124 protein-coding genes, 4 tRNA genes and 1 other RNA gene (1 of these 129 only partly in view) are annotated in these 114,210 nt (G+C 42.9%); 63 read left to right on the forward strand and 66 right to left on the reverse strand.

Features of this window, described 5'->3' with window-relative positions; genetic code table 11:
* Positions 1–116 precede the first annotated feature (116 nt).
* The 6 genes from A4E24_RS05920 to A4E24_RS05945 all read right to left on the reverse strand — a co-directional run bounded on the left by A4E24_RS05920 (position 117) and on the right by A4E24_RS05945 (position 3,375).
* Positions 117–473: a Fic/DOC family N-terminal domain-containing protein gene (locus A4E24_RS05920; RefSeq protein WP_292352364.1), complete on the reverse strand. Its 357-nt coding sequence runs from the start codon at positions 471–473 to the stop codon at positions 117–119.
* Between the two features lie 254 nt (positions 474–727).
* On the reverse strand, positions 728–988 hold the full coding sequence (locus tag A4E24_RS05925; RefSeq protein ID WP_292352365.1) for a type II toxin-antitoxin system RelE/ParE family toxin: 261 nt from the start codon (positions 986–988) through the stop codon (positions 728–730).
* Between the two features lie 5 nt (positions 989–993).
* Positions 994–1,233, reverse strand: a complete 240-nt coding sequence (locus A4E24_RS05930; protein ID WP_292352366.1) for a DUF2683 family protein — start codon at positions 1,231–1,233, stop codon at positions 994–996.
* 549 nt (positions 1,234–1,782) lie between these two features.
* Positions 1,783–1,855, reverse strand: a tRNA-Asp gene (locus A4E24_RS05935).
* A gap of 63 nt (positions 1,856–1,918) precedes the next feature.
* Positions 1,919–2,029: transfer RNA gene (locus A4E24_RS05940), tRNA-Tyr, on the reverse strand.
* A 149-nt stretch (positions 2,030–2,178) separates the two neighbouring features.
* Positions 2,179–3,375: a methionine adenosyltransferase gene (locus A4E24_RS05945; RefSeq protein WP_292352367.1), complete on the reverse strand. Its 1,197-nt coding sequence runs from the start codon at positions 3,373–3,375 to the stop codon at positions 2,179–2,181.
* 302 nt (positions 3,376–3,677) lie between these two features.
* Here A4E24_RS05945 and hisG point away from each other — a divergent pair, with 302 nt between their 5' ends.
* Genes hisG through hisB form a run of 3 tightly spaced genes read left to right on the forward strand, consistent with a single transcriptional unit; the run spans position 3,678 to position 5,913 of the window.
* The gene (gene hisG / locus A4E24_RS05950) at positions 3,678–4,532 is read left to right on the forward strand and encodes an ATP phosphoribosyltransferase (protein ID WP_292352497.1); all 855 of its coding nucleotides are present in this window, start codon (positions 3,678–3,680) and stop codon (positions 4,530–4,532) included.
* Positions 4,533–4,541: 9 nt separating this feature from the next.
* Positions 4,542–5,285, forward strand: a complete 744-nt coding sequence (hisA, locus tag A4E24_RS05955; protein WP_292352368.1) for a 1-(5-phosphoribosyl)-5-[(5-phosphoribosylamino)methylideneamino]imidazole-4-carboxamide isomerase — start codon at positions 4,542–4,544, stop codon at positions 5,283–5,285.
* Positions 5,286–5,337: 52 nt separating this feature from the next.
* A complete protein-coding gene (gene hisB / locus A4E24_RS05960) occupies positions 5,338–5,913 on the forward strand; it encodes an imidazoleglycerol-phosphate dehydratase HisB (protein ID WP_292352369.1) in 576 nt (191 codons plus the stop codon).
* 19 nt (positions 5,914–5,932) lie between these two features.
* On the opposite strand, the gene A4E24_RS05965 is transcribed toward hisB, so the two are convergent.
* The 9 genes from A4E24_RS05965 to A4E24_RS06005 all read right to left on the reverse strand — a co-directional run bounded on the left by A4E24_RS05965 (position 5,933) and on the right by A4E24_RS06005 (position 16,262).
* Positions 5,933–8,050, reverse strand: a complete 2,118-nt coding sequence (locus A4E24_RS05965; protein WP_292352370.1) for a helix-hairpin-helix domain-containing protein — start codon at positions 8,048–8,050, stop codon at positions 5,933–5,935.
* A gap of 12 nt (positions 8,051–8,062) precedes the next feature.
* Positions 8,063–8,914: a DUF4130 domain-containing protein gene (locus A4E24_RS05970; protein WP_292352371.1), complete on the reverse strand. Its 852-nt coding sequence runs from the start codon at positions 8,912–8,914 to the stop codon at positions 8,063–8,065.
* On the reverse strand, positions 8,905–10,047 hold the full coding sequence (locus A4E24_RS05975; protein WP_292352372.1) for a radical SAM protein: 1,143 nt from the start codon (positions 10,045–10,047) through the stop codon (positions 8,905–8,907). The genes A4E24_RS05970 and A4E24_RS05975 overlap by 10 nt, the downstream gene beginning before the upstream one ends.
* A 98-nt stretch (positions 10,048–10,145) precedes the next feature.
* On the reverse strand, positions 10,146–10,703 hold the full coding sequence (locus A4E24_RS05980) for an ArsR family transcriptional regulator (protein WP_292352373.1): 558 nt from the start codon (positions 10,701–10,703) through the stop codon (positions 10,146–10,148).
* A gap of 141 nt (positions 10,704–10,844) precedes the next feature.
* A complete protein-coding gene (locus tag A4E24_RS05985) occupies positions 10,845–11,834 on the reverse strand; it encodes a TIM barrel protein (protein WP_292352374.1) in 990 nt (329 codons plus the stop codon).
* A gap of 492 nt (positions 11,835–12,326) precedes the next feature.
* Entirely contained in the window at positions 12,327–12,500 is a 174-nt protein-coding gene (locus tag A4E24_RS05990; RefSeq protein ID WP_292352375.1) for a hypothetical protein, read from the reverse strand.
* Positions 12,501–12,970: 470 nt separating this feature from the next.
* Entirely contained in the window at positions 12,971–14,143 is a 1,173-nt protein-coding gene (locus A4E24_RS05995) for an adenosylcobinamide amidohydrolase (protein WP_292352376.1), read from the reverse strand.
* A 234-nt stretch (positions 14,144–14,377) separates the two neighbouring features.
* Positions 14,378–15,808, reverse strand: coding sequence for an MATE family efflux transporter (locus A4E24_RS06000; protein ID WP_292352377.1), 1,431 nt, complete (start codon positions 15,806–15,808; stop codon positions 14,378–14,380).
* Complete coding sequence (locus A4E24_RS06005; protein ID WP_292352378.1) at positions 15,801–16,262, reverse strand: MarR family winged helix-turn-helix transcriptional regulator; 462 nt, start codon at positions 16,260–16,262, stop codon at positions 15,801–15,803. Before A4E24_RS06005 ends, A4E24_RS06000 begins: the two co-directional genes overlap by 8 nt.
* Before the next feature lie 140 nt (positions 16,263–16,402).
* Here A4E24_RS06005 and A4E24_RS06010 point away from each other — a divergent pair, with 140 nt between their 5' ends.
* On the forward strand, positions 16,403–16,666 hold the full coding sequence (locus A4E24_RS06010; RefSeq protein WP_292352379.1) for a bacteriohemerythrin: 264 nt from the start codon (positions 16,403–16,405) through the stop codon (positions 16,664–16,666).
* Positions 16,667–16,788: 122 nt separating this feature from the next.
* On the opposite strand, the gene A4E24_RS06015 is transcribed toward A4E24_RS06010, so the two are convergent.
* Entirely contained in the window at positions 16,789–17,697 is a 909-nt protein-coding gene (locus A4E24_RS06015; protein ID WP_292352498.1) for an ABC transporter ATP-binding protein, read from the reverse strand.
* 139 nt (positions 17,698–17,836) lie between these two features.
* Between A4E24_RS06015 and A4E24_RS06020 the strand changes: the two genes are divergently transcribed.
* From A4E24_RS06020 to A4E24_RS06035, 4 genes are all read left to right on the forward strand, one after another.
* Positions 17,837–19,609 carry an ABC transporter permease gene (locus tag A4E24_RS06020; RefSeq protein ID WP_292352380.1) on the forward strand — a complete coding sequence of 591 codons (1,773 nt, stop codon included), beginning with the start codon at positions 17,837–17,839 and terminating at the stop codon, positions 19,607–19,609.
* Positions 19,602–20,702, forward strand: coding sequence for an ABC transporter permease (locus tag A4E24_RS06025; protein ID WP_292352381.1), 1,101 nt, complete (start codon positions 19,602–19,604; stop codon positions 20,700–20,702). The genes A4E24_RS06020 and A4E24_RS06025 overlap by 8 nt, the downstream gene beginning before the upstream one ends.
* Before the next feature lies 1 nt (position 20,703).
* Positions 20,704–22,506, forward strand: coding sequence for a hypothetical protein (locus A4E24_RS06030; protein ID WP_292352382.1), 1,803 nt, complete (start codon positions 20,704–20,706; stop codon positions 22,504–22,506).
* A 64-nt stretch (positions 22,507–22,570) separates the two neighbouring features.
* The gene (locus A4E24_RS06035; protein ID WP_292352383.1) at positions 22,571–22,975 is read left to right on the forward strand and encodes a hypothetical protein; all 405 of its coding nucleotides are present in this window, start codon (positions 22,571–22,573) and stop codon (positions 22,973–22,975) included.
* A gap of 85 nt (positions 22,976–23,060) precedes the next feature.
* Here A4E24_RS06035 and hcp read toward each other — a convergent pair whose 3' ends face one another.
* The 6 genes from hcp to A4E24_RS06065 form a co-directional block, all read right to left on the reverse strand.
* Positions 23,061–24,680 carry a hydroxylamine reductase gene (hcp, locus tag A4E24_RS06040; protein ID WP_292352384.1) on the reverse strand — a complete coding sequence of 540 codons (1,620 nt, stop codon included), beginning with the start codon at positions 24,678–24,680 and terminating at the stop codon, positions 23,061–23,063.
* 50 nt (positions 24,681–24,730) lie between these two features.
* Positions 24,731–25,759, reverse strand: a complete 1,029-nt coding sequence (gene mtaA / locus A4E24_RS06045) for a methylcobamide:CoM methyltransferase MtaA (protein ID WP_292352499.1) — start codon at positions 25,757–25,759, stop codon at positions 24,731–24,733.
* 261 nt (positions 25,760–26,020) lie between these two features.
* Positions 26,021–26,095 (reverse strand) — tRNA-Pro (locus tag A4E24_RS06050).
* A gap of 18 nt (positions 26,096–26,113) precedes the next feature.
* A complete protein-coding gene (gene ribB, locus A4E24_RS06055) occupies positions 26,114–26,884 on the reverse strand; it encodes a 3,4-dihydroxy-2-butanone-4-phosphate synthase (protein WP_292352385.1) in 771 nt (256 codons plus the stop codon).
* A 1-nt stretch (position 26,885) separates the two neighbouring features.
* Positions 26,886–27,560 (reverse strand): winged helix-turn-helix domain-containing protein/riboflavin kinase, encoded by a 675-nt coding sequence (locus tag A4E24_RS06060; protein WP_292352386.1) that lies wholly within the window; start codon positions 27,558–27,560, stop codon positions 26,886–26,888.
* Positions 27,561–27,746: 186 nt separating this feature from the next.
* Complete coding sequence (locus tag A4E24_RS06065; RefSeq protein ID WP_292352387.1) at positions 27,747–28,178, reverse strand: peptidylprolyl isomerase; 432 nt, start codon at positions 28,176–28,178, stop codon at positions 27,747–27,749.
* Between the two features lie 182 nt (positions 28,179–28,360).
* Here A4E24_RS06065 and A4E24_RS06070 point away from each other — a divergent pair, with 182 nt between their 5' ends.
* From A4E24_RS06070 to A4E24_RS06125, 12 genes are all read left to right on the forward strand, one after another.
* Positions 28,361–29,332, forward strand: a complete 972-nt coding sequence (locus A4E24_RS06070; RefSeq protein WP_292352388.1) for a hypothetical protein — start codon at positions 28,361–28,363, stop codon at positions 29,330–29,332.
* Entirely contained in the window at positions 29,332–29,844 is a 513-nt protein-coding gene (locus tag A4E24_RS06075) for a hypothetical protein (RefSeq protein WP_292352389.1), read from the forward strand. Before A4E24_RS06070 ends, A4E24_RS06075 begins: the two co-directional genes overlap by 1 nt.
* Complete coding sequence (locus A4E24_RS06080; RefSeq protein WP_292352390.1) at positions 29,832–30,296, forward strand: hypothetical protein; 465 nt, start codon at positions 29,832–29,834, stop codon at positions 30,294–30,296. The genes A4E24_RS06075 and A4E24_RS06080 overlap by 13 nt, the downstream gene beginning before the upstream one ends.
* Positions 30,293–30,733 carry a hypothetical protein gene (locus A4E24_RS06085; RefSeq protein WP_292352391.1) on the forward strand — a complete coding sequence of 147 codons (441 nt, stop codon included), beginning with the start codon at positions 30,293–30,295 and terminating at the stop codon, positions 30,731–30,733. Before A4E24_RS06080 ends, A4E24_RS06085 begins: the two co-directional genes overlap by 4 nt.
* A gap of 166 nt (positions 30,734–30,899) precedes the next feature.
* Entirely contained in the window at positions 30,900–31,457 is a 558-nt protein-coding gene (locus A4E24_RS06090; RefSeq protein WP_292352392.1) for a hypothetical protein, read from the forward strand.
* A gap of 163 nt (positions 31,458–31,620) precedes the next feature.
* Complete coding sequence (locus tag A4E24_RS06095) at positions 31,621–31,797, forward strand: 4Fe-4S binding protein (RefSeq protein WP_292352393.1); 177 nt, start codon at positions 31,621–31,623, stop codon at positions 31,795–31,797.
* A gap of 57 nt (positions 31,798–31,854) precedes the next feature.
* The gene (asd, locus tag A4E24_RS06100) at positions 31,855–32,886 is read left to right on the forward strand and encodes an aspartate-semialdehyde dehydrogenase (RefSeq protein WP_292352394.1); all 1,032 of its coding nucleotides are present in this window, start codon (positions 31,855–31,857) and stop codon (positions 32,884–32,886) included.
* Positions 32,852–33,646 carry a hypothetical protein gene (locus A4E24_RS06105; protein WP_292352395.1) on the forward strand — a complete coding sequence of 265 codons (795 nt, stop codon included), beginning with the start codon at positions 32,852–32,854 and terminating at the stop codon, positions 33,644–33,646. Before asd ends, A4E24_RS06105 begins: the two co-directional genes overlap by 35 nt.
* Before the next feature lie 20 nt (positions 33,647–33,666).
* The gene (pyrH, locus tag A4E24_RS06110; protein ID WP_292352396.1) at positions 33,667–34,371 is read left to right on the forward strand and encodes a UMP kinase; all 705 of its coding nucleotides are present in this window, start codon (positions 33,667–33,669) and stop codon (positions 34,369–34,371) included.
* A gap of 15 nt (positions 34,372–34,386) precedes the next feature.
* Complete coding sequence (locus tag A4E24_RS06115) at positions 34,387–35,445, forward strand: hypothetical protein (protein ID WP_292352397.1); 1,059 nt, start codon at positions 34,387–34,389, stop codon at positions 35,443–35,445.
* A gap of 1 nt (position 35,446) precedes the next feature.
* Positions 35,447–36,562: an ABC transporter permease gene (locus tag A4E24_RS06120; RefSeq protein ID WP_292352398.1), complete on the forward strand. Its 1,116-nt coding sequence runs from the start codon at positions 35,447–35,449 to the stop codon at positions 36,560–36,562.
* Entirely contained in the window at positions 36,555–37,265 is a 711-nt protein-coding gene (locus tag A4E24_RS06125) for an ABC transporter ATP-binding protein (RefSeq protein ID WP_292352399.1), read from the forward strand. Before A4E24_RS06120 ends, A4E24_RS06125 begins: the two co-directional genes overlap by 8 nt.
* On the opposite strand, the gene A4E24_RS06130 is transcribed toward A4E24_RS06125, so the two are convergent.
* The 7 genes from A4E24_RS06130 to A4E24_RS06160 all read right to left on the reverse strand — a co-directional run bounded on the left by A4E24_RS06130 (position 37,244) and on the right by A4E24_RS06160 (position 44,548).
* Positions 37,244–37,555 (reverse strand): hypothetical protein, encoded by a 312-nt coding sequence (locus A4E24_RS06130; protein WP_292352400.1) that lies wholly within the window; start codon positions 37,553–37,555, stop codon positions 37,244–37,246. The genes A4E24_RS06125 and A4E24_RS06130 overlap by 22 nt on opposite strands.
* Positions 37,556–37,796: 241 nt before the next feature.
* Positions 37,797–38,351 carry a B12-binding domain-containing protein gene (locus A4E24_RS06135; RefSeq protein ID WP_292352401.1) on the reverse strand — a complete coding sequence of 185 codons (555 nt, stop codon included), beginning with the start codon at positions 38,349–38,351 and terminating at the stop codon, positions 37,797–37,799.
* A 278-nt stretch (positions 38,352–38,629) separates the two neighbouring features.
* Complete coding sequence (locus A4E24_RS06140) at positions 38,630–39,757, reverse strand: isocitrate/isopropylmalate dehydrogenase family protein (RefSeq protein ID WP_292352402.1); 1,128 nt, start codon at positions 39,755–39,757, stop codon at positions 38,630–38,632.
* Between the two features lie 36 nt (positions 39,758–39,793).
* Complete coding sequence (locus A4E24_RS06145) at positions 39,794–40,276, reverse strand: 3-isopropylmalate dehydratase small subunit (protein WP_292352403.1); 483 nt, start codon at positions 40,274–40,276, stop codon at positions 39,794–39,796.
* A gap of 150 nt (positions 40,277–40,426) precedes the next feature.
* Positions 40,427–41,722 carry an ATP-binding protein gene (locus tag A4E24_RS06150; protein ID WP_292352404.1) on the reverse strand — a complete coding sequence of 432 codons (1,296 nt, stop codon included), beginning with the start codon at positions 41,720–41,722 and terminating at the stop codon, positions 40,427–40,429.
* A 305-nt stretch (positions 41,723–42,027) separates the two neighbouring features.
* Positions 42,028–43,437, reverse strand: a complete 1,410-nt coding sequence (locus A4E24_RS06155; RefSeq protein WP_292352405.1) for an NAD(P)/FAD-dependent oxidoreductase — start codon at positions 43,435–43,437, stop codon at positions 42,028–42,030.
* 43 nt (positions 43,438–43,480) lie between these two features.
* The gene (locus A4E24_RS06160) at positions 43,481–44,548 is read right to left on the reverse strand and encodes a formate--phosphoribosylaminoimidazolecarboxamide ligase (RefSeq protein ID WP_292352406.1); all 1,068 of its coding nucleotides are present in this window, start codon (positions 44,546–44,548) and stop codon (positions 43,481–43,483) included.
* A gap of 128 nt (positions 44,549–44,676) precedes the next feature.
* On the opposite strand from A4E24_RS06160, the gene A4E24_RS06165 reads away from it, so the two are divergent.
* The 3 genes from A4E24_RS06165 to A4E24_RS06175 are packed head-to-tail and all read left to right on the forward strand — an operon-like array spanning position 44,677 to position 47,016.
* Positions 44,677–45,558 (forward strand): transcriptional regulator, encoded by an 882-nt coding sequence (locus A4E24_RS06165; protein ID WP_292352407.1) that lies wholly within the window; start codon positions 44,677–44,679, stop codon positions 45,556–45,558.
* A 16-nt stretch (positions 45,559–45,574) separates the two neighbouring features.
* Entirely contained in the window at positions 45,575–46,384 is an 810-nt protein-coding gene (gene truA / locus A4E24_RS06170; protein ID WP_292352408.1) for a tRNA pseudouridine(38-40) synthase TruA, read from the forward strand.
* 53 nt (positions 46,385–46,437) lie between these two features.
* A complete protein-coding gene (locus A4E24_RS06175) occupies positions 46,438–47,016 on the forward strand; it encodes a M48 family metallopeptidase (RefSeq protein WP_292352409.1) in 579 nt (192 codons plus the stop codon).
* Positions 47,017–47,056: 40 nt separating this feature from the next.
* On the opposite strand, the gene A4E24_RS06180 is transcribed toward A4E24_RS06175, so the two are convergent.
* Both A4E24_RS06180 and A4E24_RS06185 read right to left on the reverse strand, forming a co-directional pair.
* Entirely contained in the window at positions 47,057–48,571 is a 1,515-nt protein-coding gene (locus A4E24_RS06180; RefSeq protein ID WP_292352410.1) for a tetratricopeptide repeat protein, read from the reverse strand.
* 218 nt (positions 48,572–48,789) lie between these two features.
* A complete protein-coding gene (locus A4E24_RS06185; protein WP_292352411.1) occupies positions 48,790–49,830 on the reverse strand; it encodes a TRM11 family methyltransferase in 1,041 nt (346 codons plus the stop codon).
* Between the two features lie 133 nt (positions 49,831–49,963).
* Here A4E24_RS06185 and A4E24_RS06190 point away from each other — a divergent pair, with 133 nt between their 5' ends.
* From A4E24_RS06190 to A4E24_RS06200, 3 genes are all read left to right on the forward strand, one after another.
* The gene (locus A4E24_RS06190; protein WP_292352412.1) at positions 49,964–51,865 is read left to right on the forward strand and encodes a phosphoadenosine phosphosulfate reductase family protein; all 1,902 of its coding nucleotides are present in this window, start codon (positions 49,964–49,966) and stop codon (positions 51,863–51,865) included.
* An 81-nt stretch (positions 51,866–51,946) separates the two neighbouring features.
* Positions 51,947–53,563, forward strand: coding sequence for a bifunctional phosphoribosylaminoimidazolecarboxamide formyltransferase/IMP cyclohydrolase (purH, locus tag A4E24_RS06195; RefSeq protein WP_292352413.1), 1,617 nt, complete (start codon positions 51,947–51,949; stop codon positions 53,561–53,563).
* A gap of 166 nt (positions 53,564–53,729) precedes the next feature.
* Positions 53,730–54,512 (forward strand): winged helix-turn-helix domain-containing protein, encoded by a 783-nt coding sequence (locus tag A4E24_RS06200; RefSeq protein ID WP_292352414.1) that lies wholly within the window; start codon positions 53,730–53,732, stop codon positions 54,510–54,512.
* Between the two features lie 9 nt (positions 54,513–54,521).
* Here A4E24_RS06200 and A4E24_RS06205 read toward each other — a convergent pair whose 3' ends face one another.
* Entirely contained in the window at positions 54,522–55,442 is a 921-nt protein-coding gene (locus A4E24_RS06205; protein ID WP_292352415.1) for a UbiA family prenyltransferase, read from the reverse strand.
* A gap of 350 nt (positions 55,443–55,792) precedes the next feature.
* On the opposite strand from A4E24_RS06205, the gene gpmI reads away from it, so the two are divergent.
* On the forward strand, positions 55,793–57,334 hold the full coding sequence (gene gpmI, locus A4E24_RS06210) for a 2,3-bisphosphoglycerate-independent phosphoglycerate mutase (protein WP_292352416.1): 1,542 nt from the start codon (positions 55,793–55,795) through the stop codon (positions 57,332–57,334).
* Here the strand turns inward: gpmI and fen are convergent, their stop codons facing one another.
* The 3 genes from fen to A4E24_RS06225 form a co-directional block, all read right to left on the reverse strand.
* Entirely contained in the window at positions 57,335–58,351 is a 1,017-nt protein-coding gene (fen, locus tag A4E24_RS06215) for a flap endonuclease-1 (RefSeq protein ID WP_292352417.1), read from the reverse strand. It lies immediately after the preceding gene.
* A 15-nt stretch (positions 58,352–58,366) separates the two neighbouring features.
* Positions 58,367–58,678 carry a hypothetical protein gene (locus A4E24_RS06220; protein WP_292352418.1) on the reverse strand — a complete coding sequence of 104 codons (312 nt, stop codon included), beginning with the start codon at positions 58,676–58,678 and terminating at the stop codon, positions 58,367–58,369.
* Between the two features lie 122 nt (positions 58,679–58,800).
* The gene (locus A4E24_RS06225; protein WP_342765376.1) at positions 58,801–59,127 is read right to left on the reverse strand and encodes a hypothetical protein; all 327 of its coding nucleotides are present in this window, start codon (positions 59,125–59,127) and stop codon (positions 58,801–58,803) included.
* Between the two features lie 432 nt (positions 59,128–59,559).
* Between A4E24_RS06225 and A4E24_RS06230 the strand changes: the two genes are divergently transcribed.
* Complete coding sequence (locus A4E24_RS06230) at positions 59,560–60,306, forward strand: hypothetical protein (RefSeq protein WP_292352419.1); 747 nt, start codon at positions 59,560–59,562, stop codon at positions 60,304–60,306.
* On the opposite strand, the gene A4E24_RS06235 is transcribed toward A4E24_RS06230, so the two are convergent.
* The gene (locus A4E24_RS06235) at positions 60,298–60,681 is read right to left on the reverse strand and encodes a DUF5658 family protein (RefSeq protein ID WP_292352420.1); all 384 of its coding nucleotides are present in this window, start codon (positions 60,679–60,681) and stop codon (positions 60,298–60,300) included. The genes A4E24_RS06230 and A4E24_RS06235 overlap by 9 nt on opposite strands.
* A 162-nt stretch (positions 60,682–60,843) precedes the next feature.
* Here A4E24_RS06235 and A4E24_RS06240 point away from each other — a divergent pair, with 162 nt between their 5' ends.
* The 5 genes from A4E24_RS06240 (at position 60,844) to A4E24_RS06260 (ending at position 65,092) form a co-directional block, all read left to right on the forward strand.
* A complete protein-coding gene (locus A4E24_RS06240; protein ID WP_292352421.1) occupies positions 60,844–62,019 on the forward strand; it encodes a Xaa-Pro peptidase family protein in 1,176 nt (391 codons plus the stop codon).
* 33 nt (positions 62,020–62,052) lie between these two features.
* Positions 62,053–62,943 (forward strand): type II methionyl aminopeptidase, encoded by an 891-nt coding sequence (gene map / locus A4E24_RS06245; RefSeq protein ID WP_292352422.1) that lies wholly within the window; start codon positions 62,053–62,055, stop codon positions 62,941–62,943.
* A gap of 53 nt (positions 62,944–62,996) precedes the next feature.
* Positions 62,997–63,719 carry a hypothetical protein gene (locus tag A4E24_RS06250; RefSeq protein ID WP_292352423.1) on the forward strand — a complete coding sequence of 241 codons (723 nt, stop codon included), beginning with the start codon at positions 62,997–62,999 and terminating at the stop codon, positions 63,717–63,719.
* A gap of 52 nt (positions 63,720–63,771) precedes the next feature.
* Positions 63,772–64,059 carry a YunC family protein gene (locus A4E24_RS06255; protein WP_292352424.1) on the forward strand — a complete coding sequence of 96 codons (288 nt, stop codon included), beginning with the start codon at positions 63,772–63,774 and terminating at the stop codon, positions 64,057–64,059.
* A 121-nt stretch (positions 64,060–64,180) separates the two neighbouring features.
* Complete coding sequence (locus tag A4E24_RS06260; protein WP_292352425.1) at positions 64,181–65,092, forward strand: presenilin family intramembrane aspartyl protease PSH; 912 nt, start codon at positions 64,181–64,183, stop codon at positions 65,090–65,092.
* Between the two features lie 16 nt (positions 65,093–65,108).
* Here the strand turns inward: A4E24_RS06260 and A4E24_RS06265 are convergent, their stop codons facing one another.
* The 9 genes from A4E24_RS06265 to A4E24_RS06305 all read right to left on the reverse strand — a co-directional run bounded on the left by A4E24_RS06265 (position 65,109) and on the right by A4E24_RS06305 (position 73,495).
* On the reverse strand, positions 65,109–65,570 hold the full coding sequence (locus tag A4E24_RS06265; RefSeq protein ID WP_292352426.1) for a carboxymuconolactone decarboxylase family protein: 462 nt from the start codon (positions 65,568–65,570) through the stop codon (positions 65,109–65,111).
* Positions 65,571–65,578: 8 nt separating this feature from the next.
* Entirely contained in the window at positions 65,579–66,514 is a 936-nt protein-coding gene (locus A4E24_RS06270) for a methanogenesis marker 7 protein (protein ID WP_292352427.1), read from the reverse strand.
* A 4-nt stretch (positions 66,515–66,518) separates the two neighbouring features.
* Positions 66,519–67,112 carry a methanogenesis marker 17 protein gene (locus tag A4E24_RS06275; RefSeq protein WP_292352428.1) on the reverse strand — a complete coding sequence of 198 codons (594 nt, stop codon included), beginning with the start codon at positions 67,110–67,112 and terminating at the stop codon, positions 66,519–66,521.
* A gap of 5 nt (positions 67,113–67,117) precedes the next feature.
* A complete protein-coding gene (locus A4E24_RS06280; protein WP_292352429.1) occupies positions 67,118–68,359 on the reverse strand; it encodes a methanogenesis marker 15 protein in 1,242 nt (413 codons plus the stop codon).
* The gene (locus tag A4E24_RS06285) at positions 68,356–68,808 is read right to left on the reverse strand and encodes a methanogenesis marker 5 protein (RefSeq protein WP_292352430.1); all 453 of its coding nucleotides are present in this window, start codon (positions 68,806–68,808) and stop codon (positions 68,356–68,358) included. Before A4E24_RS06285 ends, A4E24_RS06280 begins: the two co-directional genes overlap by 4 nt.
* A 9-nt stretch (positions 68,809–68,817) precedes the next feature.
* Positions 68,818–69,249: a methanogenesis marker 6 protein gene (locus A4E24_RS06290; protein WP_292352431.1), complete on the reverse strand. Its 432-nt coding sequence runs from the start codon at positions 69,247–69,249 to the stop codon at positions 68,818–68,820.
* Entirely contained in the window at positions 69,246–70,802 is a 1,557-nt protein-coding gene (locus tag A4E24_RS06295; RefSeq protein ID WP_292352432.1) for a methanogenesis marker 3 protein, read from the reverse strand. Before A4E24_RS06295 ends, A4E24_RS06290 begins: the two co-directional genes overlap by 4 nt.
* A gap of 25 nt (positions 70,803–70,827) precedes the next feature.
* The gene (atwA, locus tag A4E24_RS06300; protein ID WP_292352433.1) at positions 70,828–72,444 is read right to left on the reverse strand and encodes a methyl coenzyme M reductase system, component A2; all 1,617 of its coding nucleotides are present in this window, start codon (positions 72,442–72,444) and stop codon (positions 70,828–70,830) included.
* A gap of 232 nt (positions 72,445–72,676) precedes the next feature.
* Positions 72,677–73,495 (reverse strand): HAD-IC family P-type ATPase, encoded by an 819-nt coding sequence (locus A4E24_RS06305; RefSeq protein WP_292352434.1) that lies wholly within the window; start codon positions 73,493–73,495, stop codon positions 72,677–72,679.
* Between the two features lie 77 nt (positions 73,496–73,572).
* On the opposite strand from A4E24_RS06305, the gene A4E24_RS06310 reads away from it, so the two are divergent.
* The 11 genes from A4E24_RS06310 (at position 73,573) to A4E24_RS06360 (ending at position 81,772) form a co-directional block, all read left to right on the forward strand.
* The gene (locus A4E24_RS06310) at positions 73,573–74,322 is read left to right on the forward strand and encodes a matrixin family metalloprotease (RefSeq protein ID WP_292352435.1); all 750 of its coding nucleotides are present in this window, start codon (positions 73,573–73,575) and stop codon (positions 74,320–74,322) included.
* Positions 74,309–74,671, forward strand: coding sequence for a methylated-DNA--[protein]-cysteine S-methyltransferase (locus tag A4E24_RS06315; RefSeq protein WP_292352436.1), 363 nt, complete (start codon positions 74,309–74,311; stop codon positions 74,669–74,671). The genes A4E24_RS06310 and A4E24_RS06315 overlap by 14 nt, the downstream gene beginning before the upstream one ends.
* 12 nt (positions 74,672–74,683) lie before the next feature.
* Positions 74,684–76,390: an aldehyde ferredoxin oxidoreductase family protein gene (locus tag A4E24_RS06320; RefSeq protein WP_292352437.1), complete on the forward strand. Its 1,707-nt coding sequence runs from the start codon at positions 74,684–74,686 to the stop codon at positions 76,388–76,390.
* A 169-nt stretch (positions 76,391–76,559) separates the two neighbouring features.
* A complete protein-coding gene (locus tag A4E24_RS06325; RefSeq protein WP_292352438.1) occupies positions 76,560–76,943 on the forward strand; it encodes a translation initiation factor IF-5A in 384 nt (127 codons plus the stop codon).
* Positions 76,944–76,999: 56 nt separating this feature from the next.
* Complete coding sequence (speB, locus tag A4E24_RS06330) at positions 77,000–77,869, forward strand: agmatinase (protein WP_292352439.1); 870 nt, start codon at positions 77,000–77,002, stop codon at positions 77,867–77,869.
* Between the two features lie 116 nt (positions 77,870–77,985).
* Positions 77,986–78,636, forward strand: a complete 651-nt coding sequence (locus A4E24_RS06335) for an HVO_0476 family zinc finger protein (RefSeq protein WP_292352440.1) — start codon at positions 77,986–77,988, stop codon at positions 78,634–78,636.
* Positions 78,603–79,271 carry a protein-L-isoaspartate O-methyltransferase gene (locus tag A4E24_RS06340; protein ID WP_342765377.1) on the forward strand — a complete coding sequence of 223 codons (669 nt, stop codon included), beginning with the start codon at positions 78,603–78,605 and terminating at the stop codon, positions 79,269–79,271. The genes A4E24_RS06335 and A4E24_RS06340 overlap by 34 nt, the downstream gene beginning before the upstream one ends.
* Positions 79,272–79,392: 121 nt before the next feature.
* Complete coding sequence (locus A4E24_RS06345) at positions 79,393–79,848, forward strand: bifunctional nuclease family protein (protein ID WP_292352442.1); 456 nt, start codon at positions 79,393–79,395, stop codon at positions 79,846–79,848.
* A gap of 47 nt (positions 79,849–79,895) precedes the next feature.
* On the forward strand, positions 79,896–80,603 hold the full coding sequence (locus tag A4E24_RS06350; RefSeq protein WP_292352443.1) for a DUF1614 domain-containing protein: 708 nt from the start codon (positions 79,896–79,898) through the stop codon (positions 80,601–80,603).
* A 43-nt stretch (positions 80,604–80,646) separates the two neighbouring features.
* Positions 80,647–81,468, forward strand: coding sequence for an imidazole glycerol phosphate synthase subunit HisF (hisF, locus tag A4E24_RS06355; RefSeq protein ID WP_292352444.1), 822 nt, complete (start codon positions 80,647–80,649; stop codon positions 81,466–81,468).
* A 16-nt stretch (positions 81,469–81,484) separates the two neighbouring features.
* On the forward strand, positions 81,485–81,772 hold the full coding sequence (locus A4E24_RS06360) for a MazG nucleotide pyrophosphohydrolase domain-containing protein (RefSeq protein ID WP_292352501.1): 288 nt from the start codon (positions 81,485–81,487) through the stop codon (positions 81,770–81,772).
* Between the two features lie 15 nt (positions 81,773–81,787).
* On the opposite strand, the gene A4E24_RS06365 is transcribed toward A4E24_RS06360, so the two are convergent.
* Positions 81,788–82,684: a cation diffusion facilitator family transporter gene (locus tag A4E24_RS06365; protein WP_292352445.1), complete on the reverse strand. Its 897-nt coding sequence runs from the start codon at positions 82,682–82,684 to the stop codon at positions 81,788–81,790.
* A gap of 267 nt (positions 82,685–82,951) precedes the next feature.
* Between A4E24_RS06365 and A4E24_RS06370 the strand changes: the two genes are divergently transcribed.
* The 5 genes from A4E24_RS06370 to A4E24_RS06390 all read left to right on the forward strand — a co-directional run bounded on the left by A4E24_RS06370 (position 82,952) and on the right by A4E24_RS06390 (position 87,463).
* Positions 82,952–83,926, forward strand: a complete 975-nt coding sequence (locus A4E24_RS06370) for a PGF-CTERM sorting domain-containing protein (protein WP_292352446.1) — start codon at positions 82,952–82,954, stop codon at positions 83,924–83,926.
* The gene (locus A4E24_RS06375) at positions 83,923–84,219 is read left to right on the forward strand and encodes a hypothetical protein (protein WP_292352447.1); all 297 of its coding nucleotides are present in this window, start codon (positions 83,923–83,925) and stop codon (positions 84,217–84,219) included. The genes A4E24_RS06370 and A4E24_RS06375 overlap by 4 nt, the downstream gene beginning before the upstream one ends.
* 91 nt (positions 84,220–84,310) lie before the next feature.
* Positions 84,311–86,758, forward strand: coding sequence for a DUF3656 domain-containing protein (locus A4E24_RS06380; RefSeq protein WP_292352448.1), 2,448 nt, complete (start codon positions 84,311–84,313; stop codon positions 86,756–86,758).
* Complete coding sequence (locus A4E24_RS06385; protein WP_292352449.1) at positions 86,755–87,177, forward strand: nucleoside 2-deoxyribosyltransferase; 423 nt, start codon at positions 86,755–86,757, stop codon at positions 87,175–87,177. The genes A4E24_RS06380 and A4E24_RS06385 overlap by 4 nt, the downstream gene beginning before the upstream one ends.
* Before the next feature lie 40 nt (positions 87,178–87,217).
* The gene (locus A4E24_RS06390; RefSeq protein ID WP_292352450.1) at positions 87,218–87,463 is read left to right on the forward strand and encodes a pro-sigmaK processing inhibitor BofA family protein; all 246 of its coding nucleotides are present in this window, start codon (positions 87,218–87,220) and stop codon (positions 87,461–87,463) included.
* Here the strand turns inward: A4E24_RS06390 and A4E24_RS06395 are convergent, their stop codons facing one another.
* Positions 87,464–88,120, reverse strand: a complete 657-nt coding sequence (locus A4E24_RS06395; RefSeq protein ID WP_292352451.1) for a class I SAM-dependent methyltransferase — start codon at positions 88,118–88,120, stop codon at positions 87,464–87,466.
* Positions 88,095–89,687 carry a lysine--tRNA ligase gene (gene lysS / locus A4E24_RS06400; protein WP_292352452.1) on the reverse strand — a complete coding sequence of 531 codons (1,593 nt, stop codon included), beginning with the start codon at positions 89,685–89,687 and terminating at the stop codon, positions 88,095–88,097. Before lysS ends, A4E24_RS06395 begins: the two co-directional genes overlap by 26 nt.
* 156 nt (positions 89,688–89,843) lie before the next feature.
* Between lysS and A4E24_RS06405 the strand changes: the two genes are divergently transcribed.
* The gene (locus A4E24_RS06405) at positions 89,844–90,101 is read left to right on the forward strand and encodes a hypothetical protein (RefSeq protein ID WP_292352453.1); all 258 of its coding nucleotides are present in this window, start codon (positions 89,844–89,846) and stop codon (positions 90,099–90,101) included.
* Here A4E24_RS06405 and A4E24_RS06410 read toward each other — a convergent pair.
* From A4E24_RS06410 to A4E24_RS06440, 7 genes are all read right to left on the reverse strand, one after another.
* Positions 90,067–90,846 carry a C15orf41 family protein gene (locus tag A4E24_RS06410; protein ID WP_292352454.1) on the reverse strand — a complete coding sequence of 260 codons (780 nt, stop codon included), beginning with the start codon at positions 90,844–90,846 and terminating at the stop codon, positions 90,067–90,069. The genes A4E24_RS06405 and A4E24_RS06410 overlap by 35 nt on opposite strands.
* Positions 90,827–91,480 (reverse strand): endonuclease III domain-containing protein, encoded by a 654-nt coding sequence (locus tag A4E24_RS06415; RefSeq protein ID WP_292352455.1) that lies wholly within the window; start codon positions 91,478–91,480, stop codon positions 90,827–90,829. The genes A4E24_RS06410 and A4E24_RS06415 overlap by 20 nt, the downstream gene beginning before the upstream one ends.
* Positions 91,481–91,552: 72 nt before the next feature.
* Positions 91,553–91,909, reverse strand: a complete 357-nt coding sequence (locus A4E24_RS06420; protein ID WP_292352456.1) for a hypothetical protein — start codon at positions 91,907–91,909, stop codon at positions 91,553–91,555.
* Positions 91,910–91,933: 24 nt separating this feature from the next.
* Complete coding sequence (locus A4E24_RS06425) at positions 91,934–92,782, reverse strand: ribose-phosphate diphosphokinase (RefSeq protein ID WP_292352457.1); 849 nt, start codon at positions 92,780–92,782, stop codon at positions 91,934–91,936.
* Between the two features lie 67 nt (positions 92,783–92,849).
* Positions 92,850–93,329, reverse strand: coding sequence for a cyclic pyranopterin monophosphate synthase MoaC (gene moaC / locus A4E24_RS06430; protein ID WP_292352458.1), 480 nt, complete (start codon positions 93,327–93,329; stop codon positions 92,850–92,852).
* A 16-nt stretch (positions 93,330–93,345) separates the two neighbouring features.
* Positions 93,346–93,531 (reverse strand): hypothetical protein, encoded by a 186-nt coding sequence (locus A4E24_RS06435; protein ID WP_292352459.1) that lies wholly within the window; start codon positions 93,529–93,531, stop codon positions 93,346–93,348.
* A gap of 4 nt (positions 93,532–93,535) precedes the next feature.
* A complete protein-coding gene (locus tag A4E24_RS06440) occupies positions 93,536–95,008 on the reverse strand; it encodes an NAD(P)H-hydrate dehydratase (protein WP_292352460.1) in 1,473 nt (490 codons plus the stop codon).
* 134 nt (positions 95,009–95,142) lie between these two features.
* On the opposite strand from A4E24_RS06440, the gene A4E24_RS06445 reads away from it, so the two are divergent.
* The 4 genes from A4E24_RS06445 (at position 95,143) to hisE (ending at position 99,631) form a co-directional block, all read left to right on the forward strand.
* Positions 95,143–96,594, forward strand: a complete 1,452-nt coding sequence (locus A4E24_RS06445) for a DHH family phosphoesterase (protein ID WP_292352461.1) — start codon at positions 95,143–95,145, stop codon at positions 96,592–96,594.
* A 477-nt stretch (positions 96,595–97,071) separates the two neighbouring features.
* The gene (locus A4E24_RS06450; protein ID WP_292352462.1) at positions 97,072–97,794 is read left to right on the forward strand and encodes a YkgJ family cysteine cluster protein; all 723 of its coding nucleotides are present in this window, start codon (positions 97,072–97,074) and stop codon (positions 97,792–97,794) included.
* A gap of 51 nt (positions 97,795–97,845) precedes the next feature.
* A complete protein-coding gene (locus A4E24_RS06455; protein ID WP_292352463.1) occupies positions 97,846–99,132 on the forward strand; it encodes a 3-isopropylmalate dehydratase large subunit in 1,287 nt (428 codons plus the stop codon).
* A 199-nt stretch (positions 99,133–99,331) separates the two neighbouring features.
* On the forward strand, positions 99,332–99,631 hold the full coding sequence (gene hisE, locus A4E24_RS06460; protein WP_292352464.1) for a phosphoribosyl-ATP diphosphatase: 300 nt from the start codon (positions 99,332–99,334) through the stop codon (positions 99,629–99,631).
* Between the two features lie 50 nt (positions 99,632–99,681).
* On the opposite strand, the gene A4E24_RS06465 is transcribed toward hisE, so the two are convergent.
* Positions 99,682–100,557, reverse strand: a complete 876-nt coding sequence (locus A4E24_RS06465; RefSeq protein WP_292352465.1) for a CBS domain-containing protein — start codon at positions 100,555–100,557, stop codon at positions 99,682–99,684.
* Positions 100,558–100,709: 152 nt separating this feature from the next.
* Between A4E24_RS06465 and A4E24_RS06470 the strand changes: the two genes are divergently transcribed.
* A complete protein-coding gene (locus A4E24_RS06470; protein WP_292352466.1) occupies positions 100,710–101,693 on the forward strand; it encodes an NOG1 family protein in 984 nt (327 codons plus the stop codon).
* Here A4E24_RS06470 and A4E24_RS06475 read toward each other — a convergent pair.
* From A4E24_RS06475 to A4E24_RS06500, 6 genes are all read right to left on the reverse strand, one after another.
* Positions 101,690–102,805 (reverse strand): pyridoxal phosphate-dependent aminotransferase, encoded by a 1,116-nt coding sequence (locus tag A4E24_RS06475; protein ID WP_292352467.1) that lies wholly within the window; start codon positions 102,803–102,805, stop codon positions 101,690–101,692. The genes A4E24_RS06470 and A4E24_RS06475 overlap by 4 nt on opposite strands.
* Before the next feature lie 13 nt (positions 102,806–102,818).
* Complete coding sequence (hxlB, locus tag A4E24_RS06480; protein ID WP_292352468.1) at positions 102,819–103,433, reverse strand: 6-phospho-3-hexuloisomerase; 615 nt, start codon at positions 103,431–103,433, stop codon at positions 102,819–102,821.
* Positions 103,434–103,453: 20 nt separating this feature from the next.
* The gene (locus tag A4E24_RS06485; RefSeq protein ID WP_292352469.1) at positions 103,454–103,963 is read right to left on the reverse strand and encodes a hypothetical protein; all 510 of its coding nucleotides are present in this window, start codon (positions 103,961–103,963) and stop codon (positions 103,454–103,456) included.
* 30 nt (positions 103,964–103,993) lie between these two features.
* Positions 103,994–104,356 (reverse strand): DUF2073 domain-containing protein, encoded by a 363-nt coding sequence (locus A4E24_RS06490; protein WP_292352470.1) that lies wholly within the window; start codon positions 104,354–104,356, stop codon positions 103,994–103,996.
* Between the two features lie 5 nt (positions 104,357–104,361).
* On the reverse strand, positions 104,362–104,997 hold the full coding sequence (locus A4E24_RS06495) for an Era-like GTP-binding protein (protein WP_292352471.1): 636 nt from the start codon (positions 104,995–104,997) through the stop codon (positions 104,362–104,364).
* Positions 104,998–105,103: 106 nt separating this feature from the next.
* Positions 105,104–106,111 (reverse strand): phosphate uptake regulator PhoU, encoded by a 1,008-nt coding sequence (locus A4E24_RS06500; protein ID WP_292352472.1) that lies wholly within the window; start codon positions 106,109–106,111, stop codon positions 105,104–105,106.
* Between the two features lie 106 nt (positions 106,112–106,217).
* Between A4E24_RS06500 and A4E24_RS06505 the strand changes: the two genes are divergently transcribed.
* The 3 genes from A4E24_RS06505 to A4E24_RS06515 all read left to right on the forward strand — a co-directional run bounded on the left by A4E24_RS06505 (position 106,218) and on the right by A4E24_RS06515 (position 107,821).
* Complete coding sequence (locus tag A4E24_RS06505) at positions 106,218–106,694, forward strand: hypothetical protein (RefSeq protein ID WP_292352473.1); 477 nt, start codon at positions 106,218–106,220, stop codon at positions 106,692–106,694.
* Positions 106,695–106,784: 90 nt separating this feature from the next.
* The gene (locus tag A4E24_RS06510) at positions 106,785–107,462 is read left to right on the forward strand and encodes an MBL fold metallo-hydrolase (RefSeq protein ID WP_292352474.1); all 678 of its coding nucleotides are present in this window, start codon (positions 106,785–106,787) and stop codon (positions 107,460–107,462) included.
* A gap of 8 nt (positions 107,463–107,470) precedes the next feature.
* Positions 107,471–107,821 carry a ribonuclease P protein component 4 gene (locus A4E24_RS06515; protein ID WP_292352475.1) on the forward strand — a complete coding sequence of 117 codons (351 nt, stop codon included), beginning with the start codon at positions 107,471–107,473 and terminating at the stop codon, positions 107,819–107,821.
* Here A4E24_RS06515 and A4E24_RS06520 read toward each other — a convergent pair.
* The 3 genes from A4E24_RS06520 to ffs form a co-directional block, all read right to left on the reverse strand.
* A complete protein-coding gene (locus A4E24_RS06520; RefSeq protein WP_292352476.1) occupies positions 107,801–108,043 on the reverse strand; it encodes a hypothetical protein in 243 nt (80 codons plus the stop codon). The two genes, A4E24_RS06515 and A4E24_RS06520, sit on opposite strands and share 21 nt — an antisense overlap.
* A gap of 35 nt (positions 108,044–108,078) precedes the next feature.
* Positions 108,079–108,163: transfer RNA gene (locus A4E24_RS06525), tRNA-Ser, on the reverse strand.
* Positions 108,164–108,233: 70 nt separating this feature from the next.
* Positions 108,234–108,548: signal recognition particle sRNA (gene ffs / locus A4E24_RS06530), an RNA gene on the reverse strand.
* Between the two features lie 140 nt (positions 108,549–108,688).
* Here ffs and A4E24_RS06535 point away from each other — a divergent pair.
* Positions 108,689–108,928: a transcriptional regulator gene (locus A4E24_RS06535; RefSeq protein ID WP_292352477.1), complete on the forward strand. Its 240-nt coding sequence runs from the start codon at positions 108,689–108,691 to the stop codon at positions 108,926–108,928.
* Between the two features lie 26 nt (positions 108,929–108,954).
* Here the strand turns inward: A4E24_RS06535 and A4E24_RS06540 are convergent, their stop codons facing one another.
* On the reverse strand, positions 108,955–110,328 hold the full coding sequence (locus tag A4E24_RS06540) for an ATPase domain-containing protein (RefSeq protein WP_292352478.1): 1,374 nt from the start codon (positions 110,326–110,328) through the stop codon (positions 108,955–108,957).
* Positions 110,329–110,469: 141 nt separating this feature from the next.
* Between A4E24_RS06540 and A4E24_RS06545 the strand changes: the two genes are divergently transcribed.
* The 4 genes in view from A4E24_RS06545 to A4E24_RS06560 are tightly spaced (at most 49 nt apart) and all read left to right on the forward strand, a layout consistent with a single transcriptional unit that may run on beyond the window.
* Positions 110,470–111,600: a glycosyltransferase family 2 protein gene (locus A4E24_RS06545; RefSeq protein ID WP_292352479.1), complete on the forward strand. Its 1,131-nt coding sequence runs from the start codon at positions 110,470–110,472 to the stop codon at positions 111,598–111,600.
* A 4-nt stretch (positions 111,601–111,604) separates the two neighbouring features.
* On the forward strand, positions 111,605–112,753 hold the full coding sequence (locus A4E24_RS06550) for a glycosyltransferase family 4 protein (protein ID WP_292352480.1): 1,149 nt from the start codon (positions 111,605–111,607) through the stop codon (positions 112,751–112,753).
* Between the two features lie 8 nt (positions 112,754–112,761).
* Complete coding sequence (locus A4E24_RS06555; RefSeq protein ID WP_292352481.1) at positions 112,762–113,838, forward strand: glycosyltransferase; 1,077 nt, start codon at positions 112,762–112,764, stop codon at positions 113,836–113,838.
* Positions 113,839–113,887: 49 nt separating this feature from the next.
* Positions 113,888–114,210: the 5' end (the start) of an oligosaccharyl transferase, archaeosortase A system-associated gene (locus tag A4E24_RS06560; RefSeq protein WP_292352482.1), read on the forward strand. The gene runs 2,008 nt beyond the window's last position; only the first 323 of its 2,331 coding nucleotides appear in the window; the start codon lies at positions 113,888–113,890; its stop codon lies off the right edge, out of view.

A 114,210-nucleotide genomic window follows, 5' to 3' on the forward strand; every position in this document is an offset into this window, starting at 1 on the left:
TCCTCAATAAATTTTACGATTTTATTTTGCTTTAATTTTGATTTAAAAACCAAATAGGCTGTACTTTTGTTAGGGGGTATATTATACACCTATGATAATCTAAAAAAGGATGATTATTACTGCAATAGAGAGGAAATCTCAGAGGACCCTAAATTTACAACTTCCTTCATTTTGCTGATATCTTCTTTTGGTACAAGGTCCGCTTCAAATTCCAGAACTCCTTCAAGGGATGCCTGCGTGCCTTCGATATGTGAACTCAGAAGAGCTTCTTTCTTAACGTACATTGCAATGAAAAGGTCCGGGTTTGGTAGAACCGAGGTGATTCCGTCCAGCCTGGCAAGATTTCTATCGCCTTTGAAAAACAAATGAAGTTCATCATCATATTGGATAAGAGTCTCTGGTAGCAATTCCCTAGGTATGAAGGATCTGTAATCTTCAGGCGTCAATACAAATTCCCCGGCTCTGTTATTCATAAGGCAACGATCCTTTACTAAGAGTTCACTTACATAGTTTAAGTGAATCATCCTTTACTTAGAATAACAACAGTCAAATCGATCTCTTGTCATCCGAGCATGAGCACGACTTCAGGCGCGCATATGCTCCAATCCTATGATAAAGGGCTGTTGTGCTAAGCGCAGCGCAGAAGGACAGCCCGTCACATAAGACAGCAGACCAAAAAGAAGAGAGTTTGAGATCCTGTAAAGAAGACAAAAAGGGAAAAGTGGTTTTAATAGATGTTGTCGTGATGATCGTAGTCTTCAAGGATTACTGCCTGTGAGTCTTCATCTATTGAAAAAACCAGAACGAAGTGTTTATCGATATGTACTCTTTTGAGATGATTCATAGGAGCCCTTAGATTCTTGTATCGATGTGGATTTTCTAAAATCTCAGAGACCTTAGTTGAAATAATCTCAAGTTGTTTTTTGTTCTTCTTAGCTAACTTTTCAAATTTGCTATCGAGCTCTTCCTTGATTATCAAATTGTACATAAAAATCAAAGGTTGTATCGTTTACGGAAGTTCTCAGCGGTGCCTACTTCGATAGCTTTTTGGCTCTCTATTCTTTTTAGTTTTTCAATATACTCAGGTTTTAACGCAGGCTCCAAGATCTCTTCTTCGTACTCAGCTGCCATTAAATCAATAGCTTCGCTCTTGTTTTTCAAATCGTATTTTGCTTTTATAATATTCAAAATCCGGTTTGTACGGTCATCAATGTTTATTATCGCTTGAACCATGTATTAATATTGTGTTAATATTGTATTAATATGTATCTCTTTTTTAATGACAAACCTATTTTCCCCGGTAGTGTCCTCCATTTTGCTGTAAAATAGGATATTCCCGTACCGAATTAGAATATTGCGAACAACTAGGAAGGTACAGCACCATGGATCTATATGACTTAGAAGGGCTATTGTTCTAAGCGCAGCGCAGAAGTACAGCCCTAACTAAACCTAATACTCATCATTACGCCTTATTTTATTTCTATTTTTAAGATAATTTAAAATGTATCTATCCCTCCCACACATATCTAAACTTTGTATGTCAAACTTCAATGAATACAATATAAGGCAGATGGGCCCACTTTTCCAAGTTTAATCCAAAAAAGGAACCTTTCGAACTTGAAAACAATTCTTTGTTAGATTCACCATACTTTGCATTACGCTTCCTGAGGATCTAACTTCCTATCAATGTTGTAAAGTGTCATGCCCTTTCACTCCGCTTATGCTTTAAAAGAGTCTATCTGCGCGAAGTGAAAGCAATTAGGCATCGAACTTAGAATATAACGCCCGAACCGGGATTCGAACCCGGGTCGAAGCCTCGACAGGGCTTCATGATAGGCCACTACACTATTCGGACGCTGTGTTGAGAGCACCCCTAAAAGGGAGTTTTTGCATTTAAACCTTTCGTTGGGGTTTCAGGTCCCGCCTCCCAGACTCGAACCGGGGGCATCGCGGTGCCTGCGCGGTAATGTGTGACTGACGTCACATGACCATACTACAGCCGCGCACTCTACCACTGAGTTAAGGCGGGACAACGCGATTGATTTTGGAGGATATACCTCACGGGTATCACACTGATACGCATCATACTACTTAGCCTTTTCGGAAAAAACATCTCTGAAAGATCATCGAAAACGGAGGGAAAGAAGGAGTGAGTACCCCTTCTTCACAAAAAGGACGTCAGAATGTGTCCAGCTCACCCTTTATGATCATCTTGGTTATGTCTGCCACGTTGGCAAGGCCTTCATCGATTATGGCGTTTGCTTCTGATTCGATAGACGCGAAATGTGCTCCCTTCTTCGGGATGATCTGAGCGCTTGCCACCAATGGCTGGTCTATGGGCTGTCCGATCTGTGAAAGTATCCTTATGTAGACATCCTCAACATCAGGGACTTCCTTAACGATCTGCCTTGCCATCCTTGTGGAAAGGAGGTTGTAAAGCTTACCGATGTGGTTGATGGGGTTCTTACCGCTTGTGGCTTCCATGCTCATGGGTCTGTTCGGAGTGATCAGACCATTACAGCGGTTACCTCTGCCCACAGAACCATCGTCACCCATTTCCGCAGAAGTGCCCGTGACGGTCAGGAACACAGATCCATGGTCATAATTATCTGCGGTGTTGACATAGGTATTGACCTTCCTGTCAGTGTATTTCAGTGCCAGGTCATGGACGTAGTTGTTCATCTGCTGTTTGATGCTGATATAACCGTCCATATCATCAATATGCCTGCCTACCATGGCACAGCCCACGGTGATGGTGATCTCATCGCCATCTCTCATACCCATGACCTTGATATCCGTGCCTATGCCGGGGATCTTCTTCTTCAGGTCATTGATGAGCTGTCTCTCAGTGTTATAGACAATGTTCTCAAGCTCTGAGAACGGAGCATGGCCCACACCAAAGGAAGTATCGTTTGCAAAAGGCACTCTGTCCTTTCTGAACACATCCCTCAGGTCCGAGGAGCCTGTACCAAGCTTACAGTCTATTATAATATCCCTTTCCAGGTCCATATCCACAATATGCTTCCTCAGATATTGCCTGGCGGCTGAAAGTGCTACAGCATCTGTAGGGATCTCCACACCTTCGAACTCTTTGGTAGCTCTGCCCACAAGTAAAGTGTATATGGGTTGTATGACCTCTCCGCCACCAAATTTGGGGCAGGAGCGACCTGCAACTATCTGTGTTTCATCAGTATTGTGGTGCAGTACAGCTCCACACTTTTTAATGTACTCAGCACATAAAGCACGGCTCACTGCCTCAGAGAGACCATCGGAAATGCTGTCAGGGTGTCCAATACCCTTTCTCTCAACAAGTTCGATCTGCTGTCTGTTGACAGGAGTTTCCGTCAAAGGTTCGACCTTGATGTTCCTGATCATTCTAATCCTCTTTAAATTAGACAAATCCCGTTATTAACGCATTTTTATATTTCTAGGGGAATTTGTATAATAACTAATGCATAGTCATATTTAATACTAACCACATCTCGCATTACTCTCGATAATAATCAGGGTTCACAGGCAACTAGCAAAAATACAGTATCTACCGGACAAATTATAATATCAATTTCAAAGGCCATACAAGACAACTTATATCATAGAAGCATATGAAGGCTTATATCTCAGGAAAGTATTCCTCAGGTCAGTGATAACCCAGGAGAATGCAGCTGGAAGTAGGAACAATGATACGTATTGCAATACCCAATAAAGGAAGACTCCATGACCCAACCGTCGAACTGCTCAAAGAAGCGGGCCTGCCAGTACTTGAAGGAGGTACCAGGAAGCTTTTCGCAAAGACCACTGATCCTGATATCACCATCCTTTTCGCGAGAGCTTCGGATATCCCTGAATATGTGCAGGACGGAGCTGCCGACGTAGGCGTGACAGGTCTTGATCTGATCAATGAAACGGGAGCGCAGGTCGAAATGTTACTTGACATGGGTTTTGGAAGAGCGAATCTTGTACTTGCTGTCCCGGAAGAATCACCCTTTAAGGCACCCCAGAGCCTGGAAGGTAAAAGGATAGCCACAGAGTTCCCCAACATCACATCAAGGTATTTCAAGAACCTAAGTATCAATGTCGAGATCATTAAGGTCAGCGGCGCCTGCGAGCTTACACCACATGTCGGCGTTGCAGATGCCATAGTGGATATCTCAAGCTCTGGAACCACACTTGCAACGAACCACCTCAAGATGATCGATAAGGTATTCACCTCTTCTGTTTATCTCATAGCTAACAAAAAGACCAGTGCAAACAACTCCAAAGTGGAACAGATAAGCACCTCCATCGAAAGCGTGCTAAGGGCAAAAGGCAAGCGTTATCTCATGATGAACGTACCCGAGTCAGCCCTGGAAGCTGTTAAGCAGGTACTTCCAGGTCTTGCCGGTCCCACCGTCATGAAAGTCGAAGCCTCAAATTCCATTCTTGCAGTACATGCTGTGATAGATGCCGATCTCATCTTTGCCACAGTGAACAAGCTAAAGGCCGTAGGGGCAAAGGATATACTTGTGGTGCCCATCGAAAGGCTCATGCCATGAGGTCATAGCATGGAATTCGAAGTCATTCCCGCAGTGGATATGAGGGGCGGCAAATGTGTCCAGCTGGTCCAGGGAGTTCCAGGAAGCGAAATGGTCTCACTGGATGATCCCGTGGCTGTTGCACTGGACTGGGTAGCACAGGGAGCAAAGACACTGCATCTCATCGACCTCGACGGAGCACTGGATGGAAAAAGGGTCAATGCGCCTATTATCGAAAAAATAGTGAGTGCGGGTAAAAAAAGGGGAGTGATCATCCAGATAGGAGGAGGTATCCGCTCTTTTGAAGACGCCGCACATCTCCTTAAGCTTGGAGCAGACAGGGTCATACTGAGCACAGCAGCATTGCGTGAACCTGAACTTGTTAAAAGGCTTGCCGATGAGTTTGGAAGCGTACACATCAATGTGGCCCTGGATTCAAAGAACGGAAAAGTGGCCATAGAAGGATGGAAAAAAATCTCTGAATTCACCGCAGTAGCTATGGGAAGAAAGTTCGAAAAGCTGGGAGCAGGCACTCTGCTATTCACTAACATCGATACCGAAGGTCTCATGAAGGGGGTAGATCCAGAACCTACGGCCGAACTGGTGAAAGCTGTAAACATACCCGTAATAGCCTCAGGAGGCATCACCACCCTTCGGGATATACTCACCATAAGGGCAACCGGTGCATGCGGAGTAGTTGTGGGCAGCGCATTGTACACAGGCAAATTCACATATCCGGAAGCTCTTAATATCCTTAAAGAGCGGCAGAAATAGCTGATATGAACTTATATAGTTTAGACATGTACATTTGATTGGTGTGAATCTTATGAGGAAAGCAACTATCTCCCGCAAGACCAAGGAAACCGACATACAGATGGAGCTCAACCTGGACGGGAGCGGTATTTCCGACATTTCCACAGGTATAGGTTTCTTTGATCACATGCTGCACGCGTTCTCAAAACATGGCAATCTTGACCTTGTGGTCAAAGCCGAAGGAGATCTCATTGTAGATGACCATCATCTCATAGAGGACACAGGGATTGTACTGGGGCAGGCAATAGCGCAGGCGCTGGGAAACTGTGCAGGCATATCCCGCTTTGGAGAGGCAAGGATCCCTATGGACGAAGCTCTCGCTTCGGTGGCCCTTGATATGGGAGGCCGCAGTTATCTAGTACTGGATGCTGCTTTTATCTCTCCGAAGGTAGGGGATTTCAGTACGCAGATGGTGAAGCACTTCTTCGAGTCAGTGGTGAACAATGCCAGGATCAATATGCATGCCAGTGTATACGGAGACAATGACCATCATAAGATAGAGGCTCTTTTCAAGGCCTTTGCATATGCCCTGCGCAGAGCCGTAGCAGTGGAAGGCGGCGGTATCAAGAGCACAAAGGGTGTGCTCTGACCCCATTTTTCATTTTATTTCAGAATTTACTTTTCAGCCTCTCATAAAAGACCTGTTCATTTCCGTTCGTTCTGCGCAGGAGTCTTTCTACTATCAGTTCGGGTGTGCTCCTTGCCACATAATTGTAACGCGGAGTACGATCCACTATTAGATTAAGGTCACAGTCCAGGCCACTTGCCTCTATGCCATCGACCCTCACATCGGTTTGCGTATTTTCCATAATGAGTCCGGACAGATGTGACACGAATATGGCCAGGCTTTTTTCGTTCTCTGCAAGCATTTCCAGTATACCTGAGATTATCCTTGCAGAAGCACCTGGTTCTGTTATAGATTCCAGCTCATCCACAAGTACTATCTTCCCTGAACCATCGGCAACAACTGAAAAATCGATTAGCGTTGTTTCAAATGCACCTGCATCAAGAGTACCCTTGGATTTTGCAAAATAGTAGAAACCCTCGGTCAGTCCAATTTCCATATCAACGGCTGGTACAGGAAAGCCCATATGGGTAAGGATGATGCATTGTGCCAGCAATTCCAGAAGTGATGTCTTCCCTCCGGAATTAACACCACTCAGAAGTACTATCCTGCTCTTATCTCCACCCGGACTAAAAGATGTTGCACCAACAGCGTAATCTATTGGCACAACCGTACCATGCCTGGATCTGAGGAAGAGGTTCTCTGCATCTTTAAAACCTATTCCAGTTCCTTCTATTAGCCTGGGGAGGGAAAGACCATACTCAGAAGCGAAACATCCGATAGTAAAACCTACATCGAAATCCAGTACCTCTTTTACCATTTTCCGGGTGCTCTCACGCAGATCCACTAGTGAACGCGCAACGTGCCTCTTATGCTCTATCTTTCTTTTTTCTATCTTTTCTTTTACATACTGCTTCATGGCAGTGACCTGTGTCCTGTCAGCTTCCACCGGATGGCTGATACTTTGAGGGAATAGGGCATCCAGGAAAAGTATCTCTTTCTTTTGCAGGGAGAGGGCTGTGCAAATATTCTTTCTGGCTTTTTCGATAACTGAAACATAATTATGCCGCAATTGGTTCTCAAGCACCGACTTTAGTTCACTGCTGTCGTGCATCATCCTCAGCATATCCTGACCGCTGAGGACCAACTGGCTTTCCCGGAGAGCATTTCCAAGCTCCTGATCTGCATAGGCATTTGCATTCGCAACTGCAGTATCGATCCCTTCAAGTATCATTGCAAGGCGGTCTATCTCAGGGTCTGTCCCTGTCCGCACATCACCGTTCTCATCTATCATGCAAACGGCTTTTTCCAGCTTATCTAGAATCGCATCGTCCACTTCCTGCAGGAAGGTCATACCAGCGATCCTGATCATGCGGGTGACCTGAAGGGAACTCTCTATGATACGCAGATTCCTTGATACCTGAGATATCTCATTTTCGGGAACTATCTTCCAGTCTTCGCAGGTTTCCAGTTCAGCAATTACCTCGATCTCCACATCCTCAGGTAGCTCACAGGAGAATAGTTCGTCATCTGCTGCTATGACATGAGAATATCCCCTTGCCGAATCCACGATATCGGTGAGGGAACTCACAAGATGCACATCCAGATACTCTCCAAACCGCTTTTTTATTTTTTCAAGTTTCTTGGTATCAGTGGTAAGTATCACCCTGTCTCTCACTCGCACAGGTTTTAATTTAAGGTTAAGTGGTTTCACACACCCCAGTGAACATAAAAAGCTTTCATTTCCCCTGAGCATGTCAGCATGTTCTATATGTTGTGCCACTGAACTCCGTATAGATTCTATCCTGTCCCTTCTGGATGCCGGATAAGGGAAAAAGGTGTGTATCTTCTCCCTGGCATAACCTGTATGCGCAAAGAGCTTGATGATATCCAGTAACCTCTCGTAGATATCCATAGCCTCCCGCGTTTTAAGGAAGTCCTGTACCCTGACACCTTCTATCCTGGAACTTACCTCCTGTACCAGAGATATCGCATATCTCTGACCCACGCCTTCCATACATGATATGGTTGCCACATCACCGCTAAGGATTGCTTCAAGGGCATTCTGTTCGGTGCCGAAGTGTTCTATGAATCGTCTGGCCATTTTTTCCCCGATGCCGGGGATGTCATTCAAGGAACGTATGCTGTCTTTGTGTTTCATGCTCTCACGTACTTACATTTCAAAGAAATCTCCCAGTTTACAGGGAGATATTCCCCGTTCCACCTTGTACCTGTCCTTCATAGACATGCCACTGACAGAAGAAGCTGCTTTGGGCTGGAACTTCTTAGCCTGTTTTTTATTTCTTCGGCTGTCTATCATCTGGGAATCATAGTATACATCCCATAGTTGCTCCACTTCGTCGGATATTTTTATAGCCGCCAGATCTCCTAAGAATGAAGGAGTAACGACCACGAACCTGTCAAGACCAAAAAAATCCCCGTTGCCGATCCATGCTTTATCTCCATGCACCACAGCCACCGGAAGGTCCGGATTCTTTTTCGCCAGCCATCTACAGAACATATCTTCTATCCGATGTTCCGGTTTGATATCGGCTGTAAGTATCCCTTTAACAAAAGAGGGCCTTGCGAACATGCAAAGTCTGTGATAGGAAAGACTTACCTCTCGCATGTAGCGATAACATCTCTTTTGCAGTTGGGTCTTGCCTGAATAGAGGGAAGTTACGTTCTCAGATGAACTCAAAGTTCTAACAAGCTCCGAAGGCTCACAATTTGCATGTCTGAGCACCAGATCTATGTAATGTATGGGATCAGGTTCTTTCCTGCGGGAAAAACTTACGTGCCGATCCCAGTGTTTCCCAAAGGCACTTTCTGCAAGATCTGTTATTGGTGCAGGTTCAAAGCCAACAAGTTCAATATCCCTTTCTACTCCTGCAAAATCGATCATTCTTCGAAGTTCTTCCAGACCTTCGGCATACATCAGGTGTGCATCTGGCAACTGCCTCAGTTTCAGGCAGGCAAGCAACACTCCCTCCACAGTTGTCCTAAAGCCTATTATCAGGAACATGCCTCCATGAATGCAGAAAGATTTGTCTGGCAACGACCTTTTATCTTAATGTAAGGTCTTGCCCTTGTAATTACCACGCCCATGCGGGCAAGTTCCTGCTCACAGTTAAAAGGCCTGGCTTGTATGATCCGGCTGGCACTCACAGGACCGATTCCTGGGACCAGCAGCAATTCCTGCAAACTTGCATTGTTGACATCTATAGGGAACATCTCAGGATTGCATTGGGCAAGCAGGATCTTAGGATCCCGGTCTTTAAGGAAACCTGTATCTGTGTAGATCTCGTCAAGGTCCTTTGCCTTCAGTCCGTAATCCTTGAGCAGGTAAGATGTCTGATAAAGTCTTACTTCCCGCCATTGAGGTGAAGGAGCATTATGTTCAAGAGGTGTATCAGGCACCGGATCAAAGCTCATGAAATAAGGTCTTCTTAGGTCGTATTTGTCCATGAACTTGTCTACGGTTCGTACTATTTCCCGGTCAGATTCAGAAGCAGCACCCACAACGAACTGGGTGTCGTTTGCACCTATGATACGTCCTCCGTAACCAACCTCTTTTCTTTTTTCGATTATGAGCTCCTTTGTCCATTTCAAACGCTGGAGGACATCGTTGCTATAATCAAAATTAGGGCATACCTCAGAATAGTTGATACTGCTGGTAGTCTCGGCATTGACCCCGAACTTGTTTGCTACATCGGCTATCTCTTCCAGCAGGTACTTTGGTGTCCCTGGCATGAGTCTCATGTGTATGTATCCCTGGAAACCCTGAGCACGCAGTTTTCTGGCTACCTCAAGCTGTTTTTCGGACGTGTTTTCAGCATCACCTATTACTCCCGAGGAAAGGAACAAACCTTCGATTGCATTTCTCCTGTAGAATGACCATGTGATCTTTACGATCTCCTCCGGGGACAATGACACTCGAGGTGTATCTCTTTCGCACCTATTTGGGCAGTAGGTACACTCGCCTGAACAATAATTAGTGAGCAATGTCTTATAAAGCTGGATACATCTGCCATCGGGAGCAAAAGCATGGCATACAGCACTCTGGTTACAACTATCATACTTAGTACCTGAAGCCAGGTAACGCATTCGCTCCATGAGGGTTTTATGGGCTTCACCGGGAGTTTTCACATGGCTCACAATGAAGTGACTGACAAATAAATATAAAACAGGAATGTAAGCGATGTGAAAGTATTACGATGATATGGAAGCATGATCCGTCCGCACCAGCGTAATGATCACTCTTCATCCTTCACTTTAACATATATCTTTAATTTAGTAACAGCTTCCAGTTTCTTCCATTCGACAATAGCATCCTTTTCGAATTTACAGTTCTTAACTGTCTTATCAGGAAGTTTGCCGTCAACTTCATACACAAAGAAACCATCTTCACCATTGGTGGACACAACATTCTCAAAATCATTGTCCTGGCGTACTTCCACTACAGCTACTTTTTTCAGGGCTTCCAGCAGAGTTGTACCCTTAGGTACTTCTATAGTTTTAGTGGGCGCAAGTATGTCCAGCGCGGAAATGATGTTCTTGTTATTTAATTTCAATACATGGGTTTTTCCATACACTTTACGCTCTATCAGTTGAGCATCTTCGAGGATAGTAGCATGCTTCGCCGCAACCGGAACAGATATATCAAGTTCCCTTGCCAGTTCAGAGATGTGCATCTCACACTCACACAGCTTTTCAACCATCTTCAAGCGTGTATCGCTGCCCAGAGCACTGAATACTTTAAGGCGTTCAGTGTTGTTGAGGTCTTGAGGGTCATTGTTATCAGATGGGCTCATATATATCAAACGTATCTTTTATACATATATAAAATATTCCCCTTTAATATCTTACTGGAGCTTATATCTCATCTAAATGGAACACAAATGTAAAGCTCATTTTTGATTATAGAAGTACAAAACATATCCTGTATGATCTTTTTATCTATCTTCCCCACACAACGCCCGTATCTGTGTTCTAAGCTTCCATTCCAGCTCAGGCAGGTTGCTAGTTTCAAATTCATGGGTAAGGAACCGCGGCTTAACAAAATCTACTATCTCCCTGCACCTCTCATCAGTAAAAGGCATATGCTGGTCTATTTTTGACACGTGTTCCATGACAGCGATAAGCCGTTCATGGAAAGAGAGGTCATAATAATCCGCAGGTACACCATTTCTTGCTACTTGCATCTGATAATCACCTGAGAGGCTGCAATGGAAGTGCATACCTTCTATCCTGTCAATAATATCCTCCGGATACCTTGCCAGCACCTCAAGCACTGAACCAATTGCATGTTTCTCATCAGTGCAATTCATAATGGCATTCATCAAATGCCCTGTGTCAAGCGTAAAAGCCCAGTTCCCGAATTCAAGGGAATCTATAAAATGCATTGTTGCAGCAGTATCAAGCAGGTTAAGGCCAGGCCACCAAAGGTTCTCAAAAAAGAGTCTCACAGGTGGCTCTCCTCCTGGAAGAAGTGATACTGATCTATTTAGAAACTCTGCTGTGGAATCCATAACTTCCATATCAGATACTCCGAAATCCCGGGTGAACACATGATCCAGCTCCACATAAGCAACATGGAAAACCCCGTATTCAGCATTCACTGATGCAGCATTCTTAAGTGCATTTATGAAGTTGGCGATCATATCCTGACGATCATGCCCTCCGAATAGGAAAAATTTCTCATTTTCATCCATATCCTCATGAAACGCTTTTTCATCTACCCATGCCCGGTGCCTTCCCATCCAGTAGGGCAAATGCACTCCTTTGACTACCCCGTAAGGAAAATCAGGAAGAGGAGTGTGATCCACAAAGAGCTCTACACCGTCCAGCCCATGAGTACGCAGGAAAGACTCTATGTTGTTCCAGTCATTTTCAAAACGTGACAGATCACTCTCATGGAGGGAGAAGTTCATTAAACTCTTCATGAAACCACCGAGTAATTCATTTCTTTATATACCTCGTATAAAAGAAGTATGGACTTGATCTTTATTATATATGATGTATAAAGGCGCTGCGCAATGATTACGCAGTATTGTGATATATACTATAATGTTTCAGTGTTGAATAAATAAGATTTTCGATACGAATCGGTTTCGAAAACCGGACTCTTTCTTCTTTGGGAGTAGAATTAAAACAAGATAAATATCAAAGATACTGGCAAAATTAAAAGGGCCGTGTGGAGTGGATATCAATTATTACTGGGGGTGGATTAATTAATTCTTGTTCTGGTGAGTGGCACACAGCCCAATCATAACCTATAGTATATAGGCTATCTTCACTATTAACAATTGAGTTTAATCCATTTTAGCTTTATGGTGCCTTGCATATTTGATAAGAAATAACACCTATGAAAAAGATGCATCTGATACGCATTGCTATCCAGTAACGGCGGAGTACAAGAAAAGTTTGGGATTGTCTCACTCAGCCGCAAGCAGCGAAGCATATTCATCTTCACCAAAGGCTTTCCCATCTATTATTGTTCGGATCCTGTTCAGCTTGAAGCAGTTGGGACATCGGCGGATGAACTGAATGCTGGTGATAACTGCATGGAACTCTTTCTGGCAATTGTAGCAAGTTACGACTATGTTCATTCTTACCCCCTATAGAAATAGGTCTTGTGAGGAAATAAGGATTTCAGTGTAAGTTCACTAAATAAAATACGCAGTTCTAGAAGTCATTAAATGTTGTCTGCAAAGCTATAGACGTATTTATTTGTAGAGAATCTAGTAAAAACAACATTATAACAAAAATCATTCCCAAAAGTATCTGCACCGATTTCCCTGGTACTTATGTGGTCTTTGAAATGTCAGCATTATTGCATATCCATACCAATTAGTATATAAAAAGCTATATATGGGTTTTATAGTGTAACACCGAATCTTTAAAACAAATAAGTACTAAAATCACGATACATAGACACTGATCAAAGGCAAATCTGTTTCAAACAAATGGTTAACAACTATAAATGTACATCCTGTATCACTACCAAGGTGACGAATTCATTAATTCCTTAATGTTAAAACCTCATAATGGTGTATGGACCTACAGTGTATAAAATGGTCTAGGACCATTTTTCCCCCATGGTTCCATTCTTCACCAGCCAGGCTGTCATGTAAACCAGGTTATCTATAATGCTGTCATAATCATTCAACAAGTTCTCAGGTGGTTTTTGATTGCTTTGCAGTATATCGGGAAGCTGTCTGATCAGAGCAAGAGCAGCTTCCCGGGCTGAAGTTTCAGGCAGCAGACCCCAGGAAACCTCATCAACAAGATGTGTGATTGCAGATGTTGCTGCAACCAATAAAGGGTTAACAGCTAATTCTCTCAGGTCTTTCAGAAAACGCATTTTACGGTTATCTCCTGCCATGTGTGAAGCCACATTCCAGCAATATGCTTCATCCACCCCGAACCTTTCCAGCCTCAACAGCATATTGCGCTGGGAAATAGGCGTAAGTTCCGACTGCTTCTCAAGTGCTCTCTTGGTAGCTTCGATCACGCACTTCCCTATAAGCTCGCCTAACTTGGAATGCTTTCCTGCATCTGTGAGCTTCAACGGGCTTGTCATATCGCAGACCACAGCTATCATATCCGTACCGGAACCTGTGGCTATACCCTCGGAATACCTGCTTGGGACCATCAGTTCCTGTAGGGCTGCAGTCTTTGCTTCAGTAGCGGTCATGATGACTCGGGACATTGTATATTCCGGCAGGTCTGCATTTATTACAATGATGATATTGATAGTTCCATTTAATGGGAAATGACTTCCGTTCTCTTGGTAGTATGAAGCCGGATCGCCTACCCTGCCTCCGTTGATCTCCACACCACCTGTTATGATAGCAGTAACTTCAAGGCCCCTGAAGCCTTTACTTACTATAGCAACATTCATCATATTCGCAGCAGTCAGCATACCAGTGCTTTTTAAGGGATTAAAGCCCAATTTTGCAGCAAGCAGGGAAAGGTAAGCTGATACGTCTCCACCTTCCAGTTCCTCTCCCTTCTTAACACCTCGGGGGATCTGGTTATTGATGATGCATTCCAGATCTTCGCGATAACCTCCGTTCAGCCATGAGGTTGTAAGCGTACGTCTACGTGCGGGAAGTTTCACAACTATGGAGCGATCCTGCCTGTATATTTTTTCTCCAGCCGGAAGTTCCAATAGCATCTGTAGAGCAGTTTCTTCCTCTACTTCGGGAGGCTTTTCACATTTTTCATTTGGACGGGACCCACTGTGCATGATCATCTACCTTGCAAAATAAAGAACCTGTGCAAAGGTTGTGAGTATTCCCTATAAATAGGTGATGTACCAGAGTCTAAAATATGCGAAACGATGAAGCAACACGACATCAATTGAAAGACGTTAATAGGTCTGTAAAGACCAGTAAAAAGGCAAAAGAGGAAGAAAAGAACGAACTGAAAAGGAATATGTTGGGCTTGTAGTTGAATTAATGGTCATTCCAATTTCCATGATCTATAACTCGCCATGGGCAACAGATAGCTTTTCAGGAACGTGCGCCTGCAGTTTGCGAACATATATATAAACCCATCCGAAGGTCATGAGAGATCCCAGCACATTTCCAAACACCAGTCCCCACCAGACACCTGTAAGGCCCATTCCGAGGTAGTAAGAGAACAGGAAGGCAAATAATGGTGTAAGTATGAGGGATCTGATTATTGTGGCAATAAGGGAGCTTGTACCTTTACCAGTGCCCTGGAACAACGATGAAGAAAGCAAGCCCATGGCAGTCGTGGGATAGAAAAGGAAAGCGATCTTAAGGAAGACAGTAATATCCTCAGTTATATGAGCAGACGATTCCGCCTGTGTGAAAACAGCAGCAATATAAGGTGCCAGGAAGAAAGTAAATATAGCAATTCCCGTTTCGATAATGATACCCACTTTTGTTGCATAAATGAGTACTGACATCAGTTTTTTGTAAGCACGTCCGCCATACACAAAACCTGATACGGTCATCACTGCAGTTCCAATTCCTACCAGCGGGGCTATAGCTATCATTACCACACGCCATCCCACAGCGTAGACAGCAACACCATCTGTATTGCTCACTGCAATGATAACAAGGTTCATAATGACCATTGTAAAGGCCATAGATAATTGCTGCATAGCTGATGGCAGGCCCACCTTTGATATTTCTTTAATGATACTCATATCCGGCCTGAAACCACGGAACTTGAAAGAAACATATGTGTCATTATTCAGGAACAGCCATTTGAAGATCATAGCTGCGGTTATGGCCAGTGAGAGCACGGTTGCCCATGCTGCTCCTTTTATGCCCAATCCAAAGGTGTAAATGAACAACGGATCTAAGACAATGTTCAGAACTGCTCCCAATACCATTGCATACATAGCACGTTTGGCATCGCCCTCGCTACGCAATATGGCACTTGCCACATTAATGAAGAATATGAGAATGCCACCGGCAAATACTATACGTCCGTAGTCCATGGAAAGACCTATTGTCTTACCTGCCCCTGCAGCCGCAAAGATAGGTTTTGCAAAAATGAACAAAGGTGCGCTGACCAGCAATGTCAGCACCAGCATAAGGACCATGCTGTGCACTGCAACATTGTCAGCAGCTTTTTTGTCTTTGGCACCCAGTTTTCTGGATATGGCCGACCCTCCTCCAAGGCCCAAGCCTGTGGAAAGTGCGATCATGCTCATGAAGAACGGAAACACAAAACCTATTGCTGCGAGGGCATCAGCACCCAGGCCTGAAACCCAGAAAGTATCCACCAGGTTATAGACTGTCTGCACGGACATGGCGAGCATCATAGGCAGACCCAATTTTAAGATAGCCTTCTTGGGATCTCCCATTAGTGTCCTCATCCCTGAGGTCACATGACCTGTTCTGTAGTTTTCACCTGTTCCTGGAATTTCATTCATCTGTGGTCTTCCTGATCTGATTCCGTTTCGAAATATTTACTCCAGCTCTCTGTATCATGTTTCTGAAAGCCAGTTCTTCCTCCTCAGTGAAACCTTCCAGCAGAATATCGTTCAGGTCTTTTGAAACAGCCCACATTATATGTTCCATCTCTGTCCCTTGTTCCGTTAGAAATACCTTGTATGCCCTTCTGTTATCAGGATCTACAACTCTGCGCACATATCCTGCACGCTCCAGCCGGGCAATGGACCTTGCGCTGGTTGCCCTGTCACATTTTAGAGATGTTGCAAGTTTTTCCTGGCTAATGCCATCCTCATGCAGCAGCAGCATGAGGAATGGGAACTGTGCATCACCTATCCCGTAAGGTTCGAGCTGACGTCCCATGAAGTTGCGGATGGATCTGAACAGATGGGATATATCTCTGCCAATAGATTCCTGTTCTCTTAGTCTGTCCATCTTCGCTGTTTCCTATTTGTTGCGTGCGCAATAATTGTATAAGGAACTAATAAACGTACCGCTGGGGTCTTAAGCTGCGAAGTAATGAGGTATCTAATAAAATGTCCCTTACTAAAAAATATATTAATTTTAGTGCTTAAATGAGACTTATAACTTGGTCTGAGAAATACAGTATGAACATCAAAGAGATAGATGATCAGCATAAAAAACTGGTAGAAATGATCAACGAACTACATGATACCATGAATCAGGCAAAGAGCAAAGAGACTTCTCTTATTGTCATCAATGAACTGGTTGCATATACACAGTATCATTTCTCTACTGAAGAAAAATACATGAAACAGTTTGGATACAGTGACCATGTATCCCACAAGAAGGAGCACGAAAAGTTCGTCTATAAGTAATGAATTATAAAAAAGAGCATGAGGCGGGAAAAGTGGGTCATAGTTTTGATATTTTAAATATCCTCAAGAACGGGCTGAACTGACAAGCTCCTTTATCATTTTTTGAACATCACGCTATATATTCAGCCATCTGTCCTGCTCAGGTCTACGCCCATAAGTTCGAGGAATACCTCTTCAAGGGCAGGCTCGATGGTACGCATTTCTATTATCCTGCCTCCGTTTGTGGCTACATGGCCTGTGATCTCATTGACCACATCCATGTCTGCAGTGACAAGCACGAACCTGTCTTCCAGACGTTTTACGCCTTGAATACATATGTCCGCAATATCTTCCAGCATAAATTCCAGACGGTAGAGAATTTTAGAATGATCCTTCCGTATCTGTGCAGCAGAGCCCAGTGTAACTTGCTTTCCATCTTTGATTATGAGGATACGGTCACAAAGGCTTTCCATTTGATACAGGTTATGCGCACTGAAAATAACGGTCTTGCCTCTTTCCTTTAGAGACCTTATATATTCGGTTATGAACCTGGATGTCATAGGGTCAAGCCCTGAACCTGGTTCATCGTAGATGATCAGTTGCGGGTCGTTTATGAGGGATCTTGCAATAGCAACCTTACGGCGCATGCCTTTGGAAAGGTCACCTATACGCTTGCCTGAGGCATTAAGCGAAAGATCGTTAAGAAGAGAGTTGATCCTTTGTCTGGCGATGTGTTTCTTAACATCGTATAGTTCTCCGAAAAAGAGTAAGTAATCTTCCACATACATGCCTTCGTAGAGAGGAGATTCTTCCGGCAAAAATCCAAGAAAGGATTTTATCCTTACAGGGTCCGCTGACATATCAATATCATTTATCCGAATACTACCTGCCGTAGGCCGTACCAGGCCGCTAAGCATTTTCAGGGTAGTGGTCTTTCCTGCACCATTTGGACCTACAATACCGAATATCTCGCCCTTTTCCACATTAAAACTCAGCTGGTCCACGGCAACAAAGTCACCATATTTCTTTCTCAGGCCATTCACTTCTATCATGTGCAAAACTAAAATAATACTTTAAATTATATATAATTACTTGGTATTCTGAATCCAATGGTACTTAATGTCTATTACAAGATTCAGGCATTGTGCAGGTTACATATCTATTAATATAATAAACACCTTATATATTTCAATGTCAGGCTGGTATACAGTTGCTAAATGGGAATTCCTCAGATCAGGAATGAAGTTCAGTCGCAGGGCCGTATTTGCGATCCTTTTCACATTACTGCTACTTGCAGCTGTATCGTATGCAGTATCCTTTACAGGCATGAATCTGGACCAAAAGATATACAGTGTTTTTTCTGCTTCCCCGCAGTTGAACAGTATCATAGAAGGTGATGAACGATTTTATGTGTTGAATGACGATGGTCATGATCCAGATATAACGATCGTGGAGGACCGTGCATACCTTTCAGGCACGAAAAAGTCAGTTGCAGCTGCCGATGCCCTGGAGAAGGTGTTCATTGACCACAGGGAAACTGTCCTTTCGTCGTACAACGATATTAACAACAGCCATCCTGTATGGGTTACTATCCATGACCTTGACAGGCCTGAGAGCTTCCAGGTACTGGGGGGTGCTACTCAGCAAGCCGGTCAGGTTTCGGATGCTGAGAATGAAAATGCAGATGTTGCCGGAGATTATAACGGAAACCCAGCCGCAGCTAAGCGAACTTCTCAAATTGTTTCGCCGGAAGAACTGGAAGATCTGGATAATAGTGGTTCGAAAACATTATTTGAGAGACAGACCATTGCCACACCTTCCAATTTTACGCCGCCCATACCCTTCACAGCAATACTCTACTCTTTCTTATTCATCTTTCCTATTTACTTTGTTTCTCAGTTCTATTCTTCCAGTATAATGGAAGAGAGGACCAACCGCAGATGTGAGTTGCTGCTCATGGCCCCTCTCAGGAGCAGGGACATAGTGCTTGGAAAAAGCATTCCATACGTGCTCGTTGCCATGGTTCTATTGTCAGTTATCTCCCTTTACATTGAAAGACCTTCGGACATCCATGAACTGAGAACATCCCTTGCAATGATAGGAGTGATATTTCCTGTACTCCTCCTGTTCTTTTCATTATCTTTCATTGCAGCAATATTTTCCCGCAGTTTCAAGGAACTGACATTCTCTATGGTATTCTTCTCCGTGATCGTTTCAGGATATGTGTTCTTTCCTGCAATGTTTGCAAATGTGCATGCAGTAAGCTCTATTTCTCCAATGACGCTCATGGTTAACTTGATAGAAGAGGGAAACATAAGCTTTGGGAAGTATGTCTTCTCCACATTACCTTTTTATCTCGTTGCGTTGAGCATCTATGGCTTTGGTACGGCGATCTTCCGGGAAGAGGACCTTTTCAGCCAGAAAACCATAACCGAAAAGGCTATAGATTGCATGGAACTGTTTCTCGCAGTACCTCTGGGTTCTGTATTTACCCTTAGCATCGTATCAATTCCTTTCGTCTACATGGCGCAACTAATGCTGATAGTGATGCTCTTCAACCTGCCTCTTCCTTATTCGATCATTGTAATGATAATACTCGCGGCTCTTGTGGAAGAAATAGCAAAATCCATAGGTATCTACACCATCATGAAAAGAGGATTAAAGTCAGTGAACCTGAAAACTGCCGGAATGCTTGCATTGCTTTCAGGTGGTGGATTCTTCTTTGGAGAGAAACTCGTATCTGTGATCACCCTTGCACCTATTGCCTCCTCAGCGTTCGGATCAGTGATGACCATGGGTACATTGCTCCTGATACCTTTGTTATTACATGTGACCACCACCATGATTACATCTCTGGGCGTGTACTTTACAGGTCCTCGATACTATGTATTTTTCCTGGTAGTTGCAACAGGAGTACATACCATCTATAATACTTACCTGCTACGGGGGCTTCTTTTTGGATAAGAACAAAGTGTGTCCGGGAAAGATCCTGTCCATTGCCAGAAGGGAATACAACGGATTGCTGCTTGAAAAGACATTCGTGCTTTCCTTGCTTGTACAGCTGTTCATTGCTTCTTTCTCTGCCTTCCTTGTTGTAGGCCTTACATCTTTCTATGACCCAATGGCGTTGCAAGGTATGCAAATGAAAGAATCAAAGATAGGGGTTATTGGAGATGGCGAAGGAGAACTCTTCAAATTGATGAAAATAAGTGATCTGGAACCAGTGAAATATGCTGATTTCGGGGAAGCGTATAATGATTTCTATGACCGGGAAATAGATGCTATAATACACATACCTAACGAAACGGCCGAAGGAAACAATCTGATCGATCTGGACATATATCTGCCCAGATCCGAACTGAAAGCAACGATTGTTTCACTACAGTTGAAAAAACCACTTGAGAAATTCGAGCAAAGTGTAAGGAGCATAAGGACTGCGCGGCTTGATGGCTACACACCTCTTAATATTCAGATCATGCGGTGGGATAAAGGTACATCTTCCAGTAAGCTGGAATTTATCTACGTGGCACTTCTGCCACTGCTGGTGTTCACTCCTGCTTTCATATCAGGCGGGCTTGTTATTGACATGATCACCGAAGAATTTGAGCGCAAAACACTGGATCTATTGCTCGCTTCTCCGGTATCTCTGCTAGATGTGGTTGGAGGAAAAACGCTGGTTGCAACTGCCATTTCACCTGTACAGTCTCTGGCGTGGATGTTACTGCTGGGACTTAATGGCATAGGTATCAATAACTTTACTCAGATCCTTTTAATAGTAGCTATTGTTTCCCTGATACTTGTCGTTGTGGGAAGCATAATAGCTGCCTTGTGCAGAGAAAGAGGGACGGCCCAGTTGTTCTATTCACTTGTACTGATACTTCTGTTCATGTCATCGTACCTGTATACCAATTCACCTCTTAACCTTGTTTCCAGGCTTGCGCTTGACAGCATTGGATATGTGGAAGCTTTTACATGGATAGCAGGATACATGTGCCTTGCTGTCCTGTTGTTATGGATGTTGACCAGCATCGTAGAAAAAGAACATATGAAGATCTGATATGAAAAGAAAGTCACATGTTTTTTTTACTTTGATTATACTGCTTTTTTCCATCTTTCCCAGCAGTGCATATGATTTTCAGCATGAGGATATCTGGGTCTATAAAGGAAGTTTTGAGCTTGGTCCTGGGGAGAAGGCCACAGTTGAAAGATATACCCTGAAGGTCTATGAACTTGATCAGGAAGCTGCAGAGCCATCGGCTGTGATCCTCGTATACAAGAACGATGACTTCAAAAAAGCCTATTATGTGGATGCTGGCCCAAACGATCAAAGAGTATATGACAATGACCTTAAGATTAAAGTAGATGAAATCTCTTCAGGTAAGATCTCTATTGTTCTGTATGGGCACGAATTTGAAAAAGTGTGGGTGCTGTCGACACCTAAGATCTCTCTATCGAAGGGGGTTGTGATACAGGATGGAGCATATTCTATATCTCTGACAAACCTTTCCAGCAAAGAAGTAAATATTTCAGTTACCTCTCCATCAGGGAAATATGAGAATGTTTTTGCTTTGAGTGATTACAAAAAATATGACAATGAACTCATGGTCAGGCTGGTCTACATAGATAAAGACCGATCAAAAGCGTTCATTGAAACATACAGGCCAGGAAAACCAGATGTTGAGGTCGCTTTATCGCCTTCTAGTGATACCTTTGAGGCTGATGACCCTATTTCGTGTATACTCAGGGTAACCAACAATGGTACTTTATCCCTTAGGGGGATCAAAATAGATAATAAGGCCAGTGAAGGTGTATTTACCGAACAGGCACTGTCATTGGAAACTCTTGCACCATTACAAACAGTGGCATTAACTCTGGGTCTTGAAATTCCTGCGGCAGCAACAGGCAGATCCATATCCGTCACAACAGAAGTATCAGGTGGGGATTATTCAGGAGATGCATACTATGCAACCGATACACAAGATTTCTTTTTAGGGCCTTATATTTGCATGACCAAGGAGATCAGAGGGAATAACAGTCTCTATGGAAAAAATATTGCTTCAACTCACGAACAACTGGAGGTCATCCTTAACCTGAAGAACATGAACGATCTACCTGTAGTACTTACAGTAACAGACAGCGTGCCAGAATCTTTCGTGTTGCAGGATACAGAAAGGCTTGAATGGGAATTGCAAGTCGATCCTCATGCTACTAATGAGATCAGTTACATTGTTAGCCCGCACATTCCCGGTAATTTCACTTTAGGGAGTGCCGTTGCTAGCTGGAGAGAAAATGGAGATGTGTATGAGGTAGCATCTGCCTCTCCGCAGCTAATGGTGAACGGTTCCTATGTAGTGGCAGATAAGACCGTCAATACCGAATATGCAATGGAAGGGGAAAATGTTACTGTAACCTTGCAGGTTTCAAATTGGGGTGACCAGGAAGTAAAGGTCAGTATGCATGACGATATTCCTGAAGAGGCTGATCTTGTAAGCGGTAGCTTGGAGTGGTCTGCTAAACTTGCTCCGGGGGAAACATCCACAAAGAGCTACAATATAGTGTTTTCAGAAGCAGGAGAATATGCACTACCAGCATTACGGGTAGATTATACTGATGTGCAGATGAAAGGAGTGACTGTTTACTCGGAGCAGGTAGAAATGTACATTGACAGGGAAGTTATATCTGAAGCAGATGAGGAACCTGAAGCTTTCAGTATAGTATCTGTGGCAAATGAGCCACAGGAAAGTGAAATAACATATCTACAGGCTGCAAGTTTCCTTGTTTCTTCTTTTGTAGTGGTTTTTTGTATCGTGGCAGTGATACCTGTAGCGGTGTTTTTTTTAATAAGAAAAGTATATATCTAATACACTAATAATATATTAACATCTCAAGTTTGGCCAGTTTTACAAAATATGCTATGAGGATACTATGGATATTACATATTCCTTTATCTCACTGGTAATATTCGCGCTGCTATCATTGATGGCTATTTTGCTCATGGTGTATATATCTTCGGCAGTTGCTATACTTGCCCTTTTACTGGTGCCTCTTACATGTATTTTCATTATGTCTGATACGACATTGTCTTTCCTCGCTTTCAGGCATGTAGTGCTTGCCGAGGGAAATGTGCCTATAAACAACTACCATGTCTTGTTGTTCATCTGGTCAGCACTCGTTGGTATTATCGTTTATTCGGAGATCTTCACATGGTACCTGGGAAGAAAAGAAAATAAGAAATATCAGGTAAAAGCTGCAGAGACAAAGCCTCCAAAAAATATCACATCTTCTTCTATGAGCATTGTTTCAAAGGCCGTTTCTCTGCTTCATAGGTAAATACCGAAACATAGGATTCGTTCTGTTTTGTACGCTCTGCTCACAGCAGGATTAAGATCGAATGACATTTCGTTTCTGTATATATTTACTTTAAGAGTCTCTGCATGTCCTCTTCTATAGTGCTGTTCGATGTAATATTGAACTTCTCCACCAGGACCTTGAGAACATTCGGTGAGATAAAAGCCGGAAGCTTTGGACCAAGGGTAATGTTATGTATCTCAAGCCTCAGGAGGGTAAGTAACACTAGGACCGCTTTTTGTTCGTACCATGCGATGTTGTACGAGATCGGTGCTTCGTTAACATCGATAAATCCAAGTCTGGACATGAGTCCTTGTGCAATGACGATCAGTGAAAATGAATCATTGCACTGTCCTGCGTCCAGTATCCTTGGAATACCATCAATGTCCCCAAGATCTAGTTTATTGTAACGATATTTTGCGCATCCGGCTGTGAGTATGACAGTATCCTGTGGCAATGCTTCTGCGAAGTCCGTATAATATTGTCTCTCCTTGTGACGGCCGTCACATCCTGCCATGACAATGAACTTCTTTATCTTGCCTGCTTTGACGGCATTAACGATCTTGTCTGCGTTAGAGAGTACGTAATTGTAAGCAAAACCTGTCATGACGGTACCTTCTTCCAGTTGTACCGGAGGTTCACACTTCTTTGCCTGCTCGATAATGGCCGAGAAGTCTTTCTTACCGTCCTCAGCCACAATGTGTGTGGCGCCATCATAACCTACGGGGCCTGTAGTATATAACCTGTCAATGTAGGTCTTCTTTGGAGGAATAATGCAATTGGTCGTCAGCAATATCGGACCGTTGAAGCTCTCGAATTCCTGCTGCTGGCGCCACCACGATCCGCCGTAGTTGCCTACCAGGTGTTCGTACTTCTTAAATACAGGGTATGAATTTGCAGGCAGCATCTCCCCATGGGTATATACATCTACCCCTGTTCCTTCTGTCTGGTCCAATAGTTGTTTCAGGTCATGCAGGTCATGTCCGCTGATGAGGATACCAGGCTTGTTTCTTGTTCCAATATTGACCGAAGTAGGTTCCGGATTTCCGAATGTGGCGGTATTTGCCATGTCAAGTTCCGCCATCACATCAAAACCTTTCTCGCCACATTTTAGGACCAGTGAGATGAGCTTCTCATAAGTCAGGCTATCATCTGTGGTTGCCACAAGGGCTTCTTCGATAAATGAATTAACTTTTTTATTTGTATTCCTGAGCATCATAGCGTGGTATGCATATGCTGCGATCCCTTTGATGCCATAGGTCAACAGTTCTTTCAATGATCGGATATCTTCGTCCTCTGTTGCAAGTATGCTTGTGTTCCTGTCCTTGAGGTTTTCCGGGTTCAAAGTTGCGATCTCGGGCAGATCTTTCTCATCAAGCAGATCGTTATCCAGAAGTTTTTGTCTGATCTCACTCTGGAGCCTGAGCCCTCTGTCGATGCGGTCTTGAATTCCGCTCGCTCTGAAATCTGTATTAGTTATTGTTGAGAAAAGCGCATCGAGCATGAACTCATCAGTGCTCTTTTCAGAAATACCAGCCTTTCTTGCTTTCTGGTTGTAGAATGCAATGCTCTTAAGCACATAGATGAGGTCATCCTGAAGTTCTGCGACTTCCCCTTTCTTACCGCACGCCCCGTTCTTTGTGCAGCCTTCCACGTTCATTGTCTCTTCACACTGGTAGCAGAACATTTTGTCACCTTCGTTTTTATATATGATATACAGGTAGTCTATTTACGTTTCTATCCCAAACCATAATATTCGTCCCTGGCAGCCACAAATGCCCTGATCTTCTCAACAGGGGTCTGCGGGGCGATCCCACAACCCGGGGCAAGTATACCAACTCCGTTCTCGATGCATTGTTTTGCTTCTTTTTTGATCTGTTCCGGGGACCTTTCCAGCAATGTAAAAACAGGAGATATATTGCCTATAAGGCATGCTCTGCCTGCAACTATCTGGCTTGCATAGGCAAGGTTCACTTTCTCCTCTATGCTCAGTCCTTCAAAACCGGAATCTGCCATCTTGTCCAGGATCTCTGTGGCATCCCCACAAATATGAAGGATCGAATGACCTCTTAGGTTCTCTGTGATCGACCTGTAATGAGGCAATATCATGGATTCGAACAGAGGAGGAGGAAAAAGGTCAGGGCCTGACTCTGAATCTATTATCACCACAGCATCTACGCCTCTGTCATATAGGGCATTTGCATATTCCGTACAAGCACTGGTGCCCAGGACCAGCAGTTCTTCAAGAACTTCAGGTTCAGTGATACACCACATCAGATAATTGTTCACGCCACACAGGCAACAGGCGATAGCAGCAGGACCCAGTATACCAGCAATTACCGGAACGTCATCTGAGAGCCTGCTTTTTACAATATCAGTGGCCTGGAGAATTGTTCTTATTCTTCTGTTTTCAAGCAGTTTATCGGGTACTGTCATACCGGCAACATCTTTCTTTTCCTTGCATGGGAAATCGATTATCTGTGGCTGGGTATCCAGAGTTCCTTCTTTAATGGTACAACCAAGGGTCTCAGGCATCACCGTATTGCAAAAAGGGTATCTCACCGCCTCAAGTCCTGTTATCTCGTGTGCTGCAATAGCCAGAGTTGCCATCTTCTCAGGGTCATAATGCGCATCAGGCCACTTTGCGCCTGTGATTTCCATAATTTCCACTATTCCTGTCTGTGTTACCGAACAGACAGGCACCTTATCAACATCTTTCCTTTCAAGAGAAGCGATGAAACGTTGTTTTAATGTCAGTTCCGACAGAACAGATCCCCCATAATAATCTCATTTCTATTTTGCATCATTATTCTCTTATAAGATAAATAAATCAATTGTATCAGCACAGTATGAGCAGCCTTATTCTGCTGATCTTGGGGGTGACCCTCGTTATGCAAGATAAGTTTTTCAAGCATATACTTTTGTGTACGAGCATTCTCACTAAATGTCCGGAAGAGTATGATCCCATCAAGATTGAAACAAAATGAGTGAATTGTGAATAAACCCTAAACTATGAAACATGATCAATGGGGCCGTGGAGATTTGAACTCCAGTCACTAGACCCCCAGTCTAGTAGGATGGTCCAGGCTACCCTACGGCCCCTTAGGGGATAGGCATACCCTAATGTACATTGTAGTATATCTCTTTTTCCGATGGGATGGATGTGGCTGTGGTCCAGATATTGTATGCTTCTATGACCTCTGAGCCTTCAATGAATATCATTCCATGTTTTTCAGCATAGGCTTTTGCATCTTCTTTGGACAGAGCCCTGCCCGTGTTGTCATCCAGCATCTCACATACCACCATAGCTGGCGTGACATCAGCTATCTTGGCAAGAGCAATTGATAGTTCGGTCTGGCCAAGCCTTTCATTTATCAATCCTTTTGCTGCCCTTAGGGTTGCTACATGTCCAGGGGTACGGAACTCGGAACCAAAGTTCACTTTCTTTCCAGCAAGAACCTTTTCTACAATATCTCCTAGTTTTTTTATTGTAATGGCTCTGTCATTGTCTGGAATGCCTGTGCGAGTATCTCTGTGGTTCACCCAGATAGAAAAAGAAGAACGGGAGTCGTATCGGAGGTCTCCTCCCTTTTCTACAGTACCTCCAAGGGTACTGCTGCACTCATGTGCAGCACGCATCACTTCAGCTATGAAAGGCAGGTCCAGCTCTTCACATGCCACCGGATCCAAGGCCACACATATCAGGCCCCCTCCGTCCTTACGCATGCGTTTCACGTCCTCAGGCCTCACTGCCTGAGCAAGGATCGTAAGGTCGGTTTCAGCTTCCCTGCCCTCAGCATCAAAAAGCAGGAACATCTTACCCTGCCTTATGGCATCTATTGCCTTCAATATGTTATTGCTGTATCCTTGCCTGCCTGTCGTACCTGTCATTTTATCCCTCACATTTGTTTTTTTTCTCTACTACAATTTTCACTTCTTCCCCATCTATTAAATGAAGTTTTTCCCGGAGGTTTACGGGAGCTATTATCTCCAGCAGATTGGCCGGATAATGTGTTCTTTCCGGGATAATGACTGCGCTCTTCATTCCATTTATTCTTATTGGATAGCACTTCCCCGCACCAAAGGTTCGCTCTTTGTCATTGAAACCCTCTATTAAGACCGGTTCTGTGCACTCCATTAACTGTCGCGTTGCAACACTAGCCTCATTCAGTTTTATATTCAGAGTTCCCGGAAAAGGATGAAAACCCAGTTTTTCAGAGAACTGTGACATATATCCATGTTGTGCGATGTAGTACTGTCCTTCTCCCAAACCCGCTATGACCTTGCCATGTAGCTCGATATTCGCATCATCCCGACAGAAAATACGCTGATATTCAGCGTATTCCTTGCGCAGTAGGTCTATACCATTACACGTGAGTATGATCTTTTGTCCGCCCGGAACAAGTTGGCGTTCTATGTATTTGTCATCTTCAAGCTGTTTTAGCAACCTCGCTGTGGTTTTGGAACTGGTGGTTGTATACTGCGCAAACTCAGCAGAAGATATTTTAATATGTTTATCGGTAGCACCAAGAAGTGCCAATTTCTTTAAAGGCTCTGCAGCATACATAATAAAAGTCCCATCTCATATTAGAGATGAAACTCATATTTGAGGTGATACGTAGATAAATGTTTTGATAGAAAATCTCATCACTCACATTTTCAATGCCAACATCTATGAAAATAAATACTGTCCTGCAGGATCACTATTTGTAGATACGAATAGAACAGAAAAGAACAGGAATGAGATCGTATCTCATTCTTCGGAGATCGTGACCTTTTTCATCACATCTTTTGGTTTTATTTTGTTGACAACATCCATGCCCTCGATTACCTGACCAAACACTGTATGAACTCCATCAAGATGAGGCTGGGGCGAGTGAGTGATAAAGAACTGGCTGCCACCTGTGTCCTTACCTGCATGTGCCATGGAAAGAGCCCCTTTGCCATGTTTGCGGGGATTGCCTTTTGTCTCGCATTTGATGGTGTAACCGGGACCACCTGTGCCATTTCCTTTTGGACATCCACCCTGGATGACGAAGTTAGGGATAACCCTGTGGAATGTCAATCCGTCATAGAACCCCTGTTTTATGAGCTTTTCAAAGTTTGCCACTGTTTTAGGTGCATCCTTTTCGAAGAGTTCCAGAACGATATTGCCTTTCTCGGTCTCAATGATAGCTTTCTTCATTATTCCCACCTTATTTCATCTGGTTTAAGGATGGGATAGATTTAAGGGTTTCTATACACTATCTTTTTTGAAATATTAGAATATGGTTTTTATGTTGGAAATAAATTGTGAGAAGCTTAAAGAAAAATTTGTCCTTATTTAAGTCATAATATTTTTATAAAATGAATTGCATAATAAATCTGATGGATGATAAAGGTCAGATTGCCATGGACTTCCTGCTGGGAGTTTCATTGGTGCTCATTGCTATAGGTTTTACAGTACAGTTTGTTCCTGGTATTTTTATCTCCGGCTCAACTGGAGAGGATAGACTTGGTTATGCTGCATACCGCACTTCCTGTATTCTCACAGAAGACCCTGGCTGGTGGTCTAACAGTACATCCAGTGGAACTGATTGGGAAGCACATCCTTCAAATGTGCAACGTATAGGTCTTGCTGTGGATGATGATGTTCATTCCAGGCTAACTGAAACCCCAAATATGCTTTCAAAAGAGAAACTTATCCAGTTCAAACTTTTAAGTGAATCCAGTGAAACGGAGTTCATACGTAAACTCGGACTTTTTGACAGTGTAAAAGGTACGCAGATGAACTATGGATATAATATCTCTTTTTTGATAGATGGCCAGCCATTGGTAATGGGCAACTATACTATGGTGACAGGCAGTTCATTGCTTCCTGGCCAGAACATGGTAAAGATGACAAGAATAGTGTTGATCGGAACAGGAAATATTTCTGTTTTTGATGGCCGATATCTTAGTAGATATGTCGGGAATGAAAATATAGCAAGCATTAGTATTATGGGCCCTGTAACAGAGAATGTTACAATACAGATCACCAATTTCAATGTCTCAGGTTCGAATGCTGCATTTATAAATGCCAGTCTGAATGGTTCAACATTAATTCAATCTTCAAATTATACTGTACAAAAGAGGTCACCTTCCGAGAACTTCGGTTCATATGCACTTTCTAGCCCGCTAATGAAAAACGATAGCTTGCGAATAGATCTTAATAGAAGCCTATTTTCATCAAATGCATCTTATCAGTTGAGGCTTAATTTCAATGATGTGGTTTTCCCTCAAGGTTCTATCTCTTCAAATTATAACGATAATGTCGAGAAGAGATATGAACCTGCTTTGCTCGTAGTGGAGGTATGGTGATGGACAATAAAGCTCAACTCCAGACTCTGGAGGGACTTGGAGCAGCCTTACTGATAACAATGACAGTTGTGATCATTACCCAAAGTGCCACTGTGATGACCCCGCAGCATGAGATGATGCTTGATGTCCAGTTTGAGCAAATGGCATATGATGCTCTTACTTTGCTGGATGTTGCTCCATCTTACGCAATAGGTCCAAATCTGACAGAATGTGTATCTGCCTGGGATATGAAAGGTGCTACTATGGATAATAGCACTTTGCCTCTTCTGGACAATGCCCTCTCCTTATTATTGCCGGGGTTTTTATATAATGTAGATGTGTCCTATGTTCAAAACGGTACCCTGATCACCAAGAATACTATTCTGCAAGGTTATCCTACAGAAGATGCAGCAGTTGCACGCAGGACTGTCATGCTTACCAATTCTACCGTCACTGCGGCCAAAGGGAAGTGGTCACTTGCATCAGATGAACTCCAAATGGTGGAGGTGAAACTTACAGTATGGCAGGTTTAAAAGATAACAATTCAGGACAATTGATCATCCTTTCCGGGTTTGTGCTCTGCTTTTCACTAGTAGCTCTCATTCTTCTGGTGAATCAGACAATGATTACGGGTTATCATTCATCGAATGCTGTGTTGGAGTTTCCAAAACATCAGATAAGGGATATTACCTCACAGACAAGGGAAAGTTGTGTATATATGACAGAGCTAGCTCTCGATCTTAATCAAAGCAGTAATCTAAGTATCGACCATAATTATCGCTTACTTTTCGACCAGTATGAGCAACAGATGGCGATGCTGTATGCGGGTCATGGTGAACAGGTCACACTTGATCTGAGTGCGATGAACCTGACATCTATGGCGACGAATACCCCAAATATCAATACCATATGGGTCAATATAACATATAGCAACGGTATGACGTATTATTCTTCTGAACCAGAGATCATTGAGGTGAGGCCATGAGGAATCTGTTCAGGGATGATGCTGCCGTTTCTGTAACTATGGAATATATCATATTTTCAATGCTGTTCATCAGTCTTTTTGCTTTGTTGTATGTGAGTTTTGGTGATATGATGGTGAATGGACCAAAAGAAACTGTGATCCAGAACAAATTCAGTGATATTGGGAATATGATGACATCTCTGGTTACGGATATGTATCTAATACTTCCGGAAAATGGTGTGATAGAATCTGATTACATGATACCGGCTAAAGTTGGCGGTGAATCCTATACTATAAATGCCAACCTTGCCATGACGGACCAGATATTTGAATTGGTATCTTCCTCTGGTGAGGAAACAAGTGTTACAATAAGTGGAATTGCTATTACGATCCCCATCAATGGTACAGTTTCAAGCAGTGACATAAATCACAGGATCAGTTATGACTCAAGAAAATAGGAATGATGCTGCTGTTTCCGAAACAGTAGGATTTATTTTGATGTTCTCCATCGTGATATTGTCTATGAGTACGATTTACATATTAGGGTACCCTATATTACAGGAGCATATTGAATCCAGCGTGTTTGAAAATGCTCAGCAGAGTTTTATTGTTTTGCAAAGTGATATGAAACGGGTCGCTTTCGAACAATTGCCCATGAAAACAATGAAGATCAAATTGCATTCTTCTACTCTATCCATCGATGATCGTTCTTCGATATTGATCAGTTATAATGATGGTAATAGTCATTCTTATAATTATTCAACAGGAGAGATCGAATTCGCTAAGAATGGAAATATATTGACTTATGAAAATGGAGGCTTATGGATGAAACAACATCCATCCGGAACAATAATGTTATCTAAGCCTCCAATATATACCGGCGTGGTCAACAATGACAACATGACCACTATAGGTGTGATAAATATAAATGGCCGACAATCCACTGGTGGGAATGGGGTAGTAAGCATAAGCATGGAACACAATTCAAGTGATCTGATCAAGCCATTAGATAAAGTTGATGTTTCTGTTACAATTAATAGTGTATATGCCAGAGAATGGGGAAGATATCTCAAAGAAAATGGTTTTGATGTGATCAGTTCCAACCCATCAAGTGTATCTGCCCGCAGACTCAATACTTGGCTTATTTTAGGCAGCCATGATGTAGATGTTTCTATCAGATGAAATCGAGAATATTATTTAGAAGGCATTTCACAGTTCTATTTATGAGCACCCAGCGAATCGCATCCGAATATCGATAGGTTTTTATCTGAGTTGGCTTATCGTATATTCGATAATTGCTATATAAATAGTAACGATTGTCATACAAGCACGGAGAGTAAAAAATATGGTAGCAGTAATCAATGTAAGCGAATGCGTAGGCTGTGGAACATGTGTTGATGAGTGCCCTGCAGAGGCCATCTCACTGAATGGCGACAACATTGCAGTAGTCGATGCTAATGAGTGTCTGGACTGCGGTGCATGTGTTGATGTGTGCCCAACCAGCGCTATATCAATGGAATAAAGTATTGACCAATCTTTTCCTATTTTCTGATCGTTTTCTTTTCTTCGAGGTTACAATATGGCAGAGCCAATCAGAGCCGGAATATTGGGTGCTACAGGAGCTGTCGGACAGAGATTCATTCAAGCACTTGCCGATCATCCATGGTTTGAGATCACTTCCCTTGCCGCTTCAGAAAAGAGTGCAGGGAAGAAATACAAGAATGCAGCTAACTGGAGGCTGGATGTAAAACTTCCGGATGAAGTTTCAGATATGGAAATTGTGCCTGTGGATCCCACCAAGGTTGATGCAGATGTTGTTTTCTCTGCATTGCCTGCAAGCCTTGCAAAAAGCGTGGAAGCAGATTTTGCAAAAGAGGGTTTTGTGGTGGCAAGTAATGCCTCTGCCCATCGTATGGATAAAGATGTCCCTCTTGTGATCCCGGAAGTCAATGCAGATCACCTTGGACTTATAGATGTTCAGCAGGATAAGAGAGGATGGGACGGATATATAATTACGAATCCTAACTGTTCTACGATCATGCTGGTAGCTACACTGAAACCACTCATGAAATTCGGCATCCAGAATGTAAATGTAGCCACAATGCAGGCCATATCCGGTGCCGGGTATGAAGGTGTGCCATCAATGGCCATCCTTGATAACGTAATACCCTATATAGGAAGTGAAGAGGAGAAAATGGAAACCGAACCTCTCAAACTTCTGGGTGAGTTTAACGGTTCAGAGATAGTAAATGCCGATTTCAAATTGAGTGCTGCTTGTAACAGAGTGCCTGTTATGGACGGTCACACTGAAACAGTATGGGTTACCATGAGGGATCATCCAACTCCTGCGCAGGTTAGGCAGGAATTCCTCAATTTCAATCCCAATTTGGGGGACTTACCCACGGAACCTGAAAAGGTGCTCATAGTAAGGGATGAGGCCGACAGGCCACAACCTCGCCTCGACCGCAATATGGGCAACGGAATGAGTATCAGTGTAGGGCGTATAAGAGAAGGCATACGTTACGTTCTGATGGGCCACAATACTATTCGTGGAGCAGCAGGTGCCAGTGTGCTCAATGCTGAACTCCTGCACAAGCAGGGCAAACTCTGATGACATAAAAAGGTATCGAGAGAACATGATGCACCGCCTGATCACATTCCTATTTGTCTTTTTGCTGTCGATAGGAGTAATATCAGGCGCTGTGGCATCAGACGTAAATACTATTTTTGAACTTGAGTTAGTGCCTCTATCGGAGATCGTTAAAAATCCAACGGTCTACGATAGTACGATGGCTTATCGCAAGATAAGCGTTGTCGGAAATATTTCTGAAATAGGTAAGCATCTGATCACCATTGATCAGGATAGCTATGAAATAAAAGTAGACCATACCAATCAGCACCTGTTCGCTGGTTTTAATGTAGGGGACGGTATCAAGCTCACAGGACAGTTTCTCTATGATCCGATGGGAACTAGTATCTTTTACCCCAACTATGTTATGCATTATCCCACCGTACAGATGGGTGAGGTAAACATAAGTGCCATTATTTCCAATGCATCAAAGTTTAACGGAAAATATGTTACTGTGACAGGCAATCTCACCGGGATTAGGTCGACAATGGGAGCATATGTTGTTGATATTTCAAGTCTGGACACTGGCGAAAGCCTTCGCGTATCTTACTATGGGTCTACTGATCTTCAAGCCGGGGACATGGTAAGCGTTAGCGGTCTTTTTAATGGTGATGTCCTTTATAGTGGACAGATGGGTAAAAAGCGTCCTCCATTATCTATCAGCACATTAATACCCGGTTTTACGGGCCTTTGGACCATGTTTATCATTGGATTACTAGTTATATATATGAAGCATGAATGACTTAAAACCTCTGGATCATCATGTTAATTGCATTATCAGTTGGAGGGTCCATTCTTGCAAAGGACCTTAGTGCTGAAGGTTTTCGCGCCTATGCCGATATGCTCAAGGAGCTGGCGAAAGAACACAAACTAATAGTTGTTGTCGGGGGAGGTGTTGCTGCCAGAGATTACATCAGGACGGCACGGAGCCTGGGAGCGAATGAAGCTGAATCCGATTATATAGGCATCTCTATAACCCGCTTGAATGCACAGCTGCTTATTACTGCGCTTGGAGAGGGTGCATATCCGGAACCTCCCTTCGATTACAAGGAAGCCTGGAAAGCGCTTTCTTCAGGCAGGATCGTTGTTATGGGGGGGGTGATCCCGGGGCAGACGACGGATGCTGTAACTGCCATAGTTGCTGAATATCTTAAAGCTGATCTTATTGTTATTGCGACATCTGTTGACGGAGTATATTCAGCTGATCCAAAGAAGGACCCTAATGCAGTCAAGTACGAGACTATGACCGCCAAGGAACTTGTAAAAATAGTGATCTCTACAGAGATGAAGGCTGGCTCCCAATCGCCTGTAGATCCCCTGGCAGCCAAGATCATAGAGCGTTGTAATATTAATACCATTGTTATGCATGGAGCAGATCCTAAGAAGGTGGCAGATGTCATTATGCAGGAAAGTATAGATTCTATGCCTTCTAAAAAAGTTCATCTTGGCACACGGATCGTAGGATAAGTTTCTGTGGTCAGCATGAAACTTAGAACATTTCTTACTGTTTTTCTCTTTTTTATCGTACTGGCCTTTCCGGCTGCAGCTACTGGACAGGCAAGCATCACTGATATGTATGCAAATGGTGATCTATATGAGGTCACGATCGGGTTTTCGGAGTATATGCGTAATGTGACACTGAGCTATGATCTGATGTTAAGCGATCGATCCATAGATTCCAAAGTGGTCAGGCTGGGTGATGTATCCGCAGGAAATGTTACTCTTATTACTTTATGGGAGAGTGGATTGAAAAAGAACACCTATTCTTTTTCGGTAAGTGTATTTGTAGATGGAGAGCTTGCTGACAGCAGGCAGACAGCATTCGTTCATGGTAATCAGGCATTGCTGGAATTCAAAGTTGCAGGTTTCAATTCTGATTATAAGGGAGCGGCTGTCGTTATCAGCCCTGCTAACATTTATCGTCCTTCTATTGTAGATATGACTTTTGAGATCTTCCGGCAGGATGAGTTGATATATTCTGAAACTCTAGAGGACATTTCAGTAATCCAGTCCATGGAAAAGAGCATCATATGGCCCATTTTGCTTGACAATGGGCAACAGTATGTCACAGTGCTGAAGGTACATTCCCATGGATCCGATCTTACATCAGCCTATATTTCCATCTTCATGGCAGAGCAGGATGTGGAAATAATGGCCGATGATGTAGAAATCGATGAATATGGTGCAAGTGTAACACTCCGGGGTATGTCACAGGTGCCTTTCTATGGCAAGGTAGGGATTACTCTTAGCAACGATCAAAACAATATCTACTTTGAAGAAGAAAGCGATGTTCTCACGTTCAACAAAGAGGATACAGTTGGTTTTCTATGGGAGAATATTACAGGAGGAAACTATGCTGTGGTAATAAGTGCGATCAGCAACGATGGTAAGATCCTCGATAGTTACGAGACTGCTGTGAGGATCACAGAATTGCCCCCGTCACAGCCGGAACGAACGAATGATCTATCTGGTCTGAACATCGTTAACATCATTACAGTTTTTTTGGCTGCTGTTCTCCTATTCGGTATTAAAAGGGGATAAGATGCTTGATCTCATCATCAAGAATGCTGTCCAACGCAAGGTAAGAACCATGCTGACCATCTGTGGCATAGCTTTGGGCATATTTGCCCTGGTGGTGATGGGAGCTATGTCTGAGAATTTCGGACAGACCTTTGAAAAATCCATGAGCCTGACAAGTGATAAGATCAGGGTCTTTGCAGAGAGCGGTATTTTTGGCGGTGGCCTGAGCGAACATAAAGTTTCCGATGTAAGGCGTGTGGCCGGGGTCGAGGATGCTTATGGAGTGTTGGTCACTTTGTTCGATGAAGACCAATTCGGTATGAGCGGAAAGCAGGTTTTGGGCGTACCACCACGGAAATCGAGAAATGTATTAGAACCTGTGGAACTCAAAGCAGGGAGATTTCTTACAGCCGGAGATACATACCATACAGTGGTAGGAAAGAACATTGCCGGAGAGTACGGTCTGGATATAGGTAGCACTCTGGAACTGAACGAGAAAAGGTTCACAGTTGTTGGCATTATGGAATACACGGGTTCTATTTTTGACAGTTACGCTACTATACCTCTTGATACAGCTCAGGATATATATAATGCCGAGACCTCCATTACATACATCTTCGTCGAACCGGCACCAGGTGTAGATGCTGAGCTCCTGTCCAAAAGAATAGAACTGAGCGTAAAAGGAGTAAACACAATTTCTCCCAATGAACTAAAGGAACAGGCAGGTCAATCATTGCTGATATTTAGTGTGGTGACCATCAGTTCTGCCATTCTTGCAGCTATCATAGGAGGTTTGAGTGTGATGAACACTATGCTCATGTCAGTTGCTGAAAGGACACGGGAGTTCGGCATTCTGAAGGCAATGGGAGCAGAAACAAAGGACATAATATTTCTCACTTTGGGAGAAGCTGCCCTGCTGGGCGTAATAGGGGGTGTCCTTGGCATCGTTACCGGAGGTGCAGCAGCATATGCCCTGAATTCATGGCTTGCCTCTAAGGGCATAATATTATTCACAATAACTTACAGGCTGCTTATAGTTGCTATGCTGTTCGCAACACTCATAGGAATGGCATCCGGAGCGTACCCGGCTTACCGGGCAGCCAGCATGAGCCCCATGGAGGCTCTGAGGCATGGCTGAACGAATATTGCAGGTAGAAGACCTTTGCAAGACCTACATGCAGGGGAAGATCCCGGTAACTGCGGTCCATGATGTCACGTTCACCATCAGGCAGGGAGAACTTGTTGCCATAATGGGGCCAAGTGGCTCTGGGAAGTCTACTTTGATGGCTCTTGTCGGCTGTCTTGAAAAACCCACGAGTGGCAAAGTCGTGATAAGAGGTATTGATATCACTGCTATTCCTGATAGAGAACTCCCAGGGATCAGGCGGAGGATGATAGGTTTTGTATTCCAGCACTATAATCTGTTACCAGCATTATCGGCTCTCGGGAATGTCGAGCTTGCCATGAGGTTTTCAGGGGTGACTAAAAAAGAGAGGCTGAAACGGGCGGAAGATCTGCTTCAGAAACTAGGACTTGAAAAACGGCTGCATCACAGGCCAAATGAACTTTCAGGAGGGGAACAGCAGAGGGTAGCTATCGCAAGGGCTATTGCAAATGGTCCTTCCATAATTCTCGCTGACGAACCTACCGGGGAGGTAGATAGCAGTACACGAGATAAAATTATCAAGATCTTCGAGGAATTAAGGCTTCAGGGGCAGACTATCATTATAGTTACCCATGACCCCGAAGTTGCAAAGCACTGTGACAGAGTGATCCGCATAATGGATGGAACCCTGTCACAGGAGGAGAGAAAAGATTATCAGCAATATGCTACAAGGTAAGCTGTGTCTTCTGCCTTCTTCTCAGTTTCCGCAGTGGTAGAAGGGTTTGTTTTAGCCCTTGATCCCTTCAATGCTTCCAGATTCATTTCCAGTTGTTGGATCTGCAACTTTGCCCTTTGTACCTTCTCATTTTCAGCTTTCAGCTTTTCCAGCAGTTCTGCCTTCCTTTCTTCACTAATGTTCGAATCTGATATTTGCTTCTGGTACTGCTGGGATACTTGAGCATATTTCTTGAACATTTCGTGGAGAGTATCAAGGTTCTTTTCCAGATCCATTATAGTCTTGTCCATGCCGGTCGCTTCCTTCGTTTTTTGAACTTATCTTGGTTATCTGCGGCTTATATTTGGTTCTAAGCTCTAATTTAAAAAAAGAATAATTATCTATATATAGATTTCTATACAATAGTATATACTCATTGTCATAATGATGAGTGAACTTTTCTTATCATTTCTAATAGACAGTGAATATGGGAAATGAAAATAAACAATAAGTAAAAAATAAAAACATTGAAAAAACTATATGATTAAAATCTTAACAAATTCCTTCCGAACCCTCGCATAGCTGCAGTATTGTAGCTTCCGGGTGTGAATGTATCACTTCATTGAGCTGCTTTTTGCAATCAGTGGGAATGTTCGACAATGTACTATCCTTTTCGACGAAATCTATTATGGATTCATTCTCTGTTAGCTCTATAACATCAAAATCGTTTACCATTAACATTACTTCCAGGATAGCCCTCTTTATTGAATTTTCATCTTCATTTTGTGCACTGATGATAGCTTTATCATGGTGTTTGAGTTCAGCATGCATCTTTTCGATTTCCGGAGCAAGGATCCCCATGCCTGTTTTCATGGCTGCTGCTGCAGCAAGTACCTGCACAAGTACCACTTCATCAGACTCGAACATGTCTCCTATCTCCTTCATAGCTGCTATGCATCCTTCATTGGCAAGTACCACAGGATCTATTCCTTTCTGTATGCCTTCTGTTACAGCTGACTTTACTGCCTTTTCATCAAATTCTTGGATCGATCTTTTTATCCTGAAAAGGATATTATCTTTTGTTTTTTCCAGATCAGTTTGTAGCACACTAATACCTCCCGCATTCCCCTCAATGGTAAGGCAGGAACATTGTAACATATTGCACAAAAACCAATCTATATTTAAATCTTGCGGGTCTTGAATGACAAGCCATTATTAATTCAAGAATTATAATATAAAAAGAAAAATTATATTGGTATATGCATCTCAATCGAACAAAATCATAAAAAAAGTAGAATACTGATCTTTTTTGTTGGTATTAGTGAACAGATTGTTCATTATAAGGAAATAAATGTCAATACCTGCGCAATTGCAGGTATTGGGTCTTACATAGAAGAAACTATTCTTGCGATATCGTCACCTACATCGGATGTGGTTGATGTGCCGCCCATGTCGTAGGTCTTTACCTTACTGTCAAGTATGTTCTTTTCAATAGCAGAAACTATCGCATCTGCGGCATCTTTTTCTCCAAGCTGTTCCAGCATAAGGGAACCTGCCCAGATTGTAGCTATAGGGTTTACCTTATTTTGTCCCTTGTACTTTGGTGCAGAACCATGTATTGGCTCGAACATACTCGTACCCTCGGGATTAATATTGCCTCCTGGAGCAAGTCCAAGACCGCCCTGTACCATTGCGCCGAGGTCTGTGATTATGTCACCAAACATGTTAGGGGTGACAACTACATCGAACCATTCCGGGTTTTTCACAAACCACATGGTGATTGCATCCACATAGTTAAAGTCGGTTGTTATTTCTGGGTATCCCGAGGCTATGTCCTGGAACTCCTGTCTCCAAAACCCATATATATCGGAAAGTACATTCGCCTTGTCCACAGAGGACACGTGTTTCTTTCTTTTCATAGCAAGATCAAAAGCGTATTTGATCACTCTGCGGGTTCCTTCCTTTGAGATCATTCCTATCTGATAAGCGATCTCTTCACTATCTGTTTCAATGTCCAGGCCGAACTTAGCAGAATACAGATTTCTTTCAACCTCGAGCAGGTTCTTGCTGACTCCCTTTTTAGCTTTTCCTCCAATGCCTATGTAGAAATCTTCAGTGTTCTCTCTTACCACAGTGAAATCTATGTCTTTTGGGGTCTTGTCTTTTACAGGCGTCCACACACCCTCAAGCAATTTTATGGGCCTGAGGTTCACGTACTGGTCGAAATAGAACCTTGCTGCCAGAAGAATCCCTTTTTCCAGAACTCCCGGAGCAACTCTCGGATCTCCGATAGAACCAAGGTATATCACAGGGTAATTGGAGAGTTCTCTGAGCGTATCGGCGGAGATCAATTCTCCGGTTTCAAGGTAATGATCTGCCCCATGGGGAAAATCCACCCATTCAACATCGAACCCGAATTTTTCGCCTGCAGCGTCTATAACTTTCTTACCTTCAGCAACTATCTCTGGGCCGATACCATCGCCTGGTATAGCTGGAATCTTATACTGTGTCATGTTCCTTCCTTTTAAAATCGATATTTTTCTTTGTATTTACCTTACCATTTTTTTGGCATACTCTATCAGCCCGCCGGAATCCACGATCCCCCTCACGAAATCCGGTAGTGGGGTGGCTTGGTACTGCTCATCCTTTGAAATATTCTTAATGATCCCCGTGCTAAGGTCTACCTCAAGGATATCTCCATCATCTATTCTGTCCGTATCAGGGGATTCCAAAAGTGGCACTCCTATGTTGATGGCATTCCTGAAAAATATGCGAGCAAAAGATTTTGCTATAACACAGCCAATCTTTGTTCCTTTTAGCGCCAAAGGCGCATGTTCTCTCGAAGATCCGCAGCCAAAATTATTGCCAGCAACAATTATATCGTTCTCTTTCACCTGCTTGGGGAATTCCGGCCTCACACCCTCAAAAGCGTGGGCTGCAAGTTCTTTGGGTGTGTTCATTATAAGATACCTTCCCGGGATCACAGCATCGGTATCAATATCATCACCAAATTTCCAAACTTTTCCTTTCATGTTATCACAGCCAGACGAATTAAAATATTATCAATGATAGTGTCATTCTTTCAGCTTTATAGTAACTGACATCAACTACCTAAATACAATAATCCTAAATAATACTAATGTAAAGGGAATGATAGTTCGTACATCCAGCCAGGACAATAGTTATTCAGTTTTTTCATGTCCATAGCCCAGTGCACTGGGTTCATTGCCCCCGTGCCAGCTAAGCCGTGGGCGCATTCTTATTATATGGGCCGCCTCGGTGGTATCATCAAGTATAAATGCTATTCCTTGCTCCATTCCCATTTTCCGGATCGAATCCCCAATATTCTCTTTCATGTAGCTGGGTCTGAAAGATTCAAGTGCACTGATATCTTCAGCTGCTGTCAGGCGATGGCAGATCAGTACATCTGATTGTGAAGTGACTTCCGGATCAAGGGCTGAAGGACGTTGTGTGGCAAGGATCAGCGAAAGCCCCGGCTGTCTGCCCTGGCGCAACCATTCGTTGATAAGTATATCTGAAGCAAGTGTCTTGCTTCCCTTAGGTACAAAAAGATGAGCTTCGTCGATGAACATCCAGACCATGGGCATACCTGTGTTATCTTGTTCATATCCCATTGTCATACATTCCTCTGATCTGCGCGCATCAAGGCGCTGATAATAAATTTCCTTGCTTATCTGCCCAACAACAGCTGCTCTTACATCCAGGTCCTTAAGAGTGCTAACATCGAGAACTGTTGTGCAACCCCTTTGGACAAGGTCTTTCACAGAAACTCCTTCTTCTGTGAAAATGCCCCATGAAGATGCCGTTCTGATGTAGTTCTCAGCAGCACTCTTGGTCACACTGTCAGCTCTTTCGTCTTCCATCACCACGTCCATTATTGTATCAAAGGAAAAACTTCCATGCATTGATCTGAGCTCTGCAACTACTCTTATTAGCAGTACTCCCAGAGGAGAAACTTCATCGATACTGAAAAGCTTACACCATGCATAACCATCCATTGAAGAAATGGGAATAGAGAACGGTAGGACCTCTATTTTTTGTCCTTCATATTTACTGATACTTCCGGCAGGGACGAAAACTTTTATTTCTACTCCTCTTGGGTCAAGTGACCATTGCTTCAATAAGATCTCTTGTGGGTCATTAGATTTTCCCATTGTCCAGAATATGCCCATGGTATCGATCACGAGAGACGCAATATTATTCCTGATGTAAAAAGGAAGCAATGATAGTTCTTCTACAAGGGTACCCATAGTATAGGACTTTCCATAGCCTCTTTTACCACAGATCAAGATACAATGAGGCCTAAGAGCATCCAATCCTACATAAGACGCAGCTGAGCCGTCCAGTGCCAGATATCTCCCAAGGTTAAGAAGACCCATTTCCTCATTATTTCTTCTACCAAGAACATAGCGTTTTTTGGTGACACCCGCTGCAAAAGTATCAGAGATAGAATTCATACATGTGAAAAATATGCAACATATATATTTATTTCCATCTGATGCTCAGTTGCCAGGCATTTAATGTAAAATAGTAGTATCCAGTGCAAAAATCGGGGCAGGTCATAGCTCAAAAATAAATTGCAAGGTCACAGGATCAAAACAAAAAGTATAAATTCTAGGGTAATGAATCCATTAAGAGGAATCTCCTGTACATAAAGAATCACTCCCATCGATTCATTCTATCTAATGGATCTATTGGTGCAATGAGATACTATTCCCCGTAATTCACCCAAAATCTGAGAGATTCCTCAATTTCTATATATTTAGGTTAAAGAAGAACATATTTTAAGTATGCCTCTGGCTGCAAGTATTCCTGTCGCTGCAGAGTTAACAAGGTCTCTGGAAAGACCGGTACCATCCCCGGCAGCAAATAGTCCTTTTATACTTGTTTGCATGTCCCTGTCCACAGATACTTCCATAGCATAAAGTTTTACCTCAGGCGCGTAGAGGAGCGTAGAGTCAGAATTCACGCCGGGAATGATCATATTGAGGGTGTCCAGTCCTTCTATGATGTCCATAACTATTCTGTGAGGCAGCGCCATGGAAATATCTCCAGGTGTTATATCTTTCAGAGTATTCTTTATCGAATTCTTTGCAATCCTTGCTTCAGTTGAACGTCGGCCCCTGCGCAGGTCTCCCATCCTCTGTAATACGGGCTTTCCGCCACCAATGGTAGTGGCCAGTTTTGCCACTGATTTTGCGTACTTGATCGTATCCTCCATCGGATGTGTCAATTCCACATGTACCAGAAAAGCAAAATTCGTGTTTTCTGAGGTCACAGTGTGCATCGAATGTCCATTTGTCGCAATGAAGCCTTCATAATTTTCTTTCACGACAAATCCGTGCTCATTGGTACAAAAAGTCCGCACGAAATCATCATATCTGGGAGTACGGATATGGAATTTCGGATCGTGGTTTATGCTAGTGACCGGATCCATTATTATTGCAGGGACCTCTACTCTCACTCCAATGTCCACGCCACTGAAATTCGCTTTTATTGAGTGCTCTGTTACCAGTCTATTTACCCACTCGCAGCCTATCCTCCCCGGACAAAGTAATACATAACTAGAGGTAAGATGCTTTCCGTCTTCAAGTATCACACCTCTGCATATTGAGTTCTCGATTATCAGGTCGATCACTCTTGTCCTTAACATAAAATGTACACCTTTGTTGTCAAGGTCGTGCTTGAATCGTGAAATAACCTCTTTTGCATTATCTGAACCTATATGCCTTTGCCGTATCTCTATGAACTTGGCACCTACTGAAGCCGCCCGGCGCTGTAAGATCTCAACTTCTTGTTGATCAGGAAAGGATACTTTGGTTGTTGCACCATATTCCAAAAAAACAGCATCTACCTCTTCCACAAGTTCCCATGCCGCACTTTCATCATCTGTGAATACAGAGAGGTCGCCGCCGATATCCGGCCTGAGGTTCAAGGTACCATCAGAGAAGGTACCGGCACCTCCTACACCGCACATAATGTCACATGGCAAGCAGTGTGCACATTTCAGTTCTGGTTCCAGGGAACAATGCCTATCCTTAACATCGCTTCCCATATCTATAACTAAAATCTTTAATTTATTGCAGGCAAGTTCCCTTGCAGCAAACATGCCTGCAGGTCCTGCCCCTACTATGATCACATCATAGTCAGGCCTATCAAAAGAAGAGGTCATGCACATCATCCTTCGGAATATGAACAATGTGCAATATGTTCTCTCAAGATAAAATCTTATCCAGTTTTTTCAGCTTTCTGCCAAGGGAAATTTCCTGGGCGATCCTCCTTCCGGTTGAAAGGCCAGGTTCAACGAAATCCGAGTATGGAGAACCTGCAGGATAAAGATTTGTGCCTGCAACTATGCGGGCAGATATCTCAAAAACTTTGATCTCAAGTTTGTCTGTGAATACTGTTTCAAGACAGAAGGGACCTATCATACCATCGAACAGCTTAAGTGACTGCTCGACCACTTTTTCACCAAGTTCAAATATCAGTGGGAGCAATGATTCTCTTGCAACCAGTGGCACGTTTCCTGTGACAACGTATGTGGGATGAATTCCTGCATCTTCCAGCTCCCGGGGGGAACCCAGCCTGAATATCTCATCAGCATTGGATTCCACACGTCTGTCCATACTTAGCATTTCCAGCACACCGGTGCTTAGGGTATAGCCTTCTGTCTTTAGGGGCGAATAGAAAAAATGAAGGTAATACCTTGTACCCACAATGAATTCCTGGATGTTGTATTTCTGGGTCTTGTCGACATTCTCAAGGAAATCTTCGTAGTTCTTGGCAACAAAGAACCCACGACCTCCCTTAGCTCCATGGTATTTTACCATAACAGGTCCATTTATCTCTTCCGGTTTCACCAGTTTTGGCATGTGGATACCTGCACCTTCCAGCCATTCTCTTTCTTTGTTCCTGTCAGATTCCCACTCAAGTACGTTCCGGTTGCCAAAAGTAGGTACTGGAAACTCAGTGAATTTCTCAGTGCCTAGATATTCCACAAAAGATCCATGTGGCACAACGATAGCATTCTTCCTTACAAGCTGTTCAGCTATCAATGGAATGGCTTGGTAATTATCTACCACTATGAACTCGTCAGGCTTTGCTTTAGGAAAAGCATCATAAAATTTAGGAGGTTTTTTGACGCAGATACCAATAGTTTTGAAACCTTCCTTCCTTGCACCGTCAAATATCTGAAGGCTTGAATGAGAGCATACAGTTGCAATTGCAAGGTTATCCAGATCATAGGTTTCTACGATTCTCATGATTTGGTCTTTTTCTATCATTATTGTGCCCCAAAAAGTTACATTATATTGTTCTATCTATTTTTTAAGTTTGCGGAATCATTTCATAACTGCGAATTGTTTCGAAGTTTACGGAAAAGTTATGAGGTTCACGGTGGTTATAGTTAAACATGCAAGAGATAGAGGACGAAAGCAACAATTCCGACAAAGTTCTGGTCTTACCTCTTAATGAGGATTCAAAAAAGGTAACTCAGGCTCTCACTAATGAGAAAGCTCTCAAAATGCTGGAGATGCTGGCAGATAAACCCATGTCTGCAACTACTTTATCGGAAAAGATGGGTCTTCCCCTAACTACCATAAAATACAATCTTGATAGCCTTATAGAAGCTGATCTCATTAAGGTAAAAGAGACAAAATGGAGCCAGAAAGGTCGTGAGATCAAAATATACGAGCCCGTGCAAAAACTCATTGTGGTGGTTCCCGGTACAAAGAACGTTGATAGATCATCTATTATGGGGATGTTGAAAAAATACCTGGGTCTTTTCATGGGTGCAGTATTTGCAGCTACTGGTATAGAATTCCTCACACGCAGGATAGGTCTGTCTCCTTCTGTGAACTATTATCCTGCGACTCTTGAAGAAACTGCTATGAAATCCGGAGGATATGGTGGATCTGTCAACGAGAGTCTTGATCCGGCTGCGAGAGCGGCAGATCAGGCATCTACTATGCTGGCGACCATGATATCTAACGACAGTTCAGATGCTGCTACCATGGTTTCTGATGAGGCTGTCAATTATACCCCGATGGTCCCTACGGAAAGCCTGACAACATATGTGAACACTACAGGATCGAACATTACAGATCCTAACTCAACTCTTGTACCTGCATCATATCCGCCGGTAGAGGATGCCACAGTTATTACAGGCACAAGTCCTGGTCTCATCCCGCCCGATCTTCTGGCGCATGTGAGCGTTTGGTTCTTTTTTGGGTGCTTATTTGTTATATTATTCATGTTATTGAGGGAAATGTATTATAGAAAAAAGGCGCTATGAGAATTAGTGAGACTTAATGAGGGTTGCACTTAAGATCGCATATGTGGGAACAGGCTATCATGGGTCCCAGATCCAACCGGATGTTGCTACCATTGAAGGAGAGCTCTTCAACGCCTTGAAAGAACTGGAAATAATGGATGATCCAAAAAAGGCATCTTTCCAGAGTTCAGGCAGAACAGATGCAGGCGTACATGCAAGAGGACAAGTGGTGGCTTTCAATACTGATAAGCTTAACCTTTCGATTCCAAGGGTCATTAATTCTAAATTACCTAATTCCATCTGGGCATGGGCACATGCAGAGGTTCCAGACGACTTTGATCCAAGAAGAGATGCAAGCAGTCGGGTCTATAGATATATCATTAGTGGAGAGCACTATGATATATCCAGGATAAGGTCTGCTTCAAAGATATTGGTTGGAGAGCATGACTTTTCGAATTTTTGCAGCAAGGATGAGGATAAAGGCACAGTTCGGGAAGTGAAAAGAATAGATGTCAGAGTAAGCGGAGCACTTACAAAGATCGACGTAGAGGCAAATAGTTTTCTTTGGAACATGGTACGGAAAATGGTAACTGCTCTTACAATGGTGGGAAGCCGTATGAGGGACGAGGCATGGCTCAAGCAGATGCTTGAACCGGAATCATATGAAGAAGGATTGGAACCAGCTCAGTCATATGGTCTCACGTTGATGGAAGTAAAATATCCTATGGAGATACCCTGGACAGAAGATGCATACTCACTTCGCAGGGCCTCTGAAAAAGTGCAGGAATATCTTATAAGACATCGTGTAATGGCCGAGGTCATGCAGGAACTCGTGCCAAAAGAGTGACCTTCTCACCTTATTGCCAGAGAGTTATTGATAAATATGTGTTAGATGCCTGAATGACAGTTCATATTGTCTCATCGATCAAAATCAATGAAGCTGATATACCCTATGAGGTTATATACCGAAAAGTCAAGCATCCAAGACTGGAATTCCGGAATGGTTATCTCAGGCTGGTGGTACCTCCTGGGTTAAAAGAACATGAAAAACTGCTTTATAAACACAGATTATGGATTTATCGAAGATTCGTTTCCCATAAGCAAAGGCTTATATTTGCTGAGGGGATCGAACTTTGTTCCACAAGGACAGAAGTGCAATTACAAGAGCATGTTGGATCTTTAATAGCTTCTATTGGTACTGAACTTGGTATGTTTCCAAAAAAGGTGGCATTTAGGGAGATGCGCACGAAATGGGGCAGTTGCAGTTCAAAAGGGAACATTAATCTGAACACCTATTTGATGTACTTGCCTGAGAAGCTGGTGGAATATGTGGTGTTCCATGAGATGGCCCATTTGATAGAAATGAACCATGGGCCAAGATTTAAGGAAATGGTACATAAAAAGTTCCATGAACATAAGTCCCTTGAAAAACAACTACGAGGTTACTGGGTTGCCATCATGGAAAAACATTCCTTTTAATAATTAGTAAGAACAGATCACGGTCATTTGTGACCGTGTCTTAACTTTCTCCGTATCCTAACTCTATGGCTTTACTAAAGCTTACATCGGCTTCAGTATAATTTCCAGCCAGGTTGAGTGCAATACCTTTGTTATACCATGTTAAAGCATGCTCTGGATTGAGTTCTATAGATCTGTCATATGCTTGTATCGCTTCGTCGATCTTCCCCATCATTCGAAGTGAATTACCCTTGCTGTACCATGCATCGTAGTTTTCAGGATTAAGTTCTATAGCTTTATCAAATACCTGCCCTGCTTCTTCGTATCTTTCCATTCCATAAAGTGTATAGCCTTTGTGCATCCATGTCCAGCTATTCTGGGGATTTATCTCTAAAGCTTTATCATATGCTTGTATTGCCTCTTCATATCTCTCCATTCTACGAAGTGCATTACCTTTATTGTCCCATACCCCATCGTCCTGTGGCTCAAGCCCTATGGCTTTATCATATGACTGAATTGCATTTTCATATTCTTTCATGTAATAGTGAGCCATACCTTTATAGTTCCAGGCTTCTGTATATTCCGGATCAAGTTCTGTGGCTTTATTATAGTTTTGTATTGCTTCTTCATACTGCTTCATTTCGTAGAGAGCATTACCCTTATAGTTCCAGATCTCGGCATCCCTGGGATCGAGCTGTAGGGCTTTATCAAAAGCCTGAATTGCTTCTTCGTTCCTTCCCATTTTATTCAGGGCATAACCTTTATAGTTCCAAGCTTTTGCATCCTTTGGGTCGATCTGTATGGCTTTGTCGCATACCTGGATAGCTTCTTCATATCTTCTCATTTGGTTCAGGACAAAGCCTTTGTTATCTAAGGCTTTTGTGTACTGCGGGTCAAGTCCTATGGCATTGTCTAATGCTTTCATTGCTTCGTAATAATTACCCAGTTTAGCATAAGCAATACCCTTGTAGTTCCATGATCTGGCATCCTTTCGCTCGATCCTGATGGCTTTATCAAATGCTTCTATTGCTTCTTCATATCGTTCCATTATATAAAGGGTATATCCTTTATTGTACCAGGCAGTGGCAAATTGTGGTTCCAGCTCTGTGGCTTTATCATATGCTTGTATCGCTTCTTCGTATTTTCCCATATGATAAAGTGAGATGCCTTTGTTATACCAGGCAAAGCCATCCAGAGGATCGATTTCTATTACCTTGTCATATGCTTGTATCGCTTCTTCGTACTTTCCCATCTTACGAAGAGCAATTCCCTTTTCACTCCAGAATTCAACGTTATTGGGCTTAAGTTGCAGGGCTTTATCAAATGCCTGAATAGCCTCTTCGTTTTTTCCAGTTTCAGTAAGTGCAATACCTTTGCCAACCCAGGCATCGCCATTTTGCGGGTCCAACTCTATGGATGTATTGAATGCTTGTATCGCTTCGGTATATCTTCCTTCTTCAAGAAGGTCATTACCTTTCTCATTCCAATCGTCAGAATTATCAGTTCCGATACAGCCTGCACAGAAGATCATTATAACAACTAGACCCTGGATAACATATTTCATATTCACTACCATTTTTCCTCCAGATTTTGCCATTGCTTGTTGAAATGTAGAAGTTTTTGGGAATTAAGTTTTTCTATTTAGAACCAATGTTGATGACCCATGATTCTAAAGCCCTTTTTATATTCTCTCCATTCAATTCCTTTCATAGACTTTGCATCTGTTTTGAACTAATGACTAATTATAATATACAACTAAACATATATAATTTTGATCAGGTCTATAGGAATTTATTATTTCTCCTTGTATAACAATGTGATTCTTCTGGTAAGACTTCTGTGTACTCTCTGGCTATACTCGTCTATTATCTTGAATCCCGCATCTTTTGCAAATCTGGTTATATCCATTTCTGAGACCACCACAGCAAGCTTACCTTTTCGAAGCAATCTGTACATTTCTCTGAAGGAGCCATCATAAAGATGGTGCAGGGATTCAGCTCTGATGGCTGCAGACCTTCCATAGGGAGGATCTGTGACTATGGCATCCACACATTCATCTCTAAGCGGGACCATACATGCGTCACCTGCTATAATATTAGAATGGCCACCAAATACCTGCAGATTCATCTGTGCACCTGAAGCGATCATAGAGCGCACTTCAATGCCTATTACCCTGGCACCTATCAGAGCACCTTCCACCAGAATACCTGCTGTGCCGCAGAAAGGGTCAAACAGAACTTCATCAGCCTTCACTTTTGATATATTTACAAGGGCTCTGGCTATCCTGGGCATAAGCACGCCAGGGTAGAAGAAAGGTTTTTTGTGAGGCAATCTTTCTTCATAAGCACTCCTGTCCACAGCTGCTACTACAGGGCCAAATATGCATTTTTGTCCCAGTAGCAATCTGAATTGTACATCAGGTGTCTTGAGATCTGCCCTAAATCCTTTCCTGAAAATTTTGCCGCCAACGTGTCCTTCTATGAACTCTCTTTCAAAATCACAATAATGCTTGATCTTCCTTGCACGCACCACGAATGTCTTACCAGGAGCAAGATGATCTGAATAATCAATATCTTCTGCCATCTCCAATATATTCTTTGCTGCAGTTTCACACATGCCTGCAACCCGTATTATATGGTGGGACATGGCAAGCCGCTCTGCTACGTACAACAAATGAGGTTCTATCTCATTCACAGTACCATTAATTTCTACGATCAGGCATTGATCAAGTATCTCTTGTTCTTTGAAGTCAAGTCCTGCTATTTCCATGCAGGCATATGCTTCCATAACCGGGAGGGAGTCGTGCTCCCCAGAAAGTTCAAATGCGTACAGCATAGCAGTTGCATAGAGAATCCCTTTGGTATTAAAAGGCTGCTATCATGATCATTCAAAAGTTGCGGTGTGGAGCAACTTGTCTAAAATATCCAAAGCAAAGAACTATTTACTATGACAATATTGGAATCTCCTGATGTCAAAGCCCCTTTATCTTGGTGAAATGCTGCTGCACTGGTGCAGGAATTGTAACGTACCTGTACTGGGAAAGGAATGTGCATGTGGCAGTCGTGCAGAATCAGTGACCGTAACACCTCCTGGTGACATACGTCCGGCATTCGGATACGATATAGAACTTATAAATTCGGTTTCCATGCTGCAGTTCAATGCTCCTCTTATAGCCGATGAGAGGCTGGTGGTGCTGAACAAGGCTCCTTATGATGACCGCATGGACGAGATCATCGTTGATGGAGAGATATTAGGAAGCATCAGATTTGAGCTTGATACTCTGAAATGGGTACTTCTCTTGCGTGTGGAAGGCGCAAGGCGTCTTTTTCAAACCAATACCTTGTCTTCTCTGAAAGGCTGGGTTGTTCTGGAGCAGGGTGCAGTAGCGTTCATACTGGGTGGTGCCAACCTGCTGGCTCCGGGAGTGCTGGATGCAGATCCCGGTATTCAGGAAAAGGATGAAGTGGTAATCCTTGATCCCAATGGCCAGGTAGTAGCTACCGGCAGGGCTCGTATGAGCGGTGAACGAATGAGCGAGCGCCCCAAGGGAGTGGCAGTAAAGGTAAGGGACAAGGAAGAACCATGTAAGGTGTTTGTACCACAGGGTGGACAAACCTGGAAAGAAGTCATCGATGCCAATAAGCATTTCATGGAAGAGTTCATAGGACGTTCTCATAAGTTTATCAATAATGTTGCTTCAAGCATGACAAAAAGAGTGACTGTTTCATATTCCGGCGGTAAGGACAGCCTTGTTGTGCTACAGCTTGTAAGCGAGTGTCTTGAAGATTTTGATATCCTTTTCGCTGACACTGGTATAGAATTCCCGGAGACGGTAAGTAATGCACTGGAAGTCTCCCAGTTATACGGCAAACCTCTCAGGTCCATCAGTTCAGGCAACGCTTTCTGGGGATCAGTTGATAGTTTTGGTCCACCCAGCGTGGAGATGCGCTGGTGCTGCAAGGTCTGCAAATTGGGTCCCATCACTCAGCTTATCGAAGGGAACTATGAAGAGGGCTGTCTTACATTCATCGGACAGCGTAAGTACGAATCAGACACCAGGGCAAAAAGTGAAAGGGTCTGGAAGAATCCTTGGGTGGGGAACCAGATAGGTGCTGCTCCAATACAGGACTGGACAGCCATGCACGTCTGGCTGTATATTTTCATGCATGGTCTTCCCTATAATCCTCTTTACAAAAAAGGGTTTGATAGGATAGGATGCTGGCTTTGTCCTTCCTGCTCTGTTGCTGATCTGCACAGGCTCAGGGCAACACATCCGGAGTTTGCTTCAAAGCTGGAAAATTACCTCTTGGGCTATGCCCAGAGGTCCGGACTTTCTCCGGAGTGGGTTGAACATGGGATGTGGAGGTGGAAAAAATTGCCACCAAGACTTCAGGAGATTGCAAAAGCCAAGGGCATTCTCACGACCCCTAAGGTTGAGATCAATGGTAAATTTGATTTCACGGTAACATCCGGCTATCGTCCCTGCAAGCAGGGCGGTGTGTCAGCAGAAGGTAGTTTTGCTACACCTCTTGATATGGAAACAATAGAGTCTTCAGGGATGCTTGACGCTGTAGGCAAAGTGGCTTTCATGGAAGGGGTTGCTTCTGTATTCCAGGGCGAGGACAGTGCCCAGGTCTTTGCTGCCGGGACAGTAACAGTCCGTAGTGATAATGAAAAGCATGTTCTCCAGTTGATAAGGTCAGTGGAGATATCCATAAAGAGAGCTCTTCGTTGCAGTGGATGTGGTGTATGTGTGGGCAAGTGTCCGCATGATGTAATTAAGATGAAAAAGAATATTGCTGTAATTGGTGAGGGTTGTATACACTGTGGGAAGTGTATAGAAGTTTGTCCGGTAGTGAAATTTGGATAAATTCAATTAGGTGTGCTTTCAACTTTTTTCCAACCAGAACATTTATACATGATATACGCTAACCTTTTACGGTGATTTTTTTTGGTAAAAAGGGCACTGCTAAGCGTTTCTGACAAGGCCGGAATTGTAGAATTTGCGCGGGGGCTTGCAACCCTTGGTGTGGAATTGCTATCTACCGGTGGTACGGCACGGATCCTGCGAGATTCGGGGATCGAAGTGAAGGATGTTTCAGAAGTAACAGGTTTTCCTGAAATGATGGATGGCAGGGTCAAAACATTGCATCCCAAGATACATGGTGCCATATTGTGTGACAGGCATAATCCGGACCATATGGACCAGGCATATAATGCAGGCATAGAGCTTATTGATCTGGTTGCCGTAAATCTCTATCCTTTTGAGATCACAGTGACAAAAGAAGGTGTTTTATTGGAGGAGGCCATCGAGAACATCGACATCGGTGGTCCGACCCTTTTGCGTGCAGCGGCCAAAAACTTTCATTCTGTAACGGTTGTATCTGATCCCGTGGATTATGGGCATGTGCTCAAAGAGATCAGATCAACAGGTGTAGTTGCCGAGAAAACTCGCAAACAACTTGCCTTAAAAGCTTTCAGGCACACCGCATGCTATGATGCAACGATAGATACATACCTGAGCAGGGAAATAGCTTCAGAAGAGGTTATACATCTGAACTTTGTTGGCGGTATGGACCTGCGTTATGGTGAGAACTGGCATCAAAAAGCTAAGTTCTTCAAAGAGCCCGGAGTACAAGGCCCATCCCTTGCAAATGCACGACAGCTACATGGAAAAGACCTATCTTACAACAATTATGTAGATGCTGATAACGCATTGCTGACCATAAAAGACCTTCATGCTGAAAAACCTGCAGTTGTTATTGTAAAACACAATAATCCATGCGGATTAGCCACTGGCGACACTCTTCTGCAGGCTCTGAGCGCTGCATGGGATGGAGATCCCATCTCTGCATACGGAAGTATCGTTTGCAGTAACAAAGTATTTGATCTGCCGTCAGCAGAGTTCCTGGAAGGCAAGTTCATAGAAATTATCCTGGCCCCGGGTTTTGACCACGATGCACTTGAGTACCTTAAGAAAAAGAGCTCTAATCTGCGTTTGCTTGAACTGCCGCAATTGAATGATGCTTTTGATTTTGATCATACGTACAAGTATGTAGTAGGTGGTTTGTTAAAACAGTCCAGGGATATAGGTTTGTATGAAAAATGGGACTCTGTGACCGAAAAGAAGTTCCCTGAGTCGATGCGCCCTCTTTCCGAGTTCTGCATAAGCGCCTGCAAGAGCACAAAATCCAATTCTATTACCCTTGCTTATGAGTACCAGAAAGGTTGTTATATGATGCTTGCTATGGGTGCAGGTCAACCCAACAGGGTAGACTCCATCAGAAAACTGGCTGCTACTAAAGCCAGAGAGAACCTAAGGGTAATATACGAAAGGGAAGTTCCGAACGAGGATTTCGATGAATATTGTAAGAAAGTGCTTTCAAAATGTGTAATGGCTTCAGATGCTTTTTTCCCCTTCGATGACAGCATAGTTCATGCGGCTGAGAATGGGATCATGTATATAGTTTCCCCAGGTGGTTCCATCAGAGATCAAGAAGTCATAAGCACTGCAAACAAGCTAGGAGTATCTCTTGTATTCACTGGCATGCGCCACTTCCTGCATTGATATTCTCCTTTTATTTTTTTTAGATGCACTGGATCCACTTATCTATCTAATTTCGGATGATATGTTTATAACTAATATTGATTATTGAATGTATGAGTAGTATACGGTTGCTGAATGCAGTGCGTGTTTCAAATTTATATCTCTGGGTAAATTACTAGTGGTTACTATGAAATCTAAAGGTTTGTTGAGTTTGCTCACTTTCTCGGAAAAAAGAAGAGATCTGCTCCTATTTCTTCTGGAGCACCCCTCTAGTCTTTCCAACATACGTAAAAAGTTCGATGTATCTTCCCCGGAGATCGCACCAAGGATAAGGGAGATGGAATCTGCTAACCTTATGTACAAAGACCCTTTCACCAAGATGTATACACTTACAACTACAGGAAGGATCATTGCCAAATCTTTCAAACCTTTTGTTGATATGGTGGGCCTTATCGAGAAAAATGAGGACTTTTGGAACGATCATGACCTATCCGGCATACCTTATCATTTACTTGATAGGTTAGCTGATCTTAAAGACTGTGTTTTTTATGTGGACAGGTTTGAGAATATTTATGATTCTCATAAAACATTTACCGACAATATAGCGCACTCAAGCGTGATCAAAGGTGTTTCTCCCATTTTCTTCCCTTCTTATCCAGATTTTTTCGCACAGCTTGCACTAAAAGATGTTCCCACCTCTCTTATTCTCACAAAGAGTGTTTTTGATAAGGTCACAAATGAACACGATGAGAACATGAGGGCATATTGTGCTGCCAAATACACTGAACTCTATCTTCTTGACAGTTCCAAGGTCGCTTTTGTGGTGACAGATGTTTTCTTTTCCTTGTCTCTGTTCTTTAAATCAGGCAATTACGATCCTCGTACGGATCTCATTTGCTTTGATGAAAAGGGTATTCAATGGGGAAATGATCTATTCGAATACTACCTGTCACAAGCAAAAAAAATATGAAGTATCTCTTCATGCCATATTTCCAATTACTGATCTTAGGTACACGATAGACCCTGCTTCACCATCAACGAGAAAGAGTCTTTCAATTTTTCCCCTTATATCTTCTTTTTGCCGGTTATGCGTGAGTCTGAGTATATACAATAACCCTATACAGAAACTATACATTACAATTACAGGCTCGAATGCAAGCAAGCTCATTATTATGGCGGATGCTAGCAGTGAATGAGATATGATGTGTAATCCTAGTAATAATATGCGGGTATTCTTTTCTCCAAAGCTTACAGGAAGGGTTTTGATGCCTGCCATCAAGTCTCCTTTTACGTCCTTAAAGTCGTAGATAGCTGAATTAATGAAGAGTTTAGACCCATAATAAAAGAATACCAAGAGCACAGGCAGAGGATTCTCTATCCCGGTTCCGGCTATGCCTGCAATGAAAGTGCCCCATGTCAGCCCAACTACAAGATTCTTGATCCCTAGGCCGCCTTTTAGTTTAAGGTTCAGTTTTCCAAACTTCAATCCTTTACTGTACAGGTATCCAGTTACAAGCGGCATCAAAGCCAAAAGGAGTAAACCACTGGTGCTCAGGACGTAACAACCCGATACAAATGTAGCCAGAGAAGCAAACAATGCCAGCTTTTTGTTGGCCCCTTTTAGTTCGGATCTGTTTATACTGTCTTCAGTTGATCCAAGTGCACGATCTAGAGTATATACTGCGTACACAATGAGCCCTCCTGCCATGCAGTTCAATACGCTTATCTGTGCCAGGAGCAGGAGAGATGCTATATATATACGTAAAGATCCTGATATTGATACCAATAAAGAGCTTTTCAGCAGGTTTATTGTTGGCAAAAGATCTTTGCAGTATTCTTTATATGTATCTAGAATTATCTTTCGGGTATAATTGTATTGTAAACTGTTACTTGCGCTCATACACAAGTAAGTTTGACTACCTTAGCATTATTAGTAACTCAGTATACTTTTATATGAATGATTTACTTTGTAATTCCAAGTAATTTTTGACAGCCGATATTGATTATTATTTATTGTTATAATTATATTGTAACTACATAAATTGTACGCGTTGATCGATTTTGTCCAATTTTTCCTTCTAATCTGATCCGTATATTATTCCTTCTTGTCTAACTATGTCTCTATACATTGATCTGTTACTTGTGATAATATTGATCGTAAAACAAGTTTACCTTCTTTCGTCAAGTCCTTAACTCTGGATCACTATAAAGACAGAGTATTTAATACACATCAGTGACGTTTACCTTTGCATGACACTACCTAAAAAACCTTTAGTGCTTATGATCCTTGATGGATGGGGCTATGATCCCGATCCTAACGGTAATGCTGTGCAGGCTGCCAAGACACCAGTTCTTGACTCCCTTCTGGAGAAATACCCTTCCACTTTTCTGGAGGCTTCAGGGGAAAGCGTTGGTCTTCCTGCAGGTCAGATGGGCAATTCTGAGGTAGGACACCTTAACATTGGTGCAGGAAGAATCGTGTATCAGGATCTGACACGCATTAACAGATCTATTGAAAGTGGTGAGATCTATAGTAATCCAGTACTTCTTGAGGCGACACGGAATGTAAAGAGGCATGGCTCAAACCTACATCTTATGGGTCTTTTCTCATATGGGGGAGTGCATAGTCATCTGAAACATCTGAAAAGCTTGATCGAGTTTGCTGGAGATCAGGGACTTCCAAAGGTCTACGTCCATGCTTTTCTTGATGGCAGGGATGTGCCTCCCAGACAAGCACTTTACGATATGGCAGAGTTCCAGCAAATGTATTCCAAAAAAGGAAATGCTATCATTGCTACTGTTTCAGGGCGATACTATGCTATGGACAGGGATAAGCGCTGGGATAGGATAAAACTTGCTTATGATGCATTGGTCCTAGGCGAAGGCTTGAAGTCTGAAGGTCCTGTTTCTGCCATCCAGGAGGCATATGGCAGAGGTGAAAATGACGAGTTTGTCAAACCTACGGTCATCACTGACAAAGAGGGTCAGCCTCTTACAACTATCAAAGACAATGATTCAGTGATATTTTTCAATTTCAGGCCGGACAGGGCACGTCAGCTGACCTACTCTTTTGTAAATGAATGTTTTGAGGGGTTTGAAAGAAATGTTTTCCCCCATGTCCATTATGTATGCATGTCCGAATATGATGAAAAATTGGATGTTCCACTTGTCTTTCCAACAGAACGCATTGAGAATACATTAGGACAGGTGCTTAGTAAGCATGGTCTCAAGCAGTTAAGGATAGCTGAGACTGAAAAATATGCACATGTTACTTTCTTCCTGAACGGAGGTGTAGAGGAGCAGAATCCCGGAGAGGAAAGGTTATTGATCCCTTCTCCTAAAGTGGCTACTTATGACCTCAAACCACAAATGAGTGCTTTTGAGGTTACTGATGCACTTGTGGAACATATAAGGTCAGGGTCATACGATGTCATAATAGTGAATTATGCGAATATGGATATGGTGGGTCATACAGGTTTCTTTGACGCTGCCGTAGAGGCAGTACAAACCGTTGATACCTGCGTGGGCAGAGTGGTGGCTGCTGTAATGGGAGCAGGTGGTTCTGTTATTATTACTGCTGACCATGGCAACGCTGAGAAGATGACAGATTTCGCTTCAGGTGCTACACATACAGCTCATACCTCTAATCCTGTACGTTGTATCTATGTTTGCAATGAACCCGGTTTACAGCTTTGTAAAGGGAAGTTATCTGACATTGCACCTACTATGCTTGAGATCCTGGGTATCCAGCAACCAATGGAAATGACAGGCAGACCGCTTCTAAAAAAGTGATCAGAACCATTGGTCCAGGGTTCTCTGTCCTGGTCCGCTGATCGTTTCCAGCCTTTCACAGGCTTTAATGACCCTGTCTTTTGAAAAATCATGCTCTTGGCAAAGGAATGTAATAATTGCATCGGTATCGGGTTTTTTCCATTTGAGGGTGTAGTCATCGGTTACAGAAGGGTTTAAAAAAATATTTTTTATCTCCTGCACATTCTCTATTTTTTGCCCTACAGCAAGCAACACTTTTTCTATATTGTCGTGCTCTTTTATAAGTTTCAGTGCTTTTTTTGGGCCTATCTTTTCAAGGCCCTGGTTGTAATCGGTACCTACGCATATTGCAATATCTATAAGTTGTGAGTGATCGATCCCAAGTTCTGCCAAGCTTTCCTCGATTTTAATTATCTCTGGTCTAACTTCCACAAATATGTTCTTCTTCGGCAGTTTGCGCTTACCTGTAATTGTAAGGTTCCTTACGACCAGGGGTGCTCCGAACAGTATAGAATCGTAATCCTGTGAAGCAATATAGTTCGCATCTCCTCTTTTCACCATGTGGGCAGCTTGTGCCTCTCCTTCCGAAGGGGCATCAACCCAGGGAATGCCCATGGCCAAGAGTAACCGTCTGGAATCATCTGCTATCTCCTGGGTGACCCTTGAGGAAGCCTGTGCATACATATATGCTTCTTCTGCCAGTCCCTTTTCCTTTGCTTCTTCCCATTTTATCGTTGCGTTCTCTCTGTCAGCCATTCGCTTCTCTATGGTCCGATCTTTGAGATATGATGGTTTTCCATCAAAAACAAATACTGGCTTGATCCCTTCTTCCATAAGGCTGGTCATACGGTATAGGATACCTGAAAGATGAGAGGTTGTGTTTCCTCTGGAGTCCTTAAGCGGCGTACCATCTCTTTGCCTTATTATACTAAGGAATTGATAAAGCGTGTTGTATGCATCTATAGCTACAACTTTATGGGACAATTCGGATATTTCGATTTGCTGTTTTTTCAGGAGTTCTCCAATATCTGTTCCCATAAAACAGGATAGTTGTCAGATATTCTTAGTTGTTTCGCTAGTATCCAGTCGCACATCTATGACCGAATCATCAGATGCATCGATCTTTCCTATCTTTAGGATATTTCCGACCCTTTCAACAAGGTCTGCTTTTGTTATCTGAACCTGATGTCCGTCCCCATCAGAACTTCTGTTCTTATGTACGATCAGTAACTTCTGTCCACTGATTTCATTGCCTATTTTAGATATGACATTCTTGACGACTTGCTCGAAATCAGAATATATCATTATTTCGGAGTATTTTCCAGCTTTTTTGATAATACCAATCGGTTCCAGATGAATGCGCATATACGCACCTCTTTACAGAATAAGACTTTAGATCACTCATCATACGTAAGCACCTGTTTATATCATTTTCGCATTGTTCGGGAAATAACTGGTATTCTATAGGAACAATATTACACCAGGCTTCATCTGTACCTTTTGCTATCAAGGGTTTCCAGAGCTTCGTCTACCCTGCCGATCACTTCGTCCATTTTTCTATCCATGTTGCTCTCTATGCTCTGTACATTGATCCTCAGGGACCTTTCCTTCACATCGATCATGCTTTCCATTTTGCGCATGCGTATGTCAACTGAGAGGATCATAGCTGCCAGAGCGCCTACCATAACTATTGCTGCGAGTATTATAAGAGAATTCGCAGGGTCATATTTAAATCTTCCAAGCCATTCGTACGTAAGTACAAAAGATGATACAACCATCACTATGGAAAAAACAATATCTCTTGTTTCCATCATCGACCCTCATAAAATAGAATTTGGATTGCTTTTTTATTACTTTTCTTTAAAGGATATAAACCAATAGATTGACTTTGTAGAAAAGCCTTTTCAATCATTTTAAGGCTATAAATTACGTTCTTTTTGTTCATGCTCTTTCTGTGTCTTTTTTAAGTATCATCTCTCTATTTGTATATATGCTTTTTATATATTATACCTTATTAAATATAAATATATACTATAAATGAGTATATTAAAACGGTGGTATCGATGGACAACCTCGTTTCAACAAAGTACGTAGTAGTGGTACTGGTATATCTCCTAATGCTGCTAGCAGCCGGTCTCATGGCTGGTCTTATTGTTGTAGAGTGATAAATGCCTGTTTTTTGACATGTTTACATGGAATGTTATTTAAGTACCCCTTTATAATTTATCATATAAGGGGGTACCCGCTTGAGTATAAAGGATCTCATTAACGTCTGGGTTATAAAGACCGGCTATTCCGGCAGGCAGGCACGGGAATGTCTTAAGAAAAATGTTATTTCTTTTGACGTGGAACTACATATACTTGAGGAATTTGCAGAAGATCTGAAGTCTTCTTCAAATCCAATAATTATGCAAGATCGGTACAGGTTGCTTGATCAAAAATATGATGATTTTACCAACAATCTGGCCAGTGAGCTAGAGAACAGTCTGGAAGACCTCAATTACTTTTCCGGTTCTCCTTTGAGGGATGAAAAGATCTCCCGATTAAAAGAAATGCTTGAAGATATGAACCAGGAATTATCTGGCTTTCACAAAGTTATGGACAAATTTGATGAATTTGAAAGAATAGAGTATCTAAAAACAGCCATTCATGATAAGCTATGTTCCATTGCGCATTCCAAACTTGAAACATGGGCTTCTGATATGGCAAGGTTCTCAATAAGTATCCTTACAGGTGATATTGTGGTAATACCTCTTCCTGAAAAAGGTCTTTTTGCAATCGGCAGGGTCATGGGTGGGTATGAATACAATAGTACGGACATATATACCCGGCATTTTCACAATGTAGAATGGTTGAATATGCAAGTCCCATTCCCCGAACTTAAGGAAGAGCTTAATGGTTCTTCATCAGTTTTTCTTCTTACAGGGGATGCAAGGGAAAAAATACTTGATATGCTCGTTTCTAAAAGAATCCGTCAGAGTGAATTAATATGATGTGAAAAATTGGACCAAGCTGCATTTAGAGAATATTACGAGCAGGTTATTGACCACAAGGAATATACCCAGAAGGCTGACAGCACTTCTGGTTGCTAACCATATATAATTTTTCCATACAGATCCAGTACTCATTATAGTGAGATAGTACCAATAAATTATCCCAATGAACACGACCTTCATTATGAGCATTGACCAAATACCGAATTCATCCATCAGGATGGCAAGGAATGGATTTTCCTCAAATCCATGATCTAATGCATGATATGTGGTGATGAAATCTCCTAATACATAGAATAGGACTATGTGCTTAATATCTCCAAGAAACTGTGTAAAGGGATCAGATCCTGCCACCAAGATGTTTTTCAGCACCATATGTCCAGATGCTCATGAACCAGTATATATTCAAAATGTATACAATTCGTATCCTCATGTACATGCAATGTCGGATGCTGTTTATATCCCTTGATATCATATACTGAGCCCATCGAAAAGATAAGACAATTGTTTTGTACTATTAATAACAATGCTTATAGCATGACAGAGAGGATGAAGAACATGGATATGACAGATTTGCTGGCCAAGCACAAAGCAGATGGTTTCATGATCGTGGGTAATGTCGATAATGCTGATTTCTACTACGCCACAAATTTCTTCGTCTCAGATAAATACACCTATATACAAACATCGGGTTCAAAAGAGCTATTAGTAGTCTCAGAAATGGAAAAAGGCCGTGCTGAGCTCGAGTCCAGGATTACCGATATACGTACGTTGCAAGATTATAACTACAGAGAGAAACTAAAGCAAAGAGGCGACCCATATCAGGCTTATGTAGATTGCATAGCTGAGATATTACAAAAAGAAGGTATCCGAAAATTAGGAGTCCCAAGGGATTTTCCTTATCACACGGCTCAGGCTCTGAAAGAGGAGGGCTTTACTATTGTTGATATGGAAAGTCCTTTCAGAAAATTGAGGTCGCTCAAAAGGGAAGACGAAATAGGACATATCAGGTATGCCCAAAAAGCTTGTGAAAAAGCCATGGCTGCAGCTATTGATCTTATTCATAGGTCTGAGATAGTCGATGGTAAACTTCTTTTCCGGGGTTTTGAACTCACTGCAGACGACGTTCGCAGGGAGATAGACCTTGCATTACTGGATTCAGGTTGTGAGGCAGTGGGCACTATTGTTGCTGGCGGTAAAAAAGCTGCCAATCCTCATTGGGAAGGAGAAGGCCCACTCAAGCCAAACGAGTCTATTGTTATTGATATATTTCCTCGCAGCAAAAAACACCGTTATTTTGCCGATATGAGCCGCACAGTCCTGAAAGGTGAAGCATCTGTCGAGCTTCAGAGAATGTATGATGCAGTTCTGGCAGCTCAGAAGGAAGCTATAGAAATGGTTAAGCCCGGCATACTCTGCAGTGACATACATGATCGTGTATGTGATGTACTAGAATCCCATGGGTTTAAAACAATACGTAGCGGTTCTAAAGTAGGTTTCATCCACTCTACAGGCCATGGAGTTGGTCTTGAGATCCATGAGGCACCATTTGTGGGAACTCAGGACATTCCTCTTGAGAAGGATAATGTCATTACCATTGAACCTGGTCTTTACTATCCGGATCAGGGGGGTATTCGAATAGAGGATATGTTTTTAGTGACAGAGGATGGTTGTGAGAATCTCACATCACTTGAGAAGAGATTTGTGATCTAATAATGTTATTAAGTTATCATTCGTAGGTGTTTTATGACAAGTATAATGCAGGATGATATTCTGGAGAAATATCTTAAGGCAGGCGAGATACTATCCAGGGTGAGAAGCGAAGCAAAGGATAGGGTCAAAGTGGGTGCAAGTCTGCTTGAAGTAGCGGAGTTCGTGGAAAACAGGACCATAGAGCTCGGAGCCGATGGTTCAGCGTTCCCATGTAATATCTCACGGAATGATGAAGCTGCCCACGCCACACCAATGGCAGATGATGAGTCGGTTTTTGGAGAAGATGTGGTGAAGCTGGATATCGGGGTTCACGTGGATGGCTATATTGCTGACTCTGCCATCACAGTGGATCTCACAGGCAAGCATGGGGATCTCGTCAAAGCCTCAGAAGCTGCCCTTTATGCTGCTATAGATACTGTAAAAAGTGGGGTTAATACCGCACAGCTGGGTTCTGTGATCGAAGACACTATTGTAGATCTTGGTTTCAGGCCAATAGTCAATCTGACAGGCCATGGGGTTGCCAGGTATATTGCCCATACTCATCCCAGCATACCCAACCGTCGTATTGATCACGGTTCTGTGCTCACCGCCGGAGATGTGATAGCTATCGAACCCTTTGCTACTGATGGTGCGGGAAAAATAATAGATGGTTCATGGGCAGAGATATTCAGTGTCATAGGGAACAAACCTGTGCGTCTGCCAGCTGCCCGTAATCTTCTGAAAGAGATAGAACCGTATCGGATGTTGCCATTCGCCAAGAGGTGGCTCAAGACCGAAAAACTTGACTTTGCTCTTATGCAGCTTGCTAAATCAGGTGTGATCACTTCTTATCCGGTACTCAAGGAAGTTGCGGGCGGTCTTGTATCCCAGGCAGAACATACGCTGATCGTTACAGAGGACGGTTGTCAGGTGACCACTCTTTAATGAGGGATAGGTTGAAAGCTCCACTTTTAGCATTTTCATTGTTTTTTTTGTTTATGATACTTCCAGTGAACGCAACCTTCACCTGGGAAAACAATATTACTGTTGGATATGAAGAGGTCCAATGGATATATACGGAAACCTATGATGAAGCCAATTCTATCATCTACAAAGACTACGTCGATGTGTCGGTGGGTAACCGGGATGGCTTCATAAATGCCTGGGAGGTTCTTAAAACTGATGTGAATACCAGATCTGCCCTACAAAATTCTATCATTGAGCAGATGGATGTAATTGTGAATGGCTCTTCTGAAAACATCGTGCTAACAGATGTAAATTCTCGGATGTCCCCTGAATTGTTGGGTCCGGTAATGCAGGCAGAGGTTATTACGAATATCTACACGACCAATTACCGCGTTTTATATCCTTTTTTAGAAGCTGGGGACAGCAATATATGTTTCATTGGTGAAAAAAACACTCCTATAGTTATCAATATGCCTAAGGGGATATCTGTGAATTCTACTGAGGGTATCGATAATGTATCTGTCAGCAACAATGGACAGGTTGTAAAGGTCGCGGGTAGTTTTGATTCAACTGGAAAAGCAACAGTTCATTTCCACTTGGAGGAGGCTGAAGATATCGTTGCCTCAGTCCCGGAAGTCACTGAAGAGGGTCTTTCAGGTGAAGGAAGGATATTGGGGGATGAGCCATATCATGATTTCTCTCTTGCTGGAAGGATATTCCCTTCTTTAAGGATATGCAATCCCGACAGTGCTTAAATAAAGGATATACTCTTTATAATCCATTTAATTAATGTTGAGGCAATAGAAGATGATGATCGAACAGATAAAACTAAAAAGAGGTATTGCTATAGGTCTGAACATTGAAATGCAGCATGCATCTTTGCTTGTGGTGAAAGCTGATTTGGGATTCGTGATGTGTGGTTATCTGGATATGGCCACAGCTGAGAAGCTGGGAGATGTGGCTGCACGGGTTTCAGGGGTCAGCACATTTGAAGATGTTCTCGCTGCAGAGGTCAGGTCAGTAACCCCTAAAGCTAAAGAACTTGGCATTGCAGTGGGCATGAAGGCTGTGGATGCCTTGGAGCTAATGTTCTGAGCTTATACCAATATTCTTATTACTCTTTATTATCTCAACATGTTAACACTTGCATAGGATTAAATACTCTTAATATATTCTTAAATTAAAAATATTTTTGATCTTAAGAGGGGATATTACTTTGAGTTCGGAAAAAGGTTTCTTAAAGACTTATGCTCCAATCTTTGCTATGGCCGGCATCATATTAGCTGTCCAGTTTCTATCTTTGTTGCTGGCACAACCTATGAATGCCGAAGGTATGCAGGCTTTTGAGGACCCCGACTCCACAGCCAATAGTTTGTACTACGTCGTGATCATCCTTGTGTTCACTTTCTTCCTGCTCGTAGCACTGAAGAAGAATATGCAATGGGTCATTCAGCTTGTAATACTACTTGCAGTGGCTTCTACGGTATATTATGTGTTCATAGCTCTATTATCGCTGCTGACGGACTCGAGCACGGCAATAAATGCTGTTTCTTTGTTCATGGCAATAGTTCTTACTGTTCTGCTGTACAAGTTTCCGGAGTGGTATGTGATAAACACTATTGGCTTGATCATAGGAGCAGGTGCGAGCGCCATCTTCGGCATTTCCCTTTCAATCATCCCGGTACTTGTTCTGCTATCACTTCTCGCTATCTATGATGCTATCTCCGTCTACAAGACAAAGCACATGATAGACCTTGCTGAAGGTGTTATGGACCTGCGGTTACCCATACTTTTCATTATTCCGAAGAAACTGAACTATTCCTTTATCAAGGACACTTTTAAGAAAGAAGACGGCGAAGAAAGAGAAGCTTTTTTCATGGGTCTGGGTGATGCAGTAATGCCTACCATTCTGGTAGTTTCTGCTAATGTTTTCCTGGATTCACCTTTGAAATATATGGGCATTTCATATCCTTCCATAGGTGCCATGATCGGAACACTAATAGGATACGCTGCTCTTATGGTATTCGTAATGAAAGGGAAACCACAGGCAGGCTTGCCATTCCTTAACACAGGTGTTATACTTGGATACGTAGCAGGTGTACTGATCACAGGTGGTTCTTTCTATTAAAAAATTTTAAGACCCATCATCTCTGCTCTGGCAGTTCAGAATTAAAATTACAGAACATACAAGAGGGGTCCTTTCCTTCTTCAGTAGACGCAAACTCAGAATCTATGGCACGGGTACCCTCCGCAAGTATGGAAGCATTGGCTACGGTACTGCTGATAAGGATCGTATCGAATATCTCTTCCCTGCTCACCCCAAGTCTTTTAGCTGCCCTTATGTGGGTTTTAAGACAATGACCGCACTTGAGGGCAGAGGCAACAGCAATACTGATAAGTTCCACGGTCTTTGGGTCCATGCGCTTGAACTCACGCATAATGCTGTTCGTATATATCATTCTGGAGATAAAGAGTTCAGGCATATCTTTAATGAAATTCACTATGTACGGGACCTCTCCATACTGTTTCTTCATGTCCTCCAGCATTTTTTCAACGATTTCTTCCGGTTTTTCGTCAAGAAGTTCTTTGATCTTTTCGATTTCCACGTTGCACCTCACATCTCTATGCCCACTTCAGATTTCCTTTTAACCTTCACAAGTATGTAGTTCTTCATTTTTGAGGGTGTAATAGTTGCAACATCTCTAAGGCGGATATTATCCTGCAATTCCATATCTTCAACCTTCTTATGGAAATCAGCATAAGGGAGTTTAATGCGCAGTCCATCTAATTGCAGTGTGAGCGGCGCAGGGGTATATACGCTTTCTATCTCAGGGATCTGTTCCTGTACCTCTTTCATGATCCTTGCAGGCAGGACGGCAAGTGGGTCCCTGGCAATATCCTCTCTCATTTTTTCCACGATCATCCCCACTTTCTCACTCATAACATCCAGGCCCTCCAGTTCATCACTGTGCCTTAGCCTGTGAGCGACCCTGCCGATGTTCCCTATGTACATATCGGCACCAGGCACTTCTTCAGTCTTTAGGTCCGGCCCTCCTGTGGCAACGATGGGTATCTTTATACCTTCAAAGAGTTTAGGTTTCTTATTGATTATACAATCCCGGAAGGTACCAAAAGAGAACAGGGCAATATCATGCTCATTTATTAGTCTTCTTTCATAATCTGCAGAAAGTGCAACTCTTCTTCCCATGCCTCTGGCAAGTCCTATCATTGTGGTGTTAGCGCCTCCACGCCTGAGGAATTCAGCTATATCACAGGCAGAATGCGGCAGATGATGAGACGCAAGCGTAGGTGAAACAACGGCTATTTCAGTTCCTGTAAGGGGAGCTCTGGATATCTTCCCAAGAAGATCTTTGGCAAGCTGCTCAATAAGGTGTACATCATCTCTGGGTACGAGCATCACAAGAGTAACCTCTGTGGCAGCCGGTGTTTTCTGGATGAGGTATCCTCCCAGGTCTTCCAACAGTTCCAATATAAGCGTATGCCTGTGTATTCCACCTTCATATATGTAAGGTTCAAGCACTGCTGCCAAGAGCCTATCCTCCCTTTATCTTTTCAAGCATTTGGTGTCCTTGCTGCACCCATTCTGGTTTCATGGCATCTTCGGATGCTACGAAAATAAATTCATTGCTGTTAAGTGAGTGATAACGTACCCTGAACCCTTCAGGAGTTCCTCTTATAGCCATTTCGACAAGCCTGGAAAGCAATGTACGTTTTGGGTCGAATATGGCCATTTCTTTTATGGTCTCTATCTCAGTGTCCATATTTTCCACGTTTACATTTATGGTCTTCCTGTCCTGTTGAATGACTTTTCCGCGTCCATATTTTACCCACAGTTTCTCCAACAGGTCAGGCAGGTACTTCTCATCTCGCAGGACTATCTGTATCTCATTCCTAGTGACAGCTCCAATGTTAACATCTGCAAAGTCCGATGTTTTTACCAACGGCGGGCTACCTCTCAGAATGATGGCCATCTGGAATAGTGAGTATTCAGGCGTTATGATAGCATATATCCTGCCAATAGAGTTGGCAAGACCAAGCTCCGAAATGACATCTGAGAGTATTGATCTGTAAGCTTCGGCCTCTTCAGGTATTTTAGTTTCCACCTTGAATATCTCCAGAGGCTCCATATTTCTTATCCCTCCACAAATCCCGATGCCAGCAATGCACTTCCCACAGCGCCTATGAGGTGGGAGTTCGGTGGCACAAGCACATCTATTTTAAGCAGACTGCTCAAGGCTTTTGGAACGCCTTCTATCAGTGAAGAACCACCCACGAGGATCAGTGGCTCTTTTACATCCACTTCCTGCAATTGCTGCTCAAAGATCTGTTCCACCACACTATGGCATGCCGCAGCAGCTACATCTTCCGGTCTTGATCCTTTCGCCAGTGAGTTTACAAGTGACTGGATACCAAAGACAATGCAGTAACTGTTCATATCGACCTTTTCCTGCATACCTTTTACAGCCAGTGCACCCAGTTCAGTAATATCGACACCAAGTCTCTTTGCTGTCATATCCAGAAAACGCCCGGATGCACCTGCACAGATACCACCCATGGTGAACATGCCCGGAATCCCATCTTCCACTGATATGGCCTTGTTATCCATTCCACCAATGTCTATAACGGTTGCAGAGCCCTTTTGCTTGTTTGCCAGGTACACCGCACCTTTGGAATTGACAGTGATCTCTTCCTGTACCAATTGCGCCTTAAAATGCTCTCCTACCAGGAACCTGCCATAGCCGGTGGTTCCAATAGCCTGGATATCTTCGGCCTTTACTCCAGCTTCTTCCAGTGCACGGTTGAAAGCTTCTGTGGCACTATCTATGACCTTTATAGTGGGCACCCAGCCTTGGCCAATGATCTTGTCATCTCTCATTATCACAGCTTTCGTGGTGGTCGAACCAGAATCTATACCCGCAGTAAGGCCAGTCTGTTTCTCTCGAGCCAGCAGATGTTTCCTTCTTGCGATGGTGGTAAGAGCTTCCATTCTTGTCATAAGGGTGGCTGCTGTTGTCCTTTCGGTGAATGAATAACTGATAACAGGAATGTTGGAATGCTTGTTTATATATCTCCTAACTTCGTTCCTTACAATAGCAGCTTCAGCACACCTGAAACATGATGTGATGAACACTCCATCCACATCTGCAATGCCTTCCACCACTGCCTGTGCTCTTGCCATCATCAGACGCAGATCAGGACTTGCAGCCTCTATCCCAAAATCCCTTCCTATAGTGTCAAGGGAAGCTATATCTATTTCCGGGAATACCAGTTTTGCATTGACACTGGAAGTCACTTTTTCCAGTTCACCCTGGACACCTGCGTATTCCGAACCGCATGAGACCAGTGCCACTTTTACTTGCTTCTCCGTGCTCATGATCTCTCCTCCGTTGAAAGTGATCTCAGGAACTCGGCTATCTTGTAGACAAACTCCTTACCTTCCTCTTCACTTCTGGGGTATTCTACTTCAAGGATAGGTATCTCTTTTTGGCGTATCAGATATTTGGTAAGCTCGTTCGTCCTGGCGCATCCCATGCACCCAAAGGCCATGGATGCCTCGTTCACGATGATGGCAGCTTCTGCTTCATCTATCATAGGTCCAACTATGGCCATCCTCCCCCTTACGCCTGCGGGCACCTCCACTGCTGCATACTTCAGACCCATTTTAGGCTCTTCAGCCGTTATGTTCAGAGGTGGAGAGTCCACTCCTACAGTATTTACTTTCTCTTTTATCTTTTCCATCATCGCAAGGGGCTTGTGGCCGAAGCGTTCTACAAGATCAGAAAGTATCAGGCTGTTGATAGGATAAATGATCACTTTTGCCATTATATTGCCTCATAAATTAGATTCAATGATCTCCTTCAGCTTCTTTACTTCTATTTTTTCAGCACGGTGTATCTCGGCGGGTGGAACATGTTTATCATAAGCATCAAGTGCTTTTCCGATCATGGGTAGCATCTGGACTTCCTCTCTCAGGTAATGGAATCCTGGTCTGGGTCCGCCACCCCTTACAGACCGACATCTTCTCTCATCCCCGGGGTGAAACCCACGCTCTTTCACAAAGATATGATTCCTGTCCATAGCTCTCAGTTCATCAACTACTCTATCCACAGCAGTCCTCGGACCAGTAACCATTGTTCCAAAACAAGTTTCTTTGATAGTTATGGATGTTTCTGATTCATATACTTTCATTGCGGCATCTATGGGCAGAACGCTGTCAGAACTTATTACCACAATTTTTGTGATAACATCTTCTTCATTATTCATGGGTCCCCCTCCCTGTTACGTTCGATGACATAGATCTTATCTCCTTCTTTGAAGTTCCGGAGCTTTTCGATGTCAAGGATACGCCCAATGATATTTGTACTTATGAACTTCTCTCCGGTAGGTCCGAAAAGGTCATCGTCCTTCGTTTTGACACCCACCATTCCCATACGCTTAGCCGCCTGGTTTGTAACACCTATCTCTCCGGACACAACCTTTTCCTTTGGTGTGTTCTCCGGCAGGATCTCCTTATATCTCTCTGCAGGTTTTTCAGCTTTGAAAATATAGGTATTCTCATACATCATTATCAAAGGCATAATTCCTACGGGCCTGAACTGCAGGCCAATGGCATGTCTGAAAAAGTCCAGGGTTATGGGTGCAGCATTGTCATACAACTCTATGCTAACTATCTTTGAGTCATCAACTCCTGTAGCCCTGACAGTACCTTCCCGAAGTATCTCAATGGTAGTATCGGGCTCCTGGGCCACAATTAGCGCCTCATCAGCGATATCCCCTTCTCTTATAAGTTTCACACTATATGGAGATAATTCCTCTTCAGCCTCGCGGAAACTCTTGCCATGCAGCATTATCTGTGCTGGTGTGGTATGTATCAAAAGCCGGTGTCCGACTTCTGCCATGTTCACAAGTTCCATACCCTGTTCCACGTGTCCGATCACCGAATGCAGAATGCTGGCTGTTCTGTCATCTGTGGAGATAAAAGCCTTTCCTGCTCCATATCCCACGGTGCGCAGGAATACACTCCCTCTCATTCGCGGTTCATAGTTTTCATATACAGGAAGCTCTCCAAGAAGAGCATGATCTGATATAAAAGAGCTGGAGACCATATCTACTTTGAAACTTCCATTCCTTATAACTGCAAAAAAATGTTCTGCTCCGTGGGGTGATTCCGCCGACATTGCCACATCCAGAAATGTGAATACTTTTTCCCCATCCTCGAGAGGAACCGTAAGATCAGTAGTAAGAAGATGTTCACCTGTTTGCTTCCATGATATCACAGGCTTTATCTCAATTATCCTGTCTTTCTTTTCCAAGTTGTCCAATACACTTTTTCCACTTACTACTCTTCCAAAGGAACCTTCCAGGGGGGCCCCATATTCTGCAGAATGTCTATCCTTAGTTATTATTAAGTGCGTATTATGAGGGTCTCCTCCACCCGCTGCAAAAAGAAGTTCATATTCTCTATATGTGCCTGCCTCTCTCTTGGGAACCATTTCACTTGCAAAGGGACCAAATGCCACTGCATCCCGGCTGATCCATCGCAGAGGTATATCCCTGTACTCTCTGAACTTATCTGCCCACTGTTTCTTCGAAGATGAATGCTTTTCAAAGAGTTCGATAACGAATTCCCCGGAGGTGGTAATTATCCGATATTCCACTACGTTTTCTTCTTGTTCGATCTCAGACCTTTTCAGTATTCCTACTGAAACACCTTCTTTATAAGGTGGGTCAGATACCCGGATGGCATCCCCAAGAGTAGCTCTTTCAGGCAACTTTATTTCAATTCCGTTGACCTCTACGGTTATTTCGCCATCCACATCTAACACCTCTTTGAATACTTCTCTATCGGTCCGCGTTAGCTTCGATCCTTTCGGTTTCGGTAAGCTGTGCGATCACTTTCCCTGGCTCCCCTATGTCCACCATCTCTCCATTTCTCATAAGGGCTACCCTGTCACATATCTCTTCCAGAAAGTCCATGTCATGGGATACGATCACAAATGTATTACCAAGTTCTTCCCTCGCTTTGAGAATGGACCTTGTGACATCTTTTTTAGTAATTGGGTCCATTGTACCTGTTGGTTCATCCATTACTATTATATTTGGCTCCTTCATTAATATCTGGGCAAGTGCCACCCTGTGCCTCTCTCCTTCGCTAAGCTCGTCAGGCATCTTGGATAATATCGATCTTGCCTTTTCTTCTGTGAAACCGGTGCTTTTCAAAGTGATGATCGCCTTTCTTACTGCCAGTTCATAAGGCAGGTCAATACCGATAGACTCAGTAAGATTATCTATTATGTTGCGGTGGGTGTAAAGACTGTATTCCTGGTGCAATATGCCCATGTATTGGAGTGCACGTCCCCTGCATTCCGGCCCAGGTTTTTTCATATCGATCCACTCATCTCCTACCCTCGTAATAACTTCACCGCTGGTGGGCTGAACTATGCCCATGAGGATCTCTGAGGTCGTGGTCTTCCCCGCACCGCTGACTCCTGCAAGGCCGAATATCTCACTTTCTCTCACTTCAAAAGAGATATCATTAACTGCATTAACAACCCCTCTTGTAACTGATATGTACTTCTTTTTAAGGTTCTGGACCTTTATAATGGGGTCACCTATGGCAAAGTCTTGTTTTTTCTCGAGTGCACATGCCATGCCGGTAAATTTCGTTGCCATTTCGCAGGGGTCACCCTCGGCGATTATGGCTCCCTCCTCCAGGATAATTGCCCTGTCAGCAATATCTTCCACCACTTCAGACCAATGAGAGGTTATGACCATCGTCATATTATAATCCTTAACAGCCCGCTCGATAACGTCATGTACTATCTTTGCCGTCCTTGGATCAAGAGTGCCTGTAGGTTCATCGGCAAGGAGTAGCATAGGATTCCTTACAAGCTGGCGGGCCAACACAACTCTTTGCTTTTCTCCGCCGCTCAGGTCACGTGCTACATGCATCATCCTGTGCGACAGTTGAACTTTTTCCAGTAATTCCATGGCCTTTGAAGTCACGTCTTCATCCTGGTGTCCGATCTCAGTAAGTGAATTCACTACATTGGTTATGACCCTTTCATCACCATACAGTGCAAAAGTACGTTGGAGCATTATAGCTATTCTCTTCGTGATCTCCCTTCTCTTATGATCATGTATGGGCATCTCAACAAAATCAGCATCAAAAGGTAGCAATTTTTCTCCGGGACATACTGGACATCCACTTCCTATTTTGCTTGGAGGTTCGATATGACCACATTTTTCACAGGTTGCAAGGTGATATATAACCTGTCCGCTGATACTTTCATATTCTTCTACGCCGCGAAGTACGTGCATTAATACAGTTTTGCCTGCTCCGCTTCTTCCCAATATGCCGATGACCTCTCCTTCGTTAATAGTAAGGTTTATGTCCTTCAGAACTTTAAAGCCGTCAAAATCCACATTAAGGTTTTTTACCTCGATGAACGCTGCCATTTATGTTCCTCCGTTTATGTACCGGCTGGAATTATTCTAGTTTATGACTACCAGTTCAAATTACTTAATGGTATTGTATGGTATGTACTAAACTGCTAACAACTTCTGCCGGACATTTATAATTAGTTTTTGAATTCCCTTTTTGTAGAGTATCATCTGCATTATATCAAACTATACATAAACGTAACGCATATTGTTTTCGCCGTTAACAATAAAAATCTGTCCCCTGATCTTACCTATGGTCAGAAGCATTCAATGAGTCCACAATATCTATAACCTCTATGATATCTCTGATCAAATGATCAGCGGCTTCCAGTAATCTTTGTGGTCTTTTGTCCCCTTGCTGGGTAGTGACTATCCCCACATCAGCAACCTCCAAGGCGCGAATATCGTTAACACCATCGCCTATCATCAGTACGATATCATATTTCTTTTTAAGGGCCAGTACAATATTAGCCTTCTCATCTGTAGTGGCTATATCGAAAACATTTGGAAGTGGAATGCAGAGTTTTTCAGCTACTCTCCTTAGTGAACGCATGGTGTCGCCAGATGCTATGTATGTATCGATGCCCCTGCTATGCAAAAGCTCTATTGTTCTGGGCGCATTGGAGTATAATTTTCCTGCTGTGCTCAGTACGTATGGGATGAACCGCAACTGTCCATCCACGATCAGACCTGTTGCAATATAGTAGCTTTCAGGGCAACTCCGGTGTGCAAAAGCCAGGACTTCTATCACATCTCCAACTACGACCTTTTGGTCGTTGATTATTTCCATTGCCTCCTCTGTGCTCATCGGTCCACTGGAACAACTGATGTCTATTTTTAATCCATTATCAGCTATGAACCTCCGAAGTTCTGTTTTTGGATCAGTGTCCTCAATGGCAACAGGTTCAGCATGCATTACCACAAGAGCTCTTTTGGGTCTCTCTGCTACCAGCATGATACTTTCGATGTTTTCAAGAATATTGCCCGTTGATGTCTCTTTTGCCACACGGTACATGCGTAGCAGTGTTCCAGCGCTATCAAATACCACTGCTATCTTCTTTTGCATAGGGCCGGTTTGTCCTTCATCATATTTATCGTTATGCAGCTCATATTTATTGATCAATTAACTATTTGTATTGCGTAATGTATGTTGATATGATGCTCATGATCCAAACATGTCCTGCTTTCATAGGGTCTTTATTTGTTGTCTGCTTTTTTACTTCAGTGGCAGTACATGGTGTTTATGCAATGGAGGACAATGCTTATCCTGCGCTTACTACAATACCTTGGGACCATTCCCCGATCACAGTATACATCGATAATGTTAATGTTCCAGAGCATTACAGTCCCACATATAAAGAACAGGTAGAATATGCTATGGCATACTGGGAAAAGGGGGGAAATGGCCATCTGGCATACGAACCCGAATTCAGGCTGGTTGATTCTGAAAGTGAAGCTGACATCTATATTGTGTGGGTGGAGAATCTGGAAAAGGACGCGGGCGTCGAGAACGGTGTTGCAGGTTTTGCAAGGCCTTATGAGGTCAATGGGAAGTATATGCGAGTGAATATCGTCCTGGAGGTGGGCAATTATGAAGGTCATGCATGGAAACAATATGGTGATGCCAACATGCGTGAACTGGCAAAGCACGAGCTGGGGCATGCTCTTGGTCTTGGCCACAGTACCGACAGGCGTGATATCATGTACCCCACCTATGATCAAAAGGACAACATCGACCCACTACTTGTAGAGAGGACCAGGCCTTTCATATATGCTGCTGTCATAGTCTCCGCAATTACAGTGTCATTATCTGTCATCAGCTGGTTACGATATCGTGGAAAAAGACGTTCTATCGAAGATAAGTTCCTGGGTGGCAAACATGGAAGATCTTGAACTCCTGTGTCGTGAAATGCTAAGATACCTTAAAGGTGAGCAAGTAGATTTCTCATGGTGTAAAGTTGATCTTTCCCATTTATCCGATTTTGAGAAAGATGTGCTTGAGCAGACAAGACACATTCCCTACGGGCATACAATTACCTATGGAGAACTGGCTGCACTTATAGGCAGAAGAGGAGCTTCCAGAGCAGTAGGAAGTGCTTTATCAAAAAACCCATATCCTATAATCATTCCATGCCATAGGGTAGTGTCAAGTAAAGGCATGGGAGGATTTTGTGGAAGTAAGGATCATGAAAGTTTATCTTTGAAACGCAAACTACTGGAGCTTGAAGGAGTTAAAATATGAAGGTGAGGACGAATGTTCGGCTGGACAGGAAGGACTATCGTTGTTGACCTTAGTTCTCATTCGGTCACTGAGTCAAGAACCGGTGTAAAACGATCCAGAGAATATCTGGGAGGCCGGGGTTTTGGTATAAAGCTGATGTATGAATTTGCTGACCCAGATGTGGATCCCTTATCACCTGACAATCCACTGGTGTTTGCTACAGGTCCGCTAACAGGGACTGCAGCTCCAATGTCCGGACATTATTCAATTACCACGAAATCTCCACTTACTCATACTATTTTTGATTCCAATGCCGGAGGACACTTCGGAAAGGCAATGAAATATGCGGGTATAGATGCCCTGGTCATTACAGGAAGGTCCGATATCCCTCTGTATCTATCTATCTTTGATGAAGATGTAGAACTCATCTCTGCAGAACATCTTTGGGGAAAAGATACAAGGGAAACTGCTTTGGCTTTGAAGGAAAAGGGAAGTGTGGCATGCATAGGCAGGGCAGGTGAAAAAAAAGTACTCTTTGCAAACTTTGTGAGCGACAACCTTTATTCAAGTGGCCGGGGTGGTCATGGGGCTGTAGCCGGCTCCAAGAACCTGAAGGCCGTAGTGGTAAAAGGCACTAATGACCCTCTTATAGCAGATCCGAAAGCATTTGAAAAGGCTATAGCCAGTGCACAGAGGTTACTACAAGCAAATCCAGTAACATCCAAAGGTTTATCTGTATATGGTACTTCCTTTATGGTCAATGTAATGGACCATCTTGATATCCTCCCTTCCATGAATTTCAGGGAACAGAATTTCCATTATGCTGAAAGCATCTCAGCAGAAAAACTCTCAGCGTCTTACAAAAGTAAGAAAACACCATGTGATAACTGTCCTCTTGGATGTAGAAGGTTGCTTGAAAACGGTAGTCCAATACCTGATTATGATGCTTTATGGGCTTTTGGCCCAGCTGTGGGTAACACTGATCAGGAATCCATTGTAAAGGCTAATGAACTTTGTTATGTTAATGGTGTAGATCCTATATCATGTGGAGCTACTATTGCATCATATCTTGAAATATCGGGTGGGAAAATGGATCCTGCACAACTGTTGCAAACAGTTTCTGATATTTCACAGGGCATCAGTTCACTCAGTGAAGGTTCTTTATCCTATATGATCAAGCAGGGCGTAAAAGAACTTAGCATGAGTTCCAAAGGTCTGGAAATACCCGGCTATGATCCCAGGGGCATTCCAGGGTTTGCTCTTGCATATGCCACTTCAAACAGGGGGGCATGCCACATGAGTGCATTTATGGCAGGACCCGAGTTATTGGGTAAACCGGTGGGGCTTGACAGATCTGTATTAAATGGCAAAGCTGGCTTTGTTAAGTTGTTCCAGGATCTTGCAGCAGTTATTGATTCTGTAGTCCTGTGCCCGTTTGTGAGTTTCGCTCTGAGCGAAGGAGAGATAGCTTCTTTGATCAGTGCTGCAACGGGAGTATCATATTCTTCTGAGGACTTGCTGAGGGTGGGTGAGAGGATATGGAACCTTGAACGATCGTTCAACCTTGGGGCCGGTTTTACCTGTGATGACGATACCCTGCCCAGGAGAATGTTTTCAAATGGTGGCATTTCAGAAGGGGAATTTAAAAGAACCATTGCTGAGTATTACCGATTCAGGGGATGGGACAGTCTGGGAGTTCCAACTACAGGCAAGCTTGCACAACTTGGGATAACATTTTAGTATGGTTCTCAGTTCATCAGTCGCAGTGGGTCATTTAAATAGTAATCTTTGTATTTTCTAGACTATATGCTTCTTATATAGATAACTTGATATATGGAATGGTAAATTATTACCAGTCATATTCAATATTTGATCGCTTATTTAATAGACCGTTCCGGAGAATTCATAAATGAAACAGCAAGTAGAGGTTAAAGAACTTAAAGAGGGTAAGTACGTTCTAATTGATGAAGAGCCCTGTGTCATTAAGAGCATTTCTAAATCCAAGCCAGGAAAGCATGGTTCAGCAAAAGCAAGGATCGATGCAATTGGAATTTTCGATAATCAGAAAAGGTCCATTGTGGGACCTGTGTCTGACAAGATATATGTTCCCCTGGTTGAAAGAAAGAGCGCTCAGGTAATTGCCATAGCAGGCGATGTTGCCCAGCTTATGGACATGGGCGATTACTCGACCTTTGAGCTTCCTATAACTGAAGAATATAAGGAAAGAGTAAAGGAAGGGGAAGAGATCACTTATCTTGTTGCCATGGGCAAGATGAGGATCGATATGAGGTAAACTTATACCTCATATATTTTCTACATGTATACAAATTTATACACTATTCTGGTTAAATGTTCCACGATCTTTGTATGATGGATTCACTGTCAGATTATTCATCTGCCAGATATGTTCTCTTTGGTGTTCCCTTTGATGGTACATCTTCTTTCCGTGCTGGCAGCAGGTGGGCTCCTGATGCTATGCGCAAGGCATCTGCTAATTTTGAAACCTATAATTCATACTTCGACATAGATTTTGAGGATCTGCTGATCCATGATGCAGGTAACTTCGAGCCTTACTCGGATGTTGAGAAGACACTCGAAGAGCTTTTCTTCGCAGTGGAACCGATCGTGAAGGATGGAAAGCTTCCAATAATGATGGGTGGAGAACACTCTCTGACCTATCCCTGTGTGAAGGCATGTGCAAAGCATGCTGGCGAAGACATTGGCTTTGTGGTGATGGATGCTCATTTCGATCTGCGTGATGAATATGGCGGTGTAAAATTCAATCATGCCTGTGTTTCCAGACATATTTTAAATGACATCACTGACAAGTATGTGACAATTGGTGTGCGCAGCGGTCCCAGGGAAGAATGGGAGTTTGCAAAAGATAATGGTGTCTGCTACTATACTTCTGACATTGTAAGAGAAAAAGGTGTTAAAACAGTTCTTGCAGAAGCACTTGAACACATTGACTGTGACAAGATATACCTGTCACTGGACATGGATGCCCTTGACCCATCTTTTGCCCCCGGTCTTGGAACACCTGAACCTTTCGGGCTGACAGATGTGGAAGTGCGGGACATTATCCGCATCCTTGCCCCTATGTCTATAGGTTTTGATGTAGTCGAGATATCTCCGGAGTACGATGGAGGTCAGACTGCTCTTCTGGGCACGAAATTACTTCGCGAGTTCATTGCAGCACACGCTGCAGCAAACAGATGAGATCCAAATTTGATTTCAGTTGATAAGCACCTTCTTGCTTTCATCTGTTCATTTTGAGATTTTGGAATTTCCTTGGGGTTAAATATTTACTCTTCCCTGTCATAATTGAACAGATTATGAACGAAGAAGTCGAAGTTGTATGTCCCTCTTGCTCACCACGTCATCCGGTGCTGCATGAGGTCCTTAAATCAGGTGTAAATCCTGTGGTAAAATGTTCAGAATGTGGCACAGTTCACCCTACGGTTATAGCAACTCCCAGGATCATTGATGTCAAGGTTATCGTGAGCAGAGGAGAATCTTCCTTTCCACTGCATACCCATCTGCAGGCTGATGATATAATTCGTGTTGGCGATGAGATGTTCATAGATGACGAGTCTTCAGATGAGGTCTATCCGGTTGTAATAACAGCTATAGAATCTGGTCAAAAAAGGCCAGAAGCAGCCAAAGTCGCAGATATTGATTATCTATGGGGCAGGGCTATCGACGAGGTGTGCGTAAAGATAGCGATCCATGAAGGCACCACTACAAGATCGGTGATCAAGCAGGTTCCCGGAGGTTACCAGTTCACCATTGGTTCGACTGAAAAGGCTGGGCCTGATGAGTTCAAGATCATAAAGATCAAGGAAAGAGATGGCAGTTTCAGATCCCGTGATGGTATCGTCATAGAAGCCAAGAATATAAAGCGTATCTTTGCAAACCCTGTTCATAGAAGAGCATGGGGAAGTGGTACTTCGTGGAGTTCTCGAAGGAGAGAGCAGAGCTGGTAGCTCGCCTGAAGGTTCATGGTATAAGTGAAAAGGTTCTCAGAGCAATGCTTAATGTGCCCAGACATCTCTTTGTTCCATCTGTGCATATGTCAAGCGCTTATGTGGACTCACCACTTAATATCGGGTATGGTCAAACCATATCTGCTCCTCATATGGTAGCTATTATGTGCGATCTGCTTGACCTTCAGGAAGGTCACAAAGTCCTGGAGGTGGGTGCAGGTTCGGGATATAATGCTGCAGTTATGGCTGAGATCATAGGTAATACAGGTATAGTATATTCTACTGAAAGGATACCGGAGCTTGTCAGATCGTCGAAAAACAATCTAAAGGCAGCTGGCTATCGTAATGTAGAGGTTTTTCTTTCCGATGGATCTATAGGTCTGCCTGAACATGCGCCCTATGACAGGATATGCGTGACCGCATCAGCTCCTTCTATTCCTGAACCTCTGGTGCAGCAGCTAAGATCAGGGGGGAGGATGGTTATTCCTGTAGGGGAGATGTTCCAGTCCCTCTACCTTGTTACAAAAGAGAATGATGGTACTGTGGTCACTAAAGAATGGGGTGGCGTAGTTTTTGTTCCCCTGATAGGGAAACATGGTTTTCATTTCGAGCAGAAACCTTACAGGCACCATTGAAGTTTCCATATTTAAATAGAGCTTCATTCATATGATTGCACATTATAAGGAGAATTTTTGATTGCATATTTATATGATATGTATCATATAATAGTTGATAATGTAGGAAAGTGTTCCAGTCATGGCAAATGAGGAAGGAGTCAGGGAAGTATTTGTGAAGGGTATTTTTCTAGTAAATATGCTGGGTGGTACATCTCCTGCGGTATTGCTGGAGGATGAGGATGGTTTAGTAATGCCCATTCACATAGGCCAGGCTGAAGCATTGTCGATTGATACGGTGATGCGTAATGAGACCCTTCCACGTCCTATGACCCATGACCTTCTGGTAGCTATTCTTGAGCGCATGGAAGTTGAAATTGACAGTGTGTTCATTGATGATAAGATAGATAATGTCTATTACGCCCGCCTGGTGCTCAATGATGGAGGAAAGCATATGGAATTTGATGCCCGTCCCAGTGATTGTATCGCCATAGCCCTAAGGACAGGTGCTAGCATCATGATATCCGAGGACTTGATCATCAATGATGCTGTCAGCAAGGACCTGCTCAAAGGGGCACGTTCTCTTTCCCTTTACTGATAAAAAAGTTTAGAAAAACTTATATGGTGTCCAGTTGATGCTTCTATATGAGGCACAGGATATTCTACAATCCTTTCACAATGGTCTTTACCTTTGTGCTGTTGCTTCTGTTATCGGTAGTCGTATCATTTCTCTTTTTCGGGCTTGTAAGTTCAGCTTTTGCAAAATTGGGTTTTTCGTGGGGTGATGCATTCCTGCTTCTTTTCCTCTGTCTGATCGGCAGCAACATCAATGTCCCTCTTACGACCCTGGAAACTGAGGTGCATATCTCTAACGATAATTTCGTCAGGGCCTTTGGTGTAAAATACCGCGTGCCTTTCAAGGATAGTTTTATCAGGAAGACCACAGTGGCTGTTAACATAGGAGGGGCAGTGATACCTATCCTCGTATCAGTCTACCTTCTTTATATATATCCAGGAGCGATAACCTATTCGCTGTATGGGATGATCATCGTAGCAGCAATTACTAAAATGGTAGCACGTCCTGTAAAAGGTGTGGGTATAGTGACACCTGCACTGGTACCCCCACTGGTCGCAGCATTAAGTTCCATACTAATAATCTATCATTTTCCGGCGGATCATGAGTTCATATTCATAATTGCATACACTGGCGGCACCCTTGGCACATTGGTCGGTGCGGATCTCCTCAACCTGCGCGGTATTACAAAGATAGGTGCGCCGGTGGTGAGTATAGGCGGGGCCGGCACTTTTGATGGTGTTTTCCTTGCCGGTGTTATAGCTGTACTCCTGGTGTGAGGATTCATAACCTATTAATACGAGTTTTCCATGAGTATTCATCATGCTCACAAAAAGGATCATACCCTGTCTTGACGTGACACTTGATGAAGCCGGAGGCACCGTGGTCAAAGGCATTGAGTTCGTTGACCTGAGGAAAGCAGGCGACCCTGTGGAACTTGCCAAGCGCTACAACGAACAGGGTGCCGATGAACTTGTATTTCTTGATATTACAGCTTCCCATGAGGGTAGAGGCACCATGGTCAATGTCATAGAAAGGACCGCTGATGAGGTTTTCATTCCCCTTACTGTGGGAGGTGGTATCAATTCAATAGAGGACATCCGGCAGATCCTAAGAGCGGGTGCTGATAAGGTTTCTATCAACACTGCGGCAGTGAAAGACCCGGACCTCATCCGGCAATCATCGCAGATATTTGGTTCTCAGTGCATTGTGACAGCTATTGATTGCAAACGCAATCTGGATGTTGAGAACAATCAGGATAAGATTATTTTGGAGCTTGAAGACGGTACGCAGGCATGGTACGAAGTTGTCATCTATGGAGGTCGTAAACCAACTGGCATCGATGCAGTACAGTGGGCAAAAAAAGTAGAGGAACTTGGTTCAGGTGAGATCCTGTTGACAAGCATGGATAGGGATGGTACATACGATGGATTCGATATTCCAATCACCAGAAAGCTCTCCGAGGAACTGGATATACCTGTGATAGCTTCTGGTGGAGTGGGCAACCCGCAGCACATATATGAAGGCTTCATTAAAGGTAAGGCCGATGCTGCACTTGCAGCAAGTATCTTCCACTTTGGGGAATATACTGTGCAGGATGTTAAAGCATACCTCAGGGAAAGGAATATCCCTGTCAGGCTGTAATTCGGGTGGTGTTATTCTGGAGATCAAGGAATTCCAGCAGTTCATGTCCGATCTGTACGGACACAACGATAGAAGGCGTGGTGCCATTGCCACCATGTTATGGCTTGTGGAAGAAGTTGGCGAACTCGCGGAAGCTGTGCGCAGACACGATACAGAGAACATTAAGGAAGAGCTTGCGGATTGTTTTGCCTGGGTGGGTGCCCTGGCAAACCTCTACAATGTGGATATTGAAACAGCTTTCCTCGAAAAGTATCCGCTTGCATGTCCCACATGCGGCAAAAATCCCTGTGTCTGCACGGATTGATAATCAATAGGCAGATCAGATGTAGGGTTCACAATGGATGTAAAGGATAGCTTCTTTACCGTACTTCTCACGTAACCTGTTCTCTATTTCAGTGCAGATATCGTGGGCTTCTATAAGACTTAGTCCCTTATCTACCTGTATGTGGACATCAGTGGCAATATTATTGCCTATCTTTCTTGTTTTGAGCTTGTGGAAGTCTTTAACGCCTTCGGTAGAAACAATGACATGCTGTATATCTTCAATGATCTCTTTTTCAAGAGCAGCTTCCGTAAGTTCATTGGCATTCCTGTAAGTGATCTCCAGTGCCACTTTGAATATGAAAAAGCTCAATACGATTGCTGCTATCGGGTCAAGGACTACCCATTTGCCCCCCAAGGCTATTGCACCGCCGATACCTAGCATTGTTCCCACAGAAGAGAATGCGTCTGACCGATGATGCCATGCGTTTGCTTCCATAGCATCACTTTTTATCTTTCTGGCATAATTTAAGGTATATCTGTACAGCAATTCCTTTGTAACGATAGAAACCACCGCAGCAATAAAGGCTATAAGTCCTGGTTGTTGCAGGTTTCCGCCATTAATTACAACATGTATCTTTCCCAGGCCACTCAGAAATATCTCCAAGCCTATGATAAAAAGTACAATGCCCACAAAAGCCGCGCATAGTGTTTCTATCTTGCCGTGGCCATACTGGTGGTTATGATCGGCAGGTTTCCCTGCAGCTTTTAGCCCTACTATCACCACAATATCAGTTACAAAGTCAGAAAAGGAGTGGACCGCATCTGCTATCATTGCTGCACTGTTCCCTAAAATTCCAGCAATGAACTTAAAAATGGTCAGGATGATGTTTACTATCATCCCATTTGCAGTCACTTTTACAGCGGTTTCACTTCTTTCTTTTCCAGTGTGCATGCGATTCGATGCTCCTTTGGATAAATTAATGACTATTGTCTCTCTATTTAACTCTTTGTGTATTTTTTGAGTACCATATTCTTTTTTAATACCCTCCACTCTTTTTTGTGTCCTTACTTTATTAATCATTTTAAAATATGTTTTGAGCACCTATCTTTTCAACTTTGATCTATGACCGTTGATCAGATCACTAATCTACTTTTTCACATTTCAGAACAATTTAAATAGATCTAACACAGAATTATCTATGTGTAAAGGGGGTGCGTTATGGTCAACAATATCAGGATATATTGTGTAGCCATTTTCCTGCTGACATTAACAATCTATTCTAGTGGCTGTATCAAGAATTTCGAAAAAGAGTCGAATATTATAATAACGGATACTGAATTGTCCGTAGACAAAGTGACAAGTTCTTTTGTAGATATCAACGTGACGACTTATATTCTTCATACAAGCGGAGTTCAAAAAAATGATACTTCACTGCAATTGAAGGTATTTGATAGTAATACGGACTTTTTGAAGTCAAAGAAAGCTATAGAGGTAGGACCCATAAAAGAAGGTGAAACATCTTCAGTTTCTCAATCTATCAGATTGCCTAGAGAAGGCACATACAGGGTGGAGTTTGTGCTGTCTGATGGCAATAAAACAAAATCCACGGCGGAGATATATTTGAGTGGGCTTGAAAAATTGAAGACTGACGTACAGGAAATAGGTATAGGTATAGATAGTATAGATTTCCTGGTTCGGAAGGTCGTAGGCAACAACGTTGTGATCGAATCTGATGTTTATATTACAAATTCAGGTTCTAATGTGAGTCAAGACTACAAGATGCTGGTGAAAGCCCGCGAAATGGATGCACGCCTTATAGCGGACAAGGTCTGGACCACCACTGGGCTAATAGGTCCGGAAGAAACAGTTGTAAGAAGTGTAAACCTTACAGTGCCTGATAACTACAATTATGTTGTAGAGATCCTCGTCTGGAAGGATAATGTCCTTGTGAAGCGTGGAGAAGATTACGTCCAGTTGAATCCTCAAAAGGTCATCGATAAGAACATGACAGTTGAGTCTAAGGACATCGTAACAAGCGATTTTGTAGTAGAGGAACCAGTAATGCCAGGCGAAACACCTGCATATGAAACACCTTATGAAGAACCAGAAATGGGTACACCAGGATTTGGTTCAGTCCTTGCAATAATATCTCTAATTGCGGCATTGTTCATATTCAGGAGGAGATCTGTATGAGTGGTGAACTAAAAGAAACCGGAAATATGGGGCAGGTGCAATCTCCTGTACCAGTAAAGGCGAAAGAGAAAAAAGAACCAACAATGGAGGACTATTTCAGGGGTGGTCTATTTGTATTAGTAGTCCTCTTGCTTGCAATTTCTTCTCTCCAGTTCGTCGGCTCGGTAAATCAGGTAATCTACACATGGTTCGAGTCTGAATATATTCCCATCATCAGGGCTGTGTTTAATCTTGCAATGGTAGTTTTCTGTTTATATGTGATAAAATACTACCTGCTGAAAAAGAAGGCATAGACTTCCTTGGATATATATTCCCGAACATTGGCCGAAAACTTCAAGGTATTCCGGCCATCTTTTATATATCGTGACATCATCAGAACGCCTAATGTCCCATATCCCTGAACTGCTGGCCCCTGCCGGTGATATGCTATCTCTTAAGGCAGCTGTGGAAAACGGTGCAGACGCTGTGTATCTGGGTGTTAAGAAGCTCAGTGCCAGAGCTTATGCTTCTAATTTTTCTATCGATGAGCTGGAGCAAGCTATCGATCATGCTCACCTCAGGGGTGTGAAGGTATATGTTACAGTGAATACTCTTATAAAAGATGCTGAATTTGCTGAGGCTGCCAGGACACTGCAGAGCATTGCCGCATATGGAGCAGATGCCGTAATAGTGCAGGACATTGGCTTGCTATCATTTTTACGTGAATTTCTTCCGGAACTTCCTGTACATGCAAGTACGCAGATGACAGTACATAACACTGAAAGTATACGTCTACTTGAAGAACTGGGTGTAAAAAGGATCGTGCTCGCAAGAGAACTTTCACTTGGAGCCATCCGTTCCATCCGTGATCATACGCAGGCAGAGCTTGAGGTATTCATTCATGGTGCCCTATGTATCTGTTACTCCGGACAATGTCTGTTCAGCAGCATGATAGGCGGAAGAAGCGGTAACAGAGGGTACTGTGCACAGCCCTGTCGCAAGCAGTATTCTCTGAAGAAGAATGGACAAGAGGTCAATGTTAGGGGTAATTTCCTGCTAAGTCCAAAGGATCTTAATACTGCTGAGATCCTGCCCCAAATCATAGAAGCGGGTGTTTCATCCCTTAAGATCGAAGGAAGGATGAAACGTCCTGAATATGTGGCAGGTGTGGTAAGTATCTATAGGCGGCTTCTGGAGCGGTATGCAACAGATCCCGCAGGTTATTTCGTATCCGAGGAAGAACTGATAACACTTGAACAGCTTTTTAATAGAGGTTTCACCCATGCATATCTTTCGGGAAAACCACGTCTTGAGCTAATGGACCACGACGTGCCTTATAACCGAGGGGTTCTGGTGGGGACTGTAATTGGTCGTTCTAGGGGAGGTTATGCAAGCCTTAAATTATCAGGCTCTCTGAATGTTGGTGATGGGATTGGTTTTTCATCCGAAGGAACGGGTGAGAATGTGACCAGGATATTCTGTGAGGGCAGGCCGATCACTTCTGCTGGTAAAGGCATGGTTGTAGATCTGCTTCTTTCCAACCCTGTATCTGCAGGTACGCAGGTATACAGGACTTCAGATATCTCACTTCTTAAGTATATGGAAAGGTCTTTCACTTCTCAAACGCCTGTACGCAAAGTGCCGGTGAGGCTTAAACTTACTGCTGTAAAAGGCAAACATCTGGAAATGTCTTTGGAGGACAGCGATAACAATGTGGTAAGGATGGCTTCAGAATATATTGTCCAGACATCCCAGAAAAGCCCGACAACTAAAAGAGATATTGAAAAACAGCTCTTAAAGCTTGGGGCTACTGTTTTCTATCCGGTCTCACTGGAATTCAGGTCAGACCCCGATATTTTCATTCCTATCAAGGAACTGAACAATATCCGTAACAGTGCCGTTCAGGAAATGGAAAAGACAAGGACCAGAAAATGGAAACGTACATTTGAAGAATTTATTTTTTCACCTCCTCCTTACCGTGAGGAAAAAACAGGAAAACCTTTGCTGTCTGTCAGTGTGAATACTCTGGATGGCTTATTGTGTGCAGTAGATGAAGGTGCAGATATAATCTACTTTGGAGATGAGGACTTCCGCAGCCATACGAAAGACACACTTAAAGAAGCATATGATATTACATCTAGGGCAGGCTGCAGGATATATCTTACAACACCATCTATTGTCTGGGATAAGGAAATGGATGAATTGTATTTACTTATTTGGGAGGCACTGAAAATTGGTTTCTGTGGGGTGCTTGCTGGCAACCTTGGTATTCTCAGAGCAGTTCAACAGTTGGGTTGTAATATTATTATAGACTATTCTCTGAACGTATTCAACCACATATCATTTTCATTTTTCTATAGTGCAGGTGCTGAAGTTGTTACCTTATCTCCGGAACTTACGTTGGAGCAGGTTTCATCACTGAGCAGATATGGAACTGTGGAATGCATGGTTCATGGAGATCTCAAGCTCATGGTTATGGAGAATTGCATCGTTGGAAGTTTGCTGGGTGGGGAAAATGATGCATGCTGTATGCCCTGCAGGGATGATCAGTTTGCAATCAAGGATGAGAAAGGTTTTGAATTTCCGTTATTTATGGATGAAAACTGCAGGACCCACATTTTCAATTCCAGGGAATTATGTTTGCTGGATGATATTTCCAGCTTTATCAAAGCAGATATACTCAGATTCAGGATAGACGCAAGGTATATGGATGCGCAGAAAGTGCGGTTAGTAGTAGCTGCATACAAAAAATGTATAGATCAATGTATTTCCGAGCAGGGCATCTCCCATCTTTCCTGTAGGGACGTATCTGACAAATACACTAAAGGACATTATTTCAGAGGCGTATTATGAAGGTATTCCTTTCAGGCTCTATCCGGGGTGGAAGAGAACTTTTGTCAGTTTATCAATATCTTTGCTCATTTATTGTTTCTAAAGGGCATGAAGTACTTAGCGAGCATGTAGCCGACCCCCAGCTTGAGAATGGGGAATCTGCCATGACAGAGCAGGAGATCTTTGCCAGGGATATGGCTCTCTTAGAGCACAGTTCATGCCTTATTGCAGAGGTAAGTCTTCCTTCTACAGGCGTTGGCTATGAGATATGCAGTGCAGTCCAAAGGCATGTTCCGGTATTGTGCCTTTACAGGTCCGGATCAAATGTGTCGGCTATGGTCCTAGGTAATCCCCATGTTGTCCTGTGGCAGTATTCCACACTGGAGGAACTTGATGCCAAAGTGTTGACCTTCCTTATTTCGCTGCAGGCAGAAATATAGGGATAATTGTTAAATATTTATTCTGCTATATATTGCCTACATGGCTACAGAGATCATAATCGTTCTGGCTGCAATAGTAATTGCATACCTGCTTTATAAAGTCCTGAAGACTGTAAAGAACATGGTGGTCAATACTATCATGGGATTGCTGGTACTTGTTATAGCCAACACTGTTCTCGGGCTGGGAATAGCTTACTCATGGGTAGTGGTCCTTACCTGTGCCATTGCAGGTGTCGTTGGTGCCATCCTTGTGATCCTGCTGCATTACGTGGGCATCTTCTTCTGATCATACGCGCATAACGGCACTGATCATGTGCCGGATATATTTCTTTCCTCTGTAGTTCTTTTCCAGCAGATTGTCTTTAAATTCAAGGAATTCGAATCCTTTGAAAAGTGTCCTTATTTCTTCGGGAGTGAAGTAGTGGTAAAGGATTCCATTCTGGCGCATAAAACTGTGTTCTTCTACTTCCTCTCCCCCATATCTCATATCCTGAGAACCAAAGACCTCTAGGAATACCAACCCATTGCATCTTAAAACTCTTCTTATCTCGCTGACTGCAGCATATCTCCCTGCTTCAGTGAGATGCTGCACTACTCCCAGACAGATCACGGCATCAAAAGTTTCCCCCTTAAAGGGCAAGTGTGTAAGACTTGCAGTAGCATAATCAGCTTTTCTATCCTGCTTTTTCAGGTACTCCCTAGCTCTGTGCAAAGCCCCGGATGAAATATCCATACCTGTTGTGCTGTAGCAGGCAGATAGTGGAAATAGATGTCTTCCACATCCGCACCCCACATCCAGTACTTCGCTTCCAGGAGGAAGCAGTTCTGTTATATAGGATATGGAGCCGGCACAGCCCCATTGCAAATGCCTGTACTCCTTCTCCCACGCAAGAATATCTTCTTTCTCTATCAATTCTTCATGGCCTGTAACTTGCAGCTTCACTGAATCTCTTTGCAAGGAAGTCCTTTTCCATTGATGATAGGAACCATCCTGCCTTTGGGCCCGATTGCTGTCCCAGCACGGCCAGATAGATGGCTTTGAACATCTCAGTTGTTCTCACTTCCAGTTCATCAGCACCAATCCCCATTATACGGGCCATCCTGGCATTAAGGGAAGAACTCTTATCCTGGGAGGAATAGACAAGGTTGTGGTAATCTTCCCCGCTCAATTCCTTTGCAGCATCTATCTCCTCGGATAATGCCTGGAGGAAAGCTCTCTGTATATCGTTCAAGGTTGCAGCCTGTACCGGCATTTCTTCCTTCACGCTGAACTTCACCATGTCAGGAGCATACATTTCAAGCCACTTTCCGACGTTCTCTGCAAGTTCCAGTATACATTTCTCATTTTTCGTGCTGTATCCCGATCTCTCCACTATCTTCATCACTCTGTCAAGATCACCGTGAGCTACCTGGTAAATAGTGATCATATGCTTGAACGGGATGTCAGTGTGGCAGATACCTGCTGCATGTGACAGTTCTTTCAGTCGCTTATCATAGCCGGATCCTTCCGTGTTAGCACTCAGCTTTTCGTATTCGTCTACCAGGTTGAGCAGGGGCAGGGAAGGATCAAAGCGAATATGCTTCTCAGGTTTTGTTCTTATGATCAAGTATCTCAATATTTCGGGTGGGAGGACTTCCAGCATATCGGAAATTGCTACTACCACTCCGCTTGAGGAAGACATTGCGCCTTTTGTACCCAGCATGATCCATTCATATACTACCGGATAGGGTGCTTTGTATCCATATATTTCCTCACTTATGGCTTTGCCAGTATCGTAGGACCCACCTTTGGAAGCATGGTCCTTCCCGAAAGGCTCAACTGTAACTCCCAGCACACCCCAGCGGGCAGGCCAGTCCACCCGCCACGTAAGTTTCCCTCCTCCTGTCATTGATACGGTTCCGCAATCTCCGCAGGAGCAAGCATAATTAACTGTCTCTGCTTCAATATCAAATCCAGTGACTTTAGTGGTCGTAAGCCGGCCGCATTTGCTACAGATCGGATTAAAAGGACTCCAGTCAGCTGTGACCTCTTTTCCAGAGTGTTCCTGCAGGATACGTGCTATTTTTTCTCTGTTGAGGAGAGCTGTTTTGATGCTTTCCACATACATTCCCTTTTTATACATCTCATCAGCCCGGTATATTTTAGGATGGATGCCTAAGCGATCCAGGGCTTTGTAGAACGGTTTGAGAAAATGTTCAGCATAACTGGTACATTCACCGCATGGGCAGGGAATTTCTGAAATAGGCTTTCCCACATGAGGTGCAAAGCTTTCGTCCAGGAAAGGATATACTTTCCTCAGAGGATCGTAAGTGTCCGCAACATAGATAATTTCTGCATCTGCTCCCTGATCCAGCAGAGCACGGTAAGTTGCGTCTGCCGTAACCACTTCTCTCATGTTCCCGATGTGGATATGTCCTGAGGGAGTGATGCCAGTTGCTACCAAATGCTTTTTTCCGCTTTCAAGGATCTCCTCTGCCATGACATCTGCCCAATGCGTTATCTCTGCCATATTAGTTCACCAAATTCATAATAATGATGCATTATGAAATTATATACTATTATTTTAGAGCTGTGGTGTGAAGGTATTTTTCTTCTCACATAAGAAAAAATGTTCGCACAAGTACGAATCGAAAGAGTTAATTAGTAGTATATGCTCTTTTCCTCAATGACTCGTATCACACCTAAAGGAGAAAGGAACAGTCTTTCAGTTATGAGGGATATATTCATGCTGTATCGGATGCGCGACCCAGCAGGTGATGAACTTGCCTCTCTTATTGAAATGCTGGGCACTCATGGTGCCATTGCATTTGCTCCGGTTCTTTATGATGAAGGTGATCATCCGGAAGCCGATGAAACAGACGCAAATGCTACCCAAGCTGTGCTTGTATTCACTGGTGAACTCCAAAGTTCAGAAGCTCAGTGACCTCTTTTTCGAATTCTTCAAAGAACAGGTAGCATTTTATTATATGTCCATTGCTTTCAAGCGTGTCCAGGAACCCATACCAATATACTACTAATCCACGGCCGGACATCTGTTCGTAATGGGAAAACTGTTTTTTCGTGTAGTGTTTGTGTTCCTGCTCATCCCCGAACATTGCCTTGCTCTCTATCCAGGATATTTTCATGTTATCTATTGTTATAGGTTCAGGCAAAAGGAAGTCTGGGGTCTTGGTCATATTCTGCTCTCTTAATTGTTCCTCGGTCAGGAAATCTATTTTATGAGCCTTTAGCCACCGGGAGATGATCTCCTCTCCAAGTCTGCCTTTTTCCAGCTGGAGATCGTGTGCACGTGGAGAAAAAAAATGATCTTTATCCAGGGCCTCTATGATCTCTTGGCTTAAACGTCTGTTTTGAAGTCTGGCCGGGGAATTAAAAGCCATTTTTTTAGGTATGTCCAGTTCTTTCAGTATCAGGGAAGCCATCAACGTGGCAGGTATCTTTTTAGTTTTGGACATATCGAGTATCGTTTTCCCTCTGTTCCATTGTTCCAGTTGTGCCGGTCCACTTCTTTTCAAATTGCCGAAATTTGATTTGACCTTAGAAACTGTTTTTTGGGATAATATCGTATATGCAATACCCGGATGGATGCCGAACGTCTTTGCCACAGGCCCTATGTCCGTTATGTCCTCCAGCAATTCGTATATCTTTTCATACTTGCTCTTTTCCATGCATTGTTCCTTTCCTGTGGCCCTTTATCAGTATACATTCCTCACAGCGTTTTTTTCCACAATATGATTTCCCATATTCAACGATAAGTGCATGGTACTCTTTGAACATGGTGACGTCCTGTGGGAGTGCACTTTCAAATAATTTCTGTAGCTTTCCATAATTGCCTTCCACGCCTATGCAGCTCATAATGCGTGTAGTGTACGCATCTATAACAAATTTAGGTTTATCAGCAGCATACAGTAGGATGCTATCTGCAGTTTCATTACCAACGCCATTCAGAGATAACAATATTTTACGTAACTGGTCAATAGGAAGGTTGAACAGTTCGTACATATCGTTCTCTATCAGGAACTGTGCTGCATTTCTCAGCCTGGCGGCCTTCTGTCGATAGAATCCACAGCATCTTATCATTTCTTCCAGTTCGATGATATCTGCTTTGGCAAGATCATATGGTTCAAGCAGTCCTGCCTGCCTGAGGTTGCCTATGGCCCTTTCTACGTTGGACCATTTTGTCTGCTGGGTCAGAAAAGCCCCTACAATTACCTCAAAGCGCGTTTCTGCGGGCCACCACTTCTGGGGTCCGAATTCTTCCAGAAGTATCCTATATATCTCTTTAAGGTCACTTTCTTCCATTTCTGAAGGTAACAGAGAAAGATCATCTCCAAAGTCCTTTCCTTTAGAAGTTTGTATCCATCATTTTTTTTATTATTCTCGTTCTTTTTTGAACTTATCTTGTGTTTCTATAACAGTTGTATTCTTGTTGCTTACAGTTACCTTCTCAAAAGGTTCGCTTGTCTGCACATCTGCTGCAATGTTCTTAGGATCATTTTCGGATCCTTTTTCAGGCATCTCTGGGATGCCTATATCTCTTCCTAATTTTATTTTCGTATTCTCTATGTATGTATCCAGGACCACTCTTTCAGAAAGGGTCTTTTTGTGGGAACTTCCGTATCCAATAATGCAATTAGCTTCTTTGGTGCGCCAATCCACATGATGGAGATGACATTGTTTTCCTTTGCAATTTGATTTTCCATCAAGTGGACACTTCGCAGGTATTCCCATAATGATCGCCGATGATAATTGAGGTTAGAAATTCTTTATGGAAGCAGCAATAAGGGGCGCAACGCTCACCGAGCTCTGCGCTTTCTCCAGTGTATCCGTAGCTATGATATCACGCACACCTGCATTAAATAGGCGCAACACCGCATTCTTTGCCAGCACTGGATGTACGCATGCAAGGTACACATCGCTTGCCCCCTGGCTCTTGAGGAGTTTTATAGATTCTGCCATCGTACCGCCTGTGGCGATCATATCGTCTACCAGGACAACATCCCTGCCACAGACATCCATATTCTTCGTTTTGATGGTCACGGTGTCCCCAGAGAGCCTGGTCTTTTCAAGATGATCGTACTGAATACCCACTCCATTTGCAGTATTTTCGGCCAGGCTCATGGCGCCTATATCAGGAGCAACTATCAACGGATCTTTCAGATGGAGAGAGCTGATATGTTTTCCAATGACATCTGATGCATCCAGGTCAAAAGCATCAGAACTGAAATAATCCAGTATACTTGGCTTGTGGATATTTACAGTAAATATTCTGTCGGCAGATACGCTTCTAGCTACAGCTCTTGCACTGATGGGCTCTCCGGATTTGAACTTCCTATCCTGGCGTGCATATCCCATATAGGGAATAACCACATTTACTACCTGTGCATTTTCACAGGCATCTATCATAAGCAGCAGTGCCATGAGGTCAGAATCTGTCGCAGTGCTCTGTATAATGGTCACTTCGTCCATAGGCTCTTCCATTATGCGGGTATAGATCTCCCCATCGGGAAAACGGTTGAACTCACAAAGAGTTGGTTCAATGTTCATCTCTCTTGCCACACGGGTAGCAAGCGCCTGTGATGCTGGCCCTCCTATTATTTTCAATTTAAGTACCTCATGAAATTGTTTACTTGATCTCAGATATGATTTTTCTACTCTACTATGTCTTATGTTAATTAGTTTTGGTTCCCTTTATCTTTTCGAGCACACTTATGTTCTTTATGGAAGTGTTGGGATAATTACCCGTGTCATCTTTTTCTGCAGATTTAACCATGTCCCACACTGTTAGGAGTGCAATAGAAACACCTGTTAGTGCTTCCATTTCTACTCCAGTTCTGCCAACGGACCGGACCTCTACAGTGGCAACTATTGCTCCTTCCCGGAATGAAAAGTTTACATCGACACTTGTTATAGGTATCTGATGGCACATCGGTATCATTTCAGCAGTTCTTTTTACACCAAGTATAGCTGCTGTCCTGGCAGTTGCCAATACATTACCCTTTTCTATTGTGCCATTTTTAATTCTCTCTATAGTTCGGTCGGAGAGTAAGATCTCTCCGACGGCTGTTGCACGCCTGTCAACAATATCTTTGCTACTGATATCCACCATTATGGCTCTGTCATCTTTCAGATGGCTTAATTTTTTCTCCAAGGGAACCACCATCAATTCAGTCTATGCGCAGGTTTTGCCTTTGCCGATAGTCCTCAATTGTATTCTCTAATTTTTTTATGAGATCTTTAGCTTCATCAACTGTCAACTTGAGTATTTCCTCGTCTTCTACGTGGGTAATTATTATTCTGACATTTTTTCTCTCAATATCAACGCTGATCTTCCTATTCTCATCTTTTGTCATAAACTCACTCCCTCATCACATCAGTTATCCTTTCGATTATATCTGTAGCTAGTAACCCATATCCTTTATCATTGAATGCAAGGTCTCCTGCAGCTCCATTTATATAAGCTGCACAGGCGGCAGCTTTGATTGGTGAGTTGGCGGCTAAAAGTGCACCTGTGATACCCGCAAGCACATCTCCTGTACCACCCACGCTCATTCCTGCATTACCGGTCCGATTAAGCATGACTTTCTTTCCATCGGAAATAATATCCACTTTTCCTTTGAGAAGAGTAACTACATTTTTTTCTTTAGAAAATGTCATTACTTCTTCTATCCTCTTGTTCATGTCCACTGAAGTTTCAACTTTCCTTATCCTTGAAAACTCTCTGGCATGGGGTGTGATCACTATTTCGGAAGCAATGCCTTTTGCCTCCTCGAAAGCAGGCAATGCATCTGCGTCAAGTACTATTTTTTTGCATAAAGGGATTATCCTGCGTGCAGTTTTTTCCACTCCGTCCTCATTCCCAAGCCCCATGCCCATAACAATTACATCGTGCTTGCAAGCAAGTTCTGTGATCAGGGGTAGATCATCAATGCACAATCTTTGACCTGATAGACAACGTACAATAAGATCAGGAGAGAATGATGCAATGGTGCTGGCCACATTGGATGGGGCTGCCACTGTTACGATGTCAGCTCCTGTTCTGAGCGCTGCGAGGGCCGCCAGGGCCGGAGCTCCCGAATAAGCCCCTCCTCCTATTATGAGGATTCTGCCAGCTTGTCCCTTATGGGAATCAGGCTTCCTTATATTCAGGTTTCTCAGGTTCCCTATACCTATAAATCTTTCAGCATGGGAACAAATACCTATGCCTTCTACCTTTACTTCGCCGGTGTAATGGGATGCTGGAAGCCTGTTCAATTCTTCTTTCATTTTATGGAAAGTTATTGTCAGGTCCGCTTTGACACATTTTGGCACTTCGCTCTTTGTGTCCATTGTCCCTGAAGGCACGTCAATTGATATCACATATTTTCCTGAAGAATTTATAAGTTCTATTGCCGAAGCTTCTGGTTCTTTAATATTGCCTGTCACACCAGTTCCAAGTATTCCATCAACTATGATTTCGGCATTATTGATCGATCTGGATAGTTTCTCATCTCCAGGATATGTTATTTCGTTTATGCTGTTGATGTTACAATGTCTAAGCAGCAGAAAGTTCTTCCTTGCTTCTTCAGTGCGTATGGAGGCTGCATTTCCTAAAAGTATGACCTCTACCTGGAACTGTGGGAACTGGCAAAGGTGGCGTGCGGCCACAAAAGCATCGCCTCCGTTATTCCCTCTGCCCGCGATCAGCAATATTTTTCCTCCGGAAAAACGACTACTTATCTCTTTTGATACCGAAGAACCTGCGTTTTCCATGAGCTGGATGGGTAAAAGACCAAGCTGAGAGCAATTTGCATCAATAGCTTTCATTTCTTCCCAGTTAATAGAATCCATAGTTATCTTTTAATCCATTGTTTTACATTCTATTTATTCATTGATATTTCCCGAATCCAGTAATTGACCGAAGATCATGGTTTGACTGGGACGAAGATTATGGAGGTCGTTCTATTAACGCCAGCACCAAAGAGATGAATGCCATGGACAAGTCTAAGATAAAACCGCTTTATCTGGTCCTAGGCAGCGGTAGTTTAGGTTTCGCTCTTGTAAAAGAGCTCAAGGAACGTGATAAAGAACTATTTATTGTAGATAAGGATCCTCAAAAGGTTGAAACCTTAAGGGAAGAAGCCTATGATGCTATTGTAGGTGACATCAGTGACCCTGTGGTTTTGGAAAAGATCAACACAAAAAACCTAGCAGCTATAATGATCCTGAGTTCTGATCCACTGGCTAATAAAGCTGCGCTGGCGAATATAAGGAAAAAAGTTTCACCAGATGTTTATTGTGTAGCACGGGCCTCGGATGCCATCAATATGCAGGAAATGGAAACACTTGGGGCCGATCTTGTGATAATTCCTCCTAAAGTTGTGGCAAAATCCCTTGCAAGGTCTTTGGAAAGAGCCGAGTCCATGTTAAGAGGGAACAAACTTGTGCAGTGGTTCAATGGGCTGAGGGGCAAGACCCTTGCAATAGTCGTGCACAATAATCCGGACCCTGATTCGATCTCCGGTGCTCTTGCTCTTCAGGAGATCGCCAAGAGTTTTGATGTGGTTTCAGACATTCTCTACAGTGGGGAGATAGGTCATCAGGAGAACAAGGCATTTGTGAATTTGTTGGGTATAGATCTTTTCAAGATGGAAGATCGCGATATCTCAAATTACGATAAGATCGCTCTTGTAGACTGTGCAGTCCCGGGTTCAAATAATAAATTGCAGCCTGGTATCCATTTAGGTGCTGTCTTTGACCACCATCAGGTTGGCGATGCACATATCGATGCAGAGTTCATAGATATACGTCCGAACGTGGGTGCTTCGGCAACAATTCTTACAAAATATCTTCAGGAATTGAATATAGACATTGACAAGAAACTTGCAACTGCTTTGCTATATGGTATTCGAACCGATACCCTGGACTTTAAAAGGAATACAGATTCTTCCGATCTTTCTGCAGCATCATATCTGTATCCTCTTTCGGAGCATGACATCCTTGATCAGCTTGAGCGTCCTTCCATGTCCACAGAAACCCTTGATGTGTTGGGTGAGGCCATTTTAAACAGGCAGGTATATAGCGGTTATCTCATTTCGAATGTTGGCAGTATCAGGGACAGGGATACATTGCCCCAGGCAGCAGATTATCTGCTGAACCTTGAAGGAATATCAACCACTCTCGTCTTTGGTGTATCGGAGGACACTATTTTCATTTCAGGCAGAAGCAACGATATACGTGTGAATCTGGGGGATGTTATGAAAAAGGCATTTGGTGAAGGTTCCGCTGGTGGTCATTCCAATGCTGCAGCTGCACAGATCCCTCTAGGTGTGTTCAGTGTTGCAAAAGACAGGCAGACTTTGCTTAAGCTTGTTAACGAATCGGTTGTTAAAAGGTTCCTTAACGCTGTAGGTGTGGAGGAATCGAACAAGAAATAGTCTGTTGAAACTCAATTTCTTTCTTGTTCTACCTTCTTTTCTTTATTTTTTTGTCGTTGTCCATTGTAGTCATTTGTTGTTACGCAAATATTACTATATACTTTCATTGTACCTATCAGATGTGTCCATAGAACAGTTAGCTGATATGTTTCTTACTTTTTCATACTTATTCATGCAAACTTATTTTATTCTAAATGCAGTGTGCTTATGTATGAATATGTATGAACATGTAGATACTATCATTTCATATTTGTATGAATAGATATTGATCGGGATTTTTCGTCGCCGTCGATTTGATCAACATCTCTTCCCTTGAAGTCTTGTTCAATTTATGAATAACTATTTTGTATGTTATCTATTTTATATCATAATCTATTCTTTATATTTATGTTTTCATATATTATATATTAGTTATTCAACTATACACTTTAATTAGCCCGATATCTTGATTACTCATATTATAGCTATAGAATCTCAATGCCATTTTCAGAGCAATACAGAGATCTTCTTATCCAAGGTGCCAGAAAGGAACTGTATCGGGCAACCGAACTGAAAGTTGGATATGTTGCCTCAATGCTAAGAGAAATAGGATTCTCATGCACTCAATGCGGGAGCTGTTGCAGAGGTGATCATAGCGATAACCGCGTAATGCTCCTGCAGCAGGATATTTTGCGTATATCTAAATACAGTGTTTTATCTGCTACAGAATTTTCATTGCCTTTTGTCCCGGATGAAGTTGAGAATGCTCTAAAAGGAAATTCTGATCTCTCAGATCTGGTCCCATTCACTGATAGTGATGGAAATATTCACAGTTTTGGCTGGATGCTCAGGCGTAAAAAAAATGGCGATTGCATTTTTCTTGAAGCTGCAGATCTATCCTCCAGGTGCTTGATCTATGATCTCCGGCCTGCCCTATGTCAGACATATCCTTTTTACATGGAAGATTGCAAGCTTCATACCTCAGAATGTAAGGGTTTGGGGTCAGACATATCCTATGCTGATAGTCTGAAACTTGCAAGGCTGGTGCTCGATAGGTATATACGTGAACTTGAAGAGCGTATTCTGGTATATCAGCACTACGAACATTTTGAGCATGTGGGCACAAATATTGACTATTCTCTGGAAAGGTTCAAAAAGGGGCATGTATTCTATATAGTGCATGACAGTGAAGGGACCCATCGCAGACGTGAGCGTATGTGAGTCCCATATAGATCGCTTTATTTATAATGAAAAATTAGAATGTTGATCACCATGTCTGAGAACATCAACTATCCAATGACTATTGCTGAGAAGATCTTCTCTAAAGCATCAGGAAAAGCCGTGAAGGCTGGGGAATTCGTACTTGCAAATATCGATCGTGCAATGACGCATGATATCACGGGTCCTCTTGCAATAGATGGTTTTTACGAGATCATGGCAAGTAAGCAAGAGAAAAAAGTGTGGGACCCCAGCAAGATAGTGATCATTTTTGATCATCAGGTGCCGGCAGATTCTCTAAATGCCGCAGCAAACCACATAAAACTTAGGAGGTTCTCCCAGGAGCAAGGTATACTGAACTATGATGTGTATGAAGGTATATGCCATCAGATCATGCCCGAAAAAGGACATGTAAGGCCCGGGGATCTTGTAGTTGGTTCGGATTCTCATACATGCGCATATGGGGCAATCGGTGCTTTTTCCACCGGTATAGGCTCAACGGACATGGCAGCGGTCTTTGCTACGGGCAAGTTGTGGTTCAAAGTGCCCGAGACCATCAGGTTCGAAGTGGAAGGCAAGTTGCCAAAAATGGTCTATTCTAAAGACCTCATTCTGCACCTTATTGGGGATGTAGGTGTGGAAGGAGCACGTTACCAGGCTGCAGAGTATGCCGGATCGACTATCCACAATATGTCGATCTCTGAGAGGATGACCATTTCCAATATGGCTATAGAGATGGGTGGAAAGGCCGGTATAATAGAAGCCGATGAAATAACTGCAGCTTACCTTGAGCAGCGCATTCCAGATTATAAATTTGACCCATACTGGAAACCCGATGAAGGTGCAAAATATACTGAGATCAGGAAATATGATATCTCTAAGCTCGAACCACAGGTGGCCTGTCCCCACAACGTTGACAACGTGAAGCCGGTTACAGAAGTGGAAGGTACGAAACTTGATCAGATATTTGTGGGTTCCTGTACTAACGGTAGATTTGAAGATATTGAAATAGTAGCAAAGATCATGGGTGATGAGCCTGTTGCCAAAGGCGTCAGACTGCTTATCATTCCTGCTTCCAGGACAGAATACCTGAAAGTCCTCAAAGCTGGTTATGTAGAGCAGTTCATGGAGGCAGGCGCCATTGTGGAGGCTCCGTGCTGTGGTCCATGTATGGGGGGCTCTTTTGGATTGCTGGGCGATGGGGAGGTAGGGCTTGCAACATCCAACCGTAACTTCAAGGGCAGGGAAGGAAGCCCGGCTTCATTTGTCTACCTGAGCTCTCCAGCAACTGCTGCCGCATCAGCTCTTACAGGTGAGATCACTGATCCGAGGAAGATCTGAAGCAATGAGACCAAAAGAGATAAATACATTTCTTCAGTGATAATTTGGCTAAGACGTTGGTTCTACCAATACCCGTCATATTGGATGGATATATTCCAACGTCTTCACATTAAATTCTCTTTTTGATCAACAGGGAAAACTCTTTAGATAAAGACCGCTTCATTGCATTTGCTTCGTGTTCTTTGTTCTGAGGTGAACTATGTCCGATGCTGATCTGTCTGTCCTTAATGAAGTTTATGATGTTATCTATGACCGCAAGTCGAATCCTGTGGAAGGCTCGTATGTCTGTTCCTTGCTCAATCATAGGAAAGGCATCAATAAGATACTTGAGAAGGTCGGAGAAGAGGCGATTGAAACGATCTTAGCAGTTAAAGAAAAAGAAAAAGGCCAGATCGTATCCGAATCGTCAGATCTCATATTCCACTTGTTGGTTATGTTTGCTGCACTTGATATCTCTCTGGAGGACATTGCCCAGGAAATGAGAAAGAGAAGAAAATGATCTCTATTTACAACCTTTATGACCCTTTCTTCTCTGTGCTATCATCTATATCAGTATACTGCAAGTTCATGCAGTACATCTGTCTTTGAAAGGACGCTTTTTGGAACGCCATCATAGGTTACTATAATGAATCCCACACCATGGGCATTGAACAGCTTAACGGCATCTATCAGGGAAGCTTCTGAATCAATAGTTACCAGATCCATTGCCATTATGTCTTTAACTTTTGCATCCATGCTTCCCTTTGCAAGGGCTTGCCCAATGTCCTTAAAGGTAATTACTCCTACTATGCTCCCATTGTCTTCTACGGGAGCACCATGTATATTACTCTGTGAGAGCATCGCAGCAGCATCTTTTATACTGGTATTCAAATTAACTGCGATGAAGTTCTTGCTGGAATAGTATCTCACGGGCTTTTTAGGCAGAGATATCATCTCATTTATTGAAAACACAAGTGTGTTCTCGGTATCGTCCCTTCCCACTATCTCTCCCCGCACTATAAGTCTATTGACCGGAGTTGGTCCCATCTGTACAAGGTCCCCCTGTTCAAAAGTTCTTATGTTGCCAAGCACCTTTATCATTCCATGACAAAGGTCCGGGTGACGTACGGTGGTAAAACTGATCTCTGCTACAGTTGCCCCTTCTACCACTTCTCCATTCCTGTAGATGGGCACCATCGCTTCATTCTCCATAGCAGTGACATTTAATGCCTCGTAAGCCTCTCCGGTTGCTTTATAGCCACCTTTGGGACCAGGTACACCCTCCACAAGTTCAAGCACTTTCAAGGATTGCATCTGGTTTCTGACCGTGCCCGGATTCCTGTTGATTATTTCTGCTATTTCTTCACCTTTTATAGCGCGGTCCTTTTCCCTCTGGAGGTTGATCAAAGCAATAAGTATGTCTTTTTGGATAGGTGTGAGCTCCATGTGATCACCATTCGCCTCTTGTAAAATTAAAATATAGTACTCCACCCATATATATATAATTGAGTATTTTTTATCAATGTTAATTATATTCTCCCCGCAGAACAACAATTATATACGTCATATACCTTGAACGTCATACAGGTAAAGAAACAATGATATTCGAAAAGATTCCTACTATCCGTACTTCTGATGAACTAATAGATAAAGCCTTCAGAAGAGGTGTAAGGGCAGCAACTGGGAAAAAATCAAGTAGCAGGGCAAGCTTCCTTGAGTCCCAGGAATCTATGCTGCTAACCTCAGCTAATATATTGACCGATAATCTGGCCAATATCAGCAAAAAATTCCCGAACTTTGATGAGCTGTCTGGTTTTTATTATGAATTGGCAGATATACTTGTAGGGGTGGACAGATTACGTACTTCCCTTTCCAGAGTCGCGTGGACAAGTGAAAAGATACATGATCTCACCAGGGAATATGTAGGTCGGATGCGTGGTAGCCCTACGCCGGAAAACTTACGCAAACAATGTTTCGGACGCATAGGATCATTGATGGATTCCATAAGTAAAGACCTTTTACTCTTAAATGAAGCCCGTAATATCCTGCGCAAACTCCCGGATGTCCATGAAGAGCCAACCATCGTTGTGGCGGGTTATCCTAATACTGGTAAGTCCAGTTTTGTAACAGCAGCAACGAAAGCAACTCCAGAGGTTGCTTCTTATCCATTTACTACTAAAGGGGTATCCATAGGCCACTTTTCTCGAGATGATCAAAGATATCAGGTCATTGATACACCTGGTCTTCTTGATAGGCCAATGTCCGAGAGGAACGATATTGAACTGCAGGCGATCACTGCTTTAAAACATCTGGATGCAGTGGTGCTTTTTCTTATTGATGCAAGTGAGAATTGTGGTTATACCATTGAGGAGCAAAAAAATCTGTTGCAGGAAGTCAGAAGTCAATTCGATCTGCCGATACTTGTTGTATCTAATAAATCTGATCTTCCTCATTTCCAGGATCTCGATGTTACAGACATGTCCATGTCCACAGCTACGGGAGAAGGCATCGAAGAAGTACTATCTACCCTTGTGGAAATGATCAAAGAAAAAAAGAATGATAGGATCAGCGTTCAAACTTAAGTGATCACTTTTTCCATTATTTCCAATGCTTTGTGGATGCTCGGCATGGATGATGCATAGGATATCCTTATATGTCCATCGCCTCCTTCTCCAAAAGCGGTGCCTGGCACCACAACCACTCCATTGGCTATGAGATCACCGGCTACTTTAGTGCAATCATCCACTTCAGGGAATGCATAAAAAGCTCCTTTTGGAACCACGCATTTAAGTCCCATGGATCGTAGTCCGTCCATCAATACGTTTCTGCGCCTCAGGAACTCTTCTCTCATAAGTGCCACTGAATCCTGGGGTCCGGATATGGCTGCAAAAGCTGCTTTCTGTGCAATGGAATTTGCACATGCCTGCACGTACTGGTGAACTTTTAGCATCTGTTCCACATATTCTTCCTTGGCTGCCACATATCCTATTCTCCATCCGGTCATTGCATAGGTTTTGGAAACAGCGTTTACAGTTATCACATTATCTGTAAATTGGGCAGGACTAACATGTTCTCCTTCGTAGATAAAATGCTCATAAACTTCATCAGAGATGATGGTAATATTTTTATCGTCTGCTATCTCTGCAAAGGTCTTCATGTCCTTCTTGCTTTGTACTGCACCGGTGGGGTTCGCAGGAGAATTGATTATCATTGCCTTTGTTTTCGGGCTAAGTTTTTCGATAATCGTTTCAGGGCGGATGGTAAGTTCATCGTCCAGAGGGATACTGGATACTTTACCCCCCATCATGTTAACCAAGGCATTATAGGAAACAAATCCAGGATCTGCTATCATCACTTCATCGCCAGGGTCCACAAGAGAGGCAATGGCAAGTTCAAGAGCTTCTGAGGCTCCGGAAGTGATAATGATCTCTGAAGGATCAACTTCAAAGGAATTTTCTTTTTTGAACTTCCTGCTCAATACCTCTCGAAGTTCTATAATTCCAGGGCCAGCTGTATATGCGGTGAATCCCGAGTTTATGGCATCGATAGCTGCCTGCTTGATGTGTTGTGGTGTATCAAAATCAGGCTGTCCAAGTCCAAGATTTATTGCATCTGAACCCGCAGCTTCGAACATCTTCCTGATCCCCGATATATTCATACCGAGGACCCTGTCAGCAAACTTTGACCCGGACATATCTTATCATCCTTTATTCCAATTTATTATGCCTTGATTTGAGGTCCTCCTCAGAAGCACCTGTGATATTGATCAGTTCTGCTATCACACCATCAAGAAAAACAGTTGCAGACGTTTCAAAAGATGTGCCAAGTGGTGTAAGATATGTGTACTCTCCTCTAAGATGCCTTTCAACATATTCACCTGCATCTTCTTTTGTTCTTCCCGCAATCTTTACCACGGTATCGGATATTTTCCCTAATCCGGAATCCTCGTTAGAAGTGATGGTTATGAGTTTAGCGCCTATCTCCTTTGTGATCATTCCCAGGTTTGCCACAGAACGTGTCTGTCCAGAGCCGGATATAGCAACGACTGCATCTTCTTTTGTCACAGCAGGTGTTGTTGACTCTCCTACTACATAAGCTGTGAATCCCAGGTGCATAAGCCTCATGGCAAAAGCCCTTCCAACAAGTCCCGATCTTCCAGCCCCCATTACAAATACTGCTCGTGCATTAATAATATGCTCAAGCATTTCTTTGATGCTTTTACTATCAAGTTCAGCAACTACCTTTTGAAGGTGTTTTGCCATCAGCTCCATTGATGAAATCAAATACTTGCATTCGGTTACTTCTAATCTTTTTTGTATCATTGTCTCACTTGCCTTCGCGCTTAGAAATTTGATGTGCTCCTGCTCTCATCCTTATAGGTTATATTTTTCAGTTTCCATTGCTCGATAGTGCCCAGCTCCTGATACAATCTCATAATATTTGCATAATCACCAGTCCAGTATATATCGATGAGCACATTTTTTTCCCTAAGTTCTTTAAATATGGAATCTGCCAAGTATATAAGGGCATTATTGCTTAAGAAAGGAACATTAAATGTTGCCCTGTAACCTCTCTTGAACTTAGCATAAGATATCAGTACAAACCCATAGCTTTCGTACAGAGTGATATCATCAAAGCTACAAGTTATCTCCTTTTCATGAACTGCTAACTTGTCAACATTGGATATACAGGTGAGAACTTTCCATATTACTGTTGCAGGCACGGTTCTGCCAAACCATACTGATATTTTTCCATAGCTACACACCACATTAACGTCATCTCTACCCATCTCCATGGTGCAAAGGTATTGAGTAGGCGATATTATTACCCCAGTATAGTCAGCAGGTTCCATCTTACTCACAGTCTGCACATGGTATCACACTCATTTATGAGCTGATAGGAGTGCACTTATCATATTTCTATCCTTTTTCAGGGTTTTAAGCTGGTCTGCAGGCCCCACAACTGTAAGCCTTGTGCGAACAGTGTGTTTCTTAAGTATTTTTCCAAATATTGAAGTATCATCTTTTGAGGGGTAACTCTCCATCTCTATTCCTGAGAACCCGTCTGGATCGATCAGGGTCATGGTCATCTCTATGAGGCTTGCCTCTTCTTCGGGTGTAAGACCTTTTTCCAGAACAAGGATCTTGCCGCTTCTAACCTCATCGATAATGAATCTTACCTTTTCAACAGGAGCCATCTCAGCAAGTTTTTCTTCGGATATGAGGTCCATCTGGATTCCCTGCATTTTCATCACCCAAACCTTTTTGCAATCTCTTCATATAGTGTATCTATATTCTTTCCTTCAAGCGCAGATATAGCTACCATGGGGTGCTGAGGGAAAGCATCTCTAATAGTGGAAGGTGACGATTCAGGAAGATCGATCTTATTGGCAGCTATCAAAAGAGGTAACTTCCTTGCTTCCATGTTGCCTATGACTGTGACGTTAACCTGTGTGTATGGATCTTCAGTAGCATCCATTACAAGTATCACTCCATCAAGATTGTCAAGCCATTTGACAGCTTCAATGACCCCTTCAGTTGCTTCTTTTGCCCTCCTTTTTGCTTCATTCTCTTCCATTCCATGCTCCATAAACTCATGAAAATCTATTTTTGTAGCAAGACCAGGTGTGTCAATTATGTCGAGGGTTATAGAATGTCCGTTTGCTTTAATTGTCACACCTTCGCGACGTCTTGCACGACGGGTCTCATGTGCTATGTGGGATACAGAACCCATTGCATCACCTGTCCAGTCGCGCAGAATACGATTTGCAAGTGTAGTCTTTCCTGCATTAGGCGGACCATAGATGCCTATGCGTGCGTTCTTTTTTCTAAAGAGCTTTTTAAAAAAATCAGAGAAGTTCTGCTTGAATGATGTAATTACGCCCATTTATTCCCTCCTGGAAATCCAGCTCATGAAACGTGAAATGTTATTTTTCTATAATAATCCTTTGATTTATAATAGTTATGTATACTTCTATCTCTTTTCCTATTTCTTATCCATGTGTGGCAGACATTGCAGAGTTGATAGCTATCTCAGCGATGTTAGCTCCGTAATCCCCTGTCCTCTCTATACTGTCCATTACAATACCCAATGCCACTATTGCTTCATGGGATTCTATCTTCAAAATGTACTGGTCAAGCCTATTTATTTTTGGTTTGAGGGCATGTTCTCTTTCTATAACTTTATTGGCAAGTTCAGCATCATGGTTGTACAGGGATTCCACGGCATCTTCAACTATCTGACGGTTTGCCTCACTAGCTTTTTCTATCATTTCCATTATATTGTCCGGAATCGCATAGTTCATATGCATCGCCATATTTGCTATCTTCTGTGCATGGTCTGCAATACGCTCAAGCGGCCCTGCTGCCATGCGAAGGTCATGGTATTCGTCTATTGATGTTTCAGAAGTGTCTGGAAGCTTGGTACCTTTGAGCACTGCGCGGAATTGTTTTGCTGTCAGAAGGAATAGCCTGTCGACATCATCATCCCTTTGTATAACGTCAAGTGCCAGGTCTTTGTCATTGGTCTTAAGTGCTCTGATAGCATCTTTTTGCATGGAGTTTGATAACAGGAACATCCTTCTAACACTTTTTTTGATCGATATCTCGTTAGGATTGAGCAGATCCTTTATAACAACTTTTTTTCCGGTTTCCTCTATTATTTCTGGTCCTATCAGTTTATAACACATCTCTCTTATGATGTTCTTCTGTTCAGCCAGCATTTTCTCTGATTTTATTTCTATTATGTCTGCACCTACGAGATAGGCTGCTATAATATCTCTTATCAGGATCTCGCCCATGCGATCAGTGACATCAAGCTGTGTCTTCCTTATTGGCGGAGTATCCTGGATAGGGTCTATCACGAGCTTACCGTCAGGTTGTGGTGAAAGTGAGAGGCGGCTTCCAGTCCTTATACCCACTTTGTCTGCCCATTGTTTTGGCAATGAAACTATATAGGTTGAACCACCAGTTTGTTGCACTTTTCTGATCTCTATGGCCATCCCTCTTTTTTGTAAGATTTATAGGATATATAGAAATTAGGTTTGTATATATACATTTGTTCAGCACAAGCAAATTAATATATATTTAAATGTATTATTTTAATTCATGAACCACCTACCCATAAACCCTTCAGAACTTGTTCTTCTTAGAAAGATCATGCCTATCATCTGCATCATTGTTCCATGGGAGTTCTATTTCTATAGTACAGGTTGGGGCATCAAATTCTCATTTTTCTATGCTAATTTTGACATGGCCTATGGTACCCTTCTTGTTAATGTAGTGGAGCAGTTATCGATGTTGTCTTATGGTGGCTTTGCTCCTTCTTTTCGTACTATCTCCTGGTTTTTCGGGGCATTGATCTGTGCGGTAGTATCTATCAATGAGCTTTTCAGGGAGGATCTTTTGAAAACTCTCAGTGTACACACATCTGGTTATCTTCTCCTATTGTGTTCAGCATTTAACATATTAGGTTCTTTTGCAGTTTGGAGCAGTTCTTTCAGGGCCATACCAGTAGCTTTCTTGTTCCTCCTGTTTACAGCTTATATCTACATTTATAACAGCCAAAGGGGGTGCATCGAATAAACATTGATTTATCCGGCAGCTATTCCCACTGTGCCAGCCGACATATTAATAGGTACTAAAACACCTTTGTCATTACTCATTGGTGAAGGTATGAATGTGAATAGCAAGATCATAGACGGTGTAGAGATCACTTGGCTCGGGAATGCTTGTTTCAGGCTTCGTGGGGAAAATGTAACTATATATTTGGACCCATATGGTTTACCAGGCAATCTTCCTCTTGAAGATATGGCAGATATCATCCTTCTTACCAGCGAGCATCCTCGAAGCTTTGATCCGGACTCCATACGTATTGTAAGGAACAGCAACACTACCACGCTGTTACCGGAAAATATGAACCTTCAATTCAGAGGTGATGCGCGACGTGTTGAAGCAGGTGATTACCTGATCGATGATCTCTGCATCAAAGGTATCTCCATAGAGGTAGTGCCATCTTATAAGCCGGGTGATTCCGGTCCCACAGAAGTGGGTGTTGGATATGTCATAACCATTGGTGGTAAAAGAATATATTATGCAGGTTTTACAGGTTTGATCCCTGAAATGCAGTCAATTTCAGCGGATATTGTTATGTTTCCGATCGGTGACTGTACTATGAATGCAGAACAAGCCGCAGAAGCCGTGATCATGATCTCTCCCCAAATCTTCATTCCTGTATACTATGAATGCACGGACATTCCGGATACTAATAGAGCTGCTGATATACGGACTTTCAGAGAAAACGTATCTAGAAAAGCTCCTCATGTAGAATTGTTGTTTCCAGAAGATCTCTAAGGTATAATATGTCCCGTTTTAAAAAAAAAGGTAAGAACCTTGCAAAGGATCTGGCCATGGAACGTATTCAAAGGCTCTTTGAATTGGCAGATGCTGAGTACAGTTCGAACTCAGCCAGAAGCGATGCATATGTTTCACTTGCAAGAAAGATCGGAATGCGTTATCTTGTGAGGTTTCCTCGGGAGTTGAAGGTACGATATTGTAAAAAATGCGAAAGTTATCTTGTTCCTGGTAATAATTGCAGGATACGTCTCAAAGGAAGATATATGGCGATAACCTGTCTAAAATGCGGTGATGTAAAGCGTTATATCTATCATCCTACAATGGCTTCAGAGCCTTCAGCCGATGAACAGGTTTAACAAATGTACGATCAGATAGGCAGTAATGAATATTATAAGGCCCATAATAGTGTATAAAAAGATATTTCTATATACCACCTCTTTTTCTGATCCAGGATAAATACCCATTCCTCCTCCTTTACAACTCTTTGAGCCGCATCCGCCACATCCTGTAGAAGGGGCATTAGATATTGTCTTTCTTTCTTTTCGGACCATAGGAAGAATGACCTTTTTTTCTGCCATATTCTCATCCATAAGGTATATGTCATAAAATTAAGCGACGAGAGGGGGATTCGAACCCCCGAAGTGCGTAGCACCACAGGATTAGCAATCCTGCGCCATACCGGGCTTGGCTATCTCGTCATGAAAAATGAAAGCTTTCCCCAACTTCCGTTCCTAATGTTATCTATGTATTTAACGCTTTTCCATAAAGTGGCAAGCACGCCTCAGGTCGCTGTCATTCACATACGCAAATGATCTGCAGTCTCGCCTCCACCCCGCAACCCTGCAAGCGACGGTTGTTCATGGTTGGTCTGCTCCCTTCCGGGCCTGAACTGGTCCCCACGATCAAGATATAAGAACATGTTCTCCAACAAGCCCTTAAATCAACATCATCCAAGCAGGACGGAGTTTCTCAGTTGAAACCTCAGGTTTGAGGATGATCCAGACATCTTCCATCGGCTTCGTCCCCCGCATATCGGCGATTTCGGGTTATAGATGACGCCGGACTATCCGGACTAGCCTGCCAAGGACTAATAATGTGTATGTACTAATAAACCTATTCCCTCCTTGACATTAAAAATGATAGGATTAGTTTAAATCAGAATATCTACATAAAAGTAAACGTACTAAAGCCTAGGGTGCCAAAAATAAAAAAGGGGTTGAACAATGGAAGAACTTATCGGATTTGTTACTGGTAATAATAATAGGAAGAAGTTGCTGTCTGTTCTCGGATCAAAAAAAGAGATGGATGCAGACCGCATAGCAAAGACAATGCATGTTTTCCGTCCATCTGTGGACAAGATCATTGAAGAAATGATGGAAAAGGAACTCCTGGAGAGGCAGGGAGATAATTACAGGCTGACAGAACTGGGTATAACAGTAGAGCGGACGATCCAGAACATATAAAAGAACATATAAATCTAGTTTTGTTTTTACAATAGGGTATCAGATCTTATTTTGATACCCTTTTCCGTGATCGCGTATTCAGTCGGATTGAGCCTGTGCTGAGTGCCCTTGCTCTTTGAAACGCACATATATCTTCTTCCTCCTTCTGAATTCCTTAGTATGATGATGTTGTCCATCAGGAATTCTGCATCCATTCTCGTATTTTCCGTAATGGTACTGGAAGATCTAGGTGTGGTGAATACTGATGCGACATTTCTCTTCTTCAGGTACTTGAGCAGTGAATAAAGGTATCCCCTTAATTGTAACTGGTCAGGCAGCATCATTTCAAGATTGAATATACCGTCAAAGAACAATCTTTTGGCATTCATTCCCATAATATATTCCTTTATCAGGGTTTCGTGCTCCTCGGGCCACATGCTGTCAGGGTCTGCAGATATGACCTTCAATTCCCCGTCATCAATATGTTGCTCCATTTCCCATCCATGCTTTTTTGCTTCATTGACCAGTGAATTGTGCAAACATTCAAAGCTGACTATGACACAAGGTTCTTTTCTATTCAGTCCTTCTGAGATGAATTGCAGGCCAAAAGTGGTTTTTCCGGTTCCTGGTTTGCCAGTGACCAAAGTACTGCTGTTGCTGAACAATCCTCCTTCTAATATTCTATCTAATCCCGGGACCCCGGAACTTATCTTCTCGGGTAAAGTATTCGCAGATTCTTTGTTATGAGAGGAAGATATCATGCTGAATCCTTCAGAACTCATAGTGTAGCGATATTTTCGGTATATACTCTCCGTATTCTTTTGAGGATCTATTCCCCTGAGTTTTAAAACCTCCAGAAAGTTACCTGTTCTTAAACCATTGTCTTCTCTTGAAAGGTATATTATGCCATCAACAAGGTGGCTCACAACTGAGTCATGCAGTTCTTCCTTAAGCATTTCCCCTGTCAGGACCACAAGTGCTTTCCATTCCTGAATCATGGAATCAAGTGTATAGAAGAACCTTCGTTTCTCAGGTTCTATGAACCCAAAACCAAGAGGTGTTACAGGGTCAAGGACTACTCTATCTGGTTTTGTAGATCCTACTATATTTCCAATATCTATCAACGTGCTTAAAGGATCTTTTTCAGATATGGAACGGTTTATGGGATGAATATGGATCCGATCATCAAAGAAGTTCATTCTGGAATAATACATCTTCAGTTTTTCAGGAGATTCTGTTGTGAATGGTATATATAATGTTTTTTCGCCATTTTTTGCAGCATGGGAAAGGATCTGCAGGCAAAAGCTTGTCTTGCCTACACCTGTAGTTCCCGCTAATAATATAGTTGATGGCGATTTCAGAGTGCCGATGATCTCGTCAACTCCCCGGATACCAAATAAAAGTTCTTTCAGCTCATCCATTCTGTATACCAATACGTATAGACTAATACTTATATCTTCTTAATAATTTCATAGTTCTAAATATAAACAGCTGAATAAAAATCCCATTTTATAGCTCGATGATATGATAAATATATGTAATGGTAAGTAATATGAGAATGCATGCCAATGGTTTCCATTGTAATGCCCTCCATGAACGAGGAATCCACTATAAGGACATGCATACTGAAAGCTATGTCCTTTTTCGAGACCAGGGGTCTTGAAGGTGAGATCATCGTGGTGGACAATTCCACGGATCGAACTGCAGAAATAGCCAGATCTATGGGTGCAGTGGTCATACCTTCAGTAAAAGGCTATGGGAATGCATATCTTAAGGGGCTTGCAAGGGCAACTGGGGACTATATAGCCATAGCAGATGCAGATAACACTTATGATCTCAATGAATTGCCCATGTTCTTCGATATCCTTATGAACGGAGAGGCAGATTTCGTAATCGGCAGCAGGTTACGAGGTAACATAAAAAAAGGAGCAATGCCATGGTTGCACCAATATATAGGTAATCCCTTCCTCACATGGCTGTTAAATGTTCTCTTTGGCACAAGTATTTCAGATGCTCACTGTGGAATGCGGGCTTTTACACGAGAGGCCCTTGAAAAGATGAACCTTAAGAGCCATGGCATGGAGTTAGCTTCAGAGATGGTCATCGAAGCCGCAGATAAAGGCCTGCGTATAAAGGAAGTTCCAATCTCATATGATTTAAGGGATTCCCCTTCCAAGCTCAGGTCCTTACACGATGGCTGGAGGCATATTAGGTTCATGATGCTCTACCGCCCAGTTTCTTTCCTGCTGGTGCCTGGTACGTTTGTTTTTTTAGTAGGGGCAGCCTTATTGTTCACGTTGCCACGTATGGGCAATGTGGCTGAGACCAGGCTTCATTCATTCATATTGGCAAGTATGCTGACAGTGATAGGTAGTCAGCTTTTTGCAACTGGCCTTTATCTGGGTGCCTATGGATACATAAATGGGTTATATGTGAAGGAGAGTTCTTTCATAAAAAAGATCATGGACTATCATTCACTTGAAGAGGAACTATTTGCAGGCATGGTTTTTTTGCTCGCAGGCATATTCATTGGCTTAAAAGTGGTTTTCTCATGGGTAAGTTCAGGCTATGGTTCTCTTTTTCAGATCCAAACAGCAGTATTTGCCATGGTATTTGGTTCCATAGGTTTGCAAATGATCTTTACAGCCATATTTCTGAGCGTGCTTATGCTTGGAATGGACACCGATAGGTGACATTATGAGGATCGCCTTTGTATATGATGCAGTTTATCCATGGGTGAAAGGTGGGGCTGAAAAGAGAATATATGAACTGGGCATTCGTTTCATAGCAAAAGGGCATGAAGTGCACCTCTTTGGGATCAAATGGTGGGAAGGGGCAGATGTTATTGAACACGATGGCATGTTCCTACATGGTGTCTGCAAATCAAGGGAGCTCTATGTGGAAGGAAGAAGGTCCATCAGTGCAGCACTGGTCTATTCCATAAAACTGTTCTCACATCTAAGACGTGAGAAATTCGATCTTATTGATGTAAGTGTATTTCCTTATTTTTCATGTTTTACAGTAAGGCTTGTTTCTATTTTAAATAAAGGCCATGTAGTATACACCTGGCATGAGGTCTGGGGTGATTACTGGTACTACTACATGGGCAAAGCAGGTTTTTTTGGAAAAATGATCGAAAAGGCAGTATCAAAAATATCTGGAAATAATATTGCAGTTTCGGAATGGACTAAACAAAGGCTCGAAGAGCTGGGGGTTTCTGAGGAAAAGATATCTGTTATCCCAAATGGTATTGATCTCCAAGCGATATCCGAAATACAGGCAGAAGGTGGTAATCTCCCGGAGGGAATAGATGAGAAATTTTATGATGTAATTTTTGCCGGGAGGCTTATCAAAGATAAAAATGTCGATTTTCTACTTAGAGCCGTGTCTCTTCTAAAAATAGATTATCCTGGCCTCATTTGCTGCATCGTGGGAGATGGCCCGGAGAAAACAGAACTTGTGGATCTCTCAAACAGAATAGGGATTTACACAAATGTTGAATTTGTAGGTTTTCAGGATTATAGTTCTCTTATCGGAAAAATAAAAGCTTCAAAGGTTTTCGTACTTCCTTCTTCGAGGGAGGGTTTTGGGATGGTCGTAATAGAGGCATTTGCATGTGGGATTCCCGTAATAACTGTAAAGGAGAAGTATAATGCAGCACAAGGGTTGGTTGAAGATGGACTTGATGGATTTGTTGTAGCTTTAGATGAGAGAGAGATTGCTCAGGCAGTGGGAAAAATTATTGAGGATGCCCAATGTCGTAAAAATATGTCGAAGGCTGCTTTTCAGAAATCTGAAGGTTATGATTGGAATGAGGCTTTATCTAAATTTGAAAAATATTTGTGAGGCATCGAATGAAAGTCGCTATATTTCATGATTACATCGGAGCGATCGGTGGGGGGGAAAAACTGGTTCTCACACTTGCAGAAGGACTAGGAGCAGATGTAATTACCACAGATGTGGATATGGATTCCGTAACTAAAATGGGCTTTGAGAACGTCAACATCATAAGTCTTGGAAAAACATTGAAAGTACCGCCTCTCAAACAGATAGTTGCTTCTTTTAAGTTTGCAAGGTGTGATTTTTCCAAAAACTATGATTTCTTTATCTTTTCAGGCAATTGGGCATTCTTTGCAGCGAAAAAGCACAAACCAAATGTTTACTATTGTCATACTCCAACAAGAGCCTTTTATGATCTTTATGAAGTATATCGTAAAAATCAGTCTGTGTTCTATTCACTGCCATTTGTCATCTGGGTACGTATACACAGAAAGATCTCGGAGTACTATCTTACCCATGTATCTAGGATCGTGACAAATTCCATGAATACTCAAAAACGGATACAAAAGTATTTTTGCAGGGATTCAGTTATTATCTATCCACCGGTCGATACTTCAAGGTTCGAGTATAAAGAATATGGGGATTTCTGGCTTTCTGTGAACAGGCTGTATCCTGAAAAGAGGGTAGAACTGCAGATAAACGCTTTCAGGGAAATGCCGGATCTAAAATTGATCATCGTGGGAGGCTATGCGACAGGGGATCATGCATCGGGATATGCAGCCAGTCTGATGACCGGACTTCCAGAAAATGTTATATTGATGGGTAGTGTTTCAGAGGAAAAACTACTTGAATTATATGCTACGTGTAAAGGGCATATTACAACAGCACTTGATGAAGATTTTGGTATGACACCTGTAGAAGCCATGGCATCCGGCAAACCAACGGTTGCGGTAAAAGAAGGGGGATACCTTGAAACTGTGTTAGATGGAGTTACAGGTTTGTTAGTGGAGCCAGAAGTATCCTCTATTATTAAGGCTATCAAAGAAGTGTCTTCAGATCCTCAACGATATCGGGAAGCATGTATCTATAGAGCTAAGGAATTTGATGTATCTGTAATGCTTCAGAAAATGCGGGCAATGCTGAACCCGTGAAATATATATGTTTCAATAATTAATCAACGTGAATCAAAGGGATGAAAGGATGAGTACGATCGATTCTCTCTCTGTCAGGACTAAAATATTGTTAGTGATGCTTTTTGCATCGCTTATACGTTTGTTCCCATTATCTTTTCTCTTGTCGGATGGCAGGGTAACTTTTGTTAGTTATGACTCCTATTATCACATGCGAAATATTCTCTATACTACACAACATTTTCCGGGATATATCCTGTCTGATTCATACATCAACTATCCATTGGGATTTGATATCAGTTGGCCCCCTCTATACGATCTGCTAATATCTCTGGTGGCTTTGGTAGTTGGGTTGGGTAGTCCGAGTGATAGTACAATTGAACTGGTCGCTGC

This window comes from Methanomethylovorans sp. PtaU1.Bin093 (assembly GCF_002067275.1).
In the GTDB taxonomy this organism is placed as follows: domain Archaea; phylum Halobacteriota; class Methanosarcinia; order Methanosarcinales; family Methanosarcinaceae; genus Methanomethylovorans.

Excerpts from the sequence above, each read along its gene's own strand:
- A4E24_RS05920 (WP_292352364.1), bottom strand. The coding sequence starts at position 473 with ATGAATAACAGAGCCGGGGAATTTGTATTGACGCCTGAAGATTACAGA.
- A4E24_RS05925 (WP_292352365.1), bottom strand. The coding sequence starts at position 988 with ATGTACAATTTGATAATCAAGGAAGAGCTCGATAGCAAATTTGAAAAG.
- A4E24_RS05930 (WP_292352366.1), bottom strand. The coding sequence starts at position 1,233 with ATGGTTCAAGCGATAATAAACATTGATGACCGTACAAACCGGATTTTG.
- A4E24_RS05945 (WP_292352367.1), bottom strand. The coding sequence starts at position 3,375 with ATGATCAGGAACATCAAGGTCGAACCTTTGACGGAAACTCCTGTCAAC.
- hisG (WP_292352497.1), top strand. The coding sequence starts at position 3,678 with ATGATACGTATTGCAATACCCAATAAAGGAAGACTCCATGACCCAACC.
- hisA (WP_292352368.1), top strand. The coding sequence starts at position 4,542 with ATGGAATTCGAAGTCATTCCCGCAGTGGATATGAGGGGCGGCAAATGT.
- hisB (WP_292352369.1), top strand. The coding sequence starts at position 5,338 with ATGAGGAAAGCAACTATCTCCCGCAAGACCAAGGAAACCGACATACAG.
- A4E24_RS05965 (WP_292352370.1), bottom strand. The coding sequence starts at position 8,050 with ATGAAACACAAAGACAGCATACGTTCCTTGAATGACATCCCCGGCATC.
- A4E24_RS05970 (WP_292352371.1), bottom strand. The coding sequence starts at position 8,914 with ATGTTCCTGATAATAGGCTTTAGGACAACTGTGGAGGGAGTGTTGCTT.
- A4E24_RS05980 (WP_292352373.1), bottom strand. The coding sequence starts at position 10,703 with ATGAGCCCATCTGATAACAATGACCCTCAAGACCTCAACAACACTGAA.
- A4E24_RS05985 (WP_292352374.1), bottom strand. The coding sequence starts at position 11,834 with ATGAAGAGTTTAATGAACTTCTCCCTCCATGAGAGTGATCTGTCACGT.
- A4E24_RS05990 (WP_292352375.1), bottom strand. The coding sequence starts at position 12,500 with ATGAACATAGTCGTAACTTGCTACAATTGCCAGAAAGAGTTCCATGCA.
- A4E24_RS05995 (WP_292352376.1), bottom strand. The coding sequence starts at position 14,143 with ATGCACAGTGGGTCCCGTCCAAATGAAAAATGTGAAAAGCCTCCCGAA.
- A4E24_RS06000 (WP_292352377.1), bottom strand. The coding sequence starts at position 15,808 with ATGAATGAAATTCCAGGAACAGGTGAAAACTACAGAACAGGTCATGTG.
- A4E24_RS06005 (WP_292352378.1), bottom strand. The coding sequence starts at position 16,262 with ATGGACAGACTAAGAGAACAGGAATCTATTGGCAGAGATATATCCCAT.
- A4E24_RS06010 (WP_292352379.1), top strand. The coding sequence starts at position 16,403 with ATGAGACTTATAACTTGGTCTGAGAAATACAGTATGAACATCAAAGAG.
- A4E24_RS06015 (WP_292352498.1), bottom strand. The coding sequence starts at position 17,697 with ATGATAGAAGTGAATGGCCTGAGAAAGAAATATGGTGACTTTGTTGCC.
- A4E24_RS06020 (WP_292352380.1), top strand. The coding sequence starts at position 17,837 with ATGTCAGGCTGGTATACAGTTGCTAAATGGGAATTCCTCAGATCAGGA.
- A4E24_RS06030 (WP_292352382.1), top strand. The coding sequence starts at position 20,704 with ATGAAAAGAAAGTCACATGTTTTTTTTACTTTGATTATACTGCTTTTT.
- A4E24_RS06035 (WP_292352383.1), top strand. The coding sequence starts at position 22,571 with ATGGATATTACATATTCCTTTATCTCACTGGTAATATTCGCGCTGCTA.
- hcp (WP_292352384.1), bottom strand. The coding sequence starts at position 24,680 with ATGTTCTGCTACCAGTGTGAAGAGACAATGAACGTGGAAGGCTGCACA.
- ribB (WP_292352385.1), bottom strand. The coding sequence starts at position 26,884 with ATGACAGGTACGACAGGCAGGCAAGGATACAGCAATAACATATTGAAG.
- A4E24_RS06060 (WP_292352386.1), bottom strand. The coding sequence starts at position 27,560 with ATGTATGCTGCAGAGCCTTTAAAGAAATTGGCACTTCTTGGTGCTACC.
- A4E24_RS06065 (WP_292352387.1), bottom strand. The coding sequence starts at position 28,178 with ATGAAGAAAGCTATCATTGAGACCGAGAAAGGCAATATCGTTCTGGAA.
- A4E24_RS06070 (WP_292352388.1), top strand. The coding sequence starts at position 28,361 with ATGGATGATAAAGGTCAGATTGCCATGGACTTCCTGCTGGGAGTTTCA.
- A4E24_RS06075 (WP_292352389.1), top strand. The coding sequence starts at position 29,332 with ATGGACAATAAAGCTCAACTCCAGACTCTGGAGGGACTTGGAGCAGCC.
- A4E24_RS06080 (WP_292352390.1), top strand. The coding sequence starts at position 29,832 with ATGGCAGGTTTAAAAGATAACAATTCAGGACAATTGATCATCCTTTCC.
- A4E24_RS06085 (WP_292352391.1), top strand. The coding sequence starts at position 30,293 with ATGAGGAATCTGTTCAGGGATGATGCTGCCGTTTCTGTAACTATGGAA.
- A4E24_RS06090 (WP_292352392.1), top strand. The coding sequence starts at position 30,900 with ATGAAACGGGTCGCTTTCGAACAATTGCCCATGAAAACAATGAAGATC.
- A4E24_RS06095 (WP_292352393.1), top strand. The coding sequence starts at position 31,621 with ATGGTAGCAGTAATCAATGTAAGCGAATGCGTAGGCTGTGGAACATGT.
- asd (WP_292352394.1), top strand. The coding sequence starts at position 31,855 with ATGGCAGAGCCAATCAGAGCCGGAATATTGGGTGCTACAGGAGCTGTC.
- A4E24_RS06105 (WP_292352395.1), top strand. The coding sequence starts at position 32,852 with ATGCTGAACTCCTGCACAAGCAGGGCAAACTCTGATGACATAAAAAGG.
- pyrH (WP_292352396.1), top strand. The coding sequence starts at position 33,667 with ATGTTAATTGCATTATCAGTTGGAGGGTCCATTCTTGCAAAGGACCTT.
- A4E24_RS06115 (WP_292352397.1), top strand. The coding sequence starts at position 34,387 with ATGAAACTTAGAACATTTCTTACTGTTTTTCTCTTTTTTATCGTACTG.
- A4E24_RS06120 (WP_292352398.1), top strand. The coding sequence starts at position 35,447 with ATGCTTGATCTCATCATCAAGAATGCTGTCCAACGCAAGGTAAGAACC.
- A4E24_RS06125 (WP_292352399.1), top strand. The coding sequence starts at position 36,555 with ATGGCTGAACGAATATTGCAGGTAGAAGACCTTTGCAAGACCTACATG.
- A4E24_RS06130 (WP_292352400.1), bottom strand. The coding sequence starts at position 37,555 with ATGGACAAGACTATAATGGATCTGGAAAAGAACCTTGATACTCTCCAC.
- A4E24_RS06140 (WP_292352402.1), bottom strand. The coding sequence starts at position 39,757 with ATGACACAGTATAAGATTCCAGCTATACCAGGCGATGGTATCGGCCCA.
- A4E24_RS06145 (WP_292352403.1), bottom strand. The coding sequence starts at position 40,276 with ATGAAAGGAAAAGTTTGGAAATTTGGTGATGATATTGATACCGATGCT.
- A4E24_RS06150 (WP_292352404.1), bottom strand. The coding sequence starts at position 41,722 with ATGAATTCTATCTCTGATACTTTTGCAGCGGGTGTCACCAAAAAACGC.
- A4E24_RS06155 (WP_292352405.1), bottom strand. The coding sequence starts at position 43,437 with ATGACCTCTTCTTTTGATAGGCCTGACTATGATGTGATCATAGTAGGG.
- A4E24_RS06160 (WP_292352406.1), bottom strand. The coding sequence starts at position 44,548 with ATGATAGAAAAAGACCAAATCATGAGAATCGTAGAAACCTATGATCTG.
- A4E24_RS06165 (WP_292352407.1), top strand. The coding sequence starts at position 44,677 with ATGCAAGAGATAGAGGACGAAAGCAACAATTCCGACAAAGTTCTGGTC.
- truA (WP_292352408.1), top strand. The coding sequence starts at position 45,575 with ATGAGGGTTGCACTTAAGATCGCATATGTGGGAACAGGCTATCATGGG.
- A4E24_RS06175 (WP_292352409.1), top strand. The coding sequence starts at position 46,438 with ATGACAGTTCATATTGTCTCATCGATCAAAATCAATGAAGCTGATATA.
- A4E24_RS06180 (WP_292352410.1), bottom strand. The coding sequence starts at position 48,571 with ATGGTAGTGAATATGAAATATGTTATCCAGGGTCTAGTTGTTATAATG.
- A4E24_RS06185 (WP_292352411.1), bottom strand. The coding sequence starts at position 49,830 with ATGCTGTACGCATTTGAACTTTCTGGGGAGCACGACTCCCTCCCGGTT.
- A4E24_RS06190 (WP_292352412.1), top strand. The coding sequence starts at position 49,964 with ATGTCAAAGCCCCTTTATCTTGGTGAAATGCTGCTGCACTGGTGCAGG.
- A4E24_RS06200 (WP_292352414.1), top strand. The coding sequence starts at position 53,730 with ATGAAATCTAAAGGTTTGTTGAGTTTGCTCACTTTCTCGGAAAAAAGA.
- A4E24_RS06205 (WP_292352415.1), bottom strand. The coding sequence starts at position 55,442 with ATGAGCGCAAGTAACAGTTTACAATACAATTATACCCGAAAGATAATT.
- gpmI (WP_292352416.1), top strand. The coding sequence starts at position 55,793 with ATGACACTACCTAAAAAACCTTTAGTGCTTATGATCCTTGATGGATGG.
- fen (WP_292352417.1), bottom strand. The coding sequence starts at position 58,351 with ATGGGAACAGATATTGGAGAACTCCTGAAAAAACAGCAAATCGAAATA.
- A4E24_RS06220 (WP_292352418.1), bottom strand. The coding sequence starts at position 58,678 with ATGCGCATTCATCTGGAACCGATTGGTATTATCAAAAAAGCTGGAAAA.
- A4E24_RS06225 (WP_342765376.1), bottom strand. The coding sequence starts at position 59,127 with ATGATGGAAACAAGAGATATTGTTTTTTCCATAGTGATGGTTGTATCA.
- A4E24_RS06235 (WP_292352420.1), bottom strand. The coding sequence starts at position 60,681 with ATGGTGCTGAAAAACATCTTGGTGGCAGGATCTGATCCCTTTACACAG.
- A4E24_RS06240 (WP_292352421.1), top strand. The coding sequence starts at position 60,844 with ATGACAGAGAGGATGAAGAACATGGATATGACAGATTTGCTGGCCAAG.
- map (WP_292352422.1), top strand. The coding sequence starts at position 62,053 with ATGACAAGTATAATGCAGGATGATATTCTGGAGAAATATCTTAAGGCA.
- A4E24_RS06250 (WP_292352423.1), top strand. The coding sequence starts at position 62,997 with ATGATACTTCCAGTGAACGCAACCTTCACCTGGGAAAACAATATTACT.
- A4E24_RS06255 (WP_292352424.1), top strand. The coding sequence starts at position 63,772 with ATGATGATCGAACAGATAAAACTAAAAAGAGGTATTGCTATAGGTCTG.
- A4E24_RS06275 (WP_292352428.1), bottom strand. The coding sequence starts at position 67,112 with ATGGAGCCTCTGGAGATATTCAAGGTGGAAACTAAAATACCTGAAGAG.
- A4E24_RS06280 (WP_292352429.1), bottom strand. The coding sequence starts at position 68,359 with ATGAGCACGGAGAAGCAAGTAAAAGTGGCACTGGTCTCATGCGGTTCG.
- A4E24_RS06285 (WP_292352430.1), bottom strand. The coding sequence starts at position 68,808 with ATGGCAAAAGTGATCATTTATCCTATCAACAGCCTGATACTTTCTGAT.
- A4E24_RS06290 (WP_292352431.1), bottom strand. The coding sequence starts at position 69,249 with ATGAATAATGAAGAAGATGTTATCACAAAAATTGTGGTAATAAGTTCT.
- atwA (WP_292352433.1), bottom strand. The coding sequence starts at position 72,444 with ATGGCAGCGTTCATCGAGGTAAAAAACCTTAATGTGGATTTTGACGGC.
- A4E24_RS06305 (WP_292352434.1), bottom strand. The coding sequence starts at position 73,495 with ATGCAAAAGAAGATAGCAGTGGTATTTGATAGCGCTGGAACACTGCTA.
- A4E24_RS06310 (WP_292352435.1), top strand. The coding sequence starts at position 73,573 with ATGTATGTTGATATGATGCTCATGATCCAAACATGTCCTGCTTTCATA.
- A4E24_RS06315 (WP_292352436.1), top strand. The coding sequence starts at position 74,309 with ATGGAAGATCTTGAACTCCTGTGTCGTGAAATGCTAAGATACCTTAAA.
- A4E24_RS06320 (WP_292352437.1), top strand. The coding sequence starts at position 74,684 with ATGTTCGGCTGGACAGGAAGGACTATCGTTGTTGACCTTAGTTCTCAT.
- A4E24_RS06325 (WP_292352438.1), top strand. The coding sequence starts at position 76,560 with ATGAAACAGCAAGTAGAGGTTAAAGAACTTAAAGAGGGTAAGTACGTT.
- speB (WP_292352439.1), top strand. The coding sequence starts at position 77,000 with ATGTTCCACGATCTTTGTATGATGGATTCACTGTCAGATTATTCATCT.
- A4E24_RS06335 (WP_292352440.1), top strand. The coding sequence starts at position 77,986 with ATGAACGAAGAAGTCGAAGTTGTATGTCCCTCTTGCTCACCACGTCAT.
- A4E24_RS06345 (WP_292352442.1), top strand. The coding sequence starts at position 79,393 with ATGGCAAATGAGGAAGGAGTCAGGGAAGTATTTGTGAAGGGTATTTTT.
- A4E24_RS06350 (WP_292352443.1), top strand. The coding sequence starts at position 79,896 with ATGAGGCACAGGATATTCTACAATCCTTTCACAATGGTCTTTACCTTT.
- hisF (WP_292352444.1), top strand. The coding sequence starts at position 80,647 with ATGCTCACAAAAAGGATCATACCCTGTCTTGACGTGACACTTGATGAA.
- A4E24_RS06365 (WP_292352445.1), bottom strand. The coding sequence starts at position 82,684 with ATGCACACTGGAAAAGAAAGAAGTGAAACCGCTGTAAAAGTGACTGCA.
- A4E24_RS06370 (WP_292352446.1), top strand. The coding sequence starts at position 82,952 with ATGGTCAACAATATCAGGATATATTGTGTAGCCATTTTCCTGCTGACA.
- A4E24_RS06375 (WP_292352447.1), top strand. The coding sequence starts at position 83,923 with ATGAGTGGTGAACTAAAAGAAACCGGAAATATGGGGCAGGTGCAATCT.
- A4E24_RS06380 (WP_292352448.1), top strand. The coding sequence starts at position 84,311 with ATGTCCCATATCCCTGAACTGCTGGCCCCTGCCGGTGATATGCTATCT.
- A4E24_RS06385 (WP_292352449.1), top strand. The coding sequence starts at position 86,755 with ATGAAGGTATTCCTTTCAGGCTCTATCCGGGGTGGAAGAGAACTTTTG.
- A4E24_RS06390 (WP_292352450.1), top strand. The coding sequence starts at position 87,218 with ATGGCTACAGAGATCATAATCGTTCTGGCTGCAATAGTAATTGCATAC.
- lysS (WP_292352452.1), bottom strand. The coding sequence starts at position 89,687 with ATGGCAGAGATAACGCATTGGGCAGATGTCATGGCAGAGGAGATCCTT.
- A4E24_RS06405 (WP_292352453.1), top strand. The coding sequence starts at position 89,844 with ATGACTCGTATCACACCTAAAGGAGAAAGGAACAGTCTTTCAGTTATG.
- A4E24_RS06410 (WP_292352454.1), bottom strand. The coding sequence starts at position 90,846 with ATGGAAAAGAGCAAGTATGAAAAGATATACGAATTGCTGGAGGACATA.
- A4E24_RS06415 (WP_292352455.1), bottom strand. The coding sequence starts at position 91,480 with ATGGAAGAAAGTGACCTTAAAGAGATATATAGGATACTTCTGGAAGAA.
- A4E24_RS06420 (WP_292352456.1), bottom strand. The coding sequence starts at position 91,909 with ATGGGAATACCTGCGAAGTGTCCACTTGATGGAAAATCAAATTGCAAA.
- A4E24_RS06435 (WP_292352459.1), bottom strand. The coding sequence starts at position 93,531 with ATGACAAAAGATGAGAATAGGAAGATCAGCGTTGATATTGAGAGAAAA.
- A4E24_RS06440 (WP_292352460.1), bottom strand. The coding sequence starts at position 95,008 with ATGGATTCTATTAACTGGGAAGAAATGAAAGCTATTGATGCAAATTGC.
- A4E24_RS06445 (WP_292352461.1), top strand. The coding sequence starts at position 95,143 with ATGAATGCCATGGACAAGTCTAAGATAAAACCGCTTTATCTGGTCCTA.
- A4E24_RS06450 (WP_292352462.1), top strand. The coding sequence starts at position 97,072 with ATGCCATTTTCAGAGCAATACAGAGATCTTCTTATCCAAGGTGCCAGA.
- A4E24_RS06455 (WP_292352463.1), top strand. The coding sequence starts at position 97,846 with ATGTCTGAGAACATCAACTATCCAATGACTATTGCTGAGAAGATCTTC.
- hisE (WP_292352464.1), top strand. The coding sequence starts at position 99,332 with ATGTCCGATGCTGATCTGTCTGTCCTTAATGAAGTTTATGATGTTATC.
- A4E24_RS06465 (WP_292352465.1), bottom strand. The coding sequence starts at position 100,557 with ATGGAGCTCACACCTATCCAAAAAGACATACTTATTGCTTTGATCAAC.
- A4E24_RS06470 (WP_292352466.1), top strand. The coding sequence starts at position 100,710 with ATGATATTCGAAAAGATTCCTACTATCCGTACTTCTGATGAACTAATA.
- A4E24_RS06475 (WP_292352467.1), bottom strand. The coding sequence starts at position 102,805 with ATGTCCGGGTCAAAGTTTGCTGACAGGGTCCTCGGTATGAATATATCG.
- hxlB (WP_292352468.1), bottom strand. The coding sequence starts at position 103,433 with ATGATACAAAAAAGATTAGAAGTAACCGAATGCAAGTATTTGATTTCA.
- A4E24_RS06485 (WP_292352469.1), bottom strand. The coding sequence starts at position 103,963 with ATGGAACCTGCTGACTATACTGGGGTAATAATATCGCCTACTCAATAC.
- A4E24_RS06490 (WP_292352470.1), bottom strand. The coding sequence starts at position 104,356 with ATGCAGGGAATCCAGATGGACCTCATATCCGAAGAAAAACTTGCTGAG.
- A4E24_RS06495 (WP_292352471.1), bottom strand. The coding sequence starts at position 104,997 with ATGGGCGTAATTACATCATTCAAGCAGAACTTCTCTGATTTTTTTAAA.
- A4E24_RS06500 (WP_292352472.1), bottom strand. The coding sequence starts at position 106,111 with ATGGCCATAGAGATCAGAAAAGTGCAACAAACTGGTGGTTCAACCTAT.
- A4E24_RS06505 (WP_292352473.1), top strand. The coding sequence starts at position 106,218 with ATGAACCACCTACCCATAAACCCTTCAGAACTTGTTCTTCTTAGAAAG.
- A4E24_RS06510 (WP_292352474.1), top strand. The coding sequence starts at position 106,785 with ATGAATGTGAATAGCAAGATCATAGACGGTGTAGAGATCACTTGGCTC.
- A4E24_RS06515 (WP_292352475.1), top strand. The coding sequence starts at position 107,471 with ATGTCCCGTTTTAAAAAAAAAGGTAAGAACCTTGCAAAGGATCTGGCC.
- A4E24_RS06520 (WP_292352476.1), bottom strand. The coding sequence starts at position 108,043 with ATGGCAGAAAAAAAGGTCATTCTTCCTATGGTCCGAAAAGAAAGAAAG.
- A4E24_RS06535 (WP_292352477.1), top strand. The coding sequence starts at position 108,689 with ATGGAAGAACTTATCGGATTTGTTACTGGTAATAATAATAGGAAGAAG.
- A4E24_RS06540 (WP_292352478.1), bottom strand. The coding sequence starts at position 110,328 with ATGGATGAGCTGAAAGAACTTTTATTTGGTATCCGGGGAGTTGACGAG.
- A4E24_RS06545 (WP_292352479.1), top strand. The coding sequence starts at position 110,470 with ATGCCAATGGTTTCCATTGTAATGCCCTCCATGAACGAGGAATCCACT.
- A4E24_RS06550 (WP_292352480.1), top strand. The coding sequence starts at position 111,605 with ATGAGGATCGCCTTTGTATATGATGCAGTTTATCCATGGGTGAAAGGT.
- A4E24_RS06555 (WP_292352481.1), top strand. The coding sequence starts at position 112,762 with ATGAAAGTCGCTATATTTCATGATTACATCGGAGCGATCGGTGGGGGG.